The organism is Levilactobacillus parabrevis, from assembly GCF_044051715.1.
Lineage (GTDB): Bacteria > Bacillota > Bacilli > Lactobacillales > Lactobacillaceae > Levilactobacillus > Levilactobacillus parabrevis.
In genome coordinates this window covers 1-115343 of record NZ_CP168688.1, presented here as the reverse complement: position 1 = coordinate 115343, position 115343 = coordinate 1, and the positions used below count along the sequence as shown (strand labels likewise).

General features: G+C 49.0%; 87 protein-coding genes and 6 rRNA genes (1 of these 93 running past the window's edge). 49 read left to right on the top strand and 44 right to left on the bottom strand.

The window, feature by feature from the left end; genetic code table 11:
• Window positions 1-80, bottom strand: partial view of an RNA-guided endonuclease InsQ/TnpB family protein gene (locus ACEPSU_RS00640; protein WP_395322121.1) — the 5' portion only. It extends 1174 nt beyond the left edge of the window; the window shows 80 of its 1254 coding nt (coding positions 1-80); it begins with the start codon at window positions 78-80; its stop codon lies beyond the left edge, outside the window.
• A gap of 117 nt (window positions 81-197) precedes the next feature.
• On the opposite strand from ACEPSU_RS00640, the gene tnpA reads away from it, so the two are divergent.
• Both tnpA and ACEPSU_RS00630 read left to right on the top strand, forming a co-directional pair.
• A complete protein-coding gene (tnpA, locus tag ACEPSU_RS00635) occupies window positions 198-617 on the top strand; it encodes an IS200/IS605 family transposase (protein WP_395322119.1) in 420 nt (139 codons plus the stop codon).
• Window positions 618-825: 208 nt separating this feature from the next.
• Complete coding sequence (locus tag ACEPSU_RS00630) at window positions 826-1851, top strand: IS30 family transposase (RefSeq protein ID WP_060463087.1); 1026 nt, start codon at window positions 826-828, stop codon at window positions 1849-1851.
• 28 nt (window positions 1852-1879) lie between these two features.
• Here ACEPSU_RS00630 and ACEPSU_RS00625 read toward each other — a convergent pair whose 3' ends face one another.
• From ACEPSU_RS00625 to yeiL, 4 genes are all read right to left on the bottom strand, one after another.
• Window positions 1880-2188 (bottom strand): helix-turn-helix domain-containing protein, encoded by a 309-nt coding sequence (locus tag ACEPSU_RS00625; RefSeq protein WP_395322117.1) that lies wholly within the window; start codon window positions 2186-2188, stop codon window positions 1880-1882.
• On the bottom strand, window positions 2188-2535 hold the full coding sequence (locus tag ACEPSU_RS00620) for a type II toxin-antitoxin system RelE/ParE family toxin (protein ID WP_395322115.1): 348 nt from the start codon (window positions 2533-2535) through the stop codon (window positions 2188-2190). Before ACEPSU_RS00620 ends, ACEPSU_RS00625 begins: the two co-directional genes overlap by 1 nt.
• 543 nt (window positions 2536-3078) lie before the next feature.
• The gene (locus tag ACEPSU_RS00615) at window positions 3079-3390 is read right to left on the bottom strand and encodes a hypothetical protein (RefSeq protein ID WP_395322113.1); all 312 of its coding nucleotides are present in this window, start codon (window positions 3388-3390) and stop codon (window positions 3079-3081) included.
• Between the two features lie 160 nt (window positions 3391-3550).
• Window positions 3551-4243, bottom strand: coding sequence for a transcriptional regulator YeiL (gene yeiL / locus ACEPSU_RS00610; RefSeq protein ID WP_395322111.1), 693 nt, complete (start codon window positions 4241-4243; stop codon window positions 3551-3553).
• 107 nt (window positions 4244-4350) lie between these two features.
• Between yeiL and rihB the strand changes: the two genes are divergently transcribed.
• Together rihB and ACEPSU_RS00600 are read left to right on the top strand one after the other, a co-directional pair.
• Window positions 4351-5280, top strand: coding sequence for a ribosylpyrimidine nucleosidase (rihB, locus tag ACEPSU_RS00605; protein WP_395322109.1), 930 nt, complete (start codon window positions 4351-4353; stop codon window positions 5278-5280).
• Window positions 5281-5311: 31 nt separating this feature from the next.
• Window positions 5312-6544, top strand: a complete 1233-nt coding sequence (locus ACEPSU_RS00600) for a NupC/NupG family nucleoside CNT transporter (protein ID WP_395322107.1) — start codon at window positions 5312-5314, stop codon at window positions 6542-6544.
• Window positions 6545-6592: 48 nt separating this feature from the next.
• Here the strand turns inward: ACEPSU_RS00600 and ACEPSU_RS00595 are convergent, their stop codons facing one another.
• Window positions 6593-7057, bottom strand: a complete 465-nt coding sequence (locus tag ACEPSU_RS00595) for a VOC family protein (protein WP_395322105.1) — start codon at window positions 7055-7057, stop codon at window positions 6593-6595.
• A 650-nt stretch (window positions 7058-7707) separates the two neighbouring features.
• Between ACEPSU_RS00595 and ACEPSU_RS00590 the strand changes: the two genes are divergently transcribed.
• Together ACEPSU_RS00590 and ACEPSU_RS00585 are read left to right on the top strand one after the other, a co-directional pair.
• Window positions 7708-9309 carry a peptide ABC transporter substrate-binding protein gene (locus tag ACEPSU_RS00590; RefSeq protein WP_395322103.1) on the top strand — a complete coding sequence of 534 codons (1602 nt, stop codon included), beginning with the start codon at window positions 7708-7710 and terminating at the stop codon, window positions 9307-9309.
• A 545-nt stretch (window positions 9310-9854) separates the two neighbouring features.
• Window positions 9855-11039 carry an amidohydrolase family protein gene (locus ACEPSU_RS00585; protein WP_395322101.1) on the top strand — a complete coding sequence of 395 codons (1185 nt, stop codon included), beginning with the start codon at window positions 9855-9857 and terminating at the stop codon, window positions 11037-11039.
• A 293-nt stretch (window positions 11040-11332) separates the two neighbouring features.
• On the opposite strand, the gene ACEPSU_RS00580 is transcribed toward ACEPSU_RS00585, so the two are convergent.
• The 4 genes from ACEPSU_RS00580 to ACEPSU_RS00565 form a co-directional block, all read right to left on the bottom strand.
• Complete coding sequence (locus tag ACEPSU_RS00580) at window positions 11333-12442, bottom strand: glycerol dehydrogenase (protein WP_395322099.1); 1110 nt, start codon at window positions 12440-12442, stop codon at window positions 11333-11335.
• Window positions 12443-12608: 166 nt separating this feature from the next.
• Window positions 12609-13997 (bottom strand): sugar porter family MFS transporter, encoded by a 1389-nt coding sequence (locus ACEPSU_RS00575; RefSeq protein WP_395322097.1) that lies wholly within the window; start codon window positions 13995-13997, stop codon window positions 12609-12611.
• A 60-nt stretch (window positions 13998-14057) separates the two neighbouring features.
• On the bottom strand, window positions 14058-15077 hold the full coding sequence (locus tag ACEPSU_RS00570; protein WP_395322095.1) for an aldose epimerase family protein: 1020 nt from the start codon (window positions 15075-15077) through the stop codon (window positions 14058-14060).
• Between the two features lie 3 nt (window positions 15078-15080).
• On the bottom strand, window positions 15081-18383 hold the full coding sequence (locus ACEPSU_RS00565; protein ID WP_395322093.1) for a DUF5107 domain-containing protein: 3303 nt from the start codon (window positions 18381-18383) through the stop codon (window positions 15081-15083).
• 165 nt (window positions 18384-18548) lie between these two features.
• On the opposite strand from ACEPSU_RS00565, the gene ACEPSU_RS00560 reads away from it, so the two are divergent.
• Window positions 18549-19415: a helix-turn-helix domain-containing protein gene (locus ACEPSU_RS00560; RefSeq protein WP_395322091.1), complete on the top strand. Its 867-nt coding sequence runs from the start codon at window positions 18549-18551 to the stop codon at window positions 19413-19415.
• 121 nt (window positions 19416-19536) lie between these two features.
• Here the strand turns inward: ACEPSU_RS00560 and rpsR are convergent, their stop codons facing one another.
• From rpsR to dnaA, 13 genes are all read right to left on the bottom strand, one after another.
• Entirely contained in the window at window positions 19537-19773 is a 237-nt protein-coding gene (rpsR, locus tag ACEPSU_RS00555) for a 30S ribosomal protein S18 (protein WP_011666824.1), read from the bottom strand.
• A gap of 28 nt (window positions 19774-19801) precedes the next feature.
• A complete protein-coding gene (gene ssb / locus ACEPSU_RS00550; RefSeq protein ID WP_020090297.1) occupies window positions 19802-20371 on the bottom strand; it encodes a single-stranded DNA-binding protein in 570 nt (189 codons plus the stop codon).
• 41 nt (window positions 20372-20412) lie between these two features.
• Complete coding sequence (rpsF, locus tag ACEPSU_RS00545; RefSeq protein ID WP_020090298.1) at window positions 20413-20709, bottom strand: 30S ribosomal protein S6; 297 nt, start codon at window positions 20707-20709, stop codon at window positions 20413-20415.
• Between the two features lie 316 nt (window positions 20710-21025).
• On the bottom strand, window positions 21026-21148 hold the full coding sequence (locus tag ACEPSU_RS00540) for a hypothetical protein (protein WP_260338614.1): 123 nt from the start codon (window positions 21146-21148) through the stop codon (window positions 21026-21028).
• A 21-nt stretch (window positions 21149-21169) separates the two neighbouring features.
• A complete protein-coding gene (locus tag ACEPSU_RS00535; protein ID WP_260338615.1) occupies window positions 21170-22021 on the bottom strand; it encodes a helix-turn-helix domain-containing protein in 852 nt (283 codons plus the stop codon).
• Window positions 22022-22328: 307 nt separating this feature from the next.
• On the bottom strand, window positions 22329-24311 hold the full coding sequence (locus ACEPSU_RS00530; protein WP_395361574.1) for a BspA family leucine-rich repeat surface protein: 1983 nt from the start codon (window positions 24309-24311) through the stop codon (window positions 22329-22331).
• A gap of 391 nt (window positions 24312-24702) precedes the next feature.
• Window positions 24703-27468 carry a BspA family leucine-rich repeat surface protein gene (locus ACEPSU_RS00525; protein ID WP_395361572.1) on the bottom strand — a complete coding sequence of 922 codons (2766 nt, stop codon included), beginning with the start codon at window positions 27466-27468 and terminating at the stop codon, window positions 24703-24705.
• 240 nt (window positions 27469-27708) lie between these two features.
• Complete coding sequence (gene gyrA / locus ACEPSU_RS00520; protein ID WP_395323114.1) at window positions 27709-30189, bottom strand: DNA gyrase subunit A; 2481 nt, start codon at window positions 30187-30189, stop codon at window positions 27709-27711.
• Between the two features lie 78 nt (window positions 30190-30267).
• A complete protein-coding gene (gyrB, locus tag ACEPSU_RS00515) occupies window positions 30268-32214 on the bottom strand; it encodes a DNA topoisomerase (ATP-hydrolyzing) subunit B (RefSeq protein ID WP_020088834.1) in 1947 nt (648 codons plus the stop codon).
• A 3-nt stretch (window positions 32215-32217) separates the two neighbouring features.
• Window positions 32218-33372 (bottom strand): DNA replication/repair protein RecF, encoded by a 1155-nt coding sequence (gene recF, locus ACEPSU_RS00510; protein ID WP_395322082.1) that lies wholly within the window; start codon window positions 33370-33372, stop codon window positions 32218-32220.
• Window positions 33372-33599, bottom strand: coding sequence for a S4 domain-containing protein YaaA (gene yaaA, locus ACEPSU_RS00505; RefSeq protein WP_020088836.1), 228 nt, complete (start codon window positions 33597-33599; stop codon window positions 33372-33374). The genes recF and yaaA overlap by 1 nt, the downstream gene beginning before the upstream one ends.
• A gap of 515 nt (window positions 33600-34114) precedes the next feature.
• Complete coding sequence (gene dnaN / locus ACEPSU_RS00500) at window positions 34115-35254, bottom strand: DNA polymerase III subunit beta (RefSeq protein WP_020088837.1); 1140 nt, start codon at window positions 35252-35254, stop codon at window positions 34115-34117.
• Between the two features lie 271 nt (window positions 35255-35525).
• Window positions 35526-36884: a chromosomal replication initiator protein DnaA gene (gene dnaA / locus ACEPSU_RS00495; RefSeq protein ID WP_020088838.1), complete on the bottom strand. Its 1359-nt coding sequence runs from the start codon at window positions 36882-36884 to the stop codon at window positions 35526-35528.
• Window positions 36885-37420: 536 nt separating this feature from the next.
• Here dnaA and rpmH point away from each other — a divergent pair.
• The 8 genes from rpmH to ACEPSU_RS00455 all read left to right on the top strand — a co-directional run bounded on the left by rpmH (window position 37421) and on the right by ACEPSU_RS00455 (window position 45151).
• Window positions 37421-37555 carry a 50S ribosomal protein L34 gene (gene rpmH / locus ACEPSU_RS00490; protein ID WP_081624573.1) on the top strand — a complete coding sequence of 45 codons (135 nt, stop codon included), beginning with the start codon at window positions 37421-37423 and terminating at the stop codon, window positions 37553-37555.
• Between the two features lie 104 nt (window positions 37556-37659).
• A complete protein-coding gene (rnpA, locus tag ACEPSU_RS00485; protein WP_020088839.1) occupies window positions 37660-38016 on the top strand; it encodes a ribonuclease P protein component in 357 nt (118 codons plus the stop codon).
• Window positions 38017-38018: 2 nt separating this feature from the next.
• Window positions 38019-38852: a membrane protein insertase YidC gene (gene yidC / locus ACEPSU_RS00480; protein WP_027825919.1), complete on the top strand. Its 834-nt coding sequence runs from the start codon at window positions 38019-38021 to the stop codon at window positions 38850-38852.
• Window positions 38853-39636: 784 nt separating this feature from the next.
• Complete coding sequence (jag, locus tag ACEPSU_RS00475; protein ID WP_395345428.1) at window positions 39637-40431, top strand: RNA-binding cell elongation regulator Jag/EloR; 795 nt, start codon at window positions 39637-39639, stop codon at window positions 40429-40431.
• A 257-nt stretch (window positions 40432-40688) separates the two neighbouring features.
• Complete coding sequence (mnmE, locus tag ACEPSU_RS00470) at window positions 40689-42083, top strand: tRNA uridine-5-carboxymethylaminomethyl(34) synthesis GTPase MnmE (RefSeq protein ID WP_395322076.1); 1395 nt, start codon at window positions 40689-40691, stop codon at window positions 42081-42083.
• A gap of 69 nt (window positions 42084-42152) precedes the next feature.
• Entirely contained in the window at window positions 42153-44063 is a 1911-nt protein-coding gene (mnmG, locus tag ACEPSU_RS00465; RefSeq protein WP_020088843.1) for a tRNA uridine-5-carboxymethylaminomethyl(34) synthesis enzyme MnmG, read from the top strand.
• A gap of 392 nt (window positions 44064-44455) precedes the next feature.
• Window positions 44456-44836, top strand: a complete 381-nt coding sequence (locus ACEPSU_RS00460; RefSeq protein WP_395322073.1) for a hypothetical protein — start codon at window positions 44456-44458, stop codon at window positions 44834-44836.
• A gap of 84 nt (window positions 44837-44920) precedes the next feature.
• A complete protein-coding gene (locus tag ACEPSU_RS00455) occupies window positions 44921-45151 on the top strand; it encodes a type II toxin-antitoxin system Phd/YefM family antitoxin (RefSeq protein WP_395322071.1) in 231 nt (76 codons plus the stop codon).
• Window positions 45152-45189: 38 nt separating this feature from the next.
• Here ACEPSU_RS00455 and ACEPSU_RS00450 read toward each other — a convergent pair whose 3' ends face one another.
• From ACEPSU_RS00450 to ACEPSU_RS00435, 4 genes are all read right to left on the bottom strand, one after another.
• Window positions 45190-45453, bottom strand: coding sequence for a hypothetical protein (locus ACEPSU_RS00450; protein WP_395322069.1), 264 nt, complete (start codon window positions 45451-45453; stop codon window positions 45190-45192).
• Window positions 45454-45629: 176 nt separating this feature from the next.
• The gene (locus tag ACEPSU_RS00445; protein ID WP_260338624.1) at window positions 45630-46313 is read right to left on the bottom strand and encodes a YjjG family noncanonical pyrimidine nucleotidase; all 684 of its coding nucleotides are present in this window, start codon (window positions 46311-46313) and stop codon (window positions 45630-45632) included.
• A 309-nt stretch (window positions 46314-46622) separates the two neighbouring features.
• A complete protein-coding gene (brnQ, locus tag ACEPSU_RS00440; protein WP_395322067.1) occupies window positions 46623-47966 on the bottom strand; it encodes a branched-chain amino acid transport system II carrier protein in 1344 nt (447 codons plus the stop codon).
• A gap of 99 nt (window positions 47967-48065) precedes the next feature.
• Window positions 48066-48713 (bottom strand): NAD(P)-dependent oxidoreductase, encoded by a 648-nt coding sequence (locus ACEPSU_RS00435; RefSeq protein WP_395322065.1) that lies wholly within the window; start codon window positions 48711-48713, stop codon window positions 48066-48068.
• Between the two features lie 121 nt (window positions 48714-48834).
• On the opposite strand from ACEPSU_RS00435, the gene ACEPSU_RS00430 reads away from it, so the two are divergent.
• The gene (locus ACEPSU_RS00430; RefSeq protein WP_395322063.1) at window positions 48835-49416 is read left to right on the top strand and encodes a GNAT family N-acetyltransferase; all 582 of its coding nucleotides are present in this window, start codon (window positions 48835-48837) and stop codon (window positions 49414-49416) included.
• Window positions 49417-49444: 28 nt separating this feature from the next.
• Here ACEPSU_RS00430 and ACEPSU_RS00425 read toward each other — a convergent pair whose 3' ends face one another.
• Window positions 49445-49972, bottom strand: a complete 528-nt coding sequence (locus ACEPSU_RS00425) for an acyl-CoA thioesterase (protein ID WP_395322061.1) — start codon at window positions 49970-49972, stop codon at window positions 49445-49447.
• Between the two features lie 156 nt (window positions 49973-50128).
• Between ACEPSU_RS00425 and ACEPSU_RS00420 the strand changes: the two genes are divergently transcribed.
• Window positions 50129-51340 (top strand): condensation domain-containing protein, encoded by a 1212-nt coding sequence (locus ACEPSU_RS00420; RefSeq protein ID WP_395322059.1) that lies wholly within the window; start codon window positions 50129-50131, stop codon window positions 51338-51340.
• Window positions 51341-51392: 52 nt separating this feature from the next.
• Here ACEPSU_RS00420 and ACEPSU_RS00415 read toward each other — a convergent pair whose 3' ends face one another.
• On the bottom strand, window positions 51393-52649 hold the full coding sequence (locus ACEPSU_RS00415) for a DUF5776 domain-containing protein (protein WP_395322057.1): 1257 nt from the start codon (window positions 52647-52649) through the stop codon (window positions 51393-51395).
• A gap of 156 nt (window positions 52650-52805) precedes the next feature.
• On the opposite strand from ACEPSU_RS00415, the gene ACEPSU_RS00410 reads away from it, so the two are divergent.
• A complete protein-coding gene (locus ACEPSU_RS00410) occupies window positions 52806-53981 on the top strand; it encodes an IS256-like element IS1310 family transposase (RefSeq protein WP_003561746.1) in 1176 nt (391 codons plus the stop codon).
• Window positions 53982-54012: 31 nt separating this feature from the next.
• On the opposite strand, the gene ACEPSU_RS00405 is transcribed toward ACEPSU_RS00410, so the two are convergent.
• Together ACEPSU_RS00405 and ACEPSU_RS00400 are read right to left on the bottom strand one after the other, a co-directional pair.
• The gene (locus ACEPSU_RS00405) at window positions 54013-54594 is read right to left on the bottom strand and encodes a hypothetical protein (protein WP_395322054.1); all 582 of its coding nucleotides are present in this window, start codon (window positions 54592-54594) and stop codon (window positions 54013-54015) included.
• A gap of 290 nt (window positions 54595-54884) precedes the next feature.
• Window positions 54885-56078, bottom strand: coding sequence for a multidrug effflux MFS transporter (locus tag ACEPSU_RS00400; RefSeq protein WP_395322052.1), 1194 nt, complete (start codon window positions 56076-56078; stop codon window positions 54885-54887).
• A 342-nt stretch (window positions 56079-56420) separates the two neighbouring features.
• On the opposite strand from ACEPSU_RS00400, the gene lepB reads away from it, so the two are divergent.
• From lepB to ACEPSU_RS00365, 7 genes are all read left to right on the top strand, one after another.
• Window positions 56421-57029: a signal peptidase I gene (gene lepB / locus ACEPSU_RS00395; protein ID WP_395322050.1), complete on the top strand. Its 609-nt coding sequence runs from the start codon at window positions 56421-56423 to the stop codon at window positions 57027-57029.
• A gap of 159 nt (window positions 57030-57188) precedes the next feature.
• Complete coding sequence (locus ACEPSU_RS00390) at window positions 57189-57875, top strand: hypothetical protein (RefSeq protein ID WP_395361570.1); 687 nt, start codon at window positions 57189-57191, stop codon at window positions 57873-57875.
• Window positions 57876-57882: 7 nt separating this feature from the next.
• Window positions 57883-58533 (top strand): hypothetical protein, encoded by a 651-nt coding sequence (locus ACEPSU_RS00385; RefSeq protein ID WP_395322046.1) that lies wholly within the window; start codon window positions 57883-57885, stop codon window positions 58531-58533.
• A gap of 65 nt (window positions 58534-58598) precedes the next feature.
• Entirely contained in the window at window positions 58599-59057 is a 459-nt protein-coding gene (locus tag ACEPSU_RS00380) for a MarR family winged helix-turn-helix transcriptional regulator (protein WP_395322044.1), read from the top strand.
• Window positions 59058-59227: 170 nt separating this feature from the next.
• Window positions 59228-59971, top strand: a complete 744-nt coding sequence (locus tag ACEPSU_RS00375) for an ABC transporter ATP-binding protein (protein WP_395322042.1) — start codon at window positions 59228-59230, stop codon at window positions 59969-59971.
• Window positions 59949-61136, top strand: a complete 1188-nt coding sequence (locus ACEPSU_RS00370; RefSeq protein ID WP_020088861.1) for an ABC transporter permease — start codon at window positions 59949-59951, stop codon at window positions 61134-61136. Before ACEPSU_RS00375 ends, ACEPSU_RS00370 begins: the two co-directional genes overlap by 23 nt.
• A 1-nt stretch (window position 61137) precedes the next feature.
• Window positions 61138-61782, top strand: a complete 645-nt coding sequence (locus ACEPSU_RS00365; protein ID WP_395322039.1) for a TetR/AcrR family transcriptional regulator — start codon at window positions 61138-61140, stop codon at window positions 61780-61782.
• Window positions 61783-61816: 34 nt separating this feature from the next.
• Here ACEPSU_RS00365 and ACEPSU_RS00360 read toward each other — a convergent pair whose 3' ends face one another.
• Window positions 61817-62743, bottom strand: coding sequence for a LysR family transcriptional regulator (locus ACEPSU_RS00360; RefSeq protein WP_395322037.1), 927 nt, complete (start codon window positions 62741-62743; stop codon window positions 61817-61819).
• 136 nt (window positions 62744-62879) lie between these two features.
• On the opposite strand from ACEPSU_RS00360, the gene ACEPSU_RS00355 reads away from it, so the two are divergent.
• Together ACEPSU_RS00355 and ACEPSU_RS00350 are read left to right on the top strand one after the other, a co-directional pair.
• Window positions 62880-64061, top strand: coding sequence for an NADH-dependent flavin oxidoreductase (locus ACEPSU_RS00355; RefSeq protein ID WP_395322035.1), 1182 nt, complete (start codon window positions 62880-62882; stop codon window positions 64059-64061).
• 176 nt (window positions 64062-64237) lie between these two features.
• The gene (locus ACEPSU_RS00350) at window positions 64238-65569 is read left to right on the top strand and encodes a C1 family peptidase (RefSeq protein ID WP_395322033.1); all 1332 of its coding nucleotides are present in this window, start codon (window positions 64238-64240) and stop codon (window positions 65567-65569) included.
• 468 nt (window positions 65570-66037) lie between these two features.
• On the opposite strand, the gene ACEPSU_RS00345 is transcribed toward ACEPSU_RS00350, so the two are convergent.
• From ACEPSU_RS00345 to ACEPSU_RS00335, 3 genes are all read right to left on the bottom strand, one after another.
• A complete protein-coding gene (locus ACEPSU_RS00345) occupies window positions 66038-66334 on the bottom strand; it encodes a transposase (protein ID WP_395322031.1) in 297 nt (98 codons plus the stop codon).
• A 78-nt stretch (window positions 66335-66412) separates the two neighbouring features.
• Window positions 66413-66580: a hypothetical protein gene (locus tag ACEPSU_RS00340; RefSeq protein ID WP_020088867.1), complete on the bottom strand. Its 168-nt coding sequence runs from the start codon at window positions 66578-66580 to the stop codon at window positions 66413-66415.
• A 72-nt stretch (window positions 66581-66652) separates the two neighbouring features.
• Window positions 66653-67195, bottom strand: a complete 543-nt coding sequence (locus ACEPSU_RS00335; protein WP_020088868.1) for a hypothetical protein — start codon at window positions 67193-67195, stop codon at window positions 66653-66655.
• Window positions 67196-67431: 236 nt separating this feature from the next.
• Here ACEPSU_RS00335 and ACEPSU_RS00330 point away from each other — a divergent pair, with 236 nt between their 5' ends.
• Window positions 67432-68259, top strand: a complete 828-nt coding sequence (locus ACEPSU_RS00330) for a DNA/RNA non-specific endonuclease (RefSeq protein WP_395322029.1) — start codon at window positions 67432-67434, stop codon at window positions 68257-68259.
• Window positions 68260-68326: 67 nt separating this feature from the next.
• On the opposite strand, the gene ACEPSU_RS00325 is transcribed toward ACEPSU_RS00330, so the two are convergent.
• The gene (locus ACEPSU_RS00325) at window positions 68327-68482 is read right to left on the bottom strand and encodes a hypothetical protein (protein ID WP_020088870.1); all 156 of its coding nucleotides are present in this window, start codon (window positions 68480-68482) and stop codon (window positions 68327-68329) included.
• Window positions 68483-68559: 77 nt separating this feature from the next.
• Here ACEPSU_RS00325 and cls point away from each other — a divergent pair, with 77 nt between their 5' ends.
• The 6 genes from cls (at window position 68560) to ACEPSU_RS00295 (ending at window position 80384) form a co-directional block, all read left to right on the top strand.
• Window positions 68560-70053 carry a cardiolipin synthase gene (gene cls, locus ACEPSU_RS00320; protein ID WP_155823038.1) on the top strand — a complete coding sequence of 498 codons (1494 nt, stop codon included), beginning with the start codon at window positions 68560-68562 and terminating at the stop codon, window positions 70051-70053.
• A 227-nt stretch (window positions 70054-70280) separates the two neighbouring features.
• Window positions 70281-71186: a helix-turn-helix domain-containing protein gene (locus ACEPSU_RS00315; protein ID WP_395322026.1), complete on the top strand. Its 906-nt coding sequence runs from the start codon at window positions 70281-70283 to the stop codon at window positions 71184-71186.
• Window positions 71187-71617: 431 nt separating this feature from the next.
• Window positions 71618-73102 (top strand): MFS transporter, encoded by a 1485-nt coding sequence (locus ACEPSU_RS00310; protein ID WP_395322024.1) that lies wholly within the window; start codon window positions 71618-71620, stop codon window positions 73100-73102.
• Between the two features lie 49 nt (window positions 73103-73151).
• Window positions 73152-74807, top strand: a complete 1656-nt coding sequence (locus tag ACEPSU_RS00305; RefSeq protein WP_395322022.1) for a glycoside hydrolase family 43 protein — start codon at window positions 73152-73154, stop codon at window positions 74805-74807.
• Window positions 74808-75219: 412 nt separating this feature from the next.
• The gene (locus tag ACEPSU_RS00300) at window positions 75220-77052 is read left to right on the top strand and encodes a DUF2207 family protein (protein WP_395322020.1); all 1833 of its coding nucleotides are present in this window, start codon (window positions 75220-75222) and stop codon (window positions 77050-77052) included.
• Between the two features lie 236 nt (window positions 77053-77288).
• On the top strand, window positions 77289-80384 hold the full coding sequence (locus tag ACEPSU_RS00295) for a YfhO family protein (protein ID WP_395322018.1): 3096 nt from the start codon (window positions 77289-77291) through the stop codon (window positions 80382-80384).
• Window positions 80385-80550: 166 nt separating this feature from the next.
• On the opposite strand, the gene ACEPSU_RS00290 is transcribed toward ACEPSU_RS00295, so the two are convergent.
• Window positions 80551-81861, bottom strand: a complete 1311-nt coding sequence (locus ACEPSU_RS00290; RefSeq protein ID WP_020088877.1) for an NCS2 family permease — start codon at window positions 81859-81861, stop codon at window positions 80551-80553.
• 203 nt (window positions 81862-82064) lie between these two features.
• On the bottom strand, window positions 82065-83048 hold the full coding sequence (locus tag ACEPSU_RS00285) for an aldo/keto reductase (RefSeq protein WP_395323455.1): 984 nt from the start codon (window positions 83046-83048) through the stop codon (window positions 82065-82067).
• Window positions 83049-83207: 159 nt separating this feature from the next.
• Between ACEPSU_RS00285 and ACEPSU_RS00280 the strand changes: the two genes are divergently transcribed.
• The 3 genes from ACEPSU_RS00280 to ACEPSU_RS00270 all read left to right on the top strand — a co-directional run bounded on the left by ACEPSU_RS00280 (window position 83208) and on the right by ACEPSU_RS00270 (window position 85414).
• Window positions 83208-83810, top strand: a complete 603-nt coding sequence (locus tag ACEPSU_RS00280; RefSeq protein WP_395322014.1) for an NAD(P)-binding oxidoreductase — start codon at window positions 83208-83210, stop codon at window positions 83808-83810.
• 78 nt (window positions 83811-83888) lie between these two features.
• On the top strand, window positions 83889-84263 hold the full coding sequence (locus ACEPSU_RS00275) for a hypothetical protein (protein ID WP_395322012.1): 375 nt from the start codon (window positions 83889-83891) through the stop codon (window positions 84261-84263).
• 128 nt (window positions 84264-84391) lie between these two features.
• Window positions 84392-85414: a polysaccharide deacetylase family protein gene (locus tag ACEPSU_RS00270; protein ID WP_395322010.1), complete on the top strand. Its 1023-nt coding sequence runs from the start codon at window positions 84392-84394 to the stop codon at window positions 85412-85414.
• Window positions 85415-85462: 48 nt separating this feature from the next.
• Here the strand turns inward: ACEPSU_RS00270 and ACEPSU_RS00265 are convergent, their stop codons facing one another.
• Window positions 85463-86605 carry an ArgE/DapE family deacylase gene (locus tag ACEPSU_RS00265; protein WP_395322008.1) on the bottom strand — a complete coding sequence of 381 codons (1143 nt, stop codon included), beginning with the start codon at window positions 86603-86605 and terminating at the stop codon, window positions 85463-85465.
• 289 nt (window positions 86606-86894) lie between these two features.
• On the opposite strand from ACEPSU_RS00265, the gene ACEPSU_RS00260 reads away from it, so the two are divergent.
• Both ACEPSU_RS00260 and addA read left to right on the top strand, forming a co-directional pair.
• Window positions 86895-90503 (top strand): PD-(D/E)XK nuclease family protein, encoded by a 3609-nt coding sequence (locus ACEPSU_RS00260; RefSeq protein ID WP_395322006.1) that lies wholly within the window; start codon window positions 86895-86897, stop codon window positions 90501-90503.
• Entirely contained in the window at window positions 90490-94293 is a 3804-nt protein-coding gene (addA, locus tag ACEPSU_RS00255; protein ID WP_395323451.1) for a helicase-exonuclease AddAB subunit AddA, read from the top strand. Before ACEPSU_RS00260 ends, addA begins: the two co-directional genes overlap by 14 nt.
• 54 nt (window positions 94294-94347) lie before the next feature.
• On the opposite strand, the gene ACEPSU_RS00250 is transcribed toward addA, so the two are convergent.
• Both ACEPSU_RS00250 and ACEPSU_RS00245 read right to left on the bottom strand, forming a co-directional pair.
• Window positions 94348-94539, bottom strand: coding sequence for a hypothetical protein (locus ACEPSU_RS00250; RefSeq protein ID WP_395322002.1), 192 nt, complete (start codon window positions 94537-94539; stop codon window positions 94348-94350).
• 51 nt (window positions 94540-94590) lie between these two features.
• Entirely contained in the window at window positions 94591-95760 is a 1170-nt protein-coding gene (locus tag ACEPSU_RS00245) for a thiolase family protein (protein ID WP_395322000.1), read from the bottom strand.
• A 314-nt stretch (window positions 95761-96074) separates the two neighbouring features.
• Here ACEPSU_RS00245 and ACEPSU_RS00240 point away from each other — a divergent pair, with 314 nt between their 5' ends.
• A complete protein-coding gene (locus ACEPSU_RS00240) occupies window positions 96075-97040 on the top strand; it encodes a hypothetical protein (protein WP_395321998.1) in 966 nt (321 codons plus the stop codon).
• Window positions 97041-97109: 69 nt separating this feature from the next.
• Here the strand turns inward: ACEPSU_RS00240 and ACEPSU_RS00235 are convergent, their stop codons facing one another.
• The gene (locus ACEPSU_RS00235; protein WP_395321996.1) at window positions 97110-98621 is read right to left on the bottom strand and encodes a UDP-N-acetylmuramoyl-L-alanyl-D-glutamate--2,6-diaminopimelate ligase; all 1512 of its coding nucleotides are present in this window, start codon (window positions 98619-98621) and stop codon (window positions 97110-97112) included.
• A gap of 19 nt (window positions 98622-98640) precedes the next feature.
• Entirely contained in the window at window positions 98641-100152 is a 1512-nt protein-coding gene (gene lysS, locus ACEPSU_RS00230; protein ID WP_395323449.1) for a lysine--tRNA ligase, read from the bottom strand.
• Between the two features lie 257 nt (window positions 100153-100409).
• Here lysS and ACEPSU_RS00225 point away from each other — a divergent pair, with 257 nt between their 5' ends.
• The 4 genes from ACEPSU_RS00225 to rrf (ACEPSU_RS00210) all read left to right on the top strand — a co-directional run bounded on the left by ACEPSU_RS00225 (window position 100410) and on the right by rrf (ACEPSU_RS00210) (window position 106979).
• Complete coding sequence (locus tag ACEPSU_RS00225; protein ID WP_395321993.1) at window positions 100410-101594, top strand: MFS transporter; 1185 nt, start codon at window positions 100410-100412, stop codon at window positions 101592-101594.
• 494 nt (window positions 101595-102088) lie between these two features.
• A 16S ribosomal RNA gene (locus ACEPSU_RS00220) occupies window positions 102089-103654 on the top strand.
• 217 nt (window positions 103655-103871) lie between these two features.
• A 23S ribosomal RNA gene (locus tag ACEPSU_RS00215) occupies window positions 103872-106790 on the top strand.
• A 72-nt stretch (window positions 106791-106862) separates the two neighbouring features.
• Window positions 106863-106979: ribosomal RNA gene (rrf, locus tag ACEPSU_RS00210) — 5S ribosomal RNA — on the top strand.
• The 16S, 23S and 5S rRNA genes sit together here, the layout of an rRNA operon.
• Window positions 106980-107463: 484 nt before the next feature.
• On the opposite strand, the gene ACEPSU_RS00205 is transcribed toward rrf (ACEPSU_RS00210), so the two are convergent.
• A complete protein-coding gene (locus ACEPSU_RS00205; RefSeq protein WP_395321991.1) occupies window positions 107464-108048 on the bottom strand; it encodes a helix-turn-helix domain-containing protein in 585 nt (194 codons plus the stop codon).
• Window positions 108049-108211: 163 nt separating this feature from the next.
• Between ACEPSU_RS00205 and ACEPSU_RS00200 the strand changes: the two genes are divergently transcribed.
• The 5 genes from ACEPSU_RS00200 (at window position 108212) to rrf (ACEPSU_RS00180) (ending at window position 115317) form a co-directional block, all read left to right on the top strand.
• Entirely contained in the window at window positions 108212-109093 is an 882-nt protein-coding gene (locus ACEPSU_RS00200; RefSeq protein ID WP_395323113.1) for an ABC transporter ATP-binding protein, read from the top strand.
• 3 nt (window positions 109094-109096) lie between these two features.
• The gene (locus ACEPSU_RS00195) at window positions 109097-109870 is read left to right on the top strand and encodes an ABC transporter permease (protein ID WP_395321989.1); all 774 of its coding nucleotides are present in this window, start codon (window positions 109097-109099) and stop codon (window positions 109868-109870) included.
• Window positions 109871-110423: 553 nt separating this feature from the next.
• A 16S ribosomal RNA gene (locus ACEPSU_RS00190) occupies window positions 110424-111989 on the top strand.
• A 217-nt stretch (window positions 111990-112206) separates the two neighbouring features.
• Window positions 112207-115125, top strand: a 23S ribosomal RNA gene (locus ACEPSU_RS00185).
• Window positions 115126-115200: 75 nt separating this feature from the next.
• Window positions 115201-115317: ribosomal RNA gene (gene rrf, locus ACEPSU_RS00180) — 5S ribosomal RNA — on the top strand.
• The last annotated feature ends 26 nt before the right edge of the window (window positions 115318-115343 follow it).

Here is a 115343-nt window from a genome sequence, read left to right as displayed (position 1 = left end):
AACCGTTTCTGTTCGGTTGAAGGAAAGACTCTAACTTTAACCCCATAATGATAAGGTAATTGCGCCATTGTTTTCGCCATAAATTGCCACCTCCTTTTGCTTGATAGAAGCATACCATTTGCTTGATAGAAGCATACCATATGAGTATACTGTATCCATAGCAAAGTGATTTATAATAATATTTATGGAGGTATCATATGAGCAATGATGTTGGCGGAGTAATTCACGAACGAGGTTATGTTTACAACTTTCATTTTCACTTGATCTGGGTCACTAAATACCGGCATGAAGCATTTACAACGCCCAAGTTAGTCACTGAAATGGCCGACATTCTAACGAAAATAGCCCGACTGAACGAAGTGACTATTGAGCAAATGGAAGTAATGCCTGATCATATCCACCTACTACTAAGTTTTAAGCCCAAATACGCACCAACTAATGTTGTCAAAGCCTTTAAGGGCGGTTCGGCTCGCTTATTCTTTGAATTACACCCAGAAATAAAGGCTCAAAAGTTTGGGGGTGGACATCTCTGGTCTCCTAGTTACTTCATGAGTACTCTTGGTGATATGAGCAAGAAAACTGTAGAAAACTACATTGCCAGTCAGCGAAAGGCATAGTGGCATTCATCCCTTGCTTGAAAGCAAGGGATTTCTGCCTAGCTTATATTAAACTAACTATCATACGGATACTTTAAATAAATTGAATTCCTCGATTTAAAATTGAAGTGCAACACCTGCTCTACTAGACCAGTTCTTTATTCAGACTAGTCAAAAAGGCCATGAAGACCTATTCTTAATTCACCACAAACAAGAAAGAGGTATCTTCATGACCCGAATTAAGAATATCATATCTAATCAGTATCACCAACTCAATTTAGCTGAACGTGGTCGAATTGAAGCCCTAAGGGGCTTAGATTGGTCCATCCGCCGGATTGCCAAGGCTCTTCATCGTAATCCCAGTACGATTTCGCGTGAATTAAGACGGGGGACAACAACACAGATTAACGCTAATACTCGTATCTTCGAACAGTCATATCTGGCGGAAACTGGCGAAGCAGTTTATCGTAAGCACCGGCTAAACAGCTGTTATCGTGGACTCTTTGATCACTGTCAAACCTTCTGTAATGCTTTGGTTACAGCTTTAAAAGCTCGCCCCAGAATGCATAGTGTGGATACTTTTGTTCACCAATTCAAGACTAATTACCCAGGAGTTGTCTGTCCCTCAACACCGACGGTGTATCGATACATTGATGACCAGCGTTTAACTATCCGTAATTCAGACCTACCAGCTAAACTCCGTCGCCGAGTCAAACGTCCCGGAACAAAGCATCACCGAATCAATAAGAAGAATCTGGGCCATTCAATCGAAGAGCGTCCCACTGTGGTTCAAGCACGTCAAGAGCTTGGACACTGGGAAGGTGACTTGGTCAAAGGTAAACGAGTTGAATCTGAGCCAGCATTAATGACTTTGACTGAACGTGTTAGTCGTTTAGAAATCATCGTTAAACTTCCCAATTATCATGCCGACACTTGCTTGAAAGCCCTCCAGAACACCTTATATGACTATGGAACTGAGTACTTTAAAACCATTACTTTTGATAACGGTGCCGAGTTCTCAAGCTTGAGCCAAGTGGTGGGAACGGACATCTACTTTGCCCATCCTTATTCACCATGGGAACGCGGAACCAATGAGAACACTAACGGCCTTTTGCGCGAGTTCTTCCCGAAGGGTAGATCCTTGGTTTTGGCCTCACTCATTGATATTCAGCTGGCTCAGGATACCTTAAACAACCGGCTGCGGCGGTCATTAAACTATCGTTGCCCAGCCGATCTAATGCCTGAACTAGCTTAGCAACTAGACCACTTCTAAGAATAGATTCTTAGTGTTGCACTTGATTTGACAATTGAGGAATAAATTGAATTCGTAATTGTTTATGCGTTTTTTGCGCAATCTCTGCAAGAGTCTTGTTGCTCGCCGTCACAGCCCCTGCCTCGATCCGAGCAATTGTCGATTGTGGTTTGCCAATCAGATCGGCAAATGCTCGTTGAGAAAGTCCTAAGCTATCTCGTAATTGTTTAACGGCAACGGCAATCTCTAAGTCGATTTCCGCCTGGTCATATGCCTGAGCAAATTCTGGGCTTACCGCTTGTCTTTCCTGAATATAATCATCCACTCTTTTTAATACCATTAGCGCTCATCCCTCCTGACAAAGATGCCTCGTAGTCTTTTCCCACGATTAATTTCTCGAATAGGTGTCTTTTCGGTCTTTTTGGTGAAGCCATGCGTAATCACGTATTCTGACCCTTCTAAATGGAAATAAATGACACGCTGAATATTATTTCCTTGTTGTGCACGTAACTCGTACAAATTATCATCCAACTTCTTAACCCACTTCATTTGAATAGCCAAAGCCATCCCCTTATTCTGGGTCCACTTGATAATCTTCAGTAGCTTAGCTGCATCCTTATCCGGGAGCGCCCTTAAATATTGATTAAAGGTACCCTCGTCAGCGTAAACAAAATGGATTTTTTCCATACGCAAATGATAGCATTAATGCTATCAGCTGTCACTTCCTTTCCCTTGCTTTTTAAGTATCACCTATGGATTCAATCCCTACTAGCAAACATCCATTCTTTTTTCAAAAAACCAACAGTCATCTAATTTGAAATGAAGCCTCTATCGAACCAATCGTTTGTCTTATACACAACTATTATGTATAGTTCATTTGTAAAAAGAGGTTCCTCTATGACAATAACGACAAGAAAAATGCTTGAATTCTCCAAACAAGCCGGTCTAAATTAAACGAAAGAGGTGATTGCTGTGCGATCGCTAACAATACTACCTCTCCTAATAATACTAATTGCTTGGCTATATAAAGAACAAATAAATACTTTTTACCTGAATCACCAAAAATTTTTTAATAACATTTGGGTAAACGTTATCACTTTTGGAATATGTACATTTGTCTTAATGATTGTACAGTTCAAAATCTCGTTTCTAAATATAATGACTTTTCTCATGATAAATGTTCTTATTGACGGTTGGCTTGTTTTTAAGCAACGGAAGGGAAGTTAAATTCTACTTAACGACGTCACAATTTCTCTTAAGAAATATTGTCTCCCATCCTACCGTCACCGTTCCGGATGCACTGACCCGTTGATAAAAGTCCTCAGCTGCTTGAGCACTGGCTGGATCATCCGCATTGATATCTAAAATCATGTCAATCTGATTCGTGGGTTCCGATTTACCGCGAAAGGCATCGGCACACTGGAAGCTCACGCCCAAGATGTCAAATCCGGCATGAATCGTAATATTATCGAGATTAGCATCGGCCGGCAGCCCGAACTGTTGGACCTGCGCTGCATCCGGACTGAAGCTGGCCTTCCGCAAGAATCACACTCACATTGTCAGAAAGAACGTCTCCATCCCCGAATACCTCAACGAATTGGGCAAGAAACAAGGCCTGAATTTCTCCGAGGTTTTGACCGAAGCTCTCCATGACAAATTGAACGCCTAAACGGCACCGAGCGATTGGCTCGGTGCTGTTTTTTTATTTTTCAGTGAAGGCGGTCTTCCAATCCACTTCTCGAGCCAAGCGTGCCAAGCTCCCGGGGTGCACTACACGATAGTGGTGGCCCACCTTCTCCAAATAACCCAATTTCACAAAATCCGCCAATACATATAACAGATGACGATACGACACACCCAGGTACTGTGCAACCTGCGTGTGTTTTTCTTCGTACATCTCATTGTTCGCCGTTAACAGGATAAAACCAGCTAGTCTCTGCGACAAGGTGAACGCTTGATTCTGCGAGAACGTCCTAATATTTCGCGAGTTTTTCCGGCCTAAATACTGACACACACTTCGCAAGAACGTCGTGTCCTGCAACAACTGCTGCTGGTATTGCGCCATTGGCAAGGCCAGACACCAGCAGTCTTCGATGGCCTGCACCGTGAATGACGGACTTCTGGAATCGAGCAGTTCCATCTCGCCAATAAAGCAGGGCGGCGTAAAAAAGTCGATCAGCGCTACCTTCCCGTTGGCTAAGGTGTCGTAAAGTTTCGTCTTCCCTTTAACCAGGTACAGCAAGTCCCGTGGCCGATCCGGTGCCTGCACGATGATACTCTTCGCCGGAAACAAGTAGAGCCGGGCAGCCTGAGCAACATCAAAGGAGAACTGGCGGTCGTAGCCCCACTCTTCAATAAACTGTTGTTTTAAGTCTTCATTTTTAATGATTCGCAAGTTAAATTCACCTCAAGTATGAGATTTCTCATACTTACCTTAACAACCAGCCCGCTATAATGCAATCAGTAAGTAAGGGCTTACACATAATTCAGGAGGTCTTTCAAATGACAAAACGTAAAATTATTCTCGATTGTGATCCAGGCCATGACGACGCGATTGCTATGCTGATGGCGAATGCTCACCCGGACATCGATCTACTGGGAATTACCATTGTCGCCGGTAATCAAACCCTCAAGAAAACCGTTCACAACGGCTTAAACGTCGCACAGTTACTGGATATCAACACTAAGATCTACCCTGGGATGCCGCAACCCCTGGTACGCGAACAAGTTGTAGCGGGTAACGTCCACGGCAAGACTGGTCTAGATGGTCCCGTCTTCCCCGAACTACACCGGACTGCCGAAAAGGAAAACGGTGTCCGCTTCATCATCGACACACTCCTTGCGAGTGATGGCGACATTACCCTAGTACCAACTGGTCCACTGACCAACATTGCCACTGCCATGCGGATGGAACCGCTAATCATCCCCAAGATTAAAGAAATCGTCTTGATGGGCGGAGCATACGGCACTGGTAACTTCACACCATCCGCTGAGTTTAACATCTTCGCTGACCCCGAAGCCGCCCACGTTGTCTTCAAGTCTGGCGCTCCCATTGTCATGATGGGCTTAGACCTGACGAACCAAACCATCTGCACCCCAGATATCATCAAACGCATGGAGGCTGTGGGCAACAAAGCTGGAAAATTATTTGGTGACCTCCTACGGTTCACACTGAAAACACAATTTGAAGAATTTGGCTTAGCTGCTGGTCCGATCCATGACGCCACCACCATTGGTTACCTCATCAACCCAGAGCTCTTCGACCTGCAGGATATGTTTGTCGAAGTCGACATCAATCGGGGCCCCTCTTACGGTCGGACCGTCTGCGATGAAAACAACGTCTTAGGCAAACCAGCCAACGCTAAGGTTGGAAAAGGCATCAACACAGCCGGGTTCTTTGACCTCGTTGAGCACTGCATTCGGATGTACTAAATCCCATTTCAAATGAAAGAGGTTATGTGCCATGTATCTTGCAATCAATGCCGTGGGCGTGGTGGTCTTCCTGATCATCGGCTTTCTCTTTTCAAAAAATAAACACCAGATCTACTGGCGGTCCATTGGCATCATGTTGACCCTAAACCTAATCTTAGCCTGGTTCTTTACCAGTTTTAGTGTCGGCCAAGACGCCGTTAAGGCCGCTGCCGATGGCTTCAACTGGTTAGTCGAAGTGTCCTATCAGGGGATTGTCTTCGCACTCCCAAATTGGGTCACACCAGCTTTTGGTGGAACTGCCAAGTCAATGAACTTCATTACCAGTGCGCTACTCCCCGTGCTGATGATTGTGCCCCTCTTTGATATTCTGACCTATATCGGCGTGCTTCCTTGGATCATCAAGTGGATTGGGCGTGGTCTTTCCTTTATCACTGGCCAACCACGCTTCGAATCATTTTTCGCCGTTGAAATGATGTTTCTGGGCAACACCGAAGTCCTGGCTATCTCTGGAATTCAGCTACGGCAAATGCGCGCCGAACGTAATCTAACGCTCGCCATGATGTCAATGAGCTGTGTGACAGCTTCCATCTTGGGTGCTTATACCCAGATGGTCCCCGGCCAATTCGTCTTAACCGCCGTCCCCATCAACGTGATTAACGCGATTATTGTTACTAACCTGTTGAATCCCGTTCAAGTGGCCGCCGAAGAAGATACCATCGCCACGGTCGGCACTGAGGGACAGGATGACAATGGCAAACGGGAACCGTTCTTCTCTTTTCTAGGCGACTCCATCCTGACTGCTGGCCGGTTGACCCTCATCATTGTGGCCAACGTTATTGCCTTCGTCGCTCTCGCAGCCTTAGTGGATAAGTTGTTGGGTCTCATCTGGCAGCCCCTGTCGCTCGAAAGCATTCTTGGTGTCATCATGTTTCCTTTTGCCTGGTTGCTGGGTTTTCCCGTACACCAAGCCTGGCTTCTCTCGCAGGACATGGGACTCAAGCTCGTCACTAACGAATTTGTTGTCATGGGTAAAGTTGCCGGTAGTGTCATCAACGGCTACACGCCCCATCTACGCGCCGTATTAACCGTCTTTCTAACATCATTCGCTAACTTTGGAACGACCGGGATGATCATCGGAGCCTTCAAAGGCCTAGTTGATAAAGAAAAGAACGATCTGATCGCTAAAAACGTTGGTTACATGCTGTTATCAGGGATTCTAGTCTCCCTGTTGTCGGCCGGAATTGTCGGTCTATTTGTTTGGTAATGCTATAAATGCTCATCACTGTAAAAAGCAGCGATGAGCATTTTTTAATTACGCATTCGGATCTTTAATCTGGCTCCACGGCATCACGTGCAGCATCCACGAGATCCCATACTTATCGGTAAAGTGGCCCATCTTGCCACCCCAGAACTGCGGCTCAAATGGCATGTCAACCGTCACCGTTCCGGAGGCAACCACCCGTTGATAGAAATCCTCGGCGGCTTGGGCACTCGCAGCGTCATCAGCATTGATATCTAGGATCATGTCAATCTGATTCGTGGGTTCCGGTTTACCACGAAAAGCATCCGCACATTGGAAGCTCATCCCAAGAATACTGAATCCGGCGTGCATGGTGATATCATCCAAATTCGCCCCCGCTGGTAGCCCGAACTGCTTAGCCTGGGCAGCATCTGGACTGAAACGATAGACATCCGCTGCGCCAAACACCTCTTGATAATAGGTCAAGGCATCCTTGGCACTTTCAAACGAAATACTGGGAATCAATCGTGATTGCATGGCAAAACATCTCCTTGATTTGAATAGCCTAAGTGTACCAAGTTCCTTGCTTACTGGGTAGTGATTACCTTTAATCAGTGACGAATTTCTGGGTGCTCGCCGTTAAATGTTTCATGTGAAACATCGCTGGACTTTCCCACCAACCAATTTATTTTTCACTAAATCGCTACTATAAGGAGACTCGATAACGTGCTGTTCCGCACCGCACAATTTTAGATTTCCCCGTTGACAATCCAAGTTTCAGTGATAAACTAGCAATTATTAACAATTGATTAGAAAATTAAAATGTGATGATGAAGCCCAGTAACGCAGGTCACCCCTTGTTAGCGAACCCGGTTTAGTGAGAGCGGGTCAAGGTCGCCAGCGTGAACATCCCTTCGGAGCTGTTTGCTGAAATTAAAGTAAGTCTATACCGGTAGCAACCGTTATCAATGCAGTGAATCGCGAGTGTGGTTCGATTTCCCAGTAGATCCTAGACTCTGGGAACGTCCCTCTAGGAAGCTCGCCGTTCATGGATAGCGCTACTTTTTGAGTAGCACAAATAAGGTGGTACCGTGCAGACTGCGCCCTTACGGAGAGTTTTTTCCGTAGGGGCGCATTTTTTATTTTCAGGGTATTTCTAATCAATTGAAATTCTAGGAGGTTTTTGTATGAAGCATCTCGCTTATACCGCACCGTTAGCCCTACTCTTACTCTTCACCCTGAGTGGCTGCGGGAGCGCTGCCGGTAACACCACTAAGAATCGCACACTTAACGTCACGCTTCCCAGCGAACCCGCCACCGCCGACCCCAACAAGTCGACCGATACCAATAGTGGGAGCGTGATCTCCCAGACCATGGAAGGCCTCTATACTTATGATCAATCCGGGAAGGTCGTTGCCGGCGTCGCCACGAAGGTGGTCAAACCGACTAACAACGGCAAGACCTACACGTTTAACCTCCGTAAGACGGCCAAATGGGCCAACGGACAGACCGTCACAGCCCAAGACTTCGTCACCTCACTGCGCCGCTGGGTCGACCCGAAGACCAAGGCACAATATGCCAACAAGCTTTCCGCCATCAAAGGTTACGCCGCTATCCAAAACGGTAAGGCAGACCCATCTACGTTTGGCGTGAAGGCCCTCAATAAGACTAAACTTCAGATCACCCTGAGTCAGGCTGTGCCCTACTTCGACGACCTTGTCTCCGACTACTATCCTCTGAACACTGCTGCTGTGAAGAAATACGGGCAAAAGTACGGGACTAACGCCGCCAAAACCATGAGTAACGGCGCCTACAAGCTCGTTGGTTGGACTGGCAGTAATTCGACTTGGACCTACGTCAAAAACCCCCACTACTGGGATGCCAAGAACGTGAAGATCAAGAAGGTCAAGGTGAACGTTACCAAGGATGAGAGCACTGCCGCCACGTTGTTTAAGAGTGGCAAGATCCAGGAGACAACGGTTAGCGGTCAATACGTCCGGGCTAATGCCAACAACAAGGAGCTCCACAAAACGTTGCAGGGCCGGCTACAGTACCTCTACGTCAACAGTAAGAAGGCTGCGACTAATTCCGAGAACCTGCGTCAAGCGGTTGCCTATGTGACTAACCGTTCTACTTTAACAAACAAAGTCTTAGTCGATGGTTCCAAGCCCGCCCTCAATGCGGTTCCTCGTGGCGACCAAGCCAATCCCAAGACGGGAGAAGACATGGCGACCCAACTGGGGAATCTCTTGCCAACAGATGTTGCCAAGGCCAAGACTTACTGGGCTAAATATTTAAAGGAGACCGGTAAGACCAAAGTCACCTTGAATCTATTGACCGATGACACTGACGACGACAAGCACGTGGGGACCTACCTTCAATCCGTAATGGAGAAGAACTTCAAGGGATTGAAAGTTACCACGACCTCCATCCCCCACGCCCAACACGTGGCGCGGGACTTCGCAGGAACCTTCGAACTCAATTTAACCGGCTGGTCCACCAATTTATTAGACGCTTCAGACTTCCTGAACTTAGCCGCCAAAGATAACACGGTCAACTTCACCGGCTGGAACGATCCCGCATTCAACACGCTCCTAGCCAAGGCCGCAACCCAAACGGGCCTGCCCCGCTACAACACCTTAATGGACGCCAACCAACGCCTGATGGCGGTCAAGGGCTACATCCCACTGTACCAACCATCACAGGCAAAGCTTGTCAGCAAAGATGTTGGGGGCTTGAAGGATACGCTGTTGCACGGTGCGCAGTATAAGTATGCGTACTGGAAGTAAGAGAGTGGAGCAAGCCGCTTAGATTCTGAGCATTAGGGAAATAAGGGGATTCTGTTCGGCCTCGCCGGACAGGAGTCACTTATTTATCTAAGCGGAAGAATCTGGCTTGCGGAACTCGTTTCAAAAGCCGCATATTTCCGGATATAAGGGCGAGAGACAATTTATCTCTTTAAACTAGACTTGCCATTGAGACAGGAGGACTTAGGGTTCTAAGCGGAAGAACCTGCCTTGCGGAACTCGTTTCAGAGGCCGCAAGTTTCCGGATATAAGGGGCGAGAGCAAGTCCAAAGAACTAAACCAAATTAACCAGCAACAATGCTTAAAACCAAAGTAAAAAAGTACCAATGTCCCAAAGCCGCCCGTACCCCAAGCCTCCCAGTCCACAGCTACCACCAAGACATCCTCAAATGTTTCTCGGCGGCTGTGGTCTCCGATACTTCAGGCCTGTGCGGCGCTTCACCAGAACTATGTATCAATCCAAACTACAACGATTTCTATACATTCTCATCTATATAATCACGACACAAAATTCAGGAGGAATTTATATGACCAAAACCACTTTCTTTAATTTCACCTTATTCGATGGCACCAACGATCAAAATCAAGCCGACGCGTGGTTTACCGTCGATGACACCTCCGGTAAATTAGTCGACCGTGGGCAGGGCACGCCCACACCGGCTGATGCCAGCGTCGACCTCAACGGCCAATACGTCATGCCGGGCTTCATGAACGTTCACGTCCACGTCACCGCCGATACGCAGGCACTCCAAGGCAAGGAACACTCCGAAGCCGAGGCTGGCGTTCTGGCCTTCACCAATTTACAAACGCTACTCAAGTCTGGGGTTACCTACGTCCGGGGCTGCGGGACCGGCTACGATGCCGATGTAAAGCTGAAGAAGCTTCAACAATCTGGCCAATTACCCCATACCCCGCATATGTTGACCTCGGGCAAAGCCTTCTCAATGACGGGTGGTCACGGGGATTCCCCTCACGGCGGGCATGCGGTCGACTCCCCCGATGAAATGCGTAAGGCCGTTCGTACCGCATTTAAGAATGGTGCCGAGAGCATCAAGGTCATGGCAACCGGTGGTGTCATGACGCCCAACGACTTTATGGAAGACGCACAGCTCTCCGTGGCTGAAATGCACGTGGCCGTTGAAGAGGCTCACCACAAGCGCCGGGTCGTTGCCGCCCATGCCGAGGGGAATCCCGGCATCCAAAACGCCTTAGACGCCGGCGTGGACTCCGTAGAACATGGCTTCTACGTCACCGAAGATGAGGCCAAGCAGATGGTCAAGCAGGGCACATACCTGACGCCCACGCTGATTGCCGAATGGGTCATCCCCGAACAGGGTCACGGCGTTTTACCCGACTGGGAGGTCAAAAAGGCTGCCGATGCCCTGGATGACACCTACGTCAACATGCGCCGGGCTTTCCAACTCGGGGTAAAATTCACCTGTGGGACCGATGCCGGAACGCCTTTCAACGGTTTCGACTTAACACCCAGTGAATTTGGCCTCTTGACCAAATTGGGCATGACCCCGGCGCAGGCCTACCAGTGTTCAACCCTGAACTCGGCCGCCTTGATGGGCGTCGACCAGGAGTATGGTACTTTGGAGGTCGGTAAATTCGCCGATTTCCAAGTTCTGAAGGCCGACCCACTCGCCGACACTGCCAACGTCGTTCAGACCGACAAACAGGTCTACCTCGGCGGCCACCGCGAATTCTAACCCTTGTTAAAGAGCAATGCGTCCGCACGGGATCCGACCCCTGGTGCTGGCGCATTGCTTTTTATCGTCTCGTGGCAATGGCAAAATATTTATTTCGTTGTATTAACGATTTACCAGTTGACTTTCATTTTTATTCCGGTAAACTGAGGAGACCTTCCTCAGTTTCGAGATGATTATCTGTAGTCACACCAATATGAACCCTTTCCAAGCTAAAATGGACCAGTCAATATCTGCACTGGTCCATTATTTTTTAACTACTAAAGCGGCTAAACGCGTATTCATTTACGTCCGTCTTAAAACTGGCGTTGCATCTGCCGAGACAACTCATCGGTAGCCTTTATCGCGGAGAAGACATCGCGAGCACTCACCGGAAAACCCATGTTGTGGATGGTCTCCCCGGATTGAACTGCCAGCTTGGCAACCTTCATCAAATCCTCGTCGCTGGCTTCGTCCAAGTAAAGGTCGGCTAAAGTCGTCGGCAATCCCAGATCGGCTTCAAAGTCCAAGTAACGTTGAAACTCAGCGTCGGTTGCGCCCTCCAGAACCAGGTTGAGGAGCGTACCAAACGCCACTTTTTGCCCGTGCGATAGCTTGTGCACGTCACCGGATAACGCGGTCAAGCCGTTCTGAAAACTATGGGCTGCGGCGAGTCCGGAGCTTTCGGCCCCGACACCGCTCAGGAGAATGTTGGCTTCGATGATGTGGCTCAACGCCGGCGTAACCACGTGGTCGGCAGCCGCGGAGACGGCTTGCCCAGTGTATTTAAACAACAACGACTCGCACTTCTCAGCAAGTGCCAACCCGGCGGCCGTCTGATCAGTCTGCAGGGGTAATAGCGTGGTCGCCCGGGCCCGCGCAACCGTCTGAGCTTCGACGTTGGTCGACAACGCATCCGCAATCCCGTCAACCAGGAAGCGGACGGGTGCCCCAGCAATCACGGTCGAATCCACCAACACCAGATCGGGATTCTTGTCATAAAATTGATACTTCAAGAATTCCCCATTAGGTGAATAAATGACACTCAGCCGCGTGCACGGCGAATCATTGGACGCTAGCGTGGGGACAATCACGACGGGCACGTGGAGCTGATCGCCAACAGCTTTAGTGGTGTCGTTGGTCTTCCCACCACCCAAGGCAATGACGAACTTGGCATCCTTGGCCTCCCCAATAGCTTGAATCCGCGCAATCTCTTCCGGGGAACTCTCGCCATTGAAGTGGATATGTTCAATCTTGAGCCCATCCGCTGTCAGATGCTGATAGAATTGTCCACCCACCAATTCCCAAACGATATCGTCAGCAATCAACAGGCCGTGGTTGCCAAACGGGGCAATGTAGCGGGCCGCGTGCTGCAGAAGCCGGTCACCCTGAACGTAGGTCGAGGGACTCGCAAATGCTGTAATCATTTCCAATACCTCCTCATTGAACTAGTTCCCATTCTAAAGAGTTCGCGAGAAACCCACCGGTCAACGGCTCGGATTACACGACTTAAGATAGCCAATGCCCGCAACTAGCAAAAAGGAGACAGTGGTCATTAACCGCCGTCTCCTTAAAAGATGCTTGATCCTACCGTTAATTCTTAACCGTTGCCGTAGCACCTTCGCTCTTCCGGTGCCAGTACAGTTCGATTTCTTCCAATGACTTTCCTTTGGTTTCCGGAACCTTGCGCCAGATGAAGATGGCCGCAATCATAGTCACTGCCACGTAGAGCATAAAGGTCCAGCCTTCCCCGATATTCTTAGTCAGGATTGGGAAGGTATAGCTCAACGCGAAGTCACTCAGCCACAGAATCAGTGTACAGATGGACATTGCCCGTCCCCGGATCTTAGAGGGAAAGATTTCAGACAACATGATCCAGGTCACCGGCGCTAACGAAATGGCGTAGGACGCGATGGCCAACAGGATGAAGGTCAACGTAACCGCACCAGGAGCCTGCATGAAGAAGCAGAGCGCAACAACCAGTAAGCACAGAGACATTGCAAAGGATCCCCAGCCCAGTAAGGCTTTCCGACCAACTCTGTCGACCAATCCCAAGGAAACAATCGTAATCACCATGTTAATGACCCCGATGGAGACCGTCGCCATGAACGCTCCGTTCTGCCCGAAGCCGGCTCCCTTAAAGATTTCCGGCGCGTAGTACATGATTGCGTTACTCCCGGAGAACTGCTGGAAGATTGCCAGTAACACCCCAATCATTAATACGGGGAGCCAAGTCTTATTGAACAGATCCTTAAACGAAGTGTCATCCACCACTTTTTCGGAAGCCACAATGTCGTCTAACTGCGTCTGCGCTGCGGCATCGTCACCTTCCACGCGTTTCAAGACGCTCAGTGCTGCATCCGCCTTACCATGTTGCTGAAGCCAGCGGGGACTTTCACCCGCCGGAATCAGCGCGAGCAGGAACAACACGGACGGTAAGACGCCGACCCCCATCATCCACCGCCAACCGGTAGAGACGTTCCAGGCCTGTGTAGACCCGGAGACAATGGCGGCGTTGACGAAGTAAACCACGAAGATCCCAATCGTAATGGCTAACTGGTTCACGGTAACCAGTTTTCCTCGGACCTCTGCTGGCGCCATTTCGGCAATGTACAGTGGCGTAATCAGCGAGGTCAGGCCGATCCCAATCCCGGCGAGCATCCGCCAGATGACCAGCGTCATGTAACTTCCGGCCAAGGCAGCCCCGACTGAGGAACCGGCAAAGATGATCGCCGACAGCACCAGAATCTTCTTCCGACCAAATAGATCACTGAGAACCCCAGCAATCGTGACCCCAATGGCACACCCAATCAAGATACACGAGGTGACCCAACCGACTGCCGCGCTACTCAACGCGAACTTGATCTGCAAAAACCCGACGGCCCCGGAGATCACAGCGGTATCGTACCCAAACAGGAGTCCACCCAACGCGGCCGCACAAGAAATTAAGATCACGTAGGAACTTAGTTTTTTCTTTTTCATTTTTATTTTCTCCAATCGTTGCTCGCTGAAATTAAGCGTCTCAACTTATCTAAGAACCAGCTAAAAGTCGAATTGCCAACTAGTCTGACGGTCATAGTGTTCCCCTGGCATCAACGTCAGCGGCGTTAGATCACTACCTTCCTGGGGCGCGACCTGTGCTTCAAACGCTACACCACCGTACTGGCCGATCTTGGCCGTAACTCCTGGCGTGTGGGCAAAGTGATTGGCCGTATAGACGACCACCGCTGGCGCCGTCGTTTGCATCCGCATAACGCGATTCTTTCGTGGCGATGTCAGCGTGACCACCGGTTGGCGTCCCGTCAACATGAAGGGATGATTCAGTCCCCGTTCAGCCACAATCGCCGGATCATTCCCCTCGAGGACATCCCCGAGACGTTTCCCCCGACGAAAATCAAACACGGTGCCAGCAACCGCCGCACGACCACGATACGGCAAACTTTCTGCATCCAAAGGAAGATAATAGTCGCTCGCAATCTTCAAGTGCTGATCCACCACGGTCGTTTCCGGTCCATCCAGATTGAAGTACACGTGGTTGGTCGGATTGAAGACTGTCACTTGGTCCGTCACCGCCTGAATGCGGTAAGTTAGCCGGTTCTGGTTATCTAGTTCATAACTCACCTGCATTTTCAGCGTTCCCGGATAGCCATTGGCGCCATTGGGATCGACTAGAGTCATCGTCACTTTGACGCTGCGCTCCGTAATCTGCGGTTGAAAGGCAAAGACCTGTGTATCCGTCCCGGTCCCCCCGTGGGCGTGATTCTTGCCACTGTTCACCGGCAGTTGAATCAGCTGGTTGCCCAGTCGCCATTGGCCACGCCGCACGCGACCCACGATTCGGCCAACCGTGCCGCCCAAGTAGTTTCGTGCCACGGCGTAATCAGCCGGGGAAGGTAGCGACAGAATGACATTTTCAAGACCATTCTCACCAGGTAATAACACTTGTTCCAACGTAGCCCCGTAGTTCAGCAGTTTGACCTGCATCCCCTGGTCGTTGGTCAGCGTCAGTTCACAATAGTCCTTGCCCGCTTGATGGTCATACTTTTCCACTGTAATATCCATGGCTTAGACCTCGGGTTTCACAAAGTTGACGTGACGAAGAACGCCTTGATGGTGATTATTAAGCGCCAGTGCACGATTGAAGAACGTCTGTGCCTTGGCTGTCTGGTTCAAGCCCAAGTAACCCAGCGCCATCAGATAGTCACAGTGGACGGAATTCTTCGACTGATAGTCATCGTCAAAGAGTAAGGCATCTGGCAGTGATACAGCGAAATAGTCCAACTTGAAGGTATTAAAGATGTGTTGTTCACCGAAGTTAATCAGCTTGTAGTAGCGCGCCTTGGCAGCATCCGTCCGCCCCAACTGCTCGTCAGCTAAGGCTTGATAAAAGATGGTGTCGGCCGGTTGGTCGTTGTAATACATCATATCAGTCGGTTCACTCAGGCCTTGCGTTGCGGCTTCGAAATGCGTCTTGGCCGCAGCCTCATCACCCTTGGCCCGGTAAGCCATACCCAGGTAGAAATCAATCACGTTATTGACGGCGATTGGCAGTTTTCCTTCGCCCAAGCTCCGCGGATAAACCAGAGCTTGCTTCAATTTGGCAATAGCCCTCTCACTGTCGTGGGCCCGCAAATCCTGCTTGGCCAACTCGACCAATGCGTATTCATACTGCGTGCTGACCTTGCCTTCGCCACCTTCCCACGGATGGAAGATGTGGGCCATTACAGCATCGTAAGCGTCCTGATAACGACCCGTCTCGTTTAATAACGTGACTAGTAAGATATAGCTGTCGTCACGTTGCGCAACGAGGTCACGGTGATCTTCCAGGAATTGTAACCGGTCGGCCAAGGGGTCATTGAGCTTCTCGTGAAGTGTCGCCAGCTCGAAGACCAACCGACTGTTTGTCGGATCTAACTTGAGTGCCATTGTTAACTCGGTCAAGGCCGCCTGCGGATCATTCTGGCGGTTGAAGTAGGCAATGGCTAAATTCCGGTGGGCCATCGCATAATCTGGCTTGACCTGTGTACAGTGCTCCCACAGCTTCGTGGCCGGGTCATACACTTGCCGGTCGTAGAAGAAGTTCCCTAAATAATAGGCAGCCAGCCCGTCTTGCGGATAATTTTCACAAATATACTGCAGGACCCGGACATCTTCTAACCGATTCGGGAAGACGTAATCTGGCGAAGCCTCCGCCCCAGCAGCGGCGTAGGCCGTCGCATCGGCCGACCGGTCCAACTTCGCAGCCAGATAGGCCTGATAGTAGCTCTTCAGGGGATGTTTACCCGGATAACGGCTGATGATTGCCAGTGCATCGGCGTACGCCCCGCTACGGCTATAAGCTTCAGCTAAGGCCAAATAATTGTTGAGCTTGCCGTTCAGGGCAGCTGTCAACTGACCTTCAGTCGTGGCATTGGTCGTTAAACGATAGGCTTCATAACGGTTGGCTAGGTCAATACGATCCAGTTGCGCGTTCTCAGCGACCAGCTGTGTTGCCGCCGCAGTCTGACCCAGTTGCCGCAACAGACTAACTTTAAGGGTCCGTGCCGCCATGTCGTGTGCACCAGTGACCAACGCCTGGTCGACAAATTTCAAAGCGGCGCGCAATTCACCCCGACTGGCCTTAATCTGAGCCAATGCGAGAAAGGCTACGGACTGAGTCTCGTGCGACCAAGTCGCCTTGAAAAAGTGGTCGTAAGCGGCGGCTACTTTACCCTGCATCCGCAAACTCAATCCCAAGTGATAGTGAGCAGCACCACTGGCTGGATTGGTGTTATGCGCTGTTTGCCGTTTGATGGCCGCTTCAAAGTACCCCTGACTCTTCGTAAATTGCCCGCGCCGATACAGGAGTAACCCGTAGGCATCGTTGATTCGGTAATCGCCAGGGTCGCGTTTCAAACCCTCTAGATAGTAATCAACTGGCCGATACGTGGCGTGCCGGTACTGTTCCAAGTGCTGTCCCGCTAAGTAAAGTTCATCGTTCGTCTGTAACTTCTCTGGCGCGGCGATCTCCTTTGCGGCATCCGGAATCTGTTCCACCTCATCCTTAGCTGGCTGATAGCTGACCAAGACTGTGCCGGCGCTATCGGTCACAACCACGCGGAAATCGTGGTCAGTGCCCGTTGGATTGGCAATCGTTTTGTCAAAGGTTGCCGTTGGACTCAACGTCTGAACATCATCAATAAGGACTTGTGCGTTTTGATAGAGTTTAACGTGAGCATCCTTAAAGACGGACGTCGCGTAGGCTTTGATCCGCAGGTCGCCACCGTTTCGCTCCAGATTAACGGCGGCATTGATGGTCGCGTTCTTCACGGCCCCAACATCTTTGTACGGCATGAAGTATTCCGTCGATGACTTTTCTTCGTGTGGCTGTAGCCAGGTAAAGTCAGGTTGATTATCCGTAAACGTCCCCACCATCAATTCGATATAAGGGCCGTCGTTGTCGGTCAGTTGATGATCCCAAGACTTCCCGAAGTCACCATTACCCCAGGTCCACTGCTTCTTCCCGGGTGACGTATGATGATCGGCAACGTGGAGGAGGCCAGCGTTCTTCTGGTGGTCGTAATTCCCCAAGAAGTCATACTCGGAGTGCGCCGCCATGTAAGACGTCGGCACGGGAACGTTCTTGTAGCGGGAAATATCGACCCCGGCAGAATAATCGACCTTATAGTACTCACCCGTTGCAATTGGGAAGGTCGATACGGCCCGCTTACCATGATCAAACACGGCGTTCACATCAGGTGGAAAAATGGACTGGGTGTGGTCGTTGACCGGTACCGCTGGGTTAGCCCACCACAGGAACGTCTGCGGCAGGTCAGTTGGATTCTTGAAGTGCTCGTTCAACTCGAGGTAGGACTTATCAGCGTACATGGTGAATCCTACTGAAATTTTGGTCCCATACATCCGGTCAATATCACTCATCCACAACGTCTTCGACCCATCGTCATGACTTTCAAGTTGCGTCTCGATTGGCAAGAACGTATCTGGTCGATGATGTTGCGGCCAATTGAACTCAATTCCTCCAGAGATCCAGGAACCTGTAAGACCGACTAATGCCGGCTTGATCACGTGGTTATAGTAGACGAAATCATAATTATTAGTCTTGTCGAGTGCCCGATAGATCCGGCCACCCAGTTCTGGCAGAAAGGTCACTTGTAAGTATTGGTTCTCTAGAATAATGGCATGATAGGTGTGATCCTGCTTCTCATTAAAAATTCTTTCGGTAACTGGGAAGGGATAGACCTTCCCACTGCTCCCCTGATAGACTCGCTTTTCCAAAAACATCGGATTTTTCTCCGGCTGGCCTGTCTTATATGTCGGGATTGTTAGTTCAGTTTCCGTTAACGAAACGCCCGTAATCGTATTCAACATACACAATCGTTCCTTTCCTCAATCTAGCCTAAGCTTAATATGGAAAGCGCTTTCTTCAAATGCACTAAAAGACCAGAAAGATGGATTATCCGTGTTTCAAACGTTATACTCGAGGTAGTTCAGGGGATTGAACGTCTGAGTTTCAAGCGAAAGGAGGCCATCACATTGCGACGCCTACAGGACTTTGATAACGAATATTTATTTGTGTTACCCAAGGACGTCCTTCAAGACTACATATTTTCGCCAATTATCGCGAACCTCTACGTGACCGACCTGGGATTTTTTCCCAATGCGCAATACCACTACGTGAATCGGGAACGGGGATCGGCCGGTTGGGTCATCATCTTCTGCACGGGTGGGTCCGGCACCGTGATTGTTGACGACACGACCTACCACCTGCATCAATACTCACTGATCATCATGCCACCGGGAATCAAGCACACCTACTATGCCTCCAAAGACGATCCTTGGGATATTTATTGGTTACATTTTCGAGGAAAATTGGCCGAGGAATACGTCAACGTCTCGCCTAAACAAGCCCACTTCATCGATCACCTCACGAATGAACAGGTCAATTCGACCATGCGGCAATTCTGGCAGATGATTAAGTCCTTCATCCCCGGGTTCAGTTACGATGCCGTCTTCTACGTCTCACAGGTATTGGGTGTCCTGTTGGCGACGCTTGCCATGGATGAGGCTAAAGCCAGTACCCAAGGTAGTAGCTACGTTGACGCGGCGATTCACTACATCTATCAACATATCGACGAGCCAATCAAGCTTGCGGATGTTGCCAATGCACTCGGCATTTCGACCAGCTATCTCAGTCGCAAATTTCGAGAGGTGGTCAACGCCAGTGTGATTGCGTTCATTACCTCCATCAAGATGAAGCGCGCCAGCCATTACCTGCAATACACCAACGTCCCCATTCAACAGGTCGCGCGGCGACTAGGTTACACGGACAGTTACTACTTCTCCCGCGTATTCAAAAAGGAATTTGGGCTGTCCCCGCAGCACTTTCGAAATCGACTATAAGCAATTACGTCTCATAACCAGATACGCAAAATAGGGTCCCGGCTAGCAGGCACTAGCTGGAACCCTATTTCTGAAATTCACAAAAAAAAGAACCAACACCTAAGTGTTAGTTCTTAAATGACTACTCTTCGCTAACGAATGGCATTAAGCCCATGATCCGTGAACGCTTGATAGCAATAGTTAACTTACGTTGGTTCTTGGCACTCGTACCAGTAACCCGGCGAGGTAAGATCTTACCCCGTTCGGAGATAAACCGACGTAATAAGTCAGTATCCTTGTAATCAATGTATTCAATGTGGTTGGCTGCAATAAAGTCAACCTTCCGACGGCGACGGCCGCCACGACGTTGTCCTGCCATGAGAAATTCCCTCCTCGTATTTTAGTGTTTAGAACGGTAAATCATCATCGGAAATGTCAATTGAATCGCCGGTGTTCGCAAACGGATCAGCTGAGTTGTTCCCAGCATTGTTGCCGTTGTTGTTACTTGGGGCTGGATTCGAGTTTTGCGATGGGGCCGCCGGAGACGGGTTCCCACTCGTAAATGGATTGGCATTTTGATTCTGATTCTGTTGAGGAGCATTATTCGCTGGGTTACCGCCGTAGTTTGCGTTACCACCATTGTTGTTCGCGTTACGAGAACGTGGTTCGAGGAACGAAAAGTCCTCGACAACAACTTCGGTAACATAAACCCGTTGGCCCTGTTGATTTTCGTAATTCCGGGTCTGAATCCGACCTTCAATTCCAACAAGGGAACCCTTGTGGAAAAAGTTCGCAAAGTTTTCCGCGGACTTGCGCCAAATGACACAACTTACGAAATCAGCTTCCCGTTCACCAGATTTGTTGGTGAACCGCCGATCAACGGCCAAGGTAAACGTGGCAACAGCAGCACCGCCTTGGGTGTATCGTAAGTCAACATCCCGTGTCAGTCGGCCAGTTAGTACTACTCGGTTGATCATTGCTGAATAACTCCTCTCAAAATTAAAAGTTTAAAGTCAAATTAGTCTTCGCGCTTAACGATCATGTGACGTAAGATACTGTCGTTGATCTTAGCTAAACGGTCAAATTCGTTCAATGCTGCATCGTCATCAGCGTTTAAAGTAATAACGTGGTAGATACCTTCGTTAAAACCACCGATTTCGTAAGCAAAACGACGCTTAGACCAATCCTTTGAATCAAGGATGTTGGCACCGTTATCCTTAAGCAACTTGTCGAAGCGTTCAACCAAAGCGGTCTTTGCGGCATCGTCAAGGTCTGGACGAATAATGTAGGTAATTTCGTATTTAGTAGTTTCCATGAATGTTACACCTCCTTATGGACTTCAGGCCCCCGCTGCGATGCGGGAGCAAGGAGAGACTCTAGCGAAAGCCAGATACTCACAAGCTAGTAGTATAGCATAAATCATTTCGTTAAGCAAATCGGGGCCGACCGACAGGCGCTGCTTACGTTACACTACTTAACTACGTGAAAAACGTCCAAATATTTTTTATTTTTCAAAATTAATTTTTATTGATCCAAGTTATGGCCACACAGCCGCGGCACATCGGCACTCTTGGGTAAAATGATGCTGACAAGAAACGCGACCAGGAGTACCCTGATCGCGTGATTTAATTTTACTTTGTTCGTGATGCGCTGGCTTCGGCCTCATCCTCGGCTTCACGAGCCAGTGACTCGACCAACAAGCCATCGTGCATGAGAAATAACGTCTCTTGAATCGCTGCCCATTCACTCATCATCATCGATTCCCCCTAGTAAATTTAGGACCTAGTTGCCAGTACCGCTGACGTAGCGGTTCCCCGTATCTGCTGATTATTCACCATTTGCTGAGTCAGCGCATGTGCCCGAACCAGCAACGCATAATCATCCGCCAGCATATAATCCGACCCATGCGTATCCGCCCACGCGATACCTTCGATCAGAATGCGAATCGCGCGTTCTGGCTGACTTTGCATGAGACAGCTACGCGCGTATTGGTTAAAGACCATGCCGAGATTCTGACTATTGTCCACTAATCGATGCTCACGAATGATAGTCAGTGCGCGCTCAAAGCCAGCATAATTCGGCTGATTCGTGGTAATCGCCGCTGTCAGGTAATTTTCAACTGAAAAGAGTAGCACTTCGAGCGTCCGATAACGCTGCGGGTGTTGCGGCATCATCATGGTCAGTGCAGTCCGAATACTCTGCAATGCGGCGGTCGCGTCATGCGTTACCTGATAAACTGCGCAACCGTAGTAGTAATAATACGTTTTTAGATCTTCGTCGGTTGTTAAAACTTGGAGACGGTCTGGACGCTCCATATAAGCTTTCAGGTCGGTGTACCGCTGCTGATCGTATAATCGATGAACCTTATCGCTAAACGACGGTAGCCGGCGAATAGGGTAGTTCTCCCTAAGCATCTGCTTGTGTGGCAAACATAGTCGCTCATACAACTTGGCCAGCAAGTTTGCATCGGGGAGATCAATCCCCTTTTCAATATTACCGATCATGGTTTGCGCACATAGCCCCGCGGCGAGTGCCTGCTGGGAGAGTCCCAGGGCTTGGCGGTGAGCTTTTAGGTTATTTCCCAATACCGTCAGTGCCGTCGCAAAGTCAATGATGGTCGTTGCCATGGCCTCTCCATTCCCCTTCCACTTTCTCCAAACCGGTCTAACCAATCGATGTTGTTTTGAGCTTACCAGACAGCGACACTAAAGTAAACACATTTAACTATATACAATTATTTAAATAATTTAAATTACTTTCTTTATATAATCGGCTTTATATCAAGGATTCTTAACCACCCTAATCTATTGGTGTCTAACCTTATTTTGCAGTAAATCGCCATCATATTTAGTCGTATACTCTTGCTAAACATGGGTTAATTGGATAAATAAAACCGCTCAGCCTAAGCCAAGCGGTTTCTGTTACCTATTCTATTTAACTTTGACGTTTGAACCAGTTCAAGCTGAGCAAGCTCAAACCAATAACACCAGCAAGCGTTGCCCACCAACCGGATGATTGTTGCTCACCCGTTTGCGGCAAAGTAGTTGTCTGGCTCTGTTGCTTAGCTGCCGGCTGCCCGAGTTGCGTTGCTCGCGCCTGCTTGTCCGTCTTAGCGAAGACTACCGTTGCAGGACCATTGGCCTTCGTTGCAGTTCCTTTGGTGGCCTTAACCGCAGCTGCTTTAGTAACGACTTTGGTGGTCTTCTTAGTCGGATTAGCTTTAGCGGCGGCGCTACCATCAATCGTCGCACCATCCCCACCAGTTACAACATCGCCAGTATCATCTGTATCGGTAGCAGTATCAGTATCCGGCACCACTGGATCAGTCGTGTTATCAACATCTGGGGTCGTTGGATTAGTCGTATTCTCCGTATCAGTCCCAGGGTTCGTCGGCGTCGTTGGCTTAGGCGTCGTCTTTTGCCAAACGTAAGTCCCGGCCATCGTGGCGCCATCGTAAGCGGCCATCAACTCAGCGGCCGTGTAGGTTGGCCCATTCGGCTTGTCGACTGTCCCTGTGCCCACAAACTGCCAGAGACCGGTGTAGTCGTCGGAAGGGGTGATTTCAGGAATCGCCATCGTCCACTCCGGATAGCCCTGCGTGTACATCACATTATTCGGTCCTAAGGTCAGTTGCTTCAACCCGGTCATCCCATAAACTTGGTGATAAACAGCAGAGCCGGCCAAGTTCGTCAGGTCCAGACTACTAAGCTTCACGTCATTCTGAAACATCGATGAAACATTCCATGTTAAATTCCAACCGGTTAAGTTGATGTTGGTCAAGTTGTACATATTACCAAATAAATTAATCGCCTGGATGTCTGGCTTAATCTTCCAGTTACTAAGATCCAGCGATGTGAATCCTGTGCCATTAAAGGTATCAGACATCAAATTGACCTTACTAGTATCCCAATTTTCAGTATCAAGGGAGGTCAGCATCTTATCGCCTTCAAACATAGCGGAAATATTTACAGATGTCTTACCCAAACTACTTCCCATTTTGACACTTGTCAGGTGCATGTAGTTTTCACCACCAAGTGAAAAATCTGGCCCCGCATTTGGTCCCTGGAACATGGCCAGCGTATTATTAACTTTGCTCATGTCCCAACTGCTAAGATCAATGTTCTTCAGTGCATAGTTGAAAGCAAACATACTGTCCATAACATTAACTTTAGAGGCGTTGACATTCGCCAAGCCCTCATAGGATTGAACCTTGGTCCATTCATAAAACAAGTGTGAACATTTCCAAGGTAAGACCACGCCACTATCGAAAATAACCTTCGTGACATTCCCTTTAACCGCGTCCATTTCGCTACTAGTTCCGAGCGTCCCCGCCTTAATCGTAATAATACCCTGGTCATCCATACTCCAAGGACTTGTACCCCAAGTTCCAGTCTGAACGGCTGGCACCGTAGCTTCCCTTAGTAAATTCCCTTTATTACTGGGTGTCGGCACTTCAGGTGCTGGGGCTGTTTTAGGTGCTGGGGGAGTCTTCTCTCTAGTTACTCTTGTTGGTGACGTCACTACACCTGGTGTTTTAGCTGGTCCTTCAGGCGCCCCAGTGGTATCGTTTTCATTTCCACCATTTTGAACAGGCTTACCGTCGATTCCCCCATTGTCACCTTGTCCTTCAGCCGCAGAGTCATCTTTTTCAGTCCCCCCTACTGTATCATTCTCTTCGGGCGTACCAGTTGGCGCAGGTGTATCGCCTTTTTGTGAACCATTGAGCTTTTGTTCGTTGCTATTAATGTCGTTAGCCGTCGGTGCAACTTTATTATTTTCTACACCCGGATTGTCATCTGACCCTGGTACTACATCCGCTTGCGCCGTGTCAATCTGGTACCCCACACCAGCAATAACACCTAAGATCGCTAAAGTAGTCAACTTTTGTTTTGATTTATTCCCCAACTTATTAATCATGACGCTACCCCTTTCATGTGTAACACATCTCAATATCTGTCTAAAGCCAGTATAGGACACATTCACCAATATGTCTATACGGCAGAACAATTAACACTAATTTTCATTTCTATGAGAATTGATGAAATAAAATAAAAGTATAACCGATAAACAATTCGGTTGTGTAAGCCAGCTTACAAATCACTAGTTTGACGCGTTTCAACGCTATTAGGCTCACCATCTGTCTCTGTTTAACAGATGCTTTCAAACTAACCTCTGGTAGATAATCCACGAAAAAGAGGGAACTTACCAGTTGGTAAATTCCCTTTACGATTATTCTTTCATTCTATTTTCAATTCACGTCAACTACTACTCAATTAAACCACCGCAGTGGTCCCTTATAGCGACTGATTCACCACTCACGACGCCAGCACCGCCAACTCAATACTGCTAGTAATATGCCACTCAAGATTACTCGCCAGTTATCGCTTTTCTCCCCAGTTGCGGGTAAAGTTTGCTTTCGCTGACTCTTAGTTTTGCTGGCAGCTACAGCAGCGATAGCACCACGTCTCTTCTGTCGTTGCGCAACCTTCTTTCGTTGCTCCTTAGGCTTCACTAAACTCTGATTAGCCGTCCCTCCCGAAATCACGTCACCACTCCCACCGGTTTCAACCGCTTCGCCTGGCTTCTCTGGATCAACCTGCGGCACTGGTGTTGGTGTTGGTGTTGGTGTTGGTGTTGGTGTTGGTGTTGGTGTTGGTGTTGGTGTTGGCGTCGGTGTTGGTGTTGGCGTCGGTGTCGGTGTCGGTGTTGGCGTCGGTGTTGGTGTTGGCGTCGGTGTTGGTGTTGGCGTCGGTGTCGGTGTCGGTGTTGGCGTCGGTGTTGGTGTTGGCGTCGGTGTCGGTGTCGGTGTTGGCGTCGGTGTCGGTGTCGGTGTTGGCGTCGGTGTCGGTGTCGGTGTTGGCGTCGGTGTTGGTGTTGGCGTCGGTGTCGGTGTCGGTGTTGGCGTCGGTGTCGGTGTCGGTGTTGGCGTCGGTGTTGGTGTTGGCGTCGGTGTTACCACTGCGTTCTTCTCAAATAACAAAATTACATTTTGACTGCCCTCGCCATATTTTCCAGGTAATCCTACGCCGAGTTTAAAAGTATACCCTGCTAAGCTATCCGCCATGCCTTCCATAAACTGCTCAAGTCGATAGGCCGTTCCCGACTCACCCTCAAACGTCTCCGATGGATGGAGCTCACGCCCAGTTGATTGCTCCAAGTACCGGACCCGTACCGTCTGAAGTCTACGATACAGTAGCTTTAAAATTTGCGGTTCCAGCGTGAATACGCCTTGCGTTGGTAGCGGTGAATCCCGATGAAGCCGATAACCGGTAATCTTCGGTGCAACAATTGGAAAATGCGTGCCAATTTTCCCCGTCTGAATGCGGTCTGGAATCAGCCTATTGCCCCAATCATCTTCGGCTCGTATAGTCACACTTCCTAAATCAGCGGTCGACTTCAAATAATATAAGATCACATTCTGTGGGAATTGCTGAAATATTCCAGTCAAAGGCTCATCGGCTCGCTGATAGCGATAACCCGGAAAATCCGTTTTAATCGTAAAGGATGCCCCCACTGCTCCTGGAATAGACTGCGGTTGTCTAAGCTCTTTATGGGTAACCAAGTCACGATAATAGACAACAACGGGTGCCGCCGGGACTTCCCGCACATACGTCCCCGCCATCGACGGCGTATAGTGTTCCTCCAATGCTTTAGCCGTTAACACGGCTCCCTGCGGATGATCAACCGTTCCCGCTCCCACAGCGTGCCAACGATCGGTATCGTGTTGCACCAAATCATCTTCAGAAGACGCATCGAGTCCAACCGTAAATTTATTGGCATCCTGCAATAAATTTTGGGGCCCCAAACGTAGGATATGTAGATTCGGCATACGTCCCAACATCAGCTCCACACGACCCTTGCTCCAAAACGTTATATTATCATGATAGTCTAAATGGGTCATATCGAATCCCGACAGATCAAGCGTCTTTGCCCGTGCCAGGTAAAAAAGCTTTTGAAAACTAGTCGCATGCGATGTCTGCCAACCACTAACGTTAATATTCTCGGCAAAACTGGCCGCAAATAATTGTTCAAAATTTTCGACATTCCGCACGTCCCATCGATGAAGGTCAAGCGACCTGGCCCCAGTCTGCGCGAGCATCTGATCCATCTTCGTCACGTGGCTAACGTCCCAATTTTCCAGTGGCAACTTTTCCGCTAGAACTTGGCGGAACATCAACGACATATCCGTTACGTTTCCCGTTTGCCAATTACCAATATTTAGGGTCTCCAGATCATGGCAGTTTCGAAACATCGACGCCATCGTCGTCACGTGACTCACATCCCATCGCCGTAAGTCTAACGTCTCCAATCCTGTATGCTCAAAGGTATCGTCCATTCTAGTAACGTGACTGGTATCCCACTCATCCCCCAGTTGCAGTCTTTTTAACGCGGGGGTTTCCGCAAACATGTCTGCCATCGTCGTGACGTTCTGCGTCTGCCAACCTCGTAAGTCCAGATCCGTTAAATTACTCATCCCAAAAAACATACCTGACAGATCATCTACCTTGGTGACCGACCAACTTCTCAAGTCTAGCGATCGTACGCCACAATAAGTAAATAATGATCGTGCCCACTTCAATTGCGGTGTCTCCCAGCTCTCAACGTGTAGTTCCTGAAGCGAATTCGTCCAGGCAAAAGCCTCCGGCATCGACGTGACTTGTCGCACATCCCAACTTCGAAGATCCAATTCCTTCAAGGATTCGTCAAACTGAAACATATACCCCATATTCGTCACCCGGCTGGTATCCACTAAATCTGCACCGCTAAATCGCTGCAGCTGCTTCAACCCCGAAAACAACTCGTAACTTTCTGCTGGAAGAACCACTTTTCCAGTAAACTGAATCTCTATAATCTGCTTGGCATACTGCCGCCAACTGCCATTATTCGCAAAGTTGCCGGCACCAATCTTCAAGACCCCATCCTGTAAGGTCCACTCACAGGTCCCCGTTTTTCCGGTAATAGCTTGCTTGTCATCCGCTGACGCATTCGTTGTCGTGACTTTATCATTTATAATTTCCGCTTGTATCGGTGATGACCACATCATCAATCCCGTTGCTGCTAAACCAACAATCATACTCACTTTCAGTACAGATATGCCACAAGAATGGTTACGGGACTTTTCAGATATTTTCAAAGTTTTTCTCCTCCAACTATCGTCATCGTAGAAATGTCATGGTCTAGACCAAGTATACCCGGCGCAAAAATGAAAAGCCATTAAAATCATTTACAAATTAAATTATATTTACAGTAACCTTTACTATAAAAAACTAGCCATTACCCCAAAAGGTAATGGCTAGTTCCACAATTGTTTAGTTTAAGCTTCCGGTGCATCGGAGTCCGGCGCCACTGGTGTTGTGTCGGTTGCGGGAACGTCACCGTCCGTCGCTTCACCGTCACTCTCAGCGCTGTCATCTTCCTTATCGACCTTGGCCATCGTGGCCACGGCGGTATCATCACCCAGCCGAATCAGGTGCACCCCTAAGGTTGCCCGACCCGTCTCGGAGACGTCACTACCGTTGAAGCGAATCATGACACCCTTGTTGGTGACTAACATCAGATCTTCATCACCGTCCAGGGTAGTCAATCCAGCTAACGGTCCGTTCTTCTCGGTCACATTGACGGTCTTAATACCCTTACCGCCACGCCCCTTGATTGGATATTCGCTGGCTGGCGTTTGCTTCCCATAACCCTTTTCGGAAATGACAAACACCCGACTGTCCGGCTTGAGAACGCTGGCACCGATCACGTAATCACTCTCACGTAACCGAATCCCGCGAACCCCAGTTGCCGACCGGCCCATTGACCGCACGTCCTTAGCCGCAAAGCTAACGGCGTAACCCAGATGAGTTCCGATAATCATGTTGGCATCACCATTGATGATATCGACATCGATCAATTCGTCGTCATCCTTCAAGTTAATGGCCTTTAGACCATTGCTCCGGATATTGGCAAATTCATCAACCGGCGTCCGCTTGACCGTCCCTTGAACTGTCGTGAAGAAGATGTCGCGTTCGGCATTTTCCCCCGGATTAGCCACGTTAATCACGGCCTGCACATGCTCGTTATTGTTGATACCAAGCAAGTTAATGACTGGAATTCCCTTGGCCGTCCGCCCGTATTCAGGGATTTCATACCCCTTCATCCGGTAGACCTTCCCGGTGTTAGTGAAGAACAGGAGCATGTCATGCGTGGATGTTGCCACGAGGTGTTCGATGAAGTCATCTTCATGGACACCCATGCCTTGAACCCCTTTACCACCACGGTTTTGGGCCTTAAATTCGGACGTTGGCAACCGCTTGATGTAGCCGTTGTGAGTCAATGAGACCACGACGTCTTCCTCGGCAATTAGGTCTTCGTCTTCTAAACTCAAGACTTCACCGACCATCAATTCAGTCCGCCGATCGTCACCGAACTTGTTTTGAATTTCCATCAATTCGTCATAAATGATGCTCTGTTGGCGTTCCTTGGATGCCAAGATTTCCTTGTAATCCTTGATGTTCGCCATGACATCGTTATATTCCTTCTCGACCTTTTCCCGTTCCAAACCGGTCAGACGAACCAGCCGCATGTCCAAGATGGCTTGCGATTGCTTATCTGACAGACTGTAACGCGTCATCAATTCATTCTTCGCCACTTCAGCGGTCTGTGACTGCCGGATAATGGTGATGATTTCATCGATATGATCGAGGGCGATCCGTAACCCTTCCAGGATATGGGCCCGAGCTTCAGCCTTCCGTAATTCGAAGGCTGTCCGTCGTTGGATAACTTCCAACTGGAAGTCCAAGTAATACTGCAAGATGGCCTTTAAGCCCAGCACCTTAGGCGCACCCTTGACGATAGCCAACATGTTGATCCCAAACGAGGTCTGCATGAGCGTCATCTTATACAGGTTATTCAAAATTACTTCGGCACTGGCGTCACGCCGGACGTCAATGACGATTCGCATCCCCGTCCGGTCGGTTTCATCGTTGACATCCGTAATGCCTTCGATTCTCTTATCCCGAGCCAGCTCAGCGATCCGTTCGATCAGCTTCGCCTTGTTGACCATGTAAGGAATTTCCGTGGCCACAATGCGTTGCTTCCCGTTCTTTTCTTCTTCGATATCGACTTTCGCCCGCAAGGTAATGGTGCCCTTCCCGGTCTCGTAAGCCCGACGAATAGCAGCCTTTCCCATAACGATCCCACCGGTTGGGAAGTCGGGGCCTGGTAAGACCTCCATCAACTCAGCCAGACTGGCATCAGGGTTCTTCATCAAGATATGCAGGGCGCTGATCACTTCCGTCAAGTTATGTGGCGGAATGTTCGTTGCCATCCCCACGGCAATCCCGGAAGCCCCGTTAACTAACAGGTTCGGGAACCGTGAAGGGAGCACAACGGGTTCGCGTTCGGACCCATCATAGTTATCTTGAAAATCAATCGTATCTTTATTAATGTCTCGCAGCATTTCCATCGCGATCTTACTCAACCGCGCTTCGGTATACCGCATGGCAGCGGCCCCGTCACCATCGACAGAACCAAAGTTCCCGTGACCGTCCACTAACATGTAGCGGTACGAGAAGTCTTGAGCCATCCGCACCATGGATTCGTACACAGCAGAATCACCATGTGGATGGTATTTCCCAAGGACGTCCCCGACCATCCGGGCAGATTTCCGGAATGGCTTATCGGGAGTAATCCCGAGTTCGTGCATATCGTATAGGATTCGACGGTGGACTGGCTTCAAGCCATCCCGCACATCTGGTAACGCCCGTTGCACAATCACACTCATCGCGTAATCCAAGAAGGATGTTCGCATGGTTTGTGAAAGGTCAACGTCGGTAATCCGACCTATATTGTAATCTTGATCAGCCAAATTTTTACCCTCCGTTCTTCACTAAACATCCAACTCGGCGAAGGTGGCATTGTCCTCGATAAATTCCCGTCGAGGCGCAACCTTGTCCCCCATCAACATGCTAAACACTTGGTCAGCGTTGATGGCATCCTGAGCATCGACCCGTAAGAGCCGCCGGTTTTCCGGCTTCATGGTCGTGTCCCAGAGCTGTTCGGCATCCATTTCACCAAGCCCCTTGTACCGTTGAATCTGAGGCTTTGGTGCGGGTGGCAATTGCCCTAATAATTCTTTCAATTCATCATCGGAGTCCAGGTAGCGTTGCATCTTCCCTTGCCGAACCCGATACAGGGGTGGGCAGGCGATGTACACGTAACCAGCATCCAACAATGGCCGCATATAGCGGTAGATCAACGTCAATAACAGCGTCCGAATATGGGCACCATCGACATCGGCATCAGTCATGATAATTAATTTGTGATAGTTAGCCTTCGACACGTCAAAGTCGGAACCAAAGCCCGTCCCCATGGCGGTAAACATGGAACGAATTTCTTCGTTCGCCAGAATCCGATCCATAGAAGCCTTTTCAACGTTCAAAATCTTCCCCCGAATTGGCAGGATGGCTTGGGTCAACCGCGACCGGCCCTGCTTAGCAGAACCACCGGCGGAATCCCCTTCGACAATGAACAATTCGGAAATGGCAGGATCCTTAGACGTGTTATCGGCTAATTTCCCAGGTAGATTGGAGATTTCCAACCCACTCTTCTTCCGCGTCACTTCTCGAGCACGCTTAGCAGCGACCCGCGCCTTAGAAGCCAACGTCCCCTTGTCCACAACCTTGCGGGCAATATCGGGATGTTCCATCAAGTAACGCATGAAGTGGTCAGCAAACGTGTGATCCACGGCGGTCCGGGCATCGGAGTTTCCTAACTTGGTCTTGGTCTGACCTTCAAATTGGGGATCCGGATGCTTCACGGAAACCACAGCGGTCATACCTTCACGAACGTCATCTCCGGTCAGGTTAGGCTCGTTATCCTTCATCAGTTTGTTTTGCCGAGCGTAATCATTCACGACCCGGGTCAACGCACGTTTAAACCCTTCTTCATGGGTCCCACCTTCGTAGGTGTGGATGTTGTTGGTAAACGTCAACAGGTTGTTGTGGTAGTCGTCCGTGTATTGCAGGGCCACTTCCACGGTAATCCCGTTTTCTTCACCTTCAACGTAGATTGGTGGTTCGAATAGGGTTGTTTTATTTTCGTTTAAGTAGTCAACGTAGTGGCGAATCCCACCTTCATAGTGGAAGTCATCCTCGGTTGGCGTTTCTGGGCGTTCGTCACGAATCGTGATCCGCAAGCCCTTGTTCAGGAAGGCCAGTTCACGGACCCGGGTCGTCAACGTCTTGATATCAAACGTCGTCGTTTCCCGGAAAATGTCTGGATCTGGCAAGAAGTGCACGATAGTTCCGTGACGGTCTGGGTCCAGGCCCTCTTCCATCACGTACATAGGCTTATTGACGTGACCACGTTTAAAGGTAATCCCGTAACGCTTGCCGCCCCGAATAACCTGAACCTCCAGGTGGGTTGACAAGGCGTTAACAACGGACGCACCAACCCCGTGAAGGCCCCCGGAGACCTTGTATCCGCCACCGCCGAATTTACCCCCGGCATGCAGGATGGTATAAACCGTCTCCAAAGCGGGCTTCCCCGTTTTCTGTTGAATGTCGACAGGAATCCCACGACCGTTATCAGAAACAGTAATACTGTTATCTTTTTCGACCGTAACATGAATAGAATCCGCAAAACCAGCTAAGGCTTCATCGATCCCGTTATCCACAATTTCCCAAACCAAGTGATGAAGACCTTGGGCACTGGTCGAGCCAATGTACATCCCGGGCCGTTTCCGGACCGCTTCGAGGCCTTCTAGGACCTGGATTTGGCTGGCATCATATTCTCTGGCTTGTTCTGCCTTGGTTTCGTGTTCTTTATCAGCCACTGCTTAATCCTCCTTTGTTGCCGGATCGCCACTGGGGGCAGATCCATCCGCCACCACTGTCCCGTTTGCCACGTGAAAAATGGTCGGGTCCTTAATCAGCTGGCGGGTAATCCCGCTCAGACTGGTGGTGGTAATAAACGTCTGTACTTTATCTTGGATGGCCTTCAGCAGATGCGTCTGTCGGGCATCATCCAATTCAGAAAGGACATCATCAAGTAACAAGACCGGATATTCCCCGGTCTCTTCTTTCATCAGATCAATCTCAGCAAGCTTGACGCTTAACGCCGTGGTCCGCTGCTGACCTTGGGAACCGAACGTCTGCACGTTCTTTCCGTTGACCCGAAAATGCAGGTCATCTCGGTGCGGCCCCACCAGAGTCGTTCCCCGGTAGAGCTCCTTGTCCTGATGGTCCTTGTAGAGCTGCGTCAACGCCGCACAAATGGTGTCCGGGTCCGTCAATTGGTCCTCTGGCACCTGGGTCGCATAGTGAAACGTCAACTCTTCTTTTTGCTGGGAGATCTCGGCGTGAATCGCCTGCGCCCAGTGCTCCAGCTTATGTAACATCCGCAGCCGCTGGGCAATGATCTCCGCACCATACGCGGCCAGTTGGTCGGATAAGACCGACAAAAACAACAGGTCACGATTTTGCTTGTGCTGTAAATCCTTGAGGTAGCGGTTCCGCTGTTTTAACAGCGTCCGATACTGACTCAAGTTATACAGGTAGCGCGGATTCATCTGGCCAAACTCCATGTCCATAAAACGCCGCCGAACAGTCGGCGCGCCTTTGACAATGGCGAGATCTTCCGGTGCAAACAAAATCACATTGAGCTGGCCGATATATTGTGACAGTCGTGCCTGCTCAAGGTGATTCACTTTGGCGCGCTTACCTTGACGCGAGAACGTTAATTCTAAGGGCACTGACCCCACCGCTTTCACAACTCGTCCGCTAACCTTCGCCGTTTTGGCTTCCCAGTTAACGAGGTCGTGGTCGTTGGCAGTTCGGTGACTACGCGTCAACGCAAGAACGTAGATTGCCTCTAATAGATTGGTCTTGCCCTGCGCATTCTCTCCCAATAAAACGTTGATCCCAGGTCCTAACTTGAGATCAGCACTGGGATAATTCCGAAAATGCTGCAGCTGCAGTTCTTGCAAATACATTATTCACCCTGCTTTGAGCGTATAAAAAATAATCCTGTACCAGGTACTTCCACTGTATCGCCAGGGTACAGCTTGCGGCCCCGCCGGTTGTCCGGCTCGTCGTTGATATTAACGGTGTTTTCCCGCAAATACCACTTGGCTTGACCGCCAGTACTGATAATGGATTCTTCTTTGAGTAACTGGCCTAAAGTAATGTAGGGCGTCTCAATGAAAACTTCTTTTTTCACAATTTCACCCCTCTATATTCTTCTATTATATTATACCGCATTTTAGGGAAAAGTACAGTTTAACTGCTTGATTTTTGCGTTCTCAGCCGATTTAAGCCCTTCCTGATATTTTTGATAAAAACCGGTAAATTTGCTCTAATCAAAAAATAGCGGCCTTTTAACGATTTTTTTGTTTTTTCAGGACTTTTTTCAGGCTTTCTTGAAAGTTGTTGAAAATCACGAAGCATATGCGCACGCAAGTAACGAATTTCACGTGGAAATTCGAGATAACTTGGCGATATTTTCAGAAATCAGGTTGGCCTAGGGCTTAGCTGGATATTTCAAGTGGTTTTTCGGGGCGTGATCCCTTTTCCGCTCCGTTGTGTGCTAATACTTTTACTTGTTCGGAGCCTTCTCCTAATTGCATATTACCGAAACATGCTCCACAAGACAGCCTCTAATCGCCTTGTTCCGCACTCTTTTTTACCAAAAAAAGTGCCACCCCTTTTGAGGTGACACTCCGTTAACTTTTAAATTTAGAACGTCCGTACCGGCGTGATCAGCTGAATGAAGTTGCTGGTATCTTCCGTTGGGACCAATGTGAATGGCCGTAATGCTGATGTAAAGGCTACGCGGATCGTCGTCTGACCGAACGACCGTAAGGCATCCTTCATGTAATCTGGGTTAAAGGAAATTTCGAGATCATCCCCGGTAATTTCCTTAGGGTCCAAGGCTTCTTCAACGTTCCCGACATCTGGAGAATTACTGAAGATGGTAACTTGGTTGTCCGCTGGCGTCAAAGTCAGCTTAACCACGTTGTTCCGCGATTCATGAGACAACAGTGAGGCCCGTTCAACGGCCGCCAATAATTCTGGCGCTTCGAATTCTACCGTGGTTGAGGCTTCCTTGGGAATCAACCGAGACGTATCTGGGTAATTTCCTTCCAGTAATCGTGAATAGAATGACGTGTCCCCTAGTAGGAACAATACCTGGTTTTCGGAGAATTGCATCTTCACGTCACTGTCATCGTCGCCGATCATCCGAGAAAGTTCAGTCAAACTCTTTCCGGGAATGATGACGTCAAAGGCCGCGCTACTTGGTGTAGGTAACTCAATCTGGCGTTGTGACAACCGGTGACTGTCCGTGGCGACCGCTAAGAACTGGTTGTCCGCCAACACAAAGTGAACCCCAGTTAAGATTGGCCGACTTTCTTGGTTGGATACGGCGATGACCGTTTGGCTGATCAGTTCCTTGAAGACGGCACCAGACAGGACCACGGAATCAGCGGCGTCAACTTCTGGCAAGTGTGGATAGTTGTTGGCATCTTGCCCGTTGATATTAAATGCTGCCGACCCGGACGTAATTTCCGTTTGGAAGGCATCCTTGACCGTCACCGTCATCGTCTGTTCAGGCAAACGCTTAACGATTTCACTGAAGAACCGTGCCGTTAGCACGATGGCTCCTGGTTCGTCAACGGTTAGCCCAATGTCGGGATCGTCCGCACGAATTAAAGATTCGATTGAAATGTCAGCGTTAGAACCAGTCAGTAAGAGGCCCGCATCACTAGCAACGATCTTGATCCCAGTTAAAATGGGAATTGTGGTCTTAGACGAAATGGCCCGTGACACATTGTTGAGTTCCTTAATGAAGGCCGCCCGGTTAATGGAAAATTTCATAAGATTAGACACTCCTTTTTAGTGGTGCGTAGTTTACTTAATTAAAAGAAAAAGACAGTAGCCGTAGTAGAGCAGTGTATTCTGTGGATAACTTGACGAAAGGACTTGTGTTACTAGGTTTTCCACCTGTGGATAACTTGTGGAAAACTTTAATGCTTTATCCTTTTTATCCACACGCTCCGTTAGCTCTACATCTATCATACCCTAGTTGGTCACAAAAAAACCGTCACGAGTCTGCTAACTTTGTCGCGCTGACTCGGACGGTTTCGTCCTAGCGCCGTAATTCATCTTTCAGATTATCGATGTCTTTTTGTAATTCAACATCGGTCTTCAGTGAATCCTGGATTTTGTCGTAGGCGTGGATGACCGTGGTGTGATCCTTGCCGCCGAATTCGTTTCCGATGCGTGGAAGTGACGCTTCCGTCAGTTCACGCGACAGGTACATGGCAATTTGCCGTGGCATGACGATAGCTTGCTTGCGTTTCTTTCCTTTTAAATCTTTGAGAGAAACGTGGAAGTAGTTGGCAACACGGTCCTGAATGACCGGAATCGTAATGGCATCCGTGGCATTGGCGAGATTGAGACTCTTAAGTGCCTCAGCAGCCAGGTCAGTCGTGATCGGTTGGTGCATCAACTGATGATAGGCTTGGACGCGGGCCAATGCGCCCTCAAGTTCGCGCACGTTAGAGTCGATTTGCCCAGCGATGTAACTCAAGGTGTCGTCGGGGATGTCGATCTGATCGGCGTCGGCCTTATTACGAAGAATGGCGATTCGTGTTTCCAGGTCCGGTGGTGTGATGTCGACCGATAAGCCCCAAGCGAACCGCGAAACGAGGCGATCCTGTAGCTTAGGAATCTCGTTGGGTAGTCGATCGGAAGTCAGCACGATCTGTTTCTCATCATCATAAAGTGCATTAAATGTATGGAAGAACTCTTCTTGGGTTCCTTCCTTATTAGCGAAGAACTGAATATCATCGACCAGTAGCAGATCAACGTTACGATACTCCTGACGGAACTGCTCCTGCGTCCGGGTTTGAATCGCATTGATAAAGTCATTCGTGAAGGCTTCGCTAGTGACGTACTTGACCTTGGTGTCCGGGCGATCTTCGAGCATTTTATTGCCAATCGCATGCATCAAGTGGGTTTTACCAAGGCCCACGCCACCGTAGAAGAACAGCGGATTATACATCACGCCGGGTTCTTCGGAGACAACCAAGGCCGCTGCATGGGCCATTTGGTTGCCTTTTCCGATGACGAAAGTGTCAAAAGTGTAGCGGGAGTTCAGCGCGGTTTCCTTCATGAAAGTTGGTGTTGGTTCAGCAGTGGCCGGTTCCTCGGGGGTCGCGGTCTTTGCTTTACGTGTCGCCTGTTGTTGGCGTTCGCTTTCGATGATCAAAATCGGCTGAATATCTTCGTGAGCGGCTTGGTATGCGTATTCTACCAATTGCTGGTCCAGGTGTTGATGGGTCCAGTAATCACGATGCAGGGGTGACGGGAGTTCCAACGTCAATTTATTGCCATCTAAGGCAATCGGCTTGGCAGTTTCGATCCAAGTCTTGTAGGTCGTTGGTGTGTTATTTTCCTCGAATAACTCCTTGATATCAGTCCATAAAGTTACCATATCTGGCACTGATGTATCCCCCTATTAATTATTTAGATAGTCATTTCCCATTTGGGCGTAAGACCCCCAAACGAAAACGTAAGTCCAGTGTAGCATGAAGAAAAAAAGTTTTCCACAGGGTATTTTGAACTGTGAATAATTGTTTCACAGAAAGTGGACAGAGTTATCCACAGGGAGTCTAAAACCTGTGGAAAGTTTTTGGCAATTTAAGTTATACACAGCTATCTGTGGAACGAGAACAGCATAGTATCAAGTGTTTCACAAGTTATCCACAGAATCCACTGAACCCAGAAAACTAAAATAAACAGGCTGTGGAACGGTGGACAACTGGGTGGGAAAGTCCGGAAAAACTTTTTAACAATTTTAGAGTTATCCACAGTCAAAGTGCATGAAACAAATTTCGCCGGGGAGAACTTTTTTATGGAAATTCAAAGTTCCTATTTCCATTCGGCGAAATTTATGCTAATATGTTCAGGAAATGCATTTAGTATTTGTCTGGCTTCACCAGATAAAAAATAGTCATAGTTAAGAGAGGAGATTTTACGATGAAGCGCACTTTCCAACCAAAGAAACGTCACCGTTCACGTGTCCACGGCTTCCGCAAGCGTATGAGCACTAGCAATGGCCGTCAAGTTTTAGCACGTCGCCGTCAAAAGGGACGTAAAGTATTGTCTGCATAGGCCGCTGATGGTTCAGTGGTCTTTTTATTTTATCTGCGAGAAGACTGGGACCCTAATCTCTCGCGGACTGTTCAACAAATCGTTGAGAATTTTGGAGATGCACCATGCGAAAATCTTACCGCATTAAGAAAGAAGCGGAATTCCAGCAGGTCTTTGAAACCAGAAATTCGGTCGCAAACCGGCAATTTGTGGTGTATTCAATGGAAAAACCTGATCAATTACATTTTCGAGTTGGCATTTCGGTCGGTAAGAAAATTGGGAACGCGGTCCACCGTAATTGGGTGAAGCGCCGGATTCGGCAGAGTCTACTCGAGTTGAAGCCCTACCTCCAGCAGGATGTGGACTTCCTCGTAATTGCTCGGCCCCGGGCGGACGGCATTTCCATGACTGATGCGAAGAGCAGCCTGATTCATGTTTTGAAACTGGCGAAACTACTGGATTCCAACTATAGCGAGGAATAAAAGTGAAAAAGTACAAACGTACCCTACTTATGCTAGGTATTGTGAGCTTAGTCTTTATCCTTTCCGCTTGTAGCAATGCACCAATCACCAATCAAAGTACCGGGATTTGGGACGGCTGGATCGTTCTGAACTTCTCCCGGGCAATTATTGGGTTGGCCAATATGTTCGGCGGGAGCTACGGTGTCGGGATTATCATCTTTACCATTATCGTGCGGATTATCTTACTCCCACTGATGATCTTCCAAACCCGCAGCATGCGGAAGACGCAAGACTTACAGCCACAATTAAAAGCCTTACAGAAGAAATACTCCTCAAAAGATCGCGAAACGATGCAAAAGATGCAGGCCGAACAGCAAAAGCTGTATTCGGAAGCGGGCGTTCACCCCATGTTGGGTTGCCTTCCTGCCGTGGTTCAGTTGCCAATCATCTGGGCCTTGTATCAAGCTATCTGGCGGACGGCCGTTCTGCGGTCTGGGAGCTTCCTGTGGTTGCAATTAGGCCACAAAGACCCGTATTTCATCCTGCCTGTCTTGGCCGCCGTTGCCACGCTGATTAGTTCGTGGTTAAGCACCAAGTCAATGCCAGAGTCCAATTCAATGAGCACCATGATGATCGTCGGGATGCCGGTAGTGGTCTTCTTCACTGCCCTGAACGTGCCATCATCACTGTCCTTGTACTGGACGATTTCGTACGTGTTCCAAGTTGGCCAAACCTTGTTAATTCAAAATCCGTGGAAGATTCAAGCGGAACGCGATGCCAAGGAAAAGGAAAAGAACGAACACGAACGCGCGGTCAAGAAAGCAATCCGCCGTGCAAAGCAAAGCAAACGCAAGTAAACAAGTTAGCATAAATGCATTTTATCGGCGCAGGACTTCGGTTCTGTGCTTTTTTGTACAGAGAGTGGAGCAAGGCGTCAAGGTTCTGAGCATTAGGGAGTTAAGGTCTTCTGTTCGGCTTCGCCGGACAGGAGGCCTTAGCTTTCTAAGCGGAAGAACCTGCCTTGCGGAACTCGTTTCAGAGGCCGCAAGTTTCCGAATATGAAGGCGAGAGATAATTCAGTTCTTTAAGCCAGAGTAGCCACTAAGAACCACTCGCGCCGGACAGGAGTCACTTAGCTTTCTAAGCGCAGGAGTCTGGTTTGCGGAACTCGTTTCAGAGGCCGCATATTTCCGAGCATACAGGCGAGAGAAAGTCCGATGATTCAAACCAGAGTAATCATCAACGCCAGTGCCGGACAGGAGGCCTTAGCTTTCTAAGCGGAAGAACCTGCCTTGCGGAACTCGTTTCAGAGGCCGCATATTTCCGAATACCCAGGTGAGAGAAAGTCCGATGATTTAAACCAGAGTAATCATCAACGCTAGTACCGAGTAGGAGAACTTAGATTTCTAAGTCACCGCAACCCCCGACAAGCATTCCGACCAGTCCAATTCTCAGCCACTAAAAATTACCGCTACACTAACTACTAATGTAATTTCCGCCAAAAAAGTCGCACTGATTCTGGCGTCTTAATAGATTCTTAGGGTCTCCGCCCTGCTAATCATTTTCAGGCTGAATTACGGGGTGCGGTGCGAGCATTATGGTATACTGAATTTTAGCGAAAAAGACATGGAGGAATGGACGATGACAATCTACACGGGCAAAACGGAAGAGGCAGCGATTGCGGCGGGGTTAACCGCGCTCAACAGTCGCCGCGACCAAGTTGTAATTAAGGTGGTCGCCACTCCGCGAAAGGGTTGGCTGGGAATCGGCCGACGCGAGGCCATGGTGGACATTGTCCTAAAGACGGTTGCGGAAGCTTCATCCGCTGCGCCGGTGCCGGAATCGTCAGCTGCAGTGGTGCGTTCAACGGCGCCAGCTAGTTCGGCAGCCGCTTCAGTAGCACCAGTGGCTGCCGAAACAGCTACTGATGCACCGTCAGCGTCGTCTGAGCCCACAGTGACCCCGCAGGAGCGTCGTAAGCGGCGTGAGGCAGCCATCGAAGCGGTTCAGGACTATTTGGCAACCATCGTAGAACAACTCGGCATAGACGCTACGATAGACGCTGAAGCGGGTGCTCACCGTCAAGTTCGCCTGGTCTTTACCACGGATAAGGAAGGCTTGATGATCGGTAAGCACGGCCGGACAATCAATGCGTTACAGAGTTTGGCGCAATTATTTTTGAATCACCACGGCGCTGCGCACGTTGAGTTGGAGCTGGACGTGGCGAATTACCGTGAACGCCGGGCGGCCACGTTGAGTCGCTTGGCGGAGAGTACGGCGCGCGAGGTCGTCGCGACCGGGAAACCAATTTATTTGGACCCAATGCCGTCGTTTGAGCGGAAGCAGATTCACGCTGTTTTGTCGAAGAACCGCTACGTCACGACGTACTCTGCGGGGAAGGAACCCCATCGGGCGGTCGTCATCGAACCAGCATAAGTTTCGTTTGACAAACGCGCCGTTACCCCTTATAGTGAAGACAATCATTCTTATCAAGTTTACGATAAAGTAGTGAAAGTACTTTATCCACGCACAGTTAGGTGGCGTGGAGTAGGTGCTTTTTTTTATGGCGTTAAATGATACGCCCGGGGTGAGTGCTTGCATCGGTAGACGATTTGACACGGCTCCTCGTTACGAAAATTGAAACTTGATTAAGACAATTCAGACAGCAGTAAACATAAGAAGGAGGATGGCTCATGACAGTCACCACAACAGAATTTGATACGATTGCGGCAATCTCGACGCCGCCTGGTGAAGGTGGAATTTCAATTATTCGGTTAAGCGGTGAGGAAGTCTTTGCCGTTGCCAGCAAGCTCTTTAAGGGCGCAGATTTGACGAAGGTTGGCACCCACACGATTCATTACGGCCACATTATGGACCCTGAAAATGGGGAAGAAGTGGACGAGGTTATGGTTACTGTGATGCGGGCCCCTAAGACCTACACCAAAGAAGATATTATTGAAATTAACTGTCACGGGGGGATCGTGGCAACGAACCGGATTCTCCAGTTGTGCCTGAGCTATGGCGCTCGGTTGGCCGAACCCGGCGAGTATACCAAGCGGGCCTTCTTGAATGGCCGAATTGATTTGACCCAGGCGGAATCCGTCATGGATCTGATTCGGGCCAAGACCGATAAGTCGATGAAGGTTGCGTTGAATCAATTAGACGGTGACTTGTCGAAATTGATCAGAAATCTGCGCCAAGACATCCTGGATGCGCTGGCTCAGGTCGAAGTCAATATCGACTATCCCGAGTACGATGACGTGGAAACGATGACGACTAAGATGCTGCTGGAAAAGGCCCAAGAGGTCAAGCAGCAGATCAAGACGTTGTTGGCGACAGCTAAACAGGGGAAAGTTCTGCGTGAAGGTCTTGCCACGGCGATTGTCGGGCGGCCTAACGTGGGGAAGAGTAGCTTGTTGAACCATTTGCTCCACGAAGACAAGGCAATCGTGACCGACGTTGCGGGAACCACGCGTGATGTGATTGAAGAATACGTCAACGTTAAAGGGGTTCCTCTGAAACTGATCGACACGGCCGGGATTCGCGATACGACGGATAAGGTCGAAAAGATTGGGGTCGAACGGTCGCGGAAAGCAATCAACACGGCTGATTTGGTCATGCTGGTCTTGAACGCCAGTGAGGCCTTAACGACCGAGGATAAACAGTTGTTGGACGCTACGGCCGACACGCAGCGGATCCTGATCTTAAACAAGACGGATCTGCCACAGAAGCTAGATCTACCAGCGTTAAAGCAGGCGGCTGGGGACAGTCCGATCATCGAGACCTCCATCCTACAGAGTGCTGGATTGGATAAGTTGGAAGAAACCATCGCCCATCTCTTCTTTGATGAGGGGATCGAATCCAGTCAGAACACCGTGATGGTTACCAACGCCCGGCATATCGGGCTGTTGCACCAAGCCAGTGACGCCTTAGACGATGTCATGCACGGGATTGCTGCGGGGATGCCCGTGGATCTGGTGCAGATCGACATGACGCGGGCCTGGGACTTACTCGGTGAGATTACCGGGGATAGCTACCAAGATGAGCTACTCGATCAGCTGTTTAGTCAATTCTGTTTAGGAAAATAACGTTAAATTCAAACCACAAAGAGACCGCTTGACCGCCGCTACGACGATTGGGCATGGAGGGAAAGAACCATGACTGAAGTAATTGAATATCCGGGACAGGACTTCGACGTTATCGTTGTCGGAGCCGGTCATGCCGGTAGTGAAGCGGCGCTGGCCGCAGCCCGGATGGGCAACAAGACCTTACTGATGACGATCAACCTGGATATGGTGGCATTTATGCCATGTAACCCATCCGTTGGGGGCCCAGCTAAGGGGATCGTCGTCCGTGAAATTGACGCCCTGGGTGGCGAAATGGGACGTAACATCGACAAGACCTACGTTCAGATGCGGATGCTCAACACCGGGAAGGGCCCGGCCGTCCGTGCCTTACGCGCCCAAGCCGACAAGCACGCCTACCATGCTGAAATGAAGCACACCATCGAACGAGAACCTAATTTGACTTTGCGTCAGGGAATCGTGGATGATTTGATCGTGGAAGACGGCGCCTGCAAAGGGGTCATCACCAACACCGGTGCGCGTTACCGGGCCAAGGCCGTTGTCATTGCGGCTGGAACTGCAGCGCGAGGCAAGATCATCATCGGTGAGTTGATGTACTCCTCTGGTCCGAACAATTCTCAACCAGCCAACAAGCTGACGGCCAACCTGCCTAAGTATGGTTTTGATCTGGAACGCTTTAAGACTGGGACGCCACCACGGGTCGATGGGAACACGATTCACTACGACGAGACTGAGGAACAACCTGGGGACAAGGAGCCGAACCACTTTAGCTTCACGACGCCAGATAGCGCCTACCTGGATCTCAAGAACCAACTGTCTTGCTGGTTGACTTACACGAACCAAAAAACGCATGAGATTATCAAGGCTAACCTCAACCGCGCCCCAATGTTTACGGGAGTTATTGAGGGGGTCGGCCCGCGTTACTGCCCATCGATTGAAGACAAGATCGTGCGGTTTGCCGACAAGCCTCGTCACCAACTCTTCCTGGAACCAGAAGGTCGGAATACCGACGAATGGTACGTTCAGGGACTTTCAACTTCCATGCCAGAAGAAGTGCAACAGAAGATCTTGCATTCGATTCAGGGTCTCGAAGACGCACAAATGATGCGGCCAGGTTACGCCATCGAATACGATGTCGTTGCGCCTTACCAATTGCGGCCAACCCTGGAAACTAAGCCATTGAAGAACCTGTTTACAGCAGGCCAAACCAATGGGACTTCCGGTTATGAAGAAGCCGCTGGTCAAGGCCTGTTAGCCGGAATCAACGCCGGTTTGCGGGCACTGGGCAAGCCTGGGTTCACGTTGAAGCGTTCCGATGCTTACATCGGCGTCATGGTCGATGATTTGGTGACCAAGGGAACCAAGGAACCTTACCGTCTGTTGACAAGTCGGGCCGAATACCGCTTGATCTTGCGTCACGACAACGCCGATTTGCGTTTGACGGCCAAGGGGCATGAATTGGGTCTGATCAGTGACGAACGCTACGATGATTTCTTGGCCAAGAAGGCCGCTTTACAGGCTGAAATTGACCGGTTGAACAGCATCCGGATCAAGCCGAACGACGCCATCAATGCCTTCATCGAGAGCCACGGTGACAAGCCGTTGCAAGACGGTGTATTAGCCGCAGTCTTCCTGCGTCGGCCATACGTGGACTACCAGACGTTGCTACAGTTCATTCCAGCGCCAGAACAGCCGGTGGACCGGCACATCGTGGAAGAAATTGAGATCTCGCTGAAGTACGCCGGCTACATCAAGAAGGCGGAAGCCAACGTGGCGAAGTTAAAGCGGATGGAAGCCAAGGCAATTCCTGCCAACATCGATTACGATGCAATTGACGGTCTGGCAACGGAAGCGCACCAAAAGTTAAAGAAGATCCAACCGGAAACGGTGGCACAAGCTAGTCGGATCAGTGGGGTCAACCCAGCTGATATCGCGATCCTGAGTGTGTACATCGAACAAGGAAAGATTGCAAAAGTGAAGTAGCAGACGTTTTGACAATATTTAGTTTTGAAGATAGTAAAGGGGACCGCGACAGTTATATCGTGGTTCCCTTTTTTTTTTCGCCTTATTAGTTATTAATAATTATTATTTAATTAATAATAGAGATACAAAACCTTTACATGTTCTTTGCATAAACCACACACAGGCTTGCTAAGCTAAATGATGTAGTGAGACAACTGGGTACCACTTAATCGGTTTGATGACAGGCTAACTTCACCGCTTAGGGTGGTTACTGTCGCGTGGGAGCGAAAAAGCCGTCTGTCACGGGGATGCGATATTGATGGACGGACGATGGTTAGCTGGGAATCACGGACAAATTTCGGTAGAATTGAACTCGGGGTATTTAAATTAAAGCCACTGGGGAGTTTTTACATATGCGAATGAGTCTGTTGGGCCTGGGGATTATCTTGGTGTTGATCAGTCATGGCTTACACCACCATACGTTGCATCGGCTTCAGCAAGGTGCCGTGCGCCAATCGCGGCGGAGCGTCACTGTGTATCATGGCTTCTTGTATCTTGGCTTGGCGTACGTTGCGGTGGGGCTGTGGCGACCGACGTGGCTGAATCCACGAGTCATTGGTCTGCTATTATTGGTGGATAGCGTGGCGCTTGTCATGAGCTATTGTCAGCACCGTCACCGGCAATATCCGGCTGGTACGCGGGCGTTGTGGCGACGACAGGCGTGGTATTTAGTCAGCAGCCAGATCCTGCTGGCAGTTGTCTTACTGGGGACGTTGGTGACTTTACCGACGTAGAGAAGCATAGATGGTCATTCGGAGAACCCGTTAACGCTGAAAGTCAACGCTGACGGGATTTTTTAAGTCATTGGGGGACACAATATGAAACGTTATTCACCGGCTGCCGCGCAGCAAGCATTACTGCAGATACTAGATGAGGTGAATCAGCAACAGGAGGTGGTTGTCGTGACACCCACGGACGGCAATGATGCCAGTTCGGTCGTCATTGTCGCAAAGCATGAGTGGGAAGCACTGAAGGCCGCTTTGGAAGCGGCCCAACAGCCCACGCAAGATACGGGGTACTTGGATCTTGATAAGATTGAATGGGGCTAAAAAAGCCGCGCTTCCGTGGGGGATAGCGTGGCCGGTTGTTAATTTCCACCAAGGATAAATGCTCTACCAATGGAGGTAACTAAGAAAATAATTTGAAGCGTCAGGTCAATCCGATTCAACGGGTTGGCATCGGTCGTACTCTCGAAAACGTTAAAATGCAGCATTGCAGTGATTAACGAACTAAAGCAGAGAAAAGCAACGATTTTGGGATCCTGAAGGAACAGCATGGCAAACAGTAGAACCAGCGTTAAAAGAATGACACCGATTTTAGCGGAGGTTGCTGAGAAGCGGGCTTCGGTCATGGGTCTTCACCTCGTTTCGCTTAAATGAGAATATGAGATTTCGGTTATAACTTGTTACCATCATACCAGAAAATCTGGTTAAAGGGGTAAATTAATACCTAAAAGTTAAAATAGTTTCCAATCTTCAAACAAATCGCCCGCTAGCATCATTGATTGCTAACGGGCGATTCGACTATCTAAGCGAGAAGAAGCTGTTTGAGGGCGGCATAGGAATCCGCTTCGTAAGTGGGATGGTAATCAGTAGATTTCGCAGTATGTTGCGGGTTGAACCAGACGCTGTCGAGGTGGGCGTTGGTTGCACCAAGGATATCGGAATGAAGACTGTCGCCAACCATAACGGTGTTTTCAGAAGTCATCATTGGATATTGCGTGAAAATAGGCGCGAAGAACCGTTCATCTGGCTTGTCATAGCCCACGTCCTCGGAAATGAAGACGCTGTCGAAGTAGCGGGTCAGCTGGGAGCCCGCGAGCCGATTGAGTTGGATGGACTTGGTACCATTGGTTCCCGCAATCACCGTCACACCAGCGTGAATGAGCTCTGTCAGAAAGGTTGTGGCCCCTGGCAGGGTATAGTAGTTGTGATCGAGCATACTTTTGTATTGTTTTTCAACGGCGGGGCCATCCACGGTGATTCCCATCGCGTCAAATGCTTTGGCGAAACGAGTGTCTAACAGGGGCGCGCGGTCTGCGCCCAGCTCGATTTGATGCCAGACGTCTTGGTTGATCTTGACATAGGTGGCTAGCCCGCGTTGCACATCGGTCACGCCATATTTTTGTAGCAATCGGGTAACACCTTCGTTTTCACCACGGGTAAAGTCAAGGAGGGTATCATCTAAGTCAATAATTGCGTATTTTTTCATGAGAGCGCGCCTTTCGAATTGGTTTTGTCGATTTTAGCATAGATTCTGGGGATGATAAAGGTGTGGAAGTAACATTCAAAAAACAACGAATTTTTGAATGTTGGCGCATAAAATTACCCGCAACATTCAAAAAAACGCGATTTCTTTAATGTTGCGGGTCAAAAATCTCGTGAACATTCAAAAAATGGCACTTTTTTGAATGTTGCTTGCTGGATTTTGCCTGAATAATCAAAATAACGTCCTTTTTTAAAGGTGAAAACTTTGCAATATAAAAACCGCGTCGTCTAGAGACAACGCGGTTCTGTAAAATCAAGCAGTTTTTGATCGGAATACCTGTCCCATAATCCATCCCAGAACCACACCAATCAATGCTGGAACGACCCAGCTAAAGCCTTGTGCAGCCAGTGGCAGTTGGTTGTTGAGGGTGAGAATTGCACGGTTCCAGCCAGCCTGTTGTAGGCTGCTGGGGAGTGCTGCGACGGCCGAGAAGATGGCCGGGATCAGTGTGAACAGCATTGCTAGGCCGAACAACCAGCGGCTGGTGCCCAGTAGGGGTGATAGCACCGCTAACACGATTAAGACGATGGCTAGCGGATACAGGAACATGAGCACGGGTGAGGAGTAGCTGATCAATTTCGTCAGGCCCACGTTTGCGAAGAGGCACGGCAACACGCTGGCAAAGACAATTAGCCAGGTGTAAGACAACCGGGGGAACATCTCGTGGAAGGTATCCCCAAATGCTGAGATCAGACCGATCGCCGTCTTCAGACAGGCAATAATGACAATTAACGCCAGTAGAATATTTCCAAACGTGCCAAAGTACTGGTTGGCAATCTGTGCCAACGTGATACCGCCATTAGCAGCGGGCGCGAACTTGCCCAGACTCATGGTGCCCATCAGGGCCAGTAACGTGTAGATCAGGCCCATCAGAACAACACTGATGGTTCCGGACTTGATCACGTCCTTAGCAATTTGGCCGGGTTCGGTGACGCCTAGTGCCCGGATACTGTCGATGACGACGATTCCAAATGCCAGTGAGGCCAAGGCATCTAACGTGTTATACCCTTCGGTAAAACCGGTCGCTAGTGGACTGGTTGCGTAGGCGCCACGTGCAGTCGCTGAGAAGCCACCCATCGGTTTGACGAAGGTGGCTAGGATCAAGAGCCCAAGTAGAATTAGAAAAATCGGCGTTAGCCATTTACCAATGTAAGTCATCAATTTTCCAGGGTTGCGAGCTAGTAGCCACGCGACAACGAAAAATAAAATGGAGAAACTGGCTAGGACCAGGCCCTGATGGCCGCGACTCACAAAAGGGGCGAGCCCAATCTGATAGGACGTTGTGGCCAATCGTGGAAGCGCAAAGAACGGCCCCACGGTCAGGTAAAGCAACACCGTAAAGATATAAGCGAAAGGCCGGTTGACGTTGGTCGCTAGGTCGAAGACGCCCTCACTACGGGTCAGGCCGATCCCGGTGACCCCTAATAAGGGTAGGCCAATCCCAGTCAGGAGAAGACCAATGACCGCCAAACCAACGTTATGGCCGGCTTGTTGGCCCAGAAAAACGGGGAAAATCAGGTTACCGGCACCGAAGAAGAGCCCAAAGAGCATCATGCCGATAAATAGGAGTTCCCGCCAAGATAATCGAGTTTTCAAAGTAATCGCAACTTTCTATAAGCATAAAGTACGGTCGTGCAGACCATAGGTAAGCATATCAAAAAAGGGCCCCCGTGGGAACGGGAACCCTCTATAAATTTATTTATCAGCAACGGTAAAGCGTGCTTGGTGATGCTGTGGGTGTTCAATTTCATCTAAAATTGCGACGGCCATGGTACCCGCAGAGGTTCCAGATTCCTGGTTGGCGTTAACTAAGAGTTCATCGGCACCCGTCAAGAATGGTGTCGCATCGCCGGGGTGGAAGTTCGCTGCCGGTGATACGCCGACCCAGTTGACGTTGTCCACGTCGCGCAGGAAGTTGAGTTCCTTTAATTGGTTCTGCGGAATGCTCAAGAAAGCAGCGGCGTTAGGATCTTTGGCAATGTCCTCGACGACTAAATGATGATCATCGCCGGTTTGAAGGCTACCAGCCCCCAAGATGAAGACGAGGCGTGGTTGCGTCGTTTCCCGTAACTTGGCAACCAGACTCGCTGCGAGGTCAACGTGTTGAAAGGCCAGACTTGGTGCGGTTGCGAAAGCATCGATCACCACGTCGGTCGTGGCGAGCTCGGCTGAAGTTAAGGCAAACGCGTCTTGAACCTTGGTCGTCAGATTAGGATTAGCCGGCAACTTGGCGAGCTTTTCCGCCGAACGGGCCAGCGCCGTGACACTGTGGCCACGCTTTAATGCTTCCGCGACAAGTGCTGAACCGGCCATCCCGGTAGCACCAATAATTGCAATTTTCATGAAAGGACCTCCTGTATTTGCTGCGATTAGTATACCGGTTTTAGCGAAGTCCGCCAACAATTATGACTCAACGTGGTTGCGGGTGTGGTAGAGTAAGAGAAAACGCCGAGGAGGCACTATCATGAAAAGTGTGGTTCAGGGACAGTTGGTTCATCTAACAGAAATGCGTGACGGGGATGCAGAATGGCTTCAAGACACGCAGTGGGAGCCCGGACTCTTGCGGAATTTATCGGCAGATGCCTTACATCCGTGGACGGCGGCCGAGTACACGGAGCTGGCTGCGGACCCAGATAGTGATGACAAATTCTTCTTTATGGTGCGTGCCAATGCCGACGATGGTCTGTTAGGCTGGGTGATTCTCGATGGGATTCAGCTGAAGAACCGGCGAGCAGAACTGGGGATTGCCTTACCAGTCGCCAGTGATCGCGGTCAAGGCTATGGGGTGGATACGCTCAATACGATCCTGTCGTTTGCCTTCAACGAATTAGGCCTGCACAAGGTGACACTGGACGTCAACGCCAATAATCAGGCGGCGTTACGGGCATACGCAGCCGTGGGATTTGTTCGTGAAGGTATCAACCGCGAAGCCGTTTATCAGGACGGGCAGTGGCTCGACCTGTATCAGTTTGGCATTTTGGCCAAAGAGTGGTGGACCGTTTCACGTGGAACAATCCCAGACGAAAACACCACCGCGGACAATTAGAGTCGCAGTGGTGTTTCACATGAAACATTTAGGCGCTGGGCCACGGTGAGTCGGTTGTGACGTGCGCGTTTAAACCGGCCTGTTCCTGACGGCGTTCATTACGTTGCGCGGTTCGTTGCGGATAGCCAGCACATAAGTAACGTTGTTCGTCGGTGACCGGTGTGACGCCAGGAAGTGGGGACGTGACGGATTTATCGTCAATGACGTAGGTAATGAAGCAGGTAAACCCGACGAAGCGGTCGCCAGTTGTCAGGTTTTCCCCAACAATCTTGACGAAGACCTCTAGCGAGCGCGTCCCGGTGCCACTGACGTAGGCTTCCAGAATCATAGAGTCGTCGAGATGAAAGGGCCGTAGAAAGCTCACGTGATCGAATGAGGCCGTGACGACGGTTTTATGGGTGAGGCGGACGGCCGCCACGGAGGCACTGTCGTCTACCAGTGAAAGAATCTTGCCGCCAAAGACGGTCTGGTGTTCATTTAAATCTGGTTGAAAGACCCGGTGGGTGGTCACAATGAGCGTGGCATTGCAGGATACGGGCGTAGGTTGAGTTGTCACAGACGTCACTCCATTCGTTAACAGTTACCTTCATTCTAACAGACTGCAAATTAGGTTACAGTATTATTAACTTTTCGCTATATCTTGGCGGAATCGTAGAGGTCGGGGCGCCGGCTTTGCTATACTGAACCTAAATTATGCAGGAGGGGTGATCGTGTGAATTATCGTGGCGAACCGTTGGATTTAATTCCAACACTAGACTTGGCACAGACGTATCCATTGCTGGAATGCACGTTGAGCCTGATGCACCCCATTGATGTCGAGCGACTGACGGAAGCGGTTAAGACAACCAAGACTGTGGTGCCGCAAATTCTCAGTCGCTATAACCTGCGTCGGAATCGATTCGAAGAGCAACCGGCAAGCATTGACCAAGTTATCACCGAGTACAGTGCCAATCACGATCCGGGTCGCGGACGGCTGGACGTTTTACAGGGACCACAGCTGAAGATCCAGGTGATTCATCACGTCGATTACGACCAATTACGGTTGATTATGAGTCGCCTGTTGACCGATGGCGAGGGCTTTAAACACTACCTGTACCTACTAGCAGCCGCTTACGATGGGCAAGACTTGGCAGACTTTGTGAATGAACGCAGTGTTCGTCGGATTCTGAACTATCTACGACATCCCCATCGCCCCATCCCACAAACGACTGATGCCCCAGTGGCGGAGGGCTTTCCCCAGTTACAGGGGGATGTTCACCACCATAAGGGTGAGGCCTTGATCCCCCGTGTGGAGAGCCAGCGCTTGCAGCAACGGGCGCGGCAACAGGGCGTCACCATGAATGCCGTCCTCTTGTCAGCTTACGCGCTGTCACTGTTCTCTTTAACGGGTGAACGCCAACTGGTGATTCCGTATCAGGTCGATCTGCGTTTGCAGGGGCCAGTGGCGGCAACCAACGTGGTCCAGGTGGCTAACCTGACCAGTGAAATGGCAGTGCCAATCACGGTTCAGGACGGGGATACGCTCCAAGACGTGGTGACACGGACGCAGGCGACAATCATCCAATTACGTGACAGCTTAGCTTACCTGGCGCCGTTGGTGGAAATCAACCGGATGAGCCGGGCCTTGCCACCAGAAATTGTCCGGCGTTTGGCCGGTAAGCATCGGGAACAGTCAGTGGTTTCCTTTGCTAATTTCGGTCACGTTGACCATACGCGTCTGAAATTTGGGGATACTCGGGTCACACAGATCTACTTTGCGGGGACGTATCGCGCCATGCCGAACTTCCAGCTGACGGTGAGCGCCTATCACGAGGCGTGGACGCTGGCATTTCGAATGCTGGGATCGGAACCAGATTATCAATTAGGCATTAAAATTTTAAAGAACGTCGTGGCCCAGCTGAATCAGTGGGATCATGACAAATAAAAATGCGAGCCTTACCATTTCTGGTGAGACGCGCATTTTTGATAGAACGGGTTTAATTGAGGGCTCTAACGTACTTGGAATTAGCGGTAATATAGCCGCCAGCCACCCGGTAACGCAGGGTACCAGCCATCGTGGTGCTGGTGCCGCGCGAGTAGTCCCAGCCGAGTACTTTGAAGACGGCATGGGTTTTCTTCGGGTAATGCTTATTTTTCTTTGTCAGATTGACTGTGGCGTACCGATTAACGGCAGTCTTAGCCTGAACCTTGGTCGGTACTTTATACTGGCCAGCGATGACGAAGTGTTTGTTAGCGGAAATGTATTTGCCATTGGTGAGAAGAAAACGCGTCGAAGTGTTATACGTCACGACTTTTTTGACAGAGAGTTGAGTGCCTTGCTTGTAGGCTACGCGAGGCTGCTTGAGCGCGGCGGCATCGTAACCGTTGATGCCACCGGGATTGATGACAGTCACGACTTTGGGGGCACTCTCATAGTAAGCGCGGGTGACGTAAGCTGATTGAACCGTGATGTAGCCAGTCTGACCATAAGTCGCGGAAGCAAGGTTGGTGTCGCGGACTTGATAGCGTGCATTGCCAGCCGTGGATTTAGTTGTACCAATAACGGTAAAGGTCGGCTGTTTCAGCTGCGGTTTTTGTACGAACCAGGCAAGGCGACTTGTAGCCGAGAAGTCCTTGCTACTGTAGAGGCCAATTTTCTTGGTAGCCGTGACGACGAAGGGTTGAAAGGTGGTGTCGGGTTCGGTCGGGGTTGGTACTGATGGTGTGGGTGGCGTGACTGGATCAGGTGCAATGAGCCGTGCTTCCTCTGTGGGCTGCCAAACGTAGGTTTCATTAGCCGGAAGCTCTGCGATGTGGGTGCCATCGTATAAGGCATAGAGCGCGTCGTTTGTGTAAGTGGTATCGCCCAATGGGTTATTGTTAAGGTAACCATTCGTCGGGTCATTGTTTACGAAGTCAACCTTCCCAGTACCAATGGTTTGCCAAAGGCCGGTGAGATCGGCAGTTGGGCTTGGTCCTGTCAGATGGACGCCAGGATTTATAGTTCCCCAGTCAGGATCAGTAGTATCTTGAGCTAGAATCAGCGATGAGGGCAATGTGATTTTAGCGATTTGAGGTGCGCCGGTAAATAGATCTGCGTAAGTGCTGTTAGCTGTGAAATTAAGGTTTGCGAGGTTCACCTCGCGTAATTCAGGATCGTTATTGAAAAGGCCACTTACTGAAGAGACGGAATTGTTGGGACCAATAAGATTTGAGAGATCAACACTGGCCAAGCTGGCATCGCTATTAAGCATGTTACTGATGTCAATTGTTGCATTTGGACTAAGATTAAAGAGAGCGTAAAATATCTTGTGTAAATGCATAAAAGATTTCTGAATTGTATAGAAATAGGGAATGCCTTCCCTTATGATATTTAGTAACCACAGAAAACATCACAGGAGGCATTCCCCATGAATGAACTTACCACAGAAATTATCGCTGCACTAGCCCAAAAGCAAGATTTGGACGAAGTTTTTCGTCACCACCTCGAAATTGCGATTAACCAGCTGCTTCAAACCGAATTGGCAGAGTTTTTGGGTTACGAACGCTACTCATACGCTGGGATTAACACTGGTAATAACCGCAACGGCAGTTATGAGCGCTCGTTTGATACGAAGTACGGCCAACTTAACTTAACCATTCCTCGAGATCGCAATGGCCGGTTTGAAAATCATACCTTGCCAGCCTACGGTCGGCACAGTGATAATTTAGAAACAACGGTCATTCAGTTGTATACCAAGGGAATTACCACTGCTGAAATTGCCGAACTCATTGAGAAAATGTACGGTGCTCACTACTCCAAAGCCACGGTTTCCAACATGACTAAAGCCGTCAATGAACAGGTTCAAGCTTTCCAGCAACGTCGACTGGCTTCACAATATGCGGCCATCTTCTTAGATGCCACTTACTTGCCGTTAAAGCGGGATACCGTTCAAAAAGAAGCCGTTCATATTGCGATTGGCATTCGTCCAGATGGTACGAAAGAAGTGCTGAACTACCAAGTGGCGCCAACGGAATCGACTGGAATCTGGACTGAACTGCTGGGAACCTTGATCAAGCAGGGCGTTAAAGATGTGCTGTTGTTTGTGGCCGATGGGTTAGTTGGTTTGGATGAAGGCTTGAATCGGCATTTCCCTAAAGCCAAACGACAACGTTGCCTGGTTCATGTTGGGCGGAATCTGATGAACAAAGTTCGCGTAAAAGACCGCAAGGCCGTGATCAGTGACTTTAAACAAGTTCATCGGGCCGCCAACCGTGAAGCAGCCGAACTGAAACTGAATGAGTTCGCCAACAACTGGCATCAGACCTATCCCAAATTAATCAAAGATCTGCTTAAAATGCCGAATTTACTCACTTTCATGGACTTTCCACCAGCTATCCGGCAATCACTATACTCCACTAACCTGATTGAGAACTTTAATAAGCATCTCAAGCGCACCACCCACCACAAAGAACAATTTCCAACGGAAGATTCACTGGATCGCTTCCTGGTTTCTCAGTTTAATGTTTATAACGAGAAGTCTCTGAAGCGGATCCACCGAGGGTTCAAAGGACTCCAGGACACCTTGGAAGCATCATTTATTTAAGTTAGATACATATTATATGTACGAAGGCATTTCATTTACACAAGATTCTTGACGCTACCAGATTAAAACGTGGTAGGACTATCGTTGTTAACGCGTTATTGCCGGCAAACATATTGCTCAGAGAGACGGTGGTACCTAGTTGGCTCAAATCTAGATTCTGTAAATTTGAATACTGGCTAACCTGCTTTAAGTTTGCGAAGAGGTAGGATGCACCAAAAGTTGAATTTTTAACGCTCAACTTGCCTGTAATATTTACTTTGGTGATCAAATTTGCAAAATCAATGTTTGCAGGTGACGTACCGTCAGAAACTATGGCAGTCTTCTTTAAATTATAGAGTAATTGTCCTTGCGCTATATTCCAAGCTGGTCCAGGCACAATCGGAAGAGTTCCGCCACCAAGCGTTAGGGTTCCATTCTTTAAATCCCATTTGACGAGGGTTCCATCAGCTTGAGAACCCAACGTTCCAGAGTAATCAGAGTTAGTTGTACTATCTGCCAGTGCCACGGTTGGATTACGACTATTCTCAGAATTATGGCGGTTATTTCCAAGTCCAAATAGAGGATTCAAGCCAACCGCAAGTCCCAGAACAATTAAACTAAGTTTCCATTTCATAGTGAACGGCCCCTCCCTTGAAAGCGAATGATTAATGAGTCAAATCAATTGATGGACTATATGATTAGATTAACATTTCACAAAGGTAAAAGCTGTGATTTTGGTTTGCCAATTCAAAGTATTAATCGCGTTCTGACAATAAAAGATAATCCTGTTATATCTACATAAGGCCACGCTTTTGGTAAAAGAACCGCACAGAATTGCAGCCTTCGTGTTTAAGTGAGCAAACTAACGCAACAAAAAAAGAACATCCGGAAGACGCACCTAGATGTCCTAAATTTCAAATCAAATTAAGCCTTAGCCGTCTTACCTTGGTATTTCACCAATCCCAGTGCACCGACATTGCAGACGAACAACATGACTGCCATGGCAGCGTAAGATTGGCCAGTCAGACCGACTAATGGGGAGGCTAAGCCCCCACAGGCATTCTGTGCCAAGCCGATGACGGCGGAGGCGCCCCCGGCATTCTTAGTGGCTTGATCCATGATGATCGTGACCGTCAGCGTGAGTAGCGCGCCGATTAGGATAACCATTGCGAGGACCAAGCCACTGACGACCCAGACGTTGGCTGGGAAGAGGAGCGTGGCCAATAAGACCAGGCTCACGCCAGCCGCTATCGCCAGCAAGCTCGTGACCTGTTGTCTGTTGGAGTACCACCGCGAGAGTTGTCCCGGTAGGTTACTGCCGACCACAATCCCCAGGCCGTTAAAGGCGTAGAGCAGACTAAATGTCTGAGGCGCCATCCCGAATCCCGTCTGGAAGACGAAAGTCGAGGCCGAGATGTAGCTGAATAAACCACCGTAGACTAACCCCGTGGCCATAATCAGAGGCCAGAAGGCGGGTTGAACGACTAGTCGACCCATGGCCCCCAGCGAGCTTTGGAAACCCCCAGTTTGGCGTTCGCCAACGGGAAGTGATTCCGGCAAGCCCAGCGCTACCGCAAGAGCGATTGCCCAGCCGATGACGGCCAGCAGAATGAAGATGGCCTCCCAGTCGACATAGTGGATCATGAAGCCCCCAATGATTGGCGCAATAATTGGAAAGACGCCGTTGACGGTGTTGAGCAACGCATAGAAGCGCGTCAGTTTCTTCCCGGAGAAGAGGTCGCGAGCAACGGCCCGGGCCATGACTTGACCGGTTGCCCCGGCTAACCCTTGAATGAATCGGAGAATGATTAATAAAGTAATCGAATGAATAAAGGCCATCGCGAGTGAGACCAGGCCAAAGATGACAAATCCCGCGATGAGTGGCTTGCGGCGACCATATTGGTCCGATAGTGGCCCAGCAATCAGCTGACCGAGGGCCAGTCCAATCAGGCAAGCCGTGATACTTAGTTGCATCAGCGAAGCACTCGTGGCAAACTGGGTTCGCATTTGCGGTAAGGCTGGCAGATACAGATCAATGGCCAGTGGCCCGGTGGCACTGACGGTCCCCAGCAAAAGTGTGAGCCAGATTTGCCGGCGTCGTGTAAGGATAGGATTCAAAAGCAGTCAGCCCTTTCAACTTATTATAAATTTCGCAATAACCAGGGATGACGACGCTGGACCGCCACTCTACTAGCAGAATGGCGGTCCAGTACGGTCATTATGTAAGGCAAAGCGTATTGTATTATTATTGCTGGAAACGATTGAATTTGCAAGCCGGAAAGTGACAGGAACCTTGCAATTGCGTCTCAATCTTGTAAATTTTGCGTAAAGCGTGGGACTTTGAGAAGGTTAATGATATGATGAAAAGCGTCCCTGCTAACTAAAATAAATGTTCGTAGTGCGGCGGGTGGTGTATGATAATAACATAATTAGTGATTCCCGAAAATAAGGAGTGCCGTCATGAAAAACTTAAAAAACTTGAAGGAAATTTTGAGTTGGATTGTGCCAGTCATCATTGGGCTAGCGATTGCCTTAGCCCTCAAACAGTTCGTGTTTACGCGCGTGCGGGTCGACGGGCCATCCATGGAGCCTAACCTAAATAATAACGAAAAGGTCTTTGCTTGGAAGATGTCGAAGGTCAAGCACCTGAGTGTCATCGTTTTCGATGCACACGGTGAAGACCCCGCCGCTAAGCCCAATACTAACTACGTCAAGCGAGTTATTGGGTTGCCTGGAGATTCGGTGAAGAGCAAGAATGGTTACGTCTACGTAAATAATAAGCGAATCGACCAGAGCTTCATCAGCACCAGCGAACGGACTTCCGGAACTGGAAATTGGACGTTAGCCGGTCTCCAACGCCAGAATGACTGGCAAGGTGGAAACAATGGGAAGATTGCCACGGTCGTACCTAAGGGCAAGTACTTCGTCTTAGGGGACCATCGGAGCGTATCCAACGACAGTCGTTACTGGGGATTCGTTGATAAGGATAAGGTCTTAGGTGTCGTCAAGGTGCCATTCTGGGCTTCTAGCAAGACCAAGCGGGTCAACATCAACTCATTAGCTTACTAAATGAAATTAAACAGGATATGTAGAGCGTCGGCAGTCACAGCCATTGGGGTTGGGACTGCCGACGCTTTTTAGTAGTGGTCGTCAGATTAATTTGAAGGATACGCTTACATTTCGTAAGAATCGTAGTATCGTAGAGGTTATATGAAAAGAATTGAGGAGATGAATCTCATCAAGAATACTTTAAAGCAACGGTGGACGGCCTTGGTTCTAGGCTTAGTCATCAACGCGTTTGGCAGTGGCCTCACGGTGGCTGCCAATATGGGCGCCAGTCCGTGGATGGCGTCCGAAGTTAATCTGAGTGAGTGGTTTAAGATCGGTATCGGTTGGCCGGTGTTTGTAGTCAGTTGTCTGGCCGCGATCGCCAACCAATTTTTACTGCGGCGTTGGGAACCCCGGCGCTTCTTTGGCGAAATTGGCTTCATGTTTTTCGTCAGTTTCTTCGTCAACTTTTTCACGAACATGTTCTATCGCATGGGCATCCTCAAACTGTCGATGGTTGCACGCGGCTTCCTTGCGGTGGCTGGCGTCACTATCTTCTGTATCGCGATATCACTGTATCAGCGGGCCAACCTGGTGATGCATCCTAACGACGATACCACGAATATTTTGCGGTTCATGTATTGTCACGGTAACGTACTTCATGCGCAACTGTTGAATTTCATTCCACCGGTTACCATTATCGTAGTGAGTTGGATTGTGACCCACAACCTCTTTGCGATTAATTTAGGGACGGTCTTCGCGTTGATCTTCACGGGAACCATCATTAACCTGACGGATCGGTTTATTTGGCCGGGCCTCAAGCATAACTTTGCAGTGCGTCCTGTTGAGGAGGCGACGAACGATTAAGAATTCAATGCCACAGCGCTGGCTGGCGTTGGTGTTGGGGTTAGTCGTCAACGCGTTTGGTAATGGGCTGTCGGTGGCCTCCAACATGGGCACCAGTCCCTGGACGGCCTCAGAGGTCAACCTGAGTCATTGGCTGGGCACAAGTGTGGGTCTGGCCATCTTTGTGGTCAGTTGTCTAGCTGCAATCGTTAACCAGCTGCTCCTGCGTCACTGGGACTTGCCACGACTATTAGGTGAAATCAGTTTCGTCTTTTTCTTCAGCTACTTCGTTGATATTTTCTCGGGGACCTTTACCAAAATGGGAATCATGCGAGTGCCGGCGTGGGGCCGTCTCCTGCTGGCAATTACCGGGATCATGATTTTCTGTGCGGCGATTTCGCTGTATCAGCGGGCTAATCTGGTCATGCATCCCAACGATGACACGACGAACATTCTTCGCTTTCTCTATTGCCACAATAACGTGGTGGTTGCCCAGCTCTTGACGTTTACGCCGCCGGTTATCATCATTCTAGTGTGCTGGTTCAATACGCATCAGCTGTATGCGGTCAACTGGGGGACACTGTTTACGCTCCTCTTTAATGGGACGCTGATCGGTCTGGCGGATCGCTTCGTTTGGCCGCAACTTCACCATAATTTCCGAACGAAACCGGCCCACTGACCAGCTTGACTTTTTAGTTAATTTAGAATATGCTTGCGCACGTAGTTTAGGGAAGGAGGCGGCTCATGGCTACCACAGGAAATGACTCAGACATTGTAAAATGGCTCTCGATTGCCAACCGTTATACGCGGATTGCCCTGGATCGGCGGCTACAGCCGTATCGCCTGAATGCCAGCATGTATTACTATATTCTTCGGCTTCACGAACAGCCCCGGCTCACGCAGGATAAGTTGATCAGTTTGACCTATCTCAATCCCAGTAACGTGACGCGAGCAGTCAATCAGCTGGTCAACTTGGGTTACGTGCGTAAGCGCCAGTCCAAGCTGGATCGCCGAGTCTATGAGCTGTCGCTGACTAAACGTGGTGAACGACTTTATCCGGAGATTGTTAAGATCCGCCAAGAGGTCGCGAACAGTCTGCTTACGGAAATTCCGGCGGCGGACCACGATGCTTTAGTCGATCAGATTCGTCAGTTAGCACTGACAGCGGTGGCCAACGAGACACCGGGACCAGCGCAAGATTAAGTTAATTTAGATAAGAAGGTGGCGCACTGCAAGGCGGGGCGCCATTTTTACTGCACCTATCTGAAATCGGTTACAAGAAAGGGTTGACAGAGATCGTTAATGGTCTTATGCTTGGATTGTAAATGAGTGAGTGCACACTCACTAAAGGAAACAAGTCAGGAGGAGTTTACATGGTAACCAACACGATTGACGTGCGGGATGTGGCGAAGAAGTTCGGCAGTAATCCTGTACTCAAAAAAATTAGTTTACAACTGCCAGTGGGTCAGATCATGGGGCTGATTGGCCCCTCGGGTGCCGGTAAGACCACGCTGGTCAAGGCCATTCTTGGCATGGAAAAAGTGGACGCCGGAACGACGACAGTATTGGGAACGGCGATGCCCAATCGCAAAGTCATGCAGCGCATTGGCTACATGGCGCAGAGCGATGCGCTATATGAAGATTTAACGGCGCGCGAAAATATTCGGTTTTTTGCGGAATTGATGAGCGTTCCCAAGTCAGAGCTGACGGAAGCAATCGCGCATGCAGCCCGGGTCGTGAATTTAAATGATGCTCTGGACCGCCGTGTATCAGCGTATTCTGGTGGGATGAAACGCCGGTTGTCTTTGGCCATTGCGTTGGTCCAAGACCCAGAGTTGTTGATTTTAGATGAACCGACTGTCGGTATTGATCCCGAACTACGGCAGCAGATTTGGGCGGAACTCTACCAACTCAAGTCTCAAGGGAAGTCGATCCTGGTTACGACGCACGTGATGGATGAGGCCGAGCACTGTGATTACCTCATGTTGATTCGTGAGGGAATCGCATTAGCGCAAGGGACACCGGCGCAGTTGGAAAAGGATTATGATGTAGCAACAATCGAACAAGTCTTTTTGAAAGCGGGGCGGCTACAAGATGAGAGTCATCGCAATCTTTAAACGCGTTTTACGTGAAATGATCCGGGACAAGCGGACGCTGGCACTGATGTTCCTCGCGCCCCTGTTTATCTTGACGTTGATGTATTTTCTCTTCAATACGAGTTCGGATACCGTGGCGAAGATTGGGGTCAGTCGGGTAGATACGACAGTGGTCAAGGCCATTAAGAACAAGCATGTTAAAATAACGCACTATAACGCCAATGCAACGGCAAAGGATAAAGTGCGAGAGGACAACCTGGCCGCCTTCATCAAGCAACGGGATGGCAAACTAACGGTGACGTATCAGAATAGTCAACCTAGCGACTCAGCCTTGGTACGACAGGCGTTACAGGGTGGTCTGACTAAGATTAAGGTCCAGGCCCTAGCCGCCGCTACACAAGCGCAGAAAAAAGCTTTGCAACAACAGGCCAAGGTACTGAAGACGTTGGTCGCACAACAACAGAAGATGGCGGTCGCCCAGGGAGCGAAGGCTGGCACGATGCCGATTCAGTCGCAACAGACAAAACTCAAGGCGCCAACAACTTACAGCATCACGAGTCACTATCTCTATGGTAGTTCGGATTCAACCTTCTTTGATACGTTCCTGCCAATCTTGTTGGGGTTCTTCGTGTTCTTCTTCGTCTTCCTAATCTCAGGAATTTCGTTGTTAAACGAACGGACAACGGGAACATTGACGCGTTTACTGGCGACCCCGATACGTCGTGGAGAAATCATTACCGGTTATTTGATGGGGTACGGATTGTTCGCGCTGGTTCAGACTGTGATCACCGTGACCTTTGCGCTGACGGTCTTCCAGATTCACATGATCGGGAGTGTCTGGCTGATTCTCTTGATTAACTTCCTCTTGGCGCTGGTGGCATTGTCCATGGGAATCTTCGTGTCAACCTTTGCCAATTCAGAATTCCAGATGATGCAGTTCATTCCAATTCTCGTGATTCCGCAAGTCTTCTTCTCGGGCTTGATTCCGGTCGACCAGATGGCCAATTGGTTACAGTGGATCGCGCACATCTTCCCACTGTATTACGGCGGGAATGCCCTGATGAACGTAGCTACGCGGGGTGTGGGCTTCGCTGGCATTGCCGTTGAGTTAGGCATTCTGGTACTGTTTGCGGTACTCTTTACCGTTTTGAATGTTGTAGGAATGAAACGCTATCGGAGGGTTTAAAATGGAAAAAGACACGAGTATTAGTGAAGCCTTTCAGGCCGTCATGGCGGCGAATGGTGATATTCCACCTAAGCAACAACAGGTCTTGGCGGCAAGCCTAGAGCTCTTTGCCCAGCAGGGATTTGACAGCACAACGACTAAGCAGATTGCCGAAAAGGCAGGGGTTGCCGAAGGGACCGTGTATCGGCGATATAAGAACAAGGATGAGTTGCTAGCTGGGGTGCTGGCGCCCTTTATGACGCAGGTCTTACCCAGCCTGATCAAGGAGTTTGCTCAGAAGGTTGTTGCGCGGCCATACCTAACGCGCCACGAAATGATCAGTGCAATCGTGGAAGATCGACTCGCTTTTATTAAGGAAAATGGGGCAATCTTGCGAGTCCTGATTCGCGAGATTTCGGTAAGAAATGACTTGAGAAGTCAATTTATTACGCACGCGGCACCGCTACTACAGGATAATTTATTTCCAGTGTTGGATCGACTGAAGGCCAGTGGTGAGCTGGTTGACTGGCCTGATTCACGGATTGCCCAGTTTATGATTGGGACGATGCTCACGGAATTGGTACGGGCCGTTTTACTTCCAGAAGACGTGACACATGCGGCACCGTTTATTATTGAATTTATAGAAAAGGGTTTGGCGCCCAAATAGTGACGTTAAAAAGGTGGCGTGATTGCCGCCTTTTTTAGTCGTCACGGTGTTTAATTTGAGTCGCGGGGTCGATGTCAAAAACGTGTTGGGCAACACGTAGAAAGGCGGTCATTTCCGGTGTATTTTCCTTACTGGTCCGGTGAGCCATAATGAGCTGGTAGGTCAGTAGGCGGGGGTCAAGGGGAATGGCTCTGACGGTTGGGGCTGTCGCTACCGGCGTTGGCAGGATGGTCCAACCGCAGCCACGTTCGACCAGTTGTTGAATCGTCGAGAGACTATTCAGCGTCAGAATGGGCTGTAAGAAGAGGTGATGGTCCGCCATAAAGCGTCGCGTGATTTCACCCAGCACCATCTGGAGGTTGCAGCCAATGAAGGGCTGGTGGAGGAGTGCGGTTAACTGCTGGGGATTGGTAACTTGCGATAGTAAAAAGGGGTACGTCGTTGGCACTAGGACACTAAAGACTTGATTGCGCATGATGCGGTAGAAAAACGCACTGTGATGCGCCGATTTAGGGCCGATGTAAATGTCACTTTGATTGTCAGTCACGGCCTTTTCCGCAGCGAGTGAGGGCATCTCGTGAATGTCGAGGTGGTATTGAGGATATTCTTGGAGAAACTGACTGCCTAGGTCAGGAAGAATCTGGGCGGCCATGCTTTCGGATAGAGCAATTGAAAGGTGACCAGATTTGGATTGTGCAAGTTCGTGCATAGTCTGGTCGAGATCACTGAGTTGTTGCTGGATTTTTTGTAAGCCAGTGAGATATTCCGTACCGGCATAGGTGAGTCGGGTCGGTTTAGTTGTACGGTCGATTAGGAGAATGCCTAACTGTTGTTCGGCTTCCTTAATCGTCCGACTGATATAGGGTTGAGAGACAAATAAATGCTGGGAGGCAGCCGTGATACTTCCTAGATTTTTAACCGCCGTTAGGATTTCGGCGAGCCGCGTGGTACTGAATGCCATGGTAATCACCTCACTATTAGTATAACCATTTGGTTCTGAAAACGGTATCATAAAAGTATTAGACTTTGTGATTTGTCGAACTATACTAAAACTATTCAGTCGAGTTTCTCCAGATAGTTGAGAAAGGTGAGTTCAGATGAGTAAAAAATACAAGTTTCTTGAACCCTATACGTTTGCGAATGGTGTCAAAGTAAAAAATCGAGTGGTCATTCCCCCAATGACTGAAGCCTCGGGCTTTGAGGAAGGGTCGATTACGTCCGACGAACTCCGGTACTTTCGGATGCATAGTGGTGGGGTTGGACTGTTCATTTCTCCCGTCGCCAATGTTTCCGTGAGTGGTAAGGGATTCGAAGGTGAACTGGCCATTACCGATGATCGCTACCTTCCCGGCTTAACGAAGATGGCCAGTGCTATGAAACAGAACGGGACGAAGGCCATTCTGCAAATTTTCCATGCGGGACGCATGTCGAACTCTAAGATTTTACGTGGCGAGCGGCCCGTTAGCGCAAGTTCTGTTGCTGCTGAACGGCCAAACGCCGAAGTACCCCGTGAATTGACTGGTGATGAAATCAATCAAATTATCACGGACTTTGGTGAAGGCACGCGGCGGGCCATCCAGGCCGGATTTGATGGCGTTGAACTCCACGGAGCGAATACTTACCTGCTCCAACAGTTCTTCTCCCCTCACTCCAATCGGCGGACCGATAAGTGGGGTGGCGACGTTGACGGTCGGATGAGTTTTGCGTTAGCCGTAATCAAGCGCTGTCACGAGGTGATCCAACAGTATGCTGATCACCCATTTATCCTCGGCTACCGGCTGTCACCGGAAGAAATTGAAACCCCAGGGATTCGACTGGCCGACACGCTACATCTGGTGGATGTGTTGTGTGGTCAACCGTTGGATTACCTGCATATCTCAATGGGGTACGCTTGGCGGACGTCGCTTAATGATCAGGCTGATACGGAGCCGTTAATTCTAAAGATCAAGCGGCAAGTCGCTGGTCGACTGCCATTGATTGCTGTCGGTTCTGTAGAGAAGCCGGCCGATGCAGAGAAGGTCATGGCTGCCGGCATCGACTTTGTTGCGTTGGGTCGCGAAATGTTGCGGGAGCCTAATTGGGTCCAGAAGGTTGCGGCTGACGACGAGGCTGGGATTCGCTACACCATTTCCGAACAAGACCTGGACGAACTGGGAATTACCCCGGCCATGTGGAATTTCTTGATTGTCCGCTTGAAGTCAGCGATGCATATCTCAAATCAACCCGATTATGATAAGGATCAATTTGACCATAAGTTAGCACCACACGAAGGTGCCTAGAGACTGACGTGGTGTAAGGGACCTGGGGTGAAACCTCAGGTCCCTTTGTCATGCCGTTTTACATGGCTGGCCGAGATTAATTGCGTCCATCCCGGGAAAGGGTTAGAATAAACTCAGATTAAATTATGAGATTTCAATGAGATTTCTTGTAAACCATTTGAGAGAGGAGTCATTTTATGTCAGAAACTAAGACTGATCATGAATTAACCGCTGCTGAGACCGCAGACCTACACGCTGATCTCCAGCAACAGCCGGCGCACGATGTCGTGAGTCGCGCGGTCATTAAGAATGGGGTGCTCGCTGCTGCCGAGGATCCACAAGCCGCCGTACGGTTGAACCGAACCTTTTCCGTAGAACTTGATACGGGGAAAGTCTCTAATCAAAAGCACTCTGGTCGTTGCTGGCTATTTTCCACGTTGAACACGATTCGCCACCAATTCGCGGCGAAGTATAACGTGAAAGATTTTGAGCTGTCACAGAGTTACCTGTTCTTCTGGGATAAGGTAGAGCGGGCCAATATCTTCTACGACAACATTTTACGGACGGCGGACAAGCCTCTCGATGACCGAGAAGTGGCGTTCTATCTGAGCCGCCCCGGCGATGACGGTGGCCAATGGGCCATGGGGGCGGCACTTGTCCAAAAGTATGGGGTGGTTCCAGCCAGTGCGATGCCGGAATCCTTTAATACCAATGATACGACTGGCTTCGCTACCACGCTGAACTTAAAACTTCGTAAGGATGCTTTGGCCTTACGCCAGTTGGTGGCAGATGGTGCCAGCGAGGATCAGATTGCGACGACCCGGGCGCAGGCCTTGAAGGAAGTTTATCGGATGGCAGCTTACTCATTTGGCGAGCCACCAACCACGTTTGACCTCGAATACAAGGACGATAAGCACCAGTACCATCGTGATGCGGGTCTAACTCCCCAAGGTTTCTTTGAAAAGTATTTCGATATTGATTTGGATGACTACGTGGTGATTTCTAATTCACCAGACAAGCCATTTGATCAGTTGTACAGCTTACCCAGTCAGGATAATATCGTAGGTGGTAAGCACATTACCTTCTTGAATTTACCAATGGCAGAGTTAAAGCGGACGGCAATTGCGCAGCTACAGAGTGGCGAAGCCGTTTGGTTTGGGAACGATGTCTTGCAGCAGATGAGCCGCGAACGGGGCTTCCTCGATAGTCAATTGTTTAAGACGGCCGACTTATTTGGCGTTGACCTGAGCCTGACCAAGGCACAACGGTTGGCCACGGGTGAGGCTGAAGTGACCCACGCGATGACGTTGACCGGGGTCGACTTGGTTGGCAGTGATCCAACCCGCTGGAAAGTTGAAAACAGCTGGGGCGAGAAGAATGGTGATAAAGGTTACTTTGTGATGACGGATGACTGGATGGATGATTTTGTCTATGAGGTGGTTGTCCACAAGCGATTCTTAACGCCGGAGCAACGGGCTGTGTTGGCCACAACACCTAAGGCTTTACCAGCTTGGGATTCTTTACAGTAAAGTAATTGGGAGCATCTTGACAGTTGTGTTGAGATGCTTTTTGGTTGCTACGGGATAGAAAAAGCCGCCCCTGGTTGGGAGGCGGCAATCATTGCTTGGTTGGGGCAATGACGTGTCATCGTTAATGACAAAAATTGAGTTGGTTAAATCGGTTTCTGAATTAGATTCATCTTAAAACGAAAATGTGAAGAAATCGTGAAGATGATTTATGAATTAGTGATACAAACAATTAGATTTAGGATGAATGGGGGCTGAATGCGACCGATTCAGGCGTTGGATTACTTTTTTCTAATTGCTTACGCATAGTTTTGGGTGAATTATGGCGGTGCTAGAGGATAATATTTGAGAATAATTGAAAAATCTTATCAATCGTATATTAAAGAGCTAATTGGTTAAATTAAAAAATCACCACTTAAATTTAAGTTGGTGATCTTTTTTCTGTAAGTGTCGTGTTTGTTAGTTTGCGGACTAACGATGTAAGAGTCCGTGGTGGGGGTGGTCAGCAAGTGATTGTGGTTGACCGGCGTGGTAGCCCGGACGGAAGCGGTCGATCTGCATTTGTTTCGTGTGTTCGCGTTCAATTCGTAACTGTGTCTTCAACTGACGCGTCTTCCAAAAGCCATGAGCCGCTACCGTTACCGGGATGACTTGCAAGAGAACCGTGACTGGAATAATCCAGTTCTTGTCACTGATTAGGTCGGTGAACCGATGAAGATTCTCTTGGTCCAGTGGGGCAGCAAGCGGTAAACATTTGTGTTTTAACATCTGTCATCACACTCCTTTAGGCCCTATCATAACCCAAAGTGTGAACGCTGTCAGCCGTTGTGTTCCACGTGAAACAAACTATCGGTTACGCCAGTGGCTGATGAGGTGCAGCACCCCTAAAATTGCGGCAATGCCCAAGACGCCCGTTTCTAGCATGGCAATCCCGCTGACGTGACGAAATTGTTGGTAGAGTAGGACGGCACCGACTAGAAGTAGACCGCCCAATCCAGATAATAGTTTGTTCATAACGACTTCCTCCAAATTAAAAACGGCACCACAGACGTGGCACCGTTTCGAATTACATGACTACCCAATTAATTAGTTGCCAACCTTGACCATAACGGCTTGGGTGACATCGTTGTCAATGTCGCGCGAGATGTGGTAACCGGCGACTTTCAGCTTGGTGGCCTTGTTGGTGCCAGTCAGCGTCTTCTTAACGGTGAACTTTTGTGTCATCGGAATGTCGGACAGCTTACCCTTAAAGTTGATGACAGTATCGTCACCCTTAGTCTTGAAGGTTGCTTTCAGCACACCTGACTTGTTCAAGGCGTTGGCCTTCTTAGCGGCGGCATACGTCTTGTAGAACTTGTTGACGTTGTAGACCGTTACCTTACCGTTCTTGTTAAAGCGGTAGGCTTCCATCCCGGAATTACTCTTGGCGTTGACCGCACCGGTCACATACCAAAGTTTGGTTGATTTAGTCAACGTGGACTTCACGTCGGCCTTCTTCGTCGTTTTGTTTTTGAAACTTGCTTGTTGGGTACTCCCCGATTTACTACTCTTGCTGCTGCAGCCGGCTAAGCCAATGGTCAAGATGGCCAATAGGCTAAAGACGGCAGCCAGTGTCCGGGTCTTCTTCATAATCCAATCACCTCATCAAAAATGATAACAGTTTTAGCGTCCGCGTACAAATCGCGTGCTCCCCGTTCCTCAATAGTATAGCATGGAGGCTTCCAGAAAAACCGGAACGCCCCGTTAAAAAAGCGTTAAGTTCCCGTAACAAAATCGGCGGAATTTGGAAAACTAAAGACGAACACATGTTTTTCTGATAGAATATAAATTAAACGAGTTATGGTATTTGAGAGGGGAATTTGATCATGAGTAAACGGCACTATCGCCGGGGTCGCCGGGGGAGTCGCATTTCTATTTATGCGGCAATTCTGCTGATCGCTATTGGGGCTATCGGAAGCATGGGTAGTCAGGGCAATTCGACAGCTCGGAACCTCACGACCGCTGTCAACAAGGTTGTCGGGACATCATCTAGCAGCCATTCGACTAGCAGTGCGGCCACCAGCGCGCCGAAGCAATCGGTCGCAAGTCAAGCGTTAGCAGAGCAAAAGTATCAGGGAACCCAGATTGTTGCGGTTAACCACAATAAGCCCACGTTTAGTCAGTCCCAGTTGTCTACCAAGAAGGGTGGTTGGGCCACTTACGGAACGTTAGATAATCTGAACCGGGTCACGACGGCCAACGCCTTATTGAGTAAAAAACTAATGCCAACGGCCAAGCGAGAACCGCTGTACGTTAGCCCAACCGGCTGGAAGAATAAGCCGTATACGGTCAACGGCAAGCGCGGTTACTTGTATAATCGGAGTCACTTGATCGGCTATCAACTGACGGGTCAGAATAATAACCTGAAAAATTTGATGACCGGGACTCGGTCACTTAACGATCCGGGGATGACAGCTTACGAGAATCCAGTGGCAAGTTATTTGAAGAGTCATCCTAGTAATTACGTCCGCTATCAGGTCGAACCGGTCTTTCGGGGCAATGAATTAGTTGCACGAGGGGTGCATATGCAGGCCCAATCGGTTGGTAGCAAGGGCGTTTCGTATAACGTCTACATCTTTAACATTCAAGCGGGCGTCAAGATTAACTACAGTACCGGGACGAGTCAATATGGTAATCCGGCGGCTGCGTTCTAAAGTTAGCGACTGTCAGCAAAGCGCGTAACTTCTCGGCTGGGAAGTTACGCGCTTTTTGTAAGCTTACTTATCGGCGATTCATGTAGCGATAGATGAGGTACAGGACCAAACCGACGATCAGAATTGTTCCAATCATGGGGTTTTCGCGGAATATCCAGTGGAAGACGCGCACGGAGTGGAGCCCATGCAGGCCGCCGATTAAAGTATAAAACTGTGTAAACATGGGAGACCTCCTAATGATTTATAGCAATTATAAGTGGAAATTTTAAAAAAACTAAAGACTTTTTGACGTTTTGGCGTATGATAAAAAGACAGAGAACAGAGGAGGGTTTACCCGTGAGCGTGAATTATATGCTTATCTTTGAAATTGTCGTCGTGATTAACGCGGCGTTAGCCCTTGTGACGGTGTTTCGAGAAAAGCGGGATATCGCCGCAACTTGGGCCTGGATGTTGGTGCTCGTCTTACTGCCGGTGGTGGGATTCGTTGCCTACGCCTTCATTGGACGAAAGTTACCAAAGGGCCGGATGTTTCGACTGCAACACCAAGTGGCGGTTCAACTGAATGAACGGTTGAGTCAGCAACGTGAGCAGTTGGGCACGGAGATTATGCCGGCTGATAAAATTAGCCACTCGGTCATCAACATGGTCAACATGTTTATGGAGACCGATCAAGCATTTTTAGCCCGCCAGAATCGGGTAAAGATCTTTACGGACGGGCACGACCTCTTTCATACCATGATGGAAGACATCGAGCGCGCCCACTCCAGTATTCACATTGAATTTTACACCTTTTATAACGATAAGATTGGAAATGAGATTCTAAATTTACTGGTCAAAAAGGCCGCTGCCGGTGTTGAGGTCCGCGTCATCTATGATCCATGGGGGTCGATGGGGACATGGAAACGGTTCTTCAAGCCATTAATGGATGTTGGTGGCCACGTGGAGCCCTTCCTGGGAACCCGTTCAGCCGTCATTGACTTCCGACTGAACTTCCGTGATCACCGTAAAATTGTGACAATTGATGGTCAGGTCGGGTACGTTGGTGGCTTTAATATTGGCGATCAATACCTAGGGCGTAAGGAAAAGTTCGGCTACTGGCGAGATACGCACCTGCGGATTGTCGGCTCAGGGGTATTTTCACTGCAAGCCCGCTTCATGTTGGACTGGAACGCCACGGATAAGGACCATCCCTTCAATGATCGGAAAATTGATACGCGTTACTTCCCATTAAGTAAGGTCAAGGGGAACACGAGTCTGCAGATTGTCTCAAGTGGGCCCGATTCTGACCTCCAGCAGATCAAGATGGGCTACATGCGCCTGATTCAGACGGCGGAGAAGTCTCTGTGGATTCAGACGCCTTACTTGATTCCCGATGACAGTGTCTTAGACTCCCTACGGATCGCGGCGATGGCCGGAATTGATGTCCGGATTATGATTCCCGATAAGCCGGATCATGCCTTCGTGTACCGGGCAACGCAGTACTACGCCCGCCAACTTGCGGATGATGGGGTAAAAATCTATTATTACCATAACGGCTTTATCCACGCTAAGACGATTGTGGTGGATGGTCGGATCGCCTCGGTGGGGTCAGCGAACATGGACTACCGGAGCTTCAAGCTGAATTTCGAAATCAATGCCTTTATCTACGATGAGGGAATTGCGCGTGAACTAGAGGGCATCTTTGAAAAGGATATGGCGCATAGCGAACTGATCACACCAGAGAAGTTCGATCAGCAGTCTCTTTATTTGAAATTTAAGCAAACAGCGTCACGTTTACTATCACCAATTTTATAAAAGGTTAAATTGTGAACTCCCGGTCGTTGGACTGGGAGTTTTTTTGTCTTGTCAATGGCGTACTGATAAGGAAAATAGGCCGAGATGAAGCGGCCAAGCAAGGTTGGTTGTTTATTTTTACCAACTTAGCGGTTATAATAAGCTTATAACAATAAAACGGTTACAAAACGGATGAGTCGCTTGATCAATTTGGGAGGAGACGGCGTGAGGATTGAGGAGGTTTTATCATGAAGCGCTTTGTTTCATTACCAGTCGTAGATTCTAGCCTCTACTTATTTGGCGGTCATATGCGAACGGTTCCCGGGGGCTGGCAGTTTTTTGAGCAGAAACACCAAGCCTTTGAGTTGATGTGTGTGATTGATGGGCGCCAAACAACAGAAATTAAAAATTTGGTCACGTACGATTACGGTGCGGGGGATACCATTATCATTTCTCCTGGGACGTTGCATACGAATCAAAATAGTAGTGCAGATCAGGATATGACTTATATTTGTTTCCATTTCAACATCGAAAATTTGGCGTTGAAGTCGGAAATTATTGGTAAGATTGCGAATACAGTTATCCCGGCCGATCAGCCGATTGCGCAGTCAGCGGTCCGAACGGCCAAGAAGATGGTGGCCTACAGTGCCAATAAGAAGCTGAGCAAGGAACAAGCTAACTTGAAAATTCAAATCGCTGTTTTGAATTTCTTCTATGATCTGACGGAAAATCTGCAGAATTATGAGTCTCGAAATGGCAAGAAGTACACGGAGAGTGAAGCCAAGACCAGCCGTCAGATTGCAACGATGATCAAGGAACGTATCGAGCGGGATGAGGCGGTCAACTTTACCTTCGGCGACATCTGTCAAAAGATTGGAATTAGTAGTGGTTATGGGCATCGGACGTTTAAAAAGGTTTATGGCGTCACGCCACTGCACTATATTGAAAGTCAGAAGTACAACAAAGCCAAGATGCTACTGGGGTCACCAGAGTATTCGATTGAAGACGTTGCGGACTTGATGGGAGCAAGTAGCGTGTCCAACTTTAGTAAGCAGTTTAAGAAATGGGCGGGCACGACGCCAAGCAAATATCAACGACAAATGAAGCAAAAACGGCGGGTACGGACCGTCAAAGAAAGTGGCTACTTCGAGTAGTTTCACGTGCACAAAGTAACAGCTTTGCTCGGTAAAAGGTTAATTTACCGGGCTTTTATTTTGTAAACTAGGTCACAATTTAACTAAAAACAGTCATGAAATAAGATAGCCATTTCTTCTGGAAGCGATTACAATGCAGTTGTAGTTAGCTAACAAAATAAAACAGCGGGTTAGCGTTTGGCCATGCTAAGTTCGTTGTTCTCAAGTTTCAGCGATGAGGCTTGAGGGAGTGATAAATGGAAAGCCGGTTAGCACTGGTCGTGAAATTTATCGGGATGTTCAATCAATGATGCGAGTTTCAGCAATTTTTTTACCTACCTTGGTTGGTTGCATCTACCAACCAGATGACATAATTCTAGTGGACGCCTTCGTAAATCAAATTGACTTACGAAGACGTTACAAACATTTTCCTTTGAAAGGAGTTTTCGCATATGGCCTCAAATAGTCAGGCTGATGCCACAAAGGCTCAAGACAATCCGCAAGATGAGTTCGCCAAACTTTCTTGGCGTGAGCGTATTAGTTATGGTGCTGGGGATTTAGCTCAAAACTTAATCTTTGGTACGATTGGGTCAATGTTACTTTTCTACTTAACCACTGTTTACGGAATTTCCGCCGCAGTTGGTGCTACGATTTTCTTAGTTGTTCGTTGGGTCAACGTTTTCTGGGATCCGTGGGTTGGTGCCTTCGTTGATAAGCACAACTTCAAGTCTGGGAAATATCGTCCTTACTTGATCTACTGTGGGATTCCAATGACGATCTTCGCCGCAATGCTCTTCTTGCCAATCGATGCTGTACGGGGCAGTGTTATGTATGCCTTCATCGCTTACTTGGCAACGGCCTTGATCTACTCCTTCGTTAACATTCCTTATGGGGCTTTGAACGCTTCATTAACGCGTGATAACGATGAAGTTTCCACTTTGACTACTGTCCGTATGACTGAAGCCAACATTGGTAACTTATTGGTTTACACATTCTTGCCATTATTTGTTCAGATGGCTTCTCCTAATCCACAATCTAAGGATATTGGGTTCTTCGGAATTCACATGAACTTAGGGGATTACACCTCACCAAAAGCTGGGAAGGCTTACTTCTTAGTTATGGGTATCTACATGATCATTGGGTTTATCATGTTGATGTGCACTTACTTCGGTATCAAGGAACGGGTCTTACCTACGGCTAAGGAATCTGCTGCCGTTAAGTACTCCGACTTGTGGGTTGAATTTAAGCAAAACAAGCCACTGCAAGTATTGGGTTCCTTCTTCCTGATTGGCTTTACCTTCATGTTCTTCGGGAACACTGTATGGCCATTCTACATGCAATACAACATCGGTCACTCCGAATGGATGGCTTCCATTAACTTGGTTGGTTCCATTCCTGGTATCTTCTTGGTATTCTTATGGCCAATCATCCGTAAGAAGATTGGGAAGCGTCAATTCTTCTACGCATTCTTGGCTCTGTTCATTGTCGGGACGTTAGTTCTGTGGGCTTGGGCTATGCCAGCCTTCAAGGATGCCACTGCTCTTGGTTACATTGGTCGTTTCTTACAACAATGGGGGATCACTTCTGCTACTGGTTACATGTGGTCATTGGTTCCAGAAGTTGTTTCTTACGGTGAATACAAGTCTAAGAAGCGGGTTGCCGGTATCATCAACGCCATCATGGGTCTGTTCTTCAAGATTGGGTTGGCTCTTGGTGGTATCATCCCTGGTTACATCAACGCCTTCTTCAAGTTTGATGGGACCAAGACGAGTCAAAGTTCTGGTGCTTTGATGGGTATCCAATGGTCAATGATCTGGTTACCAATCATCTTTGCCCTGATCGCTATGTGGATCATGAGCAAGTACACCTTGTCTGACGCTGACGTTAAGCGGATGAACGAAGAACTTAACGCTGAACGTAAGGCTAACAAGGTTTAGGTCACTAACTTTAGTTAACTAATTTTGTTAAGGAAAGGAAGATTCTTTTATGAAGATTCAAAACCCCGTTTTACCTGGTTTTAACGCGGATCCTAGCATGATTCGGGTTGACGACACGTACTACATTGCTAACTCGACGTTTGAATGGTTCCCTGGTGTTCGTTTACATGAATCCAAGGACATGGTTCACTGGAACTTATTACCATCACCACTGTCAACAACTAAACTGTTGGACATGGTTGGTAACCCTGCTTCTGGTGGGATTTGGGCACCAGATTTGAGCTATGCTGATGGCAAATTCTGGTTGATCTACACCGACGTTAAGATCACCGACGGTCCATTTAAGGACATGACCAACTACTTAACCACGGCTACGGATATCCGCGGACCATGGACTGACCCAATCAAGGTCAACGGTGTTGGTTTCGATGCTTCCTTGTTCCACGATGATGATGGTCGCAAGTACCTGGTTCAACAAACCTGGGATCACCGTGAATATCACCACCCATTCGACGGGATTACCTTGACTGAATTTGACACTGATACGATGCAACTGAAGCCAGAAACGGCACGGAACCTTTACAATGGGACCGACGTTAAATTGGTTGAAGGTCCACATCTGTACAAGATCAATGGTTACTACTACCTGTTCGCTGCTCAAGGTGGGACTGTCTTTACCCATCAAGAAGTTGTTGCCCGTTCTAAGACGCTCGACAAGTTATCCTTCGAAAGCGAACCAGATGGCCCATTCATCACCAACATGGATACGCCAGACTTCTACTTACAAAAGCAAGGTCATGGTGCCTTAGTTAACACACCAGGTGGCGAATGGTACTACGCATCATTGGTATCTCGTCCTTGGAACCACAAGAACGAATCTGCTTATGATCCACGTGGTTGGAGCACACTCGGTCGTGAAACTTCCATTCAAAAGGTTGAATGGGACGATGCTGGCTGGCCACGCGTTGTCGGCGGTCATGGTGGTCAAGTTGAGGTTGAAGCACCTAAGGATGCTATCTTGACGAAGGCACCTAAAGACCACTCACAACATGATGAATTCGACAAGTCAGAACTTGACTTGAACTGGAACACCTTACGTCAACCATTCACCAAGAAGTTGGGAACGGTCGGCAACGGTGAATTGAAGTTAGTTGGTAACCAATCATTATCCAGCAACTTTGACGTTTCCTTTGTTGCACGTCGTTGGCAAGCATTCAACTTTGATGCTGAAACCAAAGTTAAGTTTGATCCATTCACGTATCAACAAATGGCCGGTTTGGCTAACTTCTACAACGACAAGCACTATTCTTCAATCTTCATCACTTGGGATGAAAAGAAGGGTCACGTTATCGAAGTTGCCCAAAACGACGACAACAACTACACGTCTTACTTGAAGGACGATGCAATTGCTATTCCTGATGGTACCGAATACGTTTGGTTCCGGACGAAGGTTCGCAAGCAATCTTACACTTACGAATACTCATTTGACGGTAAGAAGTGGGAAACTGTTCCAGTTGAACTGGATGCAGCCATTCTCTCTGACGACTACGTCTTACAGACTTCTGGTGGATTCTTCACCGGTGCCTTCGTTGGATTATACGCTGTCGACTACGCTGGTTACGGCCAAGCCGCTACGTTCGATCACTTCGATTACAAGGAATTGCCTGACAACGTTACGTCCGAAAACCTGGTTTCTGAGGACTAATTGATTGGCACAGTTCTCAGCTGGGTGTATGATAGCGCCAAGGTAATGAATCGGTGAACTGGATTGAGACCACTCTGTTGGTCAATTCACCGGGACGTAACCGGTGCTAGCAACAGATGAAGTATGTGAATATGTAGAGAAAGTCCCCCCGAGTAATCGGAGGGGCTTTTTCTGTTCGGGGTTAACTGTGACTCTACAGGAGTTCAAGGGGGATAGCGAGGATGTTGCCTCGCTTTCGTTTCACCCGTTAAGCAGTCACCAAAAATGATGAATGAGTGGGTGAAACGATTGCGAGTCGAGTGTTTAGGTGTCGGTTGAGCAAGTCTGGTAAGCTAAAATAACCAGGCAGCATTGTGAGTTGGGCCTTATTGCTAGCTATGCTAAAATATGGGTAGTAAGAAGGGGTGGTTGGATGCTGAAACGACGGGGACTTTGGGGCTTGATTTTAGGCTTACTGGTAGGTTTACTATTCTGTGTGCAGGGACAATCCGTGCGAGCAAGTGCAGATTATACGATTTCGCCATATCGGGTAAATGTTCAGGTCCTTAAAGATGGGGATGCCAACGTTACTCAGACGATGACGTATCGGTTTGATGACGACTATCATGGGGTATTTAATGTTCAGGACATCCGCGGCATTCAGGGTGGTAAGTTGACTGGTGTGCAGTATCGCGTCAATGATGGCGGTATGGTGACCGGGGTGCCAGCAACGGATGGTCAAAATGGAAGTTATGAATTAACGCAAAACAAGCAGCGCTTAAAGGTCAAGCTGTATCAAACGGTAAGTGACGGTGATCAGATGGCCGTGACGTATCGTTTCCATTTACGAGGGGTCGTTAAGAATTATCGCGACACTGCAGAATTGAATTGGAAGGTCATTGGAACCGGCTGGGATGTGCAGTTAAACCACGTTAAAATTACAGTTCAATTGCCACAGACAAAGGTTGCTAAGCTTCAAGCCTGGACGCATGGGCCATTATCTGGTCACACACAGGTCGATCGTCAGCATGGTAGGGTGGTGATGACGGTCGCCCAGAATCCAGCAGAATCGTTTGTTGAGAGTCACTTGTTGTTTCCGACGACGGTAACGGCAACCAATCCCAACAAAGTGGCTAAGGACCGATTAGTGGCGGCCCAGCAACAGGAAGCTAAGTTAGCGCGGCAAGCGAATCAGAAACGCCAGCAGGCGCGGTGGTTACGCTGGGGATTCTTCCTGGTGTTAATCGCTTTATTAGTCGGCTGTGGCGTGCGTTCATGGTGGTGGTACCATCGTCATCCGGCGAATAAATACGCGCATCCAACGCCGATTAATCACGCCTTTGATGTTCCAGGTGTTACCCCAGCCTTAGCGCAATCGTTAGCCGACGGAATGTCTCCTAATACCGATGCCCTAGCCGGTGAGATTTTGGCCGCAGCAGCCCGCAAAGAGATTACGCTAGAACCAGTGAAAGATGGGCGTAAGGAAACAGTGAAGCTGACCAAAAATGGGGAGCAGACCAATACCTTTCTGGAGAAATGCTTTGCGCAAGTTGGCAGTGACGATAGCTTTACGTTGCAGGAATTGAAAACCTTTGGTAAGCATGATGAAAATGATGAACTAAACAAGTGGTTTAGTGAATGGCAAGAGCCGATTGATGATGCAGCAGATACCTATTACGATGATAAAAATCTGAAATTACGTGAGCGGCTCATTGGCACACGGCTTGGATTGAGTGCTTTGATTATCGTTACCGCAGCAGCGAGTTGGCTGTTGGGAGTAACTGTTGGTAAAGTTGGTACCGTAGTTGGACTGATAGTCCTGATTGCATTCTGGATAGTTGTGGGTCGCTTCTATCGGCGAATTGATCGAAACAATGCAAAAGGTTTAGATCAGGTCAATGAGTTAACTGGGTTTCGACGGATGTTAAAAGATATTGGTCATTTCAATACGGCCGAGATTGGCGATTTGATTCTTTGGGAGCAAATCTTACCGTATGCGGCAGCCTTCGGACTAGCACAACAGGTCGCTGACAAGTTAGCCGTAGACTTTGGCCCAGAGGCGTTGGACACTGATCTAGTGGTCTTCTATCCCTTATTCTACGGTGGGGTGGGGTTACCATTGGGGGATGCCCTGAGTGACAGCTTATCTTCCGCATTGCAGTCAGCCGATACTAGTAGTGACAGTTCCATTTCCGGTGGCTCTGGCGGCTTTTCTGGCGGTAGTTCCGGCGGATTTGGTGGCGGTTCTGGTGGTGGCGCATTTTAAATTTAGTGAGAATCCTCTGAAGATTCACCAGTAGCGGCGAATCCCCAGAGGATTTTCATTCTAATCTGATAAAATAGTAGCAAATTTTTGCGTGTTATTGAGCCTGTTTCATGTGAAACATTACAATGCCGTATCGTTTAGCGAGAAAGATTGACACTGTGCGCCTGGCTTTGTAAATTGGAGACATAGTGGTTCAATCGGAACCCGTATTTTGGAAATTCACTGGAGGTCTCATCATGGAAATCGCACACCACCGGTGGCCGTTGTGGATTTTATACTCCGCGGCCTTTATGGTGATTGCGGCGTTTAGTTTTGGTATCTTTATCGTAGCTAATCGTACGTTGATTTGGAATATGGATGGCGTGACACAGCATTATCCCTTAATGCTGGAGCTTCACCGCTTACTGACAAAATCTGGGCTAGCAGGTGTGACGGGCTGGTCGTGGACCTTTGGTTTGGGCGCAGACAAACTCACGACCTTAGCCTATTACGTGTTGGGGGACCCGTTCGCCTATCTGTTGGCATTATTACCGGCTCACTTGATTGAAGCGGGATATGGCTGGTTTGTTATTCTACGATTGTATACATCGGGTCTCGCTTTCTTGGCGTTTACCCGTTGCTATACATTTAAACCGTTCAGCCGGTTATTAGGATCATTGATGTATGCATTTGCCGGGTATTCCCTCATGATTGGCGTGCATCATCCCTTCTTTATCCTGCCGATGATTTGGTTACCTCTGTTATTTCTGGGAATCGACCGCGTGTTGCGTGGTAAAGGGTGGGCGTTCCTTGGGACCATGACCGGGCTGACTGTCTTGAGTAACTTTTACTTTGCTTACATATTAGGTTTGGGCAGTTTGATTTATGCCGTTATTCGGTACTTGAGTTTGAAAGAGCAGAGCCAACTTCGGGAGACGCTACGACACGCTATCAGTCGACTGGTTGCCGCTGCGGTGGCCGGATTGTTGCTGGCTGGGATTTTGTTAGTGCCGTCAATTATCATGATGCTGGGATCTACCAGAACGGGAACAATCTTTGCTAATGGCCTGTGGCTGTATCCCGCGAGTTATTATCTTAAGTTAGGCAATGCAATCCTTACAACGGGGAACCCGCTGAGCTATTGGGCCGTCTTTGGCATGACAGGGATTGCCTTTCTAGGATGTGTGTACACCCTTGTCCATTGGCGGCAGTATCGTCCGTTAGCGGGGACCCTAGTCCTAGTGATGGTTGGTCTGATTTTTCCGGCGGTCGCCGCCTTCTTTAACGTGCTTTCAACACCATCTAATCGTTGGTTGTTGCTGGTGACAGTTCCTTTGGGACTGGCAGCGATGGTGCTGCTAGATCATGTGACCCAATTAACGATGGCGGATCGCTGGTGGCTTGGCGGGAGTGCAGCGGTTTTACTCGCTCTCGTGTATCTTAGTAACGGCCTGATTTTCAGTAATCCGGCGCGTAACCTCATTACTTATGGTCTGTTCTTGGCAACGGTGGCAATCCTCCTGGGAAGTTCCCAGCAACCGGCACGGCTGACCCTCACACTAGTCGGCGTTGTATTGAGTATAAATTTGATTAATAATGCTTGGGGTTACTATGATCCCAATGCTAGTCCCCAGGCGACTCAGCAACTCCGTAAGGGTGATGCTACGGCTTATATTCGTGATTATTATGATGGTGCTGATCGCGCCGTTCGGCAAAAGAGAGTATTTTCCCGCAGTAATACGACGCCGAACTTTAATTTACTGCGAACCGTGGGTAATAACATGGCGATGGCCCATAATCTCCCCGGCGTGATGTCTTATTTCTCAGTTCAAAATGGTGCCGTGGGGCAATTCAGTCGGGACATTCAAAACTCGGCATATATGATGAATTCTCCCATTGGTCGAGGCGACAATCGTTCAAGTCTGAATCACCTGTTGGGTGTCAAAACGATTTTTGCTCGGGAAGACCAAGTCGCCAACCACGCCGCCTTACCGTATGGCTACCATGCAGAGAAACGGATTTATCCCGAACAGGCCGTCTATGGTTTGTCTAATGGTGTGGGAACTCAGCGCCTCACAACATCACTGAATTTTCCGTTGGTTTACAGTCAGCCACAAGCAATGACGGCAAAGCAATGGCGTCAATTATCTGCGGTCAATCGGGAACGAAGTTTGACCCAAGCTGCTATGACGCAGACGAAAGTGACAGGGGTTCGGTCAGCCAAGTACCACTCTTCAGCACGAAACTTAGACTACACGGTCACCTCAGAGACGATACCGGTGATTGACAGTCCTAATAAAGTCGTTCAGTATCGGTTGAGCCAGGCACTGGCTGGGCAAAAGAAGGGGCTGAATGATAAGCAGTTGGATTACTTTGGTAGTTCTGTGACCGTTCCCAAGTTACCCGTTGACCAGAACGGGCTGATTAGTCAGAAGAATGAGCAGAAATATGCGGAACAGGTTCGATTGAATCAGCACCGAACGCAGTTAGATCAAGTGTTGACGGCTAATCAACAGATTCTTCAGGATACAATCACCGCCAACCAACGTGGGTTACGTCAACTGGCGAGTGATGCTCAGGGAAATCAAATCAAGTATACGTTGACCTTGAAGCGGCCTAAACGGGCGCAGGGAACGGAGCTGTATTTGGCCTTGGACGGGATCAGTGCGAAACGTCTGACCACGTCTCGACAGTTGCGGGATCAGGATAATACCAGCGTCTTAGGCAACACACCACGCTCAAATCTGACGAAACTAAATGATTGGCGCGATGCCGTTAAAAATCCGGATATGGGAGATTACTGGGTCAAGGTAAAGACGCGTAATGAGACGAATAGTTTTTCCCAGTTTGGAATTGATAATCTTTCGGATTACGAGCCTAAGCAACGGGTTCTACTGAACCTAGGCTACTCGAAGCAACGACGACAGACGATTGATGTGACGTTTAATGCGACTCGCCAGATTGATTTCAAATCAGTCAAGCTTATTGCGATGCCCTATGATCATGCTTATGATCAACAGGTCCATGCCGCTCAGCGACGGGGACTGAAGAACGCGACCGTTAGTGCTAATCGCGTAACGGGAAATCTGACAGCGACACGGACTAGCGTTCTGACCACGTCAATTCCATATTCTAAGGGCTGGCAATTGAAGATTGATGGGCGGCCAGCTGAAACGCAAGTTGTAAACGATGGCTTTGTCGGCGCACGTTTGCCGGTAGGGGAACACCACATTCAGCTAACTTACCATACGCCTGGATTTATTCTGGGGTGCTGGTTGACTTTAGTCGGTAGCATCGTCCTGATTGGTGCGAGCGGCTGGCGGTGGTGGCATTATCCGCAACATCGTCACTAAAAATAACCCGGGAAATTTGAAGACAATTGCGAGTTAACCTGGGTTATAATTTTTACAGATAGACAAAACGCGTTCACTTCCATTGGGGGACTGAGCGCGCTTTTTTATGGGAGTAACTATTGAAAAAAGCACGTGCCCCATATTTAATGAGGACACGTGCTTAGTATTAATCAGCGTTTAAGATCCAAAGGAAGAGGACGAAGACAACGGCCAAACCGTACATCATAGGACCGACTTCTTTACCTCGTTTAGCAGCAATCATCGTCAGTGGGTAGGTGATGAATCCTAAGGCAATCCCATCTGAGATGCTGTAGGTCAAGGGCATTCCCAAGACAATCAGGAAGGCTGGTGCAGCGACCTCGAACTTTTCCCAGTGAATGTTCTTCAGAGATTGGGCCATCAAGACCCCCACAATAATCAAAGCTGGTGCGGTAACTTGGTTTGTGACCACAGCCAGCAGTGGGGAGAAGAAGGCGCCGAGGACGAAGAGGATGGCCGTTACGATAGCCGTGAAGCCGGAGCGACCACCGACGGCGATTCCGGCGGAGGATTCAACGAAGGCCCCCATTGGGGAAGTTCCAAGTAAGGAGCCAGCAACCATTGTTGTGGAGTCGGCCATCAGAGCCTTACCAATGCGAGGAATCTTGTTGTTTTTAACCAAGCCAGCTTGTTCTGCCAAACCGACCAATGTTCCCGTTGTGTCAAAGAAGGTCACGAGTAGGAAGGTCAGAACGACGACAACTAACTGTAAGGAGTTGATACTACCAACGTGGGTCAGCCCCACCATAAAAGTTGAACTAATGCTAGGAATACCGGCAACGATATGAGCGGGCATGGGAATCAGCCCCGTAATTAAACCTAAAATTGAGTTAGCGACCATTCCAATGAAGATGGCGCCCGGCACCTTAGCGCTCATTAAGACTAACGTGACCAGTAGACCAAAGATGGTCAGCCAAGTACTGCCGACCTGTAAGGAGCCCAGCGCAACGACCGTGGACTTATCAGGGGCGACCAGTCCCCCCTGGCTCAAGCCAATAAAAGCAATGAACAGCCCAATTCCGGCACTGATTGCCATCTTGAGGTCCCGTGGAATAGCGTCAACGACTTTTTCTCGTAGCTTGAAGGCTGTTAAAATCATGAATAGAATGGAAGCCACAAACACACCGGCTAGCGCCGTTTCCCAAGGGACTTTCATCCCAATGACTACGGAATAAGCGAAGAAGGCGTTGATTCCCAAACTAGCGGAGATGGCAATGGGATAATTGGCGAGGATACCCATCAGGGCACATCCAAATGCGGAAGCGAAGGCCGTGGCGGTGAAGACCGCCCCCTGGCTGATTCCAGAAGCCCCTAAAACTTGGGGGTTAACAAACAGGATGTAAGCCATCGACACGAATGTCGTGATTCCGGCTAAAATTTCTGTTTTGTAATTGGTTCCTAATTCCTCAAACTGAAAAAACTTGGCAATTCTCTGCATCTTATGCGCTCCCTTAAAACTTAGTAGAACACGAACGTTAATCACTATTGTTCGTGTTTTTCTCTCAAATCACTACTAAAAGAGCTTAACATTTATTTTATATGAATGCAATTACGAATTAGAAAATAAATTATAAAAATAAAGTTCGTAAATAAAAAAGGCAACGTCGAAGACGCTGCCGAATAGCATAACTAGATTTGAATTTAGTCGGGGTCTGCAAGGGATTTTCCACTGGTGGTAGTTTTGAAGGCCGTAAAAGCTGTGTCAATCGTCTGATACTCTGCGGGGGTCAACGTTATAGCCAGAGCTTGAGCATTGGCCGCAACCTGATCGGCATGCTTGGCACCGGGGATAACGACACTAACCAATGGATTTTGCAGATACCAAGCCAGGATTGTCTGGGCAAGTGTTGCTTGATGGGCAGTTGCAATTGGTTTGACCGCGGTTAAAGCCTGTAGCGCTTGACCATACCGAGGTTGCTGGAAATCACTGATCTGGCTACGAATGTCATCAGTCGGGAATGAAACGGCGTCAGCGTATTTACCAGTTAGCAAGCCAGATGCCAAGGGAAGGTAAGGGACGAAGCTAATCTGATGGTCCTTGAGATAGGGCATTAAATCGGCTTCGTAGTCTCGGTGAAGGAGGCTAAATTCGTCTTCCACGACATCGACATAACCGTCTGCGTTTGCATCTTTGATTTGATCGAGGCTGAAGTTTGAAATACCAATGGCTCGAATCTTCCCCTGTTCACGTAGCCGTTGCAGTGCGCCGACCGCTTCGGCTTTGGGTGTTTGCTTGTCGGGAAAGTGGATGTAGTAGATATCGAGGTAATCCGTCTTCAAACGTTTGAGACTGGCATCGACCTGTTGCGTCAGAAAATCAGGATCGTTATTAATGACCTGTTCGCCGGTGGAGAAATCTTGGGCGCCCTTCGTTGCCAGGGCAAAGCTGTGACGATCGAAGTCGTGCATGGCTTGGCCGACGAGCTCTTCGGAATGACCTAGACCGTAGACAAATGCTGTATCTAGAAGTTGAATGCCGTTGTCGAGGCCAGTCTTGACCAGGTTCAGACCGTCAGCATCCTTTAAATTGGGAAACAGGTTGTAACCACCGACCGCGTTGGTTCCCAGTCCCAGTGGGGTTGTCTGAACGTCACTTTTACCAATCGTTACCATTTCGTGTGTCATCGTATACCTCCTATTGATTAATGGATATTGCGTACAGTATTACACGCTTATTATACCGGATTATTCAGGCCAACGACTGTAAGAAGTTTGTCAGGAGACTATCAGTGATTGGGGACTTTCTGGTACACTGGGAGGCAAGGAAAAAGGAGCGAATAACAGATGACAACTTATGTAATTGTAGGTGCAACGACACTGGGACAGAGCGTAGCACGGCAGTTAATCGCGCGAGCGGATAGTGCTGTTCGGATTGTTCACACTGCCAAGGCCCAATTGCCAGCAGATTTAGCCGCCCAAGTCACAGAGTTTACGGGCGATCTGACGAAGGAAGCGAGCTATCAAGAGGCCTTAAAGGATCAACCGATTGTTTTTTCAGCGTTGACGGGGATGGACGTGGACTTGGCGTTCGAAGCGCTCTTCGATGCTCAATACCATCAGCGTCTACAACTGACGCGTTTTGTCATGTTAAGTTCGGCGGGCGTTGATCAAGAAGTTACGGGTGAGCTGGATTACCCAGGAATTACGGACGTCAAAGAGTATCTTAATCAGCAGCGGTACGCAGCCAAACTGGTTGATGAAGCGGAATTCCCGTATACCATCTTGCGGCCAGTTACGCTGACAGCCGACCCAGCAACGACACCTAAGATTATTAAGGAAGGTGCAGCAGTACCGGCCGGCCATGTTTCACGTGAAACAGTGGCAGCAGTTGCGACACAGATTGTGATTAACGGTGGCTATGACTATCAGTCACTGGCAATTTGCTAAACCTTTCGCAAAGTTTTGGGTTTCCCCTGAAATTATTGTTTGTTGCGGGCAATTGTTTGTTAAAATAGGGTCAGTGGGGTGAAGTCATTGGCATTAAATATAGATAGTCAGCAATTACAGGCGATTCGAGAGCGGATGGGTGAGGCCAATCAACGGGCCCACTTCGTTATTTTTCAGTCCGTTGAGAAAAAGACGGGTAAGCCATTGCGGCTTATCACTGATATTGAAAGTTTTCGGGCAATTCAGGAACAACACGCTGAAGACTCTGAAATGACGATTATCCAAGATATCGTGCCGATCACGGATGCGCTGGCACGGTGGGCAATTGCGGAAAATATGGCAGCTCAGCAAACCAATGATGCTAGCGTCCTGACCGATTTGGAATATTATACCAACGAAGTTTTAAAGGAAAATCATCAGGCCGTTAATCCCCCGGATGACGACCAGAATTAAGTAGCTTAACGATTCCGTTAGGCTGCTTTTTTATAGCACAAATTGTAAGACGTTTTACGGCGAAATCTTTATCGAAACTGGTAAGATAAAGGTAGCTACAGGGGAGCAATTTTTGAGGAGGGATCGTTATGAAAAAAGGAAAGTGGCATCAGTTAGGGTTACTGGTCGCAATAGTTGCGTTAGTCATGGGGATGGGCGCTTTACCCGCTCAGGCAAAGAGTGCAGCTAAGGCTAAGACCGTCACGTTCGGTCAATTAACGAATAAGAATCCTAAGCGGCTGGCGGCAATTAGACAGGCGGCACGACAACAGATCTTGAAGCAGAAGCATGCCAAAGGTAGCAAGGTTGCGGCGGTTTACAAGGTCAAGTTGCCAAGACATATGAATAAGAAGGCCACGTTAACCGCTAAGGGATTGCGAATGAATTTATTGGCCAATTCATTTAAGGTTAAGCAGATTACGATTCCTTACACCCAATTAAAAGGAAAAGTTCTGAATCGTTATCTGCCAAAGGCCAATCGTACGAAGGCAGTTAAGACGACCAAGATGGTTGCGTTGACCTTTGATGATGGCCCCGACAAGACGCTCACGCCACGTTTGCTGAAGACCTTGAAGAAGTACAAGGTCCACGCAACCTTCTTTGAGACGGGACAGAACGTCAGCCGATACCCACAGATTTCACGGGCAGTGTTGGCGGGTGGCAATGAATTAGGTAACCATTCCTGGAACCATCCAGACTTTAATCGTATCGGTACGGCGAAGACCGTTAGTCAGATTACACGCACCAACCGCGCAATCTATCAGGCAACGGGGACGCTGCCACAGTATGTTCGTCCACCATATGGGAACGTCACAGCTGCTGAGGGACGAGCTGTTGAACAGCCCATCATTCGCTGGTCAGTGGATTCCCGTGACTGGGCTTACTTGAATAAAAATAAAGATATTAATGAAGTGATGAAGGATACCCGTGGTGGTGACATTATTTTAATGCACGACATTCATTCACAGTCGGTCGCAGCGGCACCAACGATTATTAAGCGACTAAAGGCTAAGGGCTATAAGCTGGTTACGGTTAGCCAATTGTTAAATAATCAAGCGTTACCGGGGTTGCAGTACTTCGGTGCTCACGATTACCGCACGGTCGGCAAATAACAAAAAAACGATTGATTCCACGAATTTCGCAGAACCAATCGTTTTATTTTACGCTAAAAATTCTTGAGCGAGTTGTTGGTAAACGTGTTGGACGTGTAAGAACTGGTCTAGGTCGACGTATTCATTGGTTGCATGAGCTTCATTCCATTCACCAGCGCCATAAACGATGACGGGGAAGTCATTGGTCGACTTGGTAAATTCGGAAGCGTCCGTTGCACCGTGAATAACTTGTAGCTGTGTGTCGCGGCCAAATTCCTGGTCAGCAATCTTCTTCGTTAATTGGACCAGGGGTGAATCTTGACGGCTAATGATTGGCTTAAAACTGTAGTCCACGTGAAGCGTTAGGTGTTCGTCTTTTTCCTGATTGAGATGGTCAACGACTTCGTTTAAACGCTGGATAACAGCGGCATTGTCGAATTCGGGAATAGGCCGGATATTACCTTGGAGTTCAGCTTTAGCCGGAATGCTGTTGACCTGCTCACCACCGTTGAAGACAGTCACGCTGTGAACCAGCGGCCCGAGTTCAGGACTTACCGGTGCATCGTCAAAGGCAGTAGCTTCGGCCGTGATGAATTTAGCTAAATTTGTGACGGCGTTGATGCCCTTCTCTGGCATGGAACTGTGTGCGCCTAGCCCTTGTGAGTAGACGTGATAATTGAGGGAGCCATTGTGAGCATAGACAATATTACCGCCGGTGGGTTCACCAATGACCATGGCGCTGAGGTCGTCCGCCAGACCCTGTTCCGTAAGCATCCGCGACCCCATGGCACCATTCTCTTCACCAACGGTTCCAATAAAGCGGAGCCGACCATTTAGTCGCGTCTGCTGGTCAGCAAGAGTAAGGAAGGTGATGACCATGGCGGCCAGACCACTCTTCATGTCAGCAGCGCCACGGCCGTAGAGACGCCGACCTTCGATGTGCGCACTGAAGGGATCGAACTTCCAATCTTCAGGATCGCCGGTTGCAACGGTGTCCAGGTGACCAGAGAGGGAGAAGACCTTGTCGCTGGTCGAATCGCCGATCTCGGCAACGAGGTTACTGCGCCCGTCGGCATAAGGAATCTGTTTGGCAGCGATACCGTGTGCCGCGAAGAGCTTTTGAATGTAAGTGGCGACTTCAGCTTCGTTACCGTTAACGGAATTAATCTGAATCAGCTGTTGTAAAATTTTTATTTGTTCACTATCTTCCATAGGGATAAAGCCTGCTTTCTCATCTATTTTTAATGTTAATTCCTAGTGTAGCACGCTCAGCTAGCATTGACGACTAATCTGTAAGCAATGCTAAGAATACAACAAAATTTATGGCAAACACATGTTCGCTTTTGTGCTGCTTTGTGCTAGAATATAATCAAGTTAGACAATGAGAGCGGTTGGTCAACATGTGTCTTTTGACGCGTGTATCATGAGAACCAGCGGTGTACGAAGCCTGCTATTATGGTGGGACTGTACTGATAGGCGTCATTAATTAGGAGGTCGGCAAATGAGTTTGCAATTTATTTTAGGTAGTGCGGGGCAGGACCATCGGACACCCATGGTGGCGGCAATGACCGAACAGGTTACCACGAAGCCCGCAGATCAGTGTTATTACATTGTGCCTAATCACATTAAGTTTGAAACTGAAGTTGATGTCCTGACTGATTTAAAGAAAAAACTGGCACCAGATCAAGCGTTGTTTGCGCAGACGCAGGTCCAGGTCTTTTCATTTACGCGGTTAGCCTGGTTCTTTATGAAGAATGAACCCGTTTATCAGATTCCTCGAATCTCAACTGCGGGGCTCAACATGCTGATCTATCAAATCATTCAGAGTCATGCGGATGAACTGACAATCTTTCGTGGCGAAGTCGATCGGCCAGGTTTTGTCAGTCAGCTGACGGCGCAATTGGCTGAATTCAAGGTGGGACAAGTTACCGCTGCGGACTTGATGCGTGCAATTGACCAGCTAAGTACCAACAATGCTGATTTACAGGCGAAGCTCCATGACTTAATGGTTATCTATGAAGCCTTTGAGCAACAGATGTTGGGAAAGTATGTGGAAAACACAGACCTGCTGAATCAATTGGCAGAGTTCTTGACCACTAAAATTGATTTGAGCCATGCGCATTTTTATTTGGAAGGTTTCTCACAGTTAAGTGCGCAAGAGCGTAAGTTGACGGCGGCACTAATTGAACGTGCAGACAGTGTTACCGTTGCATTGAACTTGGATAAGGGTTACCCACAAGACTTGCCGGATACCACGGCACTTTTCTTTCAGTCCGGGAAACTCTATCATCAACTCTACAATGTGGCACGCGCCGGCCAAGTTCCCGTAAGAAATGATCAATATGCCCGAACGGCACGGGTTTCAAATGATTTGCAAGCATTGGATGATTTTTGGCAAGCATCGAGTGCGATGACGCCACAGCCGCAACCTGTTGACCAGGTGCCAACGCATATTCAGATTGTGCAAGCGGCTAATCGTTATGTGGAAGTTTCTCGGGTGGCAACGCAGATTCGTCAAATGGTCGCCAGTGGTCAGTATCGCTATCAGGACTTCCTAGTCATGGCGCGTCATTTAGACCACTATCAGACGGTGATTGATCCGATATTTAAGGCCCAAGAGATTCCGTACTTCGATGATGCCGATGTTCAGATGGCGGATCATCCCTTTGTCGAATTGATCAATGCTTTATTCGATGTTGAACGCCGTAATTATCGGTATGCCGATGTTTTTCGGGTCTTGAAGTCAGAGCTGCTCTTACCCCAAGATGATGGCGAGCCCATGGCGTTATCTGCTTATCGGCGCGCACTCGCGTTGACGGAAAACTTTGTCTTAAAGAATGGCCTTGAAGGGCAACATCGGTGGACTCAGACGAAGGATTGGGTCTACATGCGACTCTCAGCGGGGGATGACCAGGTACAGACGACACACGACGAGCAGATTACAGCACAGATCAACTTAATTCGGCAGTTTGTTGCCCAGACACTGCCACCGTTTTTCGCGCGGTTAAAGGCTGCTAAAACGTATACGGATGCGGCCGCGGTGATGTATCAATTTCTAGATCGTACGGGAGTCAGTGCTCAGTTGATGACCTGGCGTGATCAAGCGATTGCGGCTGGAGACTTGATGCGTGCTGGTCAGCCAGAGCAGACATGGGCGACGTTCTGTCAGATGTTGGACGAGTGCCATAGCATTTTGGGCCCGTTGCCGTTCAATCAAGCAGACTTTCAGGCGTTGCTTCAGTCCGGCTTTGCGGGGGCTAAATTTAGCCAGATTCCATCAACATTGGATCAAGTGACGATTACCGAAAGTGGAATCGTTCAAGCCAACAATCGGAAGGTGACGTTCCTCATGGGCGCGACGGCCGATGACATGCCGGACAATCAAATCCCGACGAGCCTGTTGGCGGATAATGATCGTCATGATCTGAGTGAACAATTGCAGGCGGTGGATGAGGACAGCTATTTACGAGATGACGCGGCGACACAGTTGGCGGGAGAACCCTATCTCAATTACTTAGCTTTTCTGAGTGGCAGTGAGCGGCTAATTTTCAGTTATCCAGCTACGAGTGATGAGGATCACAATGGCTTGCAAATTTCGCCATATGTTGAGCGTATTCGGCAACACTTTAAGCTACCGATTATTGTGGCACCAGCCGCCCCAAAGGCGGAAATGACCGATATTTTACCGTTTGTAGGAACGCGACGTACGACACTGCGCCATCTTGTGCAGGCGAGTCACGATAGCCAGTTGCGTGAGCAGTCACTGTCGCAGCCATGGCTATATGTGCTCAATGAGCTTAGTCATGATACGAATTATGGTAACTTAACAACAAAGTTACTCGGGAGTTTGAGCTATCGTAATGTGCCAGAGCATCTGACGCCGGACATCGTAACGCAACTGTATGGTCAGAAAATCAGTACGTCGATTTCTAAACTGGAAGAGTACTACGCTAATCCATATGCTTACTTCTTAAAGTATGGCCTGCGCCTACAGGAGCGCGATGTCTTTGAACTTTCACCAGCCAGCACCGGTGAGTTCTTTCACGCGACCATGGACGGCTTGATGAAACAGATCAAACAACAAAAGCTAAATCTGGCAGATCTTGATGAGCAGCAGTTGCAGGAACTGACAACGGTGGTTATTCACGATGTATTGGATACGACGACCAATCCGCAATTTGCTATCTTGGAGAGTTCGCACCGGATGCTGTATATTCGCCAGCAGTTGATCAAAACGATGCGGCAAATGGCCAAGACGTTACAGGAGCAGAGTGGACGCACCAAGTTGCGGCCGAAGCGTACGGAAGTCCAATTTGGTTTGGGCGATCAGAATGGGCTGGCGGCTCTGTCGTTTGATCTCGGTAAAAAACGTCAGGTGACAGTTCGTGGTCGAATCGACCGATTGGATGCACTAGAACTCAAGGATAAGACGTTCTTGGGTATCGTAGACTACAAGAGTTCCGAGCATAAATTCAGTTACCAGGACGCCTACTATGGTCAAGCCATGCAGATGTTAACGTACCTAGATGCTGTGAAGAAGAATATGCCAGAACTGTTGGCCGGAGAGTCTGGAGACGTGCAGCGCGCGGAGCTGGCTGGGGCGGTCTACTTACACTTGCAGAATCCGATTCTGCGGGCGGCGGATGTGATGGATGACGATCCGCTAATGGCGCTGTTGAAGGCCGAACAATACCAAGGACTGCTGTTAGATGATCCTGATTTACTGACGAATTTGGATTCCTTATTTGCAACGGATGATTACCATGGCAGTTCGTTACTCTTCCGCGGTTTACGGCGGGGTGTCAAGGAAAATTACACATCTTACAGCAAGATGCTGGTCAATCCGAGTGAGCTGGATTTACTCTTACAGCACACGGAGGGCTTAATCAAGCGGGCGGCCACGGAGATTTTTGATGGTCACGTTGATTTGGCACCAACGCGGGAGCAAAATAAGACGGCGTTACAATATTCACCGTACAAGTCGATTATGCAGTTTGATCCCTTACTGACGGAGAATAATTATCGTGATCTACAGCCGCTCAAAAAAGATGATGTTATGACGCGGATCAAGGAACAGCTAGAACAGGAGGACCCCGATGGCAAAATTTGAGTTTACGCCCAGTCAAGACCAAGCAATTCATGAAAATGGGAATAATCTGCTGGTATCAGCCTCAGCTGGTTCCGGTAAGACACGAGTGTTGGTTCAGCGTGTCATTGAAAAACTCAAGGCCGGGACCGGTATCGATGAGGTGCTGATTGTAACCTTTACGAAGGCGGCTGCAGCCGAGATGCGCGAACGGATTCAAACGGCCTTACGTCAAGAGTTAGCGACGAGTCAGGGTGATAGTGACCGCCAATCATTCTATTTACGCCAGCTGAATCAGTTGCCGGTCGCAGATATCAGTACCTTAGATGCCTTTTGCCTGCGGGTTCTACAACACTACTACTACGTGATCGACATGGATCCTGTGTTCCGTTTGTTGGCTGATGAGACGGAGAATGCCTTGCTACGCGATGAGGTTTGGGCCGATGTTCGCGAACAACTCTATGCTGAGGGCGAGACGCTGGCAAAAGATGGGGAACAGAATTTATTTGCCCGGCTGACGGAGAACTTTTCTGGTGACCGTAACGATGATGGTTTGGCCGAACTGGTACAGCGGACCTATACGTTTGCCAACGCGACCGCAGATCCTGCGGCATGGCTGACCGCCTTGCCAGAACCGTACCACTTAGATAGCGATCGGTTGTCTGCAACCAGCTTTTATCGCGAACAGCTACAACCGTTGTTCACGGCACAGTTACAGCAGATTCAGGCGGACTTGACCAGCGCCCAGCAGTTAGCTGAGCAGGCCAATCTAACCAAACAATTTGACCATCTGACAACCGTTATAAGTAGTCTTAAGGCTACTTTGGCACTGGTGGACCATGGGAGTTGGAACGCACTGAGAGCGGCTGTCAGGGACTTTAATTGGGGTCGGATGCCGAGTGTCCGCAAGACTAACGAAGACTATGCGGTGTATAACCATCTCAAGACAACCTACTATGATCCAGCGCGCAAGCAACTCGAGACGCTGAAAAAAGGATATTTGATCCAGCCCGAGGAGCAGGCGATGACCACGATTCGGCGATCTGGTGAATTGGTAGGTGAATTGGCTCGTGCTGTGACAGCCTTTCGGGATGCGTATGCGGCCGAGAAACAACGGCGTCACGTTTTAGATTTTGCTGACGTGGAGCACGCGGCACTTGAAATTTTGACTCGTGATACGGATCAATCACGGCAAGTCGCTGCACAACTACGGCAACAATATGCCGAAATCATGGTGGATGAGTATCAGGATACGAATGGCCTACAGGAAGCAATTCTGACAGCAATCGCGAAACCAGCACCCACCGGTAATTTGTTCATGGTGGGGGATGTCAAACAGTCTATCTACCGGTTCCGGCAGGCAGATCCAACGTTATTTATGGACAAGACCGATCGTTACACTGCCGACCAGCAATCTGGTAAACTAATCGTTTTGGCCGAGAACTTCCGCTCCATGAAAAATGTCGATGATTTTACGAATCTGATCTTCAAGCAGTTGATGGATCGGGAGTTGGGTGAAATTGACTATACGGGAGCCGCACAGTTAAAATTCGGAGCAACGTATTACCCTGAAGATGTGACAAGTACAGCCGAGCTATTGGTGTATTTGACGGATGGGGACGAGAAAACGTCTGGTCCTGCCGACTCGGAAGATCAGGAGCCGATGGATGCTACCTTTCAGGTAGATAATAAGCATCAGGGTGAAGTGCTCCTGACTGGAAAGAAGATTCAAGAGCTGATTGCAGCGAAAACACCGATCTATGACCGTGATGCTCACAAAAATCGGCCCATTAAGTACGGTGATATTACCTTGTTGACGCCGACACGAACCAATAATCTGATTATTACGGATGAGTTGCGACGGTTAGGTATTCCAGTCGTTGTTAATGATGCGCAGAACTATTTTAAAACCACTGAAATTCAGATTATGATGGCTCTTCTTAGAATCATTGATAATCCCTACCAGGATATTCCACTGGCGGCGGTTCTACGTTCACCCATTGTTGGGCTCAATGAAAATGAACTGGCAGCGTTACGGATCAATCAGCGGACGGGGGATTACTATCAGGCTGTTTTGCACTACCAGCAGACCTACGCAGCGGCAAGTGCGAGTGATTTTCAACAGACACTTTATGAAAAGATCAGTCACTTCTTAGAACAGTTAGAGCGTTTCCGCGATGTGGCTCGGCAGAATCAACTGGTGACCTTGATCTGGCAGATTTATCAGGATACCGGCTTCTTGGATTATGTCGGAGGGATGCCGGCTGGTGAACAGCGGCAGGCCAACCTACATGCCTTGTATGAACGAGCGCAGAGCTATGAACACAGTAGTTTTAAGGGCCTGTTCCAGTTTGTTCGATTCGTTGAACGTTTGCAGGAACGGGACGATGACTTGGCGGGGGCGCCTGTTCAGGCTGCCGAGAACGCCGTGTCAGTCATGACCATTCATGGAAGTAAGGGGCTGGAATTTCCAGTCGTCTTCATCATGGATGCATCGCGGCAGTTTAATCGGCAGGATCAACAGGGAAGCTACGTGATGAGTGGCAAGCAGGGAATTGGGATCGACTACTTAGATCCCGTCAGTCGGATCAAGGCACCTAGCTTGCAGAAACTAGTCACAGCTCAAGCCATTTCGCGTGCAAGCTTGGCGGAAGAAATGCGTAAACTTTATGTGGCACTGACCCGTGCGGAATCACAGATTTATATTGTAGGCTCCCATAAGACGAAGGAAGAGGCACTGAGTGTTTGGGAACAAGCCTTCCAGAGTCCCAATCTAGTTTTAAACGCCACGTTACGGGAGAAAAGCACTGCAGCGAATTACTTAGATTGGATTGGGATGTGCTTGATTCGGGATACCAAATTTGAAGATGATTCACAACCGGCTGGTGAATCGCTAGCTGCTCTCGCTGGAGATCCGGCCAATTTCAAGGTAAGCTTTGCAACAGCCAACGATTTGGGCCCAGCCCCAGCAGTTAATACGGCAACGGTTGATTGGTTCAAAGAAACCAGTACTGTGGCTGCTAAGACGGCAGAAACCGTATCCGGGAGTGAGTCGATTCGGCAAGTCATGGATTTTAGTTATCCCCATGAAGCAGCCACGCAAACGACGGCCTACCAGTCTGTCTCAGAGGCAAAGCGATTGTTTGAAGACCCCGATAATGCTACGATTGGCGAATATCAACCCGTAGGTAATGGCCAACGCGGCCGGCGGTTCGTGACGCATGATTTTGCCCGACCAGAATTCTTACAGACTGTTCGAGCACCGTTACCAACCGAAATTGGGACGGCGACCCACCTAGTCTTGCAGCAATTGGATGTGACAACCACGCCGACGGTCGCAACGATTCAGGCTAAGATTGATCAGTTAGTTGCCGATCAAGTCCTGACGTCAGAGGTTGCCGCACAGGTACGGGCAGATCTGATTCTGCAGTTCTTCACCACGCCGGTTGGTCAACAGATCCTTGCCCACCCTGCGGAATTACATCGAGAAGTCCCATTTTCCCTATTGATGCCGGCTAAGAGTCTCTTCCAGGACTTCAAGGAAGCTGACTCACAGGTCTTAGTCCACGGGATTGTGGACGGCTATTTGCAAACGGAGAGCGGCATCATCCTCTTTGATTACAAGACAGATCACGTCAACACGAACGCTGTTGAAAAGAGTACTGCCAAGATTGTCGACCGGTACAGTGGTCAGGTTAATCTGTACGCGGCGGCGCTTCAACAGATGACGGGACAATCCGTTACAGCTCAGTATTTATACTTGCTGACTACGGGAGCCCTGGTTTCCGTGCCTAGCAAACAAGTGAAAGACTAAAAAAATCTTCACCGCAACGACCCAAGGCCATTGTGGTGAAGATTTTTTGGAAGATTAATGATGAATTAAGATCAGTGAGATCAGAACGAAAACCAAGACAACCATGACGGCAATGACCCCAATTAAGCGGCGATTAAAGTGATGGTCCAGGTGATAGACGTAGCCGAGTACCCCGGCCAAGGCCAAGAGACCGACTACAGTTAGAATGATCAATTTGAGTTTAACGTCGAAATCCGTAGTTAACATGGCGCGCTTCCTTTTCTCTAAGTCGTTGGCATCATTATACCAGAGAACGGGTCAATCGCGTTCCAATAGGAGCGCGATACCCATGCCGCCACCGATACACATGGCGGCGAGGCCACGATGCAGATCACTGTGAAGCAATTCGTGCAAGAGGGTCACGACGATCCGGGTTCCGGAGGCGCCGAGTGGATGGCCGAGGGCAATGCTGCCACCATTCACGTTGAGCTTCTCGCTGGGGAGTTTAAGGTCCCGAGCAATTGCGACGGACTGCGAGGCAAAGGCTTCGTTGACCTCATAGCGGTCGATATCGTTAACGCGTAAGTGATGTTGGTCCAGAACGTCTTGGATGGCGTAGACTGGTGCGTACCCCATGATGTCGGGATCGATACCATTTTCGTGGTAGCCCGTCAGTGTTGCCAGGTAAGGGATGTTGGCAGCCTGAGCTGCAGATTTGCGCATCAGCACCATTGCGGCGGCACCATCGTTAAGGCCAGCCGCATTCCCTGCGGTCACAGTGCCATCGGCTCGAAATGCTGGTCGCAAGGCAGCTAGTTTTTCCAACGAGGTGTCGGCGCGGACAGCCTCGTCCTGAGTGATCAGCTCATCGCCGACCGGTACCGGAACGATTTCATCGTTGAATTGGAAATGTTGTTGTGCGGCAACTGCTTTTTGTTGCGAATTTAGTGCGAAGGCGTCTTGGGCCTCGCGACTAACGTTGAATCGTTCCGCAACGTTCTCCGCCGTGATGCCCATAGGCACGTTGGTAAAGGCGTCGGTGAGGCCGTCGCGGGTAAGGCTGTCCGTGAGTGAGACGTCACCAAACTTGTGGCCCCAACGTGATTGATGGTTGAGATAGGGCGCCTGACTCATACTCTCCGTACCACCGACTAAAACGGCATCGGCGTCTCCCATGAGAATTGCCGTTTGACCCAGGCGAATAGCCTTTAGGCTTGATCCGCAGACCTGATTGATGGTCATTGCCGTGCTTGTGACGGGGAGACCAACGTTAAGTTCAATCTGACGGGCCACATTTTGACCTAGGCCAGCCTGCAGGACGGTACCAAAGATGGTTTGCTGAATCATGGCGGGGTCGAGACCGCTACGGGTGACGGCGGCCTGGGCGGCAATGGTACCTAACGTGACGGCTGAAACTGACCGCAGACCGCGGCCAAATTTGCCGATGGGGGTCCGTGCCGCACTAACAATAACAACTTCTTCTGCCATGTAAATGAGCGCTCCTTTTTCCGATAAGTCTTCGAACCTTAAATATAACCGACTTTGGCCAATTTGTCTTGAATTTAGACGGGGAAACAGTGAGATTTGGCCATTTCTTAAATATTTTGGGTCTTGGTGTAATGGACAGCGTGACGATAAGATTCGTTAAATTGTTATTAATAATCAGCGGCAATTATTAATAATTAGTTTCTGTACGGAATAGGTTGGTCGTTCTTTCATAGAAGACAGCCGTTATTTTCCATTCTGCCAGTCATCGCTTATAATAGAGGGTGGAATTCAAGACAGATAGGGGAATTGTAGTTATGGAAGAGACAGATGCAACAGCCGAACTAATGACGCCCACGGAGTTCTTGACCCCGGAGCACTTAACGCGGTTATCCGCAAATCAGCAAAAGTATGCGACCGATATTCTACAGGATATCACGCAAGCCCGTGCAGCCGTTAACTTAGGAACCGGCGCCTGGACCGCACAGCAGGTCAGCGGCACGTTGGCAGCTTTGCCAACGTTGGTCGATCGACCACACGTCTACTATGTCGCGGTTATTCCAGTGCTGATGGCTTACTTTAAGGCTCAAGCTGCTACCAACCTGCCAGAATTACTGGCAGCATTGAAGCAGGCACGGCCAGCCTTAGTGGAAAAACACGCGGAAGTTGCCGAGGAACAACAAGCTTACGAGGGGGTTGTGACGCTAGTTGAAGACTGGTTAGCGGCGATGGGGACGCAACCGGAAGTTCACAATTTAAGTGCTGCGGATCGGCAACGGTTCGTCACTATCGTGCATACCACGGCGGAATTGATGATTACGGGCAAAAAGCTTCAGCCGGTCGACTGGGATGCTGAGGCCGTTTCATCCATTATGTTTGGCCCCTTCACCCACTTGTTGGATGAAAAAGATCGTGTACCAGAACTGTTTAATCTGGTACCTTTCGCTTTAACGACGTTGTTCACCTACTTGGCTGATCAACAGCAGTTGAAGCAGTCCCAAGAATTGTTGGCGTGGGTTGCGAAGAATCATACAGCCCTAGTTACCATGTACAATCCCAAACTCGAAAGCTTCTATGAAGAACTGGCTTCGGCTATGCGGCGAGCAGGTATCGATGCCAATGATCATGATGCTGTGGACGCCTTCACACGAGACTATTTGAATGCACATCCCGTGACTGGACGAGAACTGTTCACCACGGACCGTCAGCTAACCAAGAAGCGTCCGGCTAAACATTTAAAATACAGCCGTAAGCAACGGCGTAACCGTCGTAAAAAGCGGTAGTAACGAAGTAATGAGATTAAAAAACGTCTAGGACAACTTGTCCTAGACGTTTTTTAGTTTCATAAGCAATTAAGCTTCGAGTTCATCGATGACTTCCTGGGCCACAACTGGATCCGTGGCGTAGGGGGTATCGACACCGTTGATTTTTTGATAAGCATCCTGGCCTTTGCCGGCAAGAATCACGAGGTCGTCATTCGTTGCTGTCGCAATGGCGTGGTGGATGGCGTCTTCTCGCTGCGGAATAATCGTTGTCTGAACCTTGGTGTGGTCGATATGACTATCGATTTCCTTGGCAATGGCAATGGGGTCTTCGTGACCCGGGTCATCCGTTGTTAAGAAAGCGACGTTGGCGTAATCGTTCAATGCTTTGGCAAAACCCTCGCGCCGGTCCTCACCCTTATCGCCAGTACTTCCCAAGACCGCCGTAATACGGTGATCTGGGAATTGAGCGTGTAAGAAGTGCAAGAGGGCGTTCATGCTTCCCCAGTCGTGGGCGTAGTCAATGTAGACCGTTCCGTGTTGCTTGGTGGTCAACACTTCCATCCGTCCCGGAATGGTGGTGTTTGCCAATCCCGTTTGCATATCGGTCACGTGAGCACCAGCCAAGGCACTGGCTAGAATTGCTGCCGTAGCGTTACTCTGATTGAAGTCGCCGGGAACCGAAACACTGTAAGTCGTTGCCAAGTCGGCAAGCTGTTCAGTGTCCTGATTGACGGTCAGCCGGAATTTGCTAGCGGTCAACGTGGCTTCCTCACTGGTGAGGGAAACCGTCGCGGTGGGCTGGTCGACGCCATAGGTGAAGATGTGGTCGGGCGCCGTCGAGACCGTTGCTGCTGCCAAAACCTCGTCGAAGTGGTCGGTGTCCGCATCAATGATACAGTTATCCGAGTTCAACATTAGCTGCATTTTGCAGAAAAGATAGTTGGCAAAGTTCGGGTGCTCGTTGACCCCAATGTGGTCGGGGGAAATGTTCAAGAACAATCCCACGTTGAATTTCAATCCGTATACACGGTCTAACAGGTAGGCCTGCGAGGCAACTTCCATGACCAGCACCTTCTGTCCGTTAGTCACGGCCTGGCGCATTTCCCGAAAGATATCGAATGATTCTGCTGTGGTCAGGTGGGCCTTGAATTGATCCTCTGGTTTTGGACCCAAAATGTGATTGATCGTAGAGAACATCGCAACTTGTTTCGGGAAAGTCTGTTCCAGGATATTTCTGGTGAAATACGTAGAAGTCGTCTTGCCCTTGGTCCCGGTATAGCCGATCACGAAGAGGTCATTCTGTGGGAAACCGAAGTATAGCTGGGCAGCTAAGGATAAGGCCTTGCGCACGTCGGTCACGAAAATTCCGGGGGTGGCAATGTCGTAGTCCTTTTCAGCCAAATAGCAACTGGCACCGTTAGCTACGGCTTGGTGAAGGTAGTCCACGGAGAAGTTGAATCCTTTGCAAACAAAGAGACTATTGGCGCTAACTTTGCGCGAGTCATAAGCTAACCCGTCAAAGGCAACGTCGTCGGATAGTGTTGTTCCCCGATACAGATTGTGTTCCTGGAGGAGCGCTATCAGCTGGTTTACTCTCATTCGATTGCCTCTTTTCGAATTAGTCGTTTGGCCGCATGGTTGGGAAGAGCATGACATCGCGAATTGATGCGGAGTCGGTCAGTAACATCGTCATCCGATCGATACCGATTCCCAGACCACCAGTAGGCGGCATACCGTATTCCATGGCTTCGATGTAGTCAGAATCGATCCCATGGGCTTCTTCGTTTCCGGCAGCCCGTTCAGTATCCTGGGCTTCGAAACGTTGACGTTGGTCAATTGGGTCGTTTAATTCCGTAAAGGCGTTTCCAAATTCATCACCGTTAATGTAGAGCTCAAACCGGTCGGTAAACCGAGGGTCCTTAGGGTTCTTCTTAGCCAGTGGTGAGATTTCAACGGGGTGACCGTAGATGAAGGTAGGGTTGATCAAGTTGTCTTGAACCTTTTCTTCGAAGATGGCGTTGATGATGTGACCAACCTTCCAGTATGGTTCGCAGTGAATGCCATTTTCTTCGGCTAACTTCCGGGCGTCTTCATCAGACATTGGTTGCCAGAAGTCGATACCGGTAGCGTCCTTAACGGCGTCAACCATGTGAACGCGCTTGAAATCGGAATCGAGGTCGATATCCTTACCTTGGTAAGTCAATTTCCCAGAACCGTTGACCTTGTTAGCCACGTAACGGAAGATGTTTTCCGTTAAGTCCATAACGTCGGTGTAGTCAGCATAAGCCGTATAAACTTCAACCATGTTGAATTCAGGGTTGTGCCGTAAGTCGGTTCCTTCGTTCCGGAAGTCCTTGCCGAGTTCGTAAACCTTTTCCATCCCACCAACGATCAAACGCTTGAGATAGAGTTCGGTCGCAATCCGCAAGTACAATGGAATATCAAAAGCATTGGAGTGGGTCACGAATGGCCGCGCTTCAGCACCACCGGCTTCAGTTTGAAGGACAGGGGTGTCAACTTCCAGGTAGCCTTCGTTGTCGAGGTATTCCCGGATAGCCTTCTTGATTTGGGTGACCTTGATAAACCGATCAAAGCTATCGTGGTTCGCAATCAGGTCCAAGTACCGTTGACGGTAGATGGTTTCAGGGTTCGTCAGACCGTGATACTTGTCTGGCAATGGCCGTAAAGCCTTGGATAAGAATTCAAAGTCAGTGAAACGTAAGGTTAAGGCGCCGGTATTCGTCTTGATGACGTAACCCTTGGCCCCGATAAAGTCCCCTAAGTCTAACGTCTTGTAGAGGGCGTATTTGTCCTCGCCAAGTTCGTCTTGACGGGCGTAACCTTGGACGACACCAGTTCTGTCGAGCAAATCGATAAACCCGGCCTTGCCGCTGCCACGCTTACCGGTAATCCGACCCGCAACAGCAACATAATGTTTGTCTTCCATCAGCTCTTCTTTGTCATACTTGTCGTATTTTTCAGTGAGCGACTTACTGTCGTCAGTTCTATCGAAGCGGTGACCGAAAGGCGCGATGCCCTGTTCTTGTAAATTGTTCATTTTATCCCGACGAACCTGCATCTGATCATTCAGATCGGTCGGTGCGGCATTATTATTTTTGCTGTTACCCATGTTGTGTCCTCCTATTAAGTATTGATTCAAAAGTTCTGTGAATCCAGACCTCCCTTAAATTTAGTTGATTTTAGGTTAATAAGCAAGCCTAATCGCCCGTTAAATAAGGAAAAAAGTGAAAATTGAAAATGGTATTCGGGAAGCTTCGGGAATGGAAACGCTTTACTAAATTAATCGATATATTTTCTCTAGCTAGGTGGTTTCGATACCCTAGGGAAACGTGATAGACTGATGGTTATTGTAGGGAGGCGTTCGACATGTACAAGGTGATTCGCTCACTATGGCCACTGTTACTGCTGGGATTACTGGTCAACACGGCTTATAGTGTGATGTGGCCGTTAACGACGATTTATCTACATAATAATCTTAATCTGAGCCTGGTTGTCAGCGGGGTGATTCTCGCGGCCTATTCAGGATTCAACGTGTTAGGGGGTTACCTTGGTGGGGTCTTGACGGATCGCTTTGATGCCAAACGAGTGGGGCTTGGTCTGCTGGGTGGGCTAGTTCTTGATGCGGTGATTGGCTTCTTTTGGAATGGCCGATTGGCGTATCCTGTTGTGCTGATCATCTTTGGCCTGCTGACGGGTGGTATGCTGACACTGATTACGGCGGTGGCAGCACACCTTAGTCGGGGGAGTGGCCGCGTCTTCAATGTTCTCTATATTTTCATTAACTTAGGCTTAGTTGTAGGAACAGCAAGTATTGGGATTCTATTTCACCACAGTCTGAAACCAATTTTCTTTCTATTAATTGTGTGTTATTTGTTAGCGACCGGCTTGTGGGCTAAATATGCCGGGCGACTGTCGCAACCCGTCCGGGGGATTCGAAAGACAGCGATTGCCTCACAGGCGCCGGTTAAGCGGGTACAATTAGGCATTATGCAAATCGGACTGGTTCTCGTGAGTTTGACGTTGATGTGGCTAACCTATGCGCAGTGGATGAGTAACGTTTCCGTTTATATTCAGAATCAGGGGTTGGGTATTCGTCTGTACAGCCATTTGTGGGTGTACAATGGCGTGCTCTTGATTGTCGTGCAGTCTTTAATGACTAAAGTCAGTCGGATCAAGGCTTTACCGGCCCAAATCATCATCGGCTTGGGAGCAATTGGAAGCTCGTTTCTTCTATTAAGTAGTGCAACGGGTACGGTCGTCTTATTCGTAGCGATGACCTTGCTAACTTTGGGGGAAGCAATCTACGTGCCAGGGGTGCCTGCATTAATTAACGCGTACACGATTGGTAACGAAGGTAAGTACCAAGGACTAGTCAATGCATTCTCTTCATTAGGAAAAGCAATCGGTCCCGTAATGGGTGGCCTGATTGTCGGTTCATCGCAAGGCTTTTCGCAGTTATTTTTAATCTGTGCCGTGGTCAACGGCTTAATTATGTTAGCCGTGGCCGTGGGGGTCCTGCCAGGACTGAAAAAAGTGGACGAACCATTATGATCTTTAAATCAGGAAACACACGGTCTACGCTTATCAAAAAAATGCCAGTAAGGTTAGTCATTCGGCTTTTGAAAAAGATACAATTATTTTGCGATTTTTGTTGACGATTGTCCCCCTGCTTGGTATAGTTATATCCGTTGCCAATTCACGACGACAAGCTAGACCAATTTAAAACATTGAAATTGCTTGTTGACAGACGAATTGATATCATGGTATGATAACTAAGTTGTCGCGTTTGCGATAGCCAATCAGCGAGAAACGTTGTTAAATCAAACTTCTTGTTGACATCACATCAGCAACATGATATGATTATTAAGTTGATTGATACGTCAATTAACTAAGTAGACCTTTGAAAACTGAACATTGTTTCGACAAACCAAATATGTGTAGGGCGGTTTGATACTAGGTATCAAACCCAAACAATATTTGCGAAGTCAATTCGCTTTTATGAAAATAAAGTAACAACAATCGATGAGCTATTCAAGCATCATCTTTAAGATGAGAGTTTGATCCTGGCTCAGGACGAACGCTGGCGGCATGCCTAATACATGCAAGTCGAACGAGCTTCCGTTGAATGACGTGCTTGCACTGATTTTAACAATGAAGCGAGTGGCGAACTGGTGAGTAACACGTGGGTAACTTGCCCAGAAGCAGGGGATAACACTTGGAAACAGGTGCTAATACCGTATAACAACAGAAACCGCATGGTTTCTGTTTGAAAGGTGGTTTCGGCTATCACTTCTGGATGGACCCGCGGCGTATTAGTTAGTTGGTGAGGTAAAGGCCCACCAAGACAATGATACGTAGCCGACCTGAGAGGGTAATCGGCCACATTGGGACTGAGACACGGCCCAAACTCCTACGGGAGGCAGCAGTAGGGAATCTTCCACAATGGACGAAAGTCTGATGGAGCAATGCCGCGTGAGTGAAGAAGGGTTTCGGCTCGTAAAACTCTGTTGTTAAAGAAGAATACTCTTGAGAGTAACTGTTCAGGAGTTGACGGTATTTAACCAGAAAGCCACGGCTAACTACGTGCCAGCAGCCGCGGTAATACGTAGGTGGCAAGCGTTGTCCGGATTTATTGGGCGTAAAGCGAGCGCAGGCGGTTTCTTAAGTCTGATGTGAAAGCCTTCGGCTTAACCGGAGAAGTGCATCGGAAACTGGGAGACTTGAGTGCAGAAGAGGACAGTGGAACTCCATGTGTAGCGGTGGAATGCGTAGATATATGGAAGAACACCAGTGGCGAAGGCGGCTGTCTAGTCTGTAACTGACGCTGAGGCTCGAAAGCATGGGTAGCAAACAGGATTAGATACCCTGGTAGTCCATGCCGTAAACGATGAGTGCTAGGTGTTGGAGGGTTTCCGCCCTTCAGTGCCGCAGCTAACGCATTAAGCACTCCGCCTGGGGAGTACGACCGCAAGGTTGAAACTCAAAGGAATTGACGGGGGCCCGCACAAGCGGTGGAGCATGTGGTTTAATTCGAAGCTACGCGAAGAACCTTACCAGGTCTTGACATACTATGCAAATCCTAGAGATAGGACGTTCCCTTCGGGGACATGGATACAGGTGGTGCATGGTTGTCGTCAGCTCGTGTCGTGAGATGTTGGGTTAAGTCCCGCAACGAGCGCAACCCTTATTATCAGTTGCCAGCATTAAGTTGGGCACTCTGGTGAGACTGCCGGTGACAAACCGGAGGAAGGTGGGGATGACGTCAAATCATCATGCCCCTTATGACCTGGGCTACACACGTGCTACAATGGACGGTACAACGAGTCGCGAAGTCGTGAGGCTAAGCTAATCTCTTAAAGCCGTTCTCAGTTCGGATTGTAGGCTGCAACTCGCCTACATGAAGTTGGAATCGCTAGTAATCGCGGATCAGCATGCCGCGGTGAATACGTTCCCGGGCCTTGTACACACCGCCCGTCACACCATGAGAGTTTGTAACACCCAAAGCCGGTGAGATAACCTTCGGGAGTCAGCCGTCTAAGGTGGGACAGATGATTAGGGTGAAGTCGTAACAAGGTAGCCGTAGGAGAACCTGCGGCTGGATCACCTCCTTTCTAAGGAATATACGGAGGCTACACATACTTTGTCGAAACAATGGTCAGTTTTGAGGGGTCTACCCTCAAACTTGTTCTTTGAAAACTAGATATTATCAATTATTTTCCTTTAATTATTAAGATAATTAAAACCGAGAAACAACTGCGTATTTTTGAGTTTTTTAATTAGTTTATATCGCTAATACTCAATTAATCAGCGATTACGAAGTAATCGTTAGGTTAAGTTATGAAGGGCGCATGGTGGATGCCTTGGTACTAGGAGCCGATGAAGGACGGGACTAACACCGATATGCTTCGGGGAGCTGTACGTAAGCTTTGATCCGGAGATTTCCGAATGGGGAAACCCAATTACTTTAATCAGTAATTACAACTCAGGGAATACATACTTGAGTTGAGGCAGACGCGGGGAACTGAAACATCTAAGTACCCGCAGGAATAGAAAGAAAAATCGATTCCCTAAGTAGCGGCGAGCGAACGGGGAATAGCCCAAACCAAAGAGCTTGCTCTTTGGGGTTGTAGGACTGAACATTTGAGTTACCAAAGTCAATGATAATCGAAGAGTCTGGGAAGACTCGGCATAGAGGGTGATACCCCCGTAGATGAAATTGTTGACCCTCAGTTCAGTATCCTGAGTACGGCCACACACGTGAAACGTGGTCGGAATCCGGGAGGACCATCTCCCAAGGCTAAATACTCCCTAGTGACCGATAGTGAACCAGTACCGTGAGGGAAAGGTGAAAAGCACCGCGGAAGCGGAGTGAAATAGTTCCTGAAACCATGTGCCTACAATTAGTTAGAGCCCGTTAATGGGTGATAGCGTGCCTTTTGTAGAATGAACCGGCGAGTTACGTTAATTTGCAAGGTTAAGGTGTAAAGACCGGAGCCGTAGCGAAAGCGAGTCTGAAACGGGCGTTTCAGTAAGTTGATGTAGACCCGAAACCAGGTGACCTATCCATGTCCAGGTTGAAGGTGCGGTAAAACGCACTGGAGGACCGAACCCGTGTATGTTGAAAAATGCTGGGATGAGGTGTGGATAGCGGTGAAATTCCAAACGAACTTGGAGATAGCTGGTTCTCTCCGAAATAGCTTTAGGGTTAGCCTCGGAGTTAAGAATCGTGGAGGTAGAGCCACTGTTTGGACTAGGGGCCCGTCATGGGTTACTGAATTCAGATAAACTCCGAATGCCACTGATTTATATCCGGGAGTCAGACGATGAGTGATAAGATCCACCGTCGAAAGGGGAACAGCCCAGACCATCAATTAAGGTCCCTAAATACATGCTGAGTGGAAAAGGATGTGGAGTTGCACAGACAGCTAGGATGTTGGCTCAGAAGCAGCCACCATTTAAAGAGTGCGTAATAGCTCACTAGCCGAGTGATCCCGCGCCGAAAATTTACCGGGGCTAAGCATGTTACCGAAATTATGGATGCGACCAATAGGTCGCGTGATAGGAGAGCGTTCTAAGGGCAACGAAGCTAGACCGCAAGGACTAGTGGAGCGCTTAGAAGTGAGAATGCCGGTATGAGTAGCGAAAGATCAGTGAGAATCTGATCCACCGAATGACTAAGGTTTCCTGGGGAAGGCTCGTCCTCCCAGGGTTAGTCGGGACCTAAGCCGAGGCTGAGAAGCGTAGGCGATGGATAACAGGTTGATATTCCTGTACTAGTTAATCATGTTTGAACGATGGAGGGACGCAGTAGGCTATGGTGTGCACACGATTGGAAATGTGTGTTCAAGCGTCAAGTCTGGTGATGAGTTAAATGCTTATCGCTAAGGACAAGGCGTGACGAGGACCGAATTTTAGTAGGGAAGCGCCAGATGTCACACTGCCGAGAAAAGCTTCTAGTTAGTGATTAATTACCCGTACCGCAAACCGACACAGGTAGTCGAGGAGAGTATCCTAAGGTGAGCGAGTGAACTCTCGTTAAGGAACTCGGCAAAATGACCCCGTAACTTCGGGAGAAGGGGTGCTACACGCAAGTGTAGCCGCAGTGAAAAGGCCCAGGCGACTGTTTATCAAAAACACAGGTTTCTGCAAAATCGCAAGATGACGTATAGGGGCTGACGCCTGCCCGGTGCTGGAAGGTTAAGTGGATGAGTTAGCTTCGGCGAAGCCCAGAAATGAAGCCCCAGTAAACGGCGGCCGTAACTATAACGGTCCTAAGGTAGCGAAATTCCTTGTCGGGTAAGTTCCGACCCGCACGAAAGGCGTAACGATCTGGGCACTGTCTCAACGAGAGACTCGGTGAAATTATATTACCTGTGAAGATGCAGGTTACCCGCGACAGGACGGAAAGACCCCATGGAGCTTTACTGTAGCTTGATATTGGGTGTTGACACAGCTTGTACAGGATAGGTCGGAGCCGTAGAACTCGGAACGCTAGTTTCGAGTGAGGCGCTGGTGGGATACGACCCTCGCTGTGTGAACACTCTAACCCGCACCACTAATCGTGGTGGGAGACAGTGTCAGGTAGGCAGTTTGACTGGGGCGGTCGCCTCCTAAAAAGTAACGGAGGCGCCCAAAGGTTCTCTCAGAATGGTTGGAAATCATTCGTCGAGTGTAAAGGCAGAAGAGAGCTTGACTGCGAGACAGACAGGTCGAGCAGGGACGAAAGTCGGGCTTAGTGATCCGGTGGTACCGTATGGAAGGGCCATCGCTCAACGGATAAAAGCTACCCTGGGGATAACAGGCTTATCTCCCCCAAGAGTCCACATCGACGGGGAGGTTTGGCACCTCGATGTCGGCTCATCGCATCCTGGGGCTGTAGTCGGTCCCAAGGGTTGGGCTGTTCGCCCATTAAAGCGGTACGCGAGCTGGGTTCAGAACGTCGTGAGACAGTTCGGTCCCTATCCGTCGCGGGCGTAGGAAATTTGAGAGGAGCTGTCCTTAGTACGAGAGGACCGGGATGGACATACCGCTGGTGTACCAGTTGTGCCGCCAGGCGCATCGCTGGGTAGCTATGTATGGATGAGATAAACGCTGAAAGCATCTAAGTGTGAAACTCGCCTCGAGATGAGATTTCCCATTCCTATATGGAAGTAAGACCCCTGAAAGATGATCAGGTAGATAGGCTGGAAGTAGCAGCGCCGTGAGGCGTGGAGCGGACCAGTACTAATCGGTCGAGGACTTAACCAAGTTGAAAACGTGGTTGTTTCCGAGGAAATAATTGAATAATATCTAGTTTTGAGGGAAGAAGTTCTCTTATAGTGTGGTGGCGATAGCCTAAAGGATACACCCGTTCCCATGCCGAACACGGAAGTTAAGCTTTAGCACGCCGATAGTAGTTGGGGGATCGCCCCCTGCGAGGATAGGACGTTGCCACGCGAGCAAAAGAACCCTGTGAGGGTTCTTTTTTTATGCAAAAAAATAAAAGAAGGACGGTCGCATGACCATAGCGACAGTGTACCTGGCAACTGAGCGACGTCAAAAGTGAAATGGACGTACTGGTTCAAGTGCGCTTATGGCGTTGTTGCATCTTTCTTTGTGGTGTCACAGGTAGAGAATGCGCGTAAGCAAATCAAGATTATAATGAATGGACGACGTATCTCGACTGAACAGGGTTAAAGCCGATAATGTTCGGAATGGGGGTGCGTAATTCTGGGACCGACCTCCGGCTAAGTTAATGCCATTTGTTTTTAGTGGCCAATAGTGATGGAAGTACGCTGCTGTTGAATTAGTGGTGTATTTTACGCTCCCACTAAACAAGATTAGAAGAATGGTCAATTTAAAAGGGTAACGGCGCTTCCATGTGGGAAGGTCGTTGCCCTTTTTTGCGAGGAACTAAATTAAACTTTACGTTCGAATGACCTTAGTGTTGTTTAACCTTAACGGCTCGAGATTGCCAGTACTTTCTGACCAGTGCGATGACAACCACTAGGCCGCTGAATTGACAGGTCGTCATGAGGCCAAAGCCCATGTTAAAGGCATTGATACTCCCACTAATGAGGCTAAGCATGGCAAACACCGACAAGCCAATCCAATGTACCCGATTTGTCCAAATGTTCGGGTGGTGACGAGCAATGCCTAAATTAATCATCAGACCAACCAACAAGAGGATAAGAAAGTCAATCCAGTAGAGGCCGGGGAAGGTTGAAAACTGGGTGATACGTTCCACCAGGAGAATGCCGAACAGGACCACTAATAGGATGGAACTTGGGTTGGTAACTGTTTTTGTTGCGGGTATTGCTGTTGTGCCCTGTAAGAGGACATCTACTGGAACAGCATATAGAGTGGCTAATTGGGTAATGGTGGCGATGTCCGGTTGGTTCCGTCCGGTCTCCCAGCTGGAAACGGTTTGGCGCGAGACGTGAAGCTGATCTGCCAATGCTGTTTGGGTTAATTGTTGTGTTTGCCGGAACTGTTTCAAACGCGGGCCTAGTTCTGTCGATGCCATGGGGGCACCTCACTTCCTTAATAATTGCTGTTACCTCTAGCATAGAGAATCAGCAGAAAATAGCAAGCTATTCTCGCTAGCATCCGTATCATCCGGCGGTTTGAACGGGTACGCTGAAAGGGAGTAAAGGAGACGATGTCTAGTGCAACGCGTACAAGAAAAAATGGTTCGAGTAGTCGGGTTACGAAAAACTTTCGGTCACCGAACCGTCTTACATGATGTGAACTTTGAATTTTCAGCCGGCAAAATTGTTGGGTTAGTCGGTCCCAATGGTGCGGGGAAGACGACCATTATGAAAGCATTGCTGGGACTGCTGGCGACGGATGCCGGGGACATTCGGATTTTGAGTCAGCCAGTGTCGGTTACTACCCATACAGTTGTGACGCAACAGGTAGGTGCGCTCATTGAACGTCCGGCGATTTATCCTTTTCTGAGTGGCTGGCAACATTTGCAATTGATAACGAACTCTGTGGAACAAATGAAGTGGGTCGTGCAGGCCTTTCAGATGGAAAATTATATCCACCGGCCGGCCAAACGGTATTCGTTAGGCATGAAGCAAAAACTGGGGATCGCCATGGCATTAGTGAACCGACCACGGTTAGTCATATTGGATGAGCCAATGAATGGGTTGGACCCACAGTCGGTTAAGCGATTGCGCCATTTGATCGTTCAATTGGCACGGGAAGGGACTACATTTCTAATTTCCAGTCATATTTTGAGTGAGTTGGAAAAGATCATTGATACAGTGATTCTAATTGATCAGGGACAAGTCTTGTTGCAACGAACGATGGCTCAGTTTCAGGAATCGGCGCGGCAATCTTTGATGATACGAACGATGGAGAATGCGCGGGCTTTACGGGTGCTCTTACAGGCGGACTATCCGGTAGTACAGCGGGGTAGCGACTTAATTGTGAGCAAGCCGGTTGCGCTGACGCCCTTACTGCACACCATTCTCGACGCCCATATCCAGATTTTAAAGGTGAACCAGTACCAGGAGGATTTAGAGACGGTCTTGTTACGCTTATTAGCGGAAAGGAAGGCATAGGGCATGGGACAATTATTACAACAGGAGATTTTTAAATTCAGACATCAGCGATTGGCATGGCTCGCACCAGTCATCTTGGTCCTTTTACAGGCAGGACTGGCAATGACGGCACATGGGGGATCGGTCAGTGATCAGAAATTTTATGTTTCATCGGCGTATGGCGGGTTCCAATGGCTGACAATACTCATTATTGTGATTGGCGCTAGCTGTGTGACAATGGAGTTTGAGTACGGGACCATCAAGCAGTTGGCGATTCAAGTGAATCATCGCTGGACGATTTTTGTGGGGAAGTATGTCTTAGTCCTCGGCTATAGTGTCTTACTCCATGGGGTAGTCATCCTCATGACACTGTTGCTCAAGGGGAGCGGTGGGCGAAACCTCTCGTGGCAGAACATCTATCTCTACCATCAATCTTTATTGGCTAATTTAGTAACAAATGCAGCATTGGATATGTATGGCAGTGTGATGATTGTTGGGCTAGTCTTCTTACTGGCAAGTTGCAGTCATAACAGTGCAGCAGCGATTGCTATTGGTGTTGGTGTTTGTTTCGTTGGTGAGGGTGTGTCCAGTCTATTATTGCAGTCGTTTAAGTCGTTGCTGCCAGTGATGAAATGGAATCCGTTTAATATGTTCTTCCTGCAGGAGGAGTATGGCAATCCCAGCTACCAGCAGAATGTGACCCATTTGACGATTCAACAGTTGGGTGTCGGAAATCTTGTATGGGCGTTGTTCTTTGTCGGGGTAGGTGCAGTGATCTTTTCAAGGCGGCGAATTTAGGTTGAGGAGGGTGCCGGAAACATGTTTTGCAGGCTAGTTATGACGACAGGCGTTACGGCGACATTCTACTGGTAGCTTCGGGCCCATAACAGGGAGGAGTGCGAGATGGTTCTGGGGCCGCTGCAAGCGAATAGTGGGGGAGATCGACATTAATTTAGAATTTTTGTTGACAGGCAGATGATGTGCATGGTATATTATCTAAGTTGTCTTTTACGACAGCAACTCGTTAATTTAAAAAGTTAAATTGCTTGTTGACAAGTAGTCTGACAAAATGGTATATTAATTGAGCTGCTTCATTAAGAAGCAACAAACGACAAGAATTATTATTTAAAACTTCTTGTTGACATTCATATCAGCTAAATGGTATGATGATTAAGTTGTCTGCGAGAGCGGATAACAAGTAGACCTTTGAAAACTGAACATTGTTTCGACAAACCAAATATGTGTAGGGCGGTTTGATACTAGGTATCAAACCCAAACAATATTTGCGAAGTCAATTCGCTTTTATGAAAATAAAGTAACAACAATCGATGAGCTATTCAAGCATCATCTTTAAGATGAGAGTTTGATCCTGGCTCAGGACGAACGCTGGCGGCATGCCTAATACATGCAAGTCGAACGAGCTTCCGTTGAATGACGTGCTTGCACTGATTTTAACAATGAAGCGAGTGGCGAACTGGTGAGTAACACGTGGGTAACTTGCCCAGAAGCAGGGGATAACACTTGGAAACAGGTGCTAATACCGTATAACAACAGAAACCGCATGGTTTCTGTTTGAAAGGTGGTTTCGGCTATCACTTCTGGATGGACCCGCGGCGTATTAGTTAGTTGGTGAGGTAAAGGCCCACCAAGACAATGATACGTAGCCGACCTGAGAGGGTAATCGGCCACATTGGGACTGAGACACGGCCCAAACTCCTACGGGAGGCAGCAGTAGGGAATCTTCCACAATGGACGAAAGTCTGATGGAGCAATGCCGCGTGAGTGAAGAAGGGTTTCGGCTCGTAAAACTCTGTTGTTAAAGAAGAACACTCTTGAGAGTAACTGTTCAGGAGTTGACGGTATTTAACCAGAAAGCCACGGCTAACTACGTGCCAGCAGCCGCGGTAATACGTAGGTGGCAAGCGTTGTCCGGATTTATTGGGCGTAAAGCGAGCGCAGGCGGTTTCTTAAGTCTGATGTGAAAGCCTTCGGCTTAACCGGAGAAGTGCATCGGAAACTGGGAGACTTGAGTGCAGAAGAGGACAGTGGAACTCCATGTGTAGCGGTGGAATGCGTAGATATATGGAAGAACACCAGTGGCGAAGGCGGCTGTCTAGTCTGTAACTGACGCTGAGGCTCGAAAGCATGGGTAGCAAACAGGATTAGATACCCTGGTAGTCCATGCCGTAAACGATGAGTGCTAGGTGTTGGAGGGTTTCCGCCCTTCAGTGCCGCAGCTAACGCATTAAGCACTCCGCCTGGGGAGTACGACCGCAAGGTTGAAACTCAAAGGAATTGACGGGGGCCCGCACAAGCGGTGGAGCATGTGGTTTAATTCGAAGCTACGCGAAGAACCTTACCAGGTCTTGACATACTATGCAAATCCTAGAGATAGGACGTTCCCTTCGGGGACATGGATACAGGTGGTGCATGGTTGTCGTCAGCTCGTGTCGTGAGATGTTGGGTTAAGTCCCGCAACGAGCGCAACCCTTATTATCAGTTGCCAGCATTAAGTTGGGCACTCTGGTGAGACTGCCGGTGACAAACCGGAGGAAGGTGGGGATGACGTCAAATCATCATGCCCCTTATGACCTGGGCTACACACGTGCTACAATGGACGGTACAACGAGTCGCGAAGTCGTGAGGCTAAGCTAATCTCTTAAAGCCGTTCTCAGTTCGGATTGTAGGCTGCAACTCGCCTACATGAAGTTGGAATCGCTAGTAATCGCGGATCAGCATGCCGCGGTGAATACGTTCCCGGGCCTTGTACACACCGCCCGTCACACCATGAGAGTTTGTAACACCCAAAGCCGGTGAGATAACCTTCGGGAGTCAGCCGTCTAAGGTGGGACAGATGATTAGGGTGAAGTCGTAACAAGGTAGCCGTAGGAGAACCTGCGGCTGGATCACCTCCTTTCTAAGGAATATACGGAGGCTACACATACTTTGTCGAAACAATGGTCAGTTTTGAGGGGTCTACCCTCAAACTTGTTCTTTGAAAACTAGATATTATCAATTATTTTCCTTTAATTATTAAGATAATTAAAACCGAGAAACAACTGCGTATTTTTGAGTTTTTTAATTAGTTTATATCGCTAATACTCAATTAATCAGCGATTACGAAGTAATCGTTAGGTTAAGTTATGAAGGGCGCATGGTGGATGCCTTGGTACTAGGAGCCGATGAAGGACGGGACTAACACCGATATGCTTCGGGGAGCTGTACGTAAGCTTTGATCCGGAGATTTCCGAATGGGGAAACCCAATTACTTTAATCAGTAATTACAACTCAGGGAATACATACTTGAGTTGAGGCAGACGCGGGGAACTGAAACATCTAAGTACCCGCAGGAATAGAAAGAAAAATCGATTCCCTAAGTAGCGGCGAGCGAACGGGGAATAGCCCAAACCAAAGAGCTTGCTCTTTGGGGTTGTAGGACTGAACATTTGAGTTACCAAAGTCAATGATAATCGAAGAGTCTGGGAAGACTCGGCATAGAGGGTGATACCCCCGTAGATGAAATTGTTGACCCTCAGTTCAGTATCCTGAGTACGGCCACACACGTGAAACGTGGTCGGAATCCGGGAGGACCATCTCCCAAGGCTAAATACTCCCTAGTGACCGATAGTGAACCAGTACCGTGAGGGAAAGGTGAAAAGCACCGCGGAAGCGGAGTGAAATAGTTCCTGAAACCATGTGCCTACAATTAGTTAGAGCCCGTTAATGGGTGATAGCGTGCCTTTTGTAGAATGAACCGGCGAGTTACGTTAATTTGCAAGGTTAAGGTGTAAAGACCGGAGCCGTAGCGAAAGCGAGTCTGAAACGGGCGTTTCAGTAAGTTGATGTAGACCCGAAACCAGGTGACCTATCCATGTCCAGGTTGAAGGTGCGGTAAAACGCACTGGAGGACCGAACCCGTGTATGTTGAAAAATGCTGGGATGAGGTGTGGATAGCGGTGAAATTCCAAACGAACTTGGAGATAGCTGGTTCTCTCCGAAATAGCTTTAGGGTTAGCCTCGGAGTTAAGAATCGTGGAGGTAGAGCCACTGTTTGGACTAGGGGCCCGTCATGGGTTACTGAATTCAGATAAACTCCGAATGCCACTGATTTATATCCGGGAGTCAGACGATGAGTGATAAGATCCACCGTCGAAAGGGGAACAGCCCAGACCATCAATTAAGGTCCCTAAATACATGCTGAGTGGAAAAGGATGTGGAGTTGCACAGACAGCTAGGATGTTGGCTCAGAAGCAGCCACCATTTAAAGAGTGCGTAATAGCTCACTAGCCGAGTGATCCCGCGCCGAAAATTTACCGGGGCTAAGCATGTTACCGAAATTATGGATGCGACCAATAGGTCGCGTGATAGGAGAGCGTTCTAAGGGCAACGAAGCTAGACCGCAAGGACTAGTGGAGCGCTTAGAAGTGAGAATGCCGGTATGAGTAGCGAAAGATCAGTGAGAATCTGATCCACCGAATGACTAAGGTTTCCTGGGGAAGGCTCGTCCTCCCAGGGTTAGTCGGGACCTAAGCCGAGGCTGAGAAGCGTAGGCGATGGATAACAGGTTGATATTCCTGTACTAGTTAATCATGTTTGAACGATGGAGGGACGCAGTAGGCTATGGTGTGCACACGATTGGAAATGTGTGTTCAAGCGTCAAGTCTGGTGATGAGTTAAATGCTTATCGCTAAGGACAAGGCGTGACGAGGACCGAATTTTAGTAGGGAAGCGCCAGATGTCACACTGCCGAGAAAAGCTTCTAGTTAGTGATTAATTACCCGTACCGCAAACCGACACAGGTAGTCGAGGAGAGTATCCTAAGGTGAGCGAGTGAACTCTCGTTAAGGAACTCGGCAAAATGACCCCGTAACTTCGGGAGAAGGGGTGCTACACGCAAGTGTAGCCGCAGTGAAAAGGCCCAGGCGACTGTTTATCAAAAACACAGGTTTCTGCAAAATCGCAAGATGACGTATAGGGGCTGACGCCTGCCCGGTGCTGGAAGGTTAAGTGGATGAGTTAGCTTCGGCGAAGCCCAGAAATGAAGCCCCAGTAAACGGCGGCCGTAACTATAACGGTCCTAAGGTAGCGAAATTCCTTGTCGGGTAAGTTCCGACCCGCACGAAAGGCGTAACGATCTGGGCACTGTCTCAACGAGAGACTCGGTGAAATTATATTACCTGTGAAGATGCAGGTTACCCGCGACAGGACGGAAAGACCCCATGGAGCTTTACTGTAGCTTGATATTGGGTGTTGACACAGCTTGTACAGGATAGGTCGGAGCCGTAGAACTCGGAACGCTAGTTTCGAGTGAGGCGCTGGTGGGATACGACCCTCGCTGTGTGAACACTCTAACCCGCACCACTAATCGTGGTGGGAGACAGTGTCAGGTAGGCAGTTTGACTGGGGCGGTCGCCTCCTAAAAAGTAACGGAGGCGCCCAAAGGTTCTCTCAGAATGGTTGGAAATCATTCGTCGAGTGTAAAGGCAGAAGAGAGCTTGACTGCGAGACAGACAGGTCGAGCAGGGACGAAAGTCGGGCTTAGTGATCCGGTGGTACCGTATGGAAGGGCCATCGCTCAACGGATAAAAGCTACCCTGGGGATAACAGGCTTATCTCCCCCAAGAGTCCACATCGACGGGGAGGTTTGGCACCTCGATGTCGGCTCATCGCATCCTGGGGCTGTAGTCGGTCCCAAGGGTTGGGCTGTTCGCCCATTAAAGCGGTACGCGAGCTGGGTTCAGAACGTCGTGAGACAGTTCGGTCCCTATCCGTCGCGGGCGTAGGAAATTTGAGAGGAGCTGTCCTTAGTACGAGAGGACCGGGATGGACATACCGCTGGTGTACCAGTTGTGCCGCCAGGCGCATCGCTGGGTAGCTATGTATGGATGAGATAAACGCTGAAAGCATCTAAGTGTGAAACTCGCCTCGAGATGAGATTTCCCATTCCTATATGGAAGTAAGACCCCTGAAAGATGATCAGGTAGATAGGCTGGAAGTAGCAGCGCCGTGAGGCGTGGAGCGGACCAGTACTAATCGGTCGAGGACTTAACCAAGTTGAAAACGTGGTTGTTTCCGAATGGAAGATAATTGAATAATATCTAGTTTTGAGGGAAGAAGTTCTCTTATAGTGTGGTGGCGATAGCCTAAAGGATACACCCGTTCCCATGCCGAACACGGAAGTTAAGCTTTAGCACGCCGATAGTAGTTGGGGGATCGCCCCCTGCGAGGATAGGACGTTGCCACGCGAGAAAAAGAACCCTGTGAGGGTTCT

What these genes read in the sequence shown, in the direction of transcription:
- tnpA (WP_395322119.1), top strand. Translation starts at nt 198, where the DNA reads ATGAGCAATGATGTTGGCGGAGTAATTCACGAACGAGGTTATGTTTAC.
- ACEPSU_RS00630 (WP_060463087.1), top strand. Translation starts at nt 826, where the DNA reads ATGACCCGAATTAAGAATATCATATCTAATCAGTATCACCAACTCAAT.
- ACEPSU_RS00625 (WP_395322117.1), bottom strand. Translation starts at nt 2,188, where the DNA reads ATGGTATTAAAAAGAGTGGATGATTATATTCAGGAAAGACAAGCGGTA.
- ACEPSU_RS00620 (WP_395322115.1), bottom strand. Translation starts at nt 2,535, where the DNA reads ATGGAAAAAATCCATTTTGTTTACGCTGACGAGGGTACCTTTAATCAA.
- rihB (WP_395322109.1), top strand. Translation starts at nt 4,351, where the DNA reads ATGACAAAACGTAAAATTATTCTCGATTGTGATCCAGGCCATGACGAC.
- ACEPSU_RS00600 (WP_395322107.1), top strand. Translation starts at nt 5,312, where the DNA reads ATGTATCTTGCAATCAATGCCGTGGGCGTGGTGGTCTTCCTGATCATC.
- ACEPSU_RS00595 (WP_395322105.1), bottom strand. Translation starts at nt 7,057, where the DNA reads ATGCAATCACGATTGATTCCCAGTATTTCGTTTGAAAGTGCCAAGGAT.
- ACEPSU_RS00590 (WP_395322103.1), top strand. Translation starts at nt 7,708, where the DNA reads ATGAAGCATCTCGCTTATACCGCACCGTTAGCCCTACTCTTACTCTTC.
- ACEPSU_RS00585 (WP_395322101.1), top strand. Translation starts at nt 9,855, where the DNA reads ATGACCAAAACCACTTTCTTTAATTTCACCTTATTCGATGGCACCAAC.
- ACEPSU_RS00580 (WP_395322099.1), bottom strand. Translation starts at nt 12,442, where the DNA reads ATGATTACAGCATTTGCGAGTCCCTCGACCTACGTTCAGGGTGACCGG.
- ACEPSU_RS00575 (WP_395322097.1), bottom strand. Translation starts at nt 13,997, where the DNA reads ATGAAAAAGAAAAAACTAAGTTCCTACGTGATCTTAATTTCTTGTGCG.
- ACEPSU_RS00570 (WP_395322095.1), bottom strand. Translation starts at nt 15,077, where the DNA reads ATGGATATTACAGTGGAAAAGTATGACCATCAAGCGGGCAAGGACTAT.
- ACEPSU_RS00565 (WP_395322093.1), bottom strand. Translation starts at nt 18,383, where the DNA reads ATGTTGAATACGATTACGGGCGTTTCGTTAACGGAAACTGAACTAACA.
- rpsR (WP_011666824.1), bottom strand. Translation starts at nt 19,773, where the DNA reads ATGGCAGGACAACGTCGTGGCGGCCGTCGCCGTCGGAAGGTTGACTTT.
- ssb (WP_020090297.1), bottom strand. Translation starts at nt 20,371, where the DNA reads ATGATCAACCGAGTAGTACTAACTGGCCGACTGACACGGGATGTTGAC.
- rpsF (WP_020090298.1), bottom strand. Translation starts at nt 20,709, where the DNA reads ATGGAAACTACTAAATACGAAATTACCTACATTATTCGTCCAGACCTT.
- ACEPSU_RS00540 (WP_260338614.1), bottom strand. Translation starts at nt 21,148, where the DNA reads ATGATGAGTGAATGGGCAGCGATTCAAGAGACGTTATTTCTCATGCAC.
- ACEPSU_RS00535 (WP_260338615.1), bottom strand. Translation starts at nt 22,021, where the DNA reads ATGGCAACGACCATCATTGACTTTGCGACGGCACTGACGGTATTGGGA.
- ACEPSU_RS00530 (WP_395361574.1), bottom strand. Translation starts at nt 24,311, where the DNA reads ATGATTAATAAGTTGGGGAATAAATCAAAACAAAAGTTGACTACTTTA.
- ACEPSU_RS00525 (WP_395361572.1), bottom strand. Translation starts at nt 27,468, where the DNA reads ATGATTGTTGGTTTAGCAGCAACGGGATTGATGATGTGGTCATCACCG.
- gyrA (WP_395323114.1), bottom strand. Translation starts at nt 30,189, where the DNA reads ATGCGAACATCCTTCTTGGATTACGCGATGAGTGTGATTGTGCAACGG.
- recF (WP_395322082.1), bottom strand. Translation starts at nt 33,372, where the DNA reads ATGTATTTGCAAGAACTGCAGCTGCAGCATTTTCGGAATTATCCCAGT.
- dnaN (WP_020088837.1), bottom strand. Translation starts at nt 35,254, where the DNA reads ATGAAATTTTCCATTAACCGGGCGGCCTTCATTAAGGAACTCAACAAT.
- rpmH (WP_081624573.1), top strand. Translation starts at nt 37,421, where the DNA reads ATGAAGCGCACTTTCCAACCAAAGAAACGTCACCGTTCACGTGTCCAC.
- rnpA (WP_020088839.1), top strand. Translation starts at nt 37,660, where the DNA reads ATGCGAAAATCTTACCGCATTAAGAAAGAAGCGGAATTCCAGCAGGTC.
- jag (WP_395345428.1), top strand. Translation starts at nt 39,637, where the DNA reads ATGACAATCTACACGGGCAAAACGGAAGAGGCAGCGATTGCGGCGGGG.
- mnmE (WP_395322076.1), top strand. Translation starts at nt 40,689, where the DNA reads ATGACAGTCACCACAACAGAATTTGATACGATTGCGGCAATCTCGACG.
- mnmG (WP_020088843.1), top strand. Translation starts at nt 42,153, where the DNA reads ATGACTGAAGTAATTGAATATCCGGGACAGGACTTCGACGTTATCGTT.
- ACEPSU_RS00460 (WP_395322073.1), top strand. Translation starts at nt 44,456, where the DNA reads ATGCGAATGAGTCTGTTGGGCCTGGGGATTATCTTGGTGTTGATCAGT.
- ACEPSU_RS00455 (WP_395322071.1), top strand. Translation starts at nt 44,921, where the DNA reads ATGAAACGTTATTCACCGGCTGCCGCGCAGCAAGCATTACTGCAGATA.
- ACEPSU_RS00450 (WP_395322069.1), bottom strand. Translation starts at nt 45,453, where the DNA reads ATGACCGAAGCCCGCTTCTCAGCAACCTCCGCTAAAATCGGTGTCATT.
- ACEPSU_RS00445 (WP_260338624.1), bottom strand. Translation starts at nt 46,313, where the DNA reads ATGAAAAAATACGCAATTATTGACTTAGATGATACCCTCCTTGACTTT.
- ACEPSU_RS00435 (WP_395322065.1), bottom strand. Translation starts at nt 48,713, where the DNA reads ATGAAAATTGCAATTATTGGTGCTACCGGGATGGCCGGTTCAGCACTT.
- ACEPSU_RS00430 (WP_395322063.1), top strand. Translation starts at nt 48,835, where the DNA reads ATGAAAAGTGTGGTTCAGGGACAGTTGGTTCATCTAACAGAAATGCGT.
- ACEPSU_RS00415 (WP_395322057.1), bottom strand. Translation starts at nt 52,649, where the DNA reads ATGCTTAATAGCGATGCCAGCTTGGCCAGTGTTGATCTCTCAAATCTT.
- ACEPSU_RS00410 (WP_003561746.1), top strand. Translation starts at nt 52,806, where the DNA reads ATGAATGAACTTACCACAGAAATTATCGCTGCACTAGCCCAAAAGCAA.
- ACEPSU_RS00405 (WP_395322054.1), bottom strand. Translation starts at nt 54,594, where the DNA reads ATGAAATGGAAACTTAGTTTAATTGTTCTGGGACTTGCGGTTGGCTTG.
- lepB (WP_395322050.1), top strand. Translation starts at nt 56,421, where the DNA reads ATGAAAAACTTAAAAAACTTGAAGGAAATTTTGAGTTGGATTGTGCCA.
- ACEPSU_RS00390 (WP_395361570.1), top strand. Translation starts at nt 57,189, where the DNA reads ATGAATCTCATCAAGAATACTTTAAAGCAACGGTGGACGGCCTTGGTT.
- ACEPSU_RS00385 (WP_395322046.1), top strand. Translation starts at nt 57,883, where the DNA reads ATGCCACAGCGCTGGCTGGCGTTGGTGTTGGGGTTAGTCGTCAACGCG.
- ACEPSU_RS00380 (WP_395322044.1), top strand. Translation starts at nt 58,599, where the DNA reads ATGGCTACCACAGGAAATGACTCAGACATTGTAAAATGGCTCTCGATT.
- ACEPSU_RS00375 (WP_395322042.1), top strand. Translation starts at nt 59,228, where the DNA reads ATGGTAACCAACACGATTGACGTGCGGGATGTGGCGAAGAAGTTCGGC.
- ACEPSU_RS00370 (WP_020088861.1), top strand. Translation starts at nt 59,949, where the DNA reads ATGAGAGTCATCGCAATCTTTAAACGCGTTTTACGTGAAATGATCCGG.
- ACEPSU_RS00365 (WP_395322039.1), top strand. Translation starts at nt 61,138, where the DNA reads ATGGAAAAAGACACGAGTATTAGTGAAGCCTTTCAGGCCGTCATGGCG.
- ACEPSU_RS00360 (WP_395322037.1), bottom strand. Translation starts at nt 62,743, where the DNA reads ATGGCATTCAGTACCACGCGGCTCGCCGAAATCCTAACGGCGGTTAAA.
- ACEPSU_RS00355 (WP_395322035.1), top strand. Translation starts at nt 62,880, where the DNA reads ATGAGTAAAAAATACAAGTTTCTTGAACCCTATACGTTTGCGAATGGT.
- ACEPSU_RS00350 (WP_395322033.1), top strand. Translation starts at nt 64,238, where the DNA reads ATGTCAGAAACTAAGACTGATCATGAATTAACCGCTGCTGAGACCGCA.
- ACEPSU_RS00345 (WP_395322031.1), bottom strand. Translation starts at nt 66,334, where the DNA reads ATGTTAAAACACAAATGTTTACCGCTTGCTGCCCCACTGGACCAAGAG.
- ACEPSU_RS00340 (WP_020088867.1), bottom strand. Translation starts at nt 66,580, where the DNA reads ATGAACAAACTATTATCTGGATTGGGCGGTCTACTTCTAGTCGGTGCC.
- ACEPSU_RS00335 (WP_020088868.1), bottom strand. Translation starts at nt 67,195, where the DNA reads ATGAAGAAGACCCGGACACTGGCTGCCGTCTTTAGCCTATTGGCCATC.
- ACEPSU_RS00330 (WP_395322029.1), top strand. Translation starts at nt 67,432, where the DNA reads ATGAGTAAACGGCACTATCGCCGGGGTCGCCGGGGGAGTCGCATTTCT.
- ACEPSU_RS00325 (WP_020088870.1), bottom strand. Translation starts at nt 68,482, where the DNA reads ATGTTTACACAGTTTTATACTTTAATCGGCGGCCTGCATGGGCTCCAC.
- cls (WP_155823038.1), top strand. Translation starts at nt 68,560, where the DNA reads ATGATAAAAAGACAGAGAACAGAGGAGGGTTTACCCGTGAGCGTGAAT.
- ACEPSU_RS00315 (WP_395322026.1), top strand. Translation starts at nt 70,281, where the DNA reads ATGAAGCGCTTTGTTTCATTACCAGTCGTAGATTCTAGCCTCTACTTA.
- ACEPSU_RS00310 (WP_395322024.1), top strand. Translation starts at nt 71,618, where the DNA reads ATGGCCTCAAATAGTCAGGCTGATGCCACAAAGGCTCAAGACAATCCG.
- ACEPSU_RS00305 (WP_395322022.1), top strand. Translation starts at nt 73,152, where the DNA reads ATGAAGATTCAAAACCCCGTTTTACCTGGTTTTAACGCGGATCCTAGC.
- ACEPSU_RS00300 (WP_395322020.1), top strand. Translation starts at nt 75,220, where the DNA reads ATGCTGAAACGACGGGGACTTTGGGGCTTGATTTTAGGCTTACTGGTA.
- ACEPSU_RS00295 (WP_395322018.1), top strand. Translation starts at nt 77,289, where the DNA reads ATGGAAATCGCACACCACCGGTGGCCGTTGTGGATTTTATACTCCGCG.
- ACEPSU_RS00290 (WP_020088877.1), bottom strand. Translation starts at nt 81,861, where the DNA reads ATGCAGAGAATTGCCAAGTTTTTTCAGTTTGAGGAATTAGGAACCAAT.
- ACEPSU_RS00285 (WP_395323455.1), bottom strand. Translation starts at nt 83,048, where the DNA reads ATGACACACGAAATGGTAACGATTGGTAAAAGTGACGTTCAGACAACC.
- ACEPSU_RS00280 (WP_395322014.1), top strand. Translation starts at nt 83,208, where the DNA reads ATGACAACTTATGTAATTGTAGGTGCAACGACACTGGGACAGAGCGTA.
- ACEPSU_RS00270 (WP_395322010.1), top strand. Translation starts at nt 84,392, where the DNA reads ATGAAAAAAGGAAAGTGGCATCAGTTAGGGTTACTGGTCGCAATAGTT.
- ACEPSU_RS00265 (WP_395322008.1), bottom strand. Translation starts at nt 86,605, where the DNA reads ATGGAAGATAGTGAACAAATAAAAATTTTACAACAGCTGATTCAGATT.
- ACEPSU_RS00260 (WP_395322006.1), top strand. Translation starts at nt 86,895, where the DNA reads ATGAGTTTGCAATTTATTTTAGGTAGTGCGGGGCAGGACCATCGGACA.
- addA (WP_395323451.1), top strand. Translation starts at nt 90,490, where the DNA reads ATGGCAAAATTTGAGTTTACGCCCAGTCAAGACCAAGCAATTCATGAA.
- ACEPSU_RS00250 (WP_395322002.1), bottom strand. Translation starts at nt 94,539, where the DNA reads ATGTTAACTACGGATTTCGACGTTAAACTCAAATTGATCATTCTAACT.
- ACEPSU_RS00245 (WP_395322000.1), bottom strand. Translation starts at nt 95,760, where the DNA reads ATGGCAGAAGAAGTTGTTATTGTTAGTGCGGCACGGACCCCCATCGGC.
- ACEPSU_RS00240 (WP_395321998.1), top strand. Translation starts at nt 96,075, where the DNA reads ATGGAAGAGACAGATGCAACAGCCGAACTAATGACGCCCACGGAGTTC.
- ACEPSU_RS00235 (WP_395321996.1), bottom strand. Translation starts at nt 98,621, where the DNA reads ATGAGAGTAAACCAGCTGATAGCGCTCCTCCAGGAACACAATCTGTAT.
- lysS (WP_395323449.1), bottom strand. Translation starts at nt 100,152, where the DNA reads ATGGGTAACAGCAAAAATAATAATGCCGCACCGACCGATCTGAATGAT.
- ACEPSU_RS00225 (WP_395321993.1), top strand. Translation starts at nt 100,410, where the DNA reads ATGTACAAGGTGATTCGCTCACTATGGCCACTGTTACTGCTGGGATTA.
- ACEPSU_RS00205 (WP_395321991.1), bottom strand. Translation starts at nt 108,048, where the DNA reads ATGGCATCGACAGAACTAGGCCCGCGTTTGAAACAGTTCCGGCAAACA.
- ACEPSU_RS00200 (WP_395323113.1), top strand. Translation starts at nt 108,212, where the DNA reads ATGGTTCGAGTAGTCGGGTTACGAAAAACTTTCGGTCACCGAACCGTC.
- ACEPSU_RS00195 (WP_395321989.1), top strand. Translation starts at nt 109,097, where the DNA reads ATGGGACAATTATTACAACAGGAGATTTTTAAATTCAGACATCAGCGA.